This is a genomic window from Pseudoalteromonas sp. C12FD-1, assembly GCF_037414265.1.
Classification (GTDB): Bacteria; Pseudomonadota; Gammaproteobacteria; order Enterobacterales; family Alteromonadaceae; genus Pseudoalteromonas.
Genome location: NZ_JBBEVD010000034.1, coordinates 1 through 115343, shown reverse-complemented (window position 1 = coordinate 115343; position 115343 = coordinate 1). Strand labels below are relative to the sequence as shown.

Here is a 115343-nt window from a genome sequence, read left to right as displayed (position 1 = left end):
TAAATAACTCACCTTGGTTATTATAGAAACCTCGGTACTTAATGTGCTTGTAGGCGCATCTTGTAAAATTACATTTAATACTTTTTGGCATTGCAGTGCAGTCATTGCGCTGGCCCGCGTATCAGTATTAGTCGTTTTATCACCCGTTGGTGTGCCCCTATTCCCATCGACACCAACAATGACACCTCCGTAATTAATATGTGTTGTATTATTAACGCCCTTTGGACGCCCCGATAATTCCCACTGGCCTCTGACCATCGCTACCGCAGAAGCAAACCCACCAGCCACCACATCCACACTGGCATTGTGTGCCTGGTTTTTAACCCCTATGTATTGAGGTATAGCAAAAGTCATAATAACTGCCAGTAAAACAACTACTAAAACAAGCTCAAATAGTGAAAAACCTGTTACGCGAGCACGGCAGTTAGTCACAATCGCTACCCTTTAATGGCCGACATCATGTTCCACATTGGCATAAAAATACCCAGTGCTAAAATAAGCACCATAATGGCAACAAACACCGTCAAAATGGGTTCTATTTTGGCGGTTAAACTACGTAAATCGTAATCTACTTCTCGCTCATAAAAGTCGGCCGCTTCTTGCAACAACTCATCTACGCGACCTGTTTCTTCTCCCACTGCCACCATTTGCAGTACCAACTGTGAAAATAGCTCGCTACTTCGCGACGCTCGCAACAAACTGTCGCCTTTTTCGATATCTTGGCGCATGGTAATAATGGCTTTTTCCATGTAGCTGTTATCAACTGCGTGGGCCGTTAACGACAGCCCTGTCGTCATAGGGACGCCCGAGCGCAGCACCATGGCTAAGCTTTGGCTATAACGGCCAAGCAAGGTACGCTTTAAAATATCGCCTACAAACGGAATTTTTAACTTGTGCTGATCCCAGTTAAAACGCCCTGCCGAGGTATTTAAATAGCGACGCCAAGCAATCACTCCCCCCACTAATATTAGCGCTAGCAACCACCAATAATTGACAAAAAAGTTACTGGTGCCAATAAGAATTTGGGTCATTAAAGGCAGCTCTGCGTCAAACTTTTCAAACATGCTGGCAAAGGTTGGGATCACAAAAATATTTAATATGATCATCGCCACTAAAAGCGCCAAAATAACAAAAGTGGGGTAACGCATAGCCGCTTTGATACGCTTACGAGTCTCTTGCTCTTTTTCAAAATAAATAGCCAGTTGATAAAACGCATCTTCTAATCGTCCCGACCCTTCTCCGACTTTAACCATAGAGATAGTTAAGCGGCTAAACACCTTGTTGTGTATAGCTAGTGCACTGGATAGTTCACGGCCCTGTTCAAGCTGGCGTGTTACTTCAAGCAATACACTTTTAAACTCTTTATTTTGCGTGGTATCAGCAAGCCCTATCATTGCCCTAATAATGGGGATCCCGGCTTTGAGCAATGAATACATTTGCCGTGAAAACATGATCATGTCATCAAGGGTTATTTTTTCGCTAAATAGGTTATCGAATAACTTTATATTGTTTTTTGTTTCAACTAACGAAATTGAAATAGGTATATATTGGCGCTTTAATAAGCTATCGGCCACACCGGCCTCATTATTTGCCTCAACACGGCCTTTAACCAGCGCACCCTTTGCGTCTTTAGCTTTGTAACTATAAAGCTGCATCGTCATCACCTACTACTTCAGGTACATATTCAGCCACTTTAAATACTTCATCTAGCGAGGTAATGCCTTGCTTGGCATACGTTAACGCCATATAAGAAAGCGGCGCGAAATTAGCGCTATTTTTAGCCGCTTCGGCAAAACGCTGCGTGTCGTTAATACGCAGGGCATCCATCATAGCGTCGTTCATTTCTAGCAGTTCAAAAATCCCCACCCGGCCTTTATAGCCACTATGGCTACACGCTGTGCAGCCTTGGCCTCGCCAAAACTGTGTGCTGCTAACATCTTCGCCTAAATACGTAAGCCAACTTTGTTCTTGTTTATCTGGGTGATACGGTGTTTTACATTCATTGCAAATACGCCTAACTAAGCGTTGAGCAATAATAGCGCGTAGTGAGCTTGCAACTAGATAAGCGGGTGCTCCCATATCAATTAAGCGCATTGCGCTTGATATGGCATCGTTGGTATGTAACGTAGAAAGCACTAAATGCCCCGTTAATGCAGCCCTTAAGCCTATATCAACGGTTTCTTGGTCACGCATTTCGCCAACCATTATAATATCGGGGTCTTGGCGTAGTGTGGTTCTTAATACACTGGCAAAGCTTAAGCCTATTTTGTTATTTATTTGCACCTGGTTTACCCGCCCAATGCGGTATTCAACCGGATCTTCTACGGTAATAATTTTACTTTCTTGTTGGTTAAGCTCACTTAAAGCGCCATACAAAGTGGTTGTTTTACCTGAGCCTGTAGGCCCAGTCACTAGCACCATGCCATGAGGGCGTTTAATAATGCTGCGTAAGCGTTTTAAAATATGTACCGGCATGCCGGTTTCATCTAACGATAAAAGCCCTGCAGATTGGTCGAGCAACCGCATCACAACTGACTCGCCATATTGCACTGGCATTGTCGATAAACGTACATCAATGCTGTGCGCGTGCACTTTTATATTAAAACGGCCATCTTGCGGTAAACGCTTCTCCGATATATCTAACCCCGACATAAGCTTTAGCCTAAGTACTAAAGCAGAGGCTATTTTTACTTGGTTTAATGTGTGCTCTTGCAATACACCATCAACTCGTTGGCGAATGCGTAATAGCCTTTCATCGGGTTCTATGTGGATATCTGAGGCACGTACTTGTACTGCATCTTCAAATATAGATTGCAGTAGTTTTACTACGGTGGCGTCAGAGGTTTCATCCGCTAAGGAATTAAGGTCAAACTCTTCTACGTCTTCGTATTCTTCGTGTAGCTTTTCAGCAAAGTTAGTAATCTCTTCTGTTCGGCGGTACACATTATCAAACGCTGCCATAAGCTGGCTTTCTTGCACAACAGCAAGCTCAATTCGCTTAGGTGCTAGCATTGGCGCTAACTGATCCAACGCTCTCAAATCAGCAGGGTCACTCATTCCGACTAACACAGAATCCCCGTTATCTTCTATTACTAATGCTCGGTAGCGTCTGGCATAAACCTCTGAAAGTAATTTAGATACATCTGAAGATATTTTGCGCTGCGAAATATCTAAAAACGGTATTTGTAATTGTTGAGCTAAAAAGCGTAATAATTGCGGCTCACTTATAAACTCAAGCGCAATTAATGTCGCTCCTAACTTTCGCCCTGACGCGGCTTGCACATTAAGTGCTTCACTTAGCTGCGCTTCGGTGATCATTTGCTCATGAACGAGTAAATCCCCTAAGCGCATTTTTAAACTAGGTCTCATACAGCCTCCTTCAATACAACTAAACGCTGTAGTGCATGTTGCGTCATTACGGCATTTAAACCGCCTAAATCTAGGGCAACTTTATAAAGGTGCTTTGCATCAGCAAACTCCCCTAACGCATCTTTTGAAGTGGCTAATGCCAACCACCATTTAGCCTGCTGAGGCTGAAGCTGTGTAAGCTGTGTAAAACTCGCAAGCGCTATTTGATGTTGTTGCGCATTTTGTGCTGCTGTGCCTTTTAATACCCAAAACTCCACGTTTGCTTGCGGCTCAAGTTCGGCTATGAGCAGTTTAAGCACGCCATCGTACTCTTGCTGCATAATTAAAATTTTACTGAGCATTACACGCCACTGCACAACCTCAGGGTTTATTTTTATACCTGCGACTAATAACTGCTGAGCCATAAGTACATCCTGTTGCTGAAAATACGTTGCCGCAAGTAAATTACGCGCTTCTATATGCTCAGGTTGTGTTTTTAAAATAGCGGTTAAATCGTTAATCGCATCATCATATAAAGCAAATTCCAACGCTTGTTTAGCACGCTTTAATTGCTGTGCTATGCGTTGGGCTTTGGTTTGTTTAACACTTAGCGTTTTTACTAATTTATTTTCAACGGACGGCTGCTCAGCTGGCGTAATGCTTTTTGCGTGTGTACTGTTTTTTGTTTCAACCGAGCCGTTTACCTCTGCGCTATTGGCTACTTTATCTGCAAAGCTTACTGTTTTACTGATTAGCGTAGCTTTGTCTTTGCTTTGTTGCTGTATTGCTATCTCTTTTGGCTGATTTAGTAATGCGTTATTGCTTTGTGCCTGCGCCAGCTCTTTTTGCGCATCCGCATTAATATGAGCCGCTTTAGCATCTGTGTTATTTTCACTTAATTGTTTTAAGGGCTTAATTACAGGGGTAATTTTAGTTTGAGCAATTTCAATCGGCTGGCTGTTATTACCTGCATGGGCTGTTTCAGCCGTATCGCTACTCACTTGAGGTGCCTGTGCAAAAGGTAAATAAAGGTAGGCTGTAAAAATGAGTACAATTGCTAATAAAACACTCAGCACTTTAAATAATACATCGTGGTAGTCGCGTACGGGGGGAATATCGACCCCGCCACTTTGCTGATTACGCTGTGCAGTTTGACGCTGGTCGATATTTTTTAGCATGTTATTAATCACACTCATAACCATTGCCTCCATACCCACATAACTGCAATAACAAAAACACTAATAGCTAATAAGCTGTAACCCCAGTAATGGTTAGCATGGTGCTTTTTACAATCTTCGGTGTCTGCAATGGCAAGATGTATATGGCGCGGTGTTACTTTATTAAGGCCTTCACCGTATGCCTGCAGTAAAACTTTATGGCATAAAATGTTGACCAAACGGGGTATTCCTCGACTCGCACGCGCTATTTTTAATCCTAACCGGTTAGTAAATAGTGGTGGCTGATTAAAGCCTGCCACCTGTAAACGGTGATTAATATAATAAATAACTTCACTGGCGGTCATTGCACGCAATGAGTACGAAAAACTGATCCGCTGGCGTAACTGCCTCACCTTACTATTAGCAAGTTTTTCATCTAATTCAGGTTGGCCAAATAGCACCACCTGAATAAGCTTTTCGGTTTCAGTTTCTAGGTTTGTAAATAACCGAAGCGCTTCAAGTGTATCCCAACTCAGGCACTGCGCTTCATCTATCAGGAGCACAACCCGTTCGTTATCTTCTTGCAACTCTAGTAAGTAATGGTTTATTTGCTGGCTTAGCGATTGCTGATCTAGGCTTTTATCTACCTCCATGCCAAGCTCTACAGCAATAGCCCAGCGTAACTCTTCAGGGCTTAAATAAGAATTAGGTAAATAAGCCACAAAGTAGTCTTCTTCAATTTGATTTAAAAGTTTTCTGCATAGTAAGGTTTTGCCTGTCCCTACTTCCCCTGTTACTTTTATAAATCCCTCCCCCATTTCTAGCGCTGTGGTAAGCACTTGCATGGCTTCGTGGTGCGGCTCAAGTGCACAAAAAAACTCGGTATTTGGGGTTAAGGTGAAAGGCATTTCACTTAAATTAAAAAAGCTTAAATACATTGTTAGTTCTCATACCATGTATTTAGCAGCGCGCGGCTGTGAGCCTGTTGCTTTTTCCACGTGTCGGGCATTACCACCGTTGGCTTGATTAAAATAACGAGCTCTTTTTTCTCTTGGCGCTTACTAATACTTTTAAACAAGTTGCCCAGTATTGGCACATCGCCCAAAATAGGGGTTTTCGATTCTTCATCTTCCGTGGTGGTTTGCATTAGCCCACCTATTACGACTATTTCACCACTTTGAGCGCGGATGACCGTATCAGATTCACGAATATTGCTTTGCGCAAGCGGCAACTCAAAACGCTGATCATCTAATGTAATTACCTTGAGCTGCTCTTCTGTTTCGGTTACTGAAGGATGAACATGTAAAATAACTGAGCCATATTTATCAATTTGTGGTGTGACATCGAGCGCAATGCCTGAAAAAAACGGAGTTAGATCTATTTCTGGTGACGTAGTCGTTGAGGTACCCGTTACCGTTGTGCTCGAAACGTTAGTAACAAAGTACTCATCTTGGCCTACTTTAATCACGGCTTTTTGATTGTTTGTAGCCGTTACACGGGGATTAGAAAGCATTTGCAGGTCACCCTGGGTCTCAAGCAAACTAATTACACCGCTAAAGTCGCCTTTTTCAATCGTTAACGAGGAGACCCCTCCTAAAGTAGCTGAAATAGAATTACCTATGCTGCCTGCTGTTGTTGCAAACGACACCCCACCTTCTAACCCTCTAGAAATTCGCTCCCAGTTAACTCCTTGTTGGTATTCATCTTTTAAGGTAATTTCGACAATTTTAGCCTCAAGAATAACTTGTCGCTGAAGGTTTTCTTGGCTTTGACGTAAAAAATCTTTTAACTGATTTATTTCACTTGGCAAGGCATTAACCGTAACCAAGCTTGCCTGTGGGCTAGCAACCACATAACGACCATCGTTTGAACCAATAAGCGATTTAAGAGCAAGTTCAAGCTCTTTCCAAAAGTCGTTTTGATTAATTGTTTGAATACGAGAGCCATTTAACTCAGTATTTTGATTATCGCTGCCAAACTGATTATTTTGGCTCGAATTATTACTACTGTTTGAGCTTGAATTTGAACTTGAGTTGTTTTGCGAAAACTGGCTTACCCCACCAGCTACAACACTTACTGTTGATTGCCCATGGCGCTGCATCATCAAATAGTTAACCGGTATAGTTTCTGTGCGCATGATTGCAGGTAACACCTGCACAATACGACCTTCTTGGACAATATCTAACGGATACATGCGTTTAATAACCGCTATAACTTCTTCAAATGTTACGTTTTTTAAATTTAAAGAAATAACACCACTCACCTGTGGGTGTACTGCTACGCTGTATGGAGTATCAGCAGTTAATCCATTAAAAAATGAGCTTATCCCTACCTCTTTTGCGGCTACATCAAAACGCTTTACAGCTAACTCATTGGTTAAGCTTTGCTCACTATTAAGTGATGAAAGTAAGCTTTGTGTAAGCGCGCTACTCACCTCTACCGGTGCAACACTTTTAGCTTGGTTACTTACAGGTGCAAGCTCTTGTGCTATGTGTGGCTGAATCTCTTTCCCGGGCTTAAAACTATGGCACGCTGTTAAAAAAGGCGGTATTAAAATAAGCGCAAGCCATGGCTTTGTTATATTATTTTTTAATTTCATAGTCGTATAATTCTAATTTTATTTGCTTATCATCATTTGCTAACAGCACATAATTGGCGTTTATTGTTAGCACCCGAAATTCACCTACTACATCTCCTGGCTTATATACCTGCTTAGAAATAATCGCTTTGTATTGCTTTTCGGTTTTAATAATTGACTGTAACGACAGCGCTGTATTGCTAATTGCAGCGCCTTTTAGTGTTGGTGCATTGCTTGGTTGAGTAGGGTCGCGCAATATTTCAGCTGAACTAACAGAGAAAAAACACACGCAAAACACACACAAACTATAAAGCGATAAATTTTTCATTGGCACTCACCGTTGCGATTTGTAATGTTAACTCTGCATTAGGGTATGTTTGCACCTGATAGTTAAACTGCTGTATTAACAACTTTTGTTGGCTAGCTTTAAGGCCTTCTAAATACTGCTGCAAACTAAAATAACGCCCCTGCAAAGTAACTATCATTTGGTGTTCAAAAAATAATGTTTGCGTATCATGCTCACCGAGTTTTTCTACATCAATTGCTTTGGCAGGGTTTACACTAAAGCCAACGACCTGCACATCGGGGGTATTTACTAATAAATCCTTTAATACTGCAGGCACTTTGTTTGCTGAAATAAAGCCTTGGCTAAACTTACTTAGTTTATTATTTATATCTTCTAGCTCACGCTGAGTTTGCCCTACCTGGTTTCTGAGCACTTTTGTGTAGTCATGCTCTAATGCCTGTGTAAGCATAGAGAGTTGCGCTTCATTTTGATTTAGTTTTTGCCACAATGCGTTTTGTTCAACACGTAAACTATTCACTGCATCTTGCTGCGGAAACACCACAAACCACAAACCTAAATAAACAATCAGAAATAAGCCAACAAACAGAACAGAATACTTTTCCCGCTGCTGTAACGCCGCAAATTGTGCTTGGTATTTAACAAATACTGGCCAGCCTTTATTTTCATTTTGCTCATTCATTGTGTTACCTCACTTGAACTAAGCTCTGTAGCCACATTAAATTCGCTCACGCCATCACTGCTCGACAGCTCCAGCACTGAAAACTCCTTCCCCTTAAAAAAGCTTGATTGCTTGAGATTAGTAAGCCAAATAGGTAAATATTTAGCCTGTTGAGTACGCCCTTTGAGCACTACTTTTTTGCCTTCAAATTTTATCTGATCAAGCCAAATTTGCGGCTCGTGGTACGCTGCCAAATCGCGCATCACATCGGCATAATCCGTTTTCGTGTGCATTGATGTATTTTCTAAATAATCAAACACTTGCTGTTTGTGTAAAATTTCTTGTTGCAGTACTTTTAGCTCATCAATTAAGTGCGATTTGTTTTGTTTATCAGCTAATCGCTGCTTTACCACGTTCAATTGCTGCTGCGTTTGCTTTAGATAAGCTTGGCTTTGTGTAAGTAATTGCTGGCTATTGTGCTCTTCGTATAAATAAAACAACCAGGTTAATGCAACCACTAGCAATGTACCTAGCCACAGCAAAAGCATCCCTTTAAAGGGCACTGGGTCGCGTCTAACCCTAATGGCTTTTTGGTAAAAATTAATCCGTGTTTTCATAGCACTGAATCCGGATCAGTTAATTGGTACGCTGCGCCTAATGCGTAATAAAAGCTTGGCTCAAGATCCTGTGCTAAATCTATATTAGGTTTAAAATCAACAACCTTTACTTGCAAAAATTCTGCAAGGCCTGCTCTTAACGTTAACGACGATAAATCATCGCAATGCAGCTGAATGCTTCTAATAGGAGGCTGTTTTAGCTGGCTTTCAAAAAAATCCATTGATCGTTGGATCTCAAGCCCTAAGGCTTCAACTAAACCGTGTGTGCGTTCTTTATCTGAAATACCTAAAAACCCGTTTAAACGCCTTGCTAATAAAAGCTGCCCATCACGAATAATTAAAATACGCGGCTCATGCCCTGCATGTTGCACTATAAGCATGTGTGCACTTTTATCTTCACCAAACAAGGTCACTAAAATCATTTCTTCAGAGGTCATAGCTCTGAGCACAGGCTTTATTTTTGAAAAGCTATCAATGAAAGGCAATAACTGTAGTTTATTAGTAATAAACACATTCATTTTACTGCTTTGCATAGGCTGAACGATTGGGTAATCGATAAAGTCGGCAACAATGTTCTCTGGAGGAATATCAACTAAGTCTTTTGTTGTCCAAGGTAAAGATTGAATGATCTCTTCATCACTCAGCATGGGTTTATCCATTTGCACTATTTGGTAAAAATAATGAGGAACTACTAAATTTACTGGGCACACCTCAGCGCAAACTTCATTTGTGCAAGTTGCAATAGCGACTGTATAATCCGTTTGGTCCTCTACATTCACACTGTGTGAGTTATGTACGTACCACTGCCCTTGATTTTTTTTTAAACACACCGCGTTTACTGTATCTGCATAAGTAGCAATACCAATTGCTGTGCTTGAGTCTAAACTGCGATTTAACCAAGATAACAACGAAAACAGCTTTTTTTTCATATAGCTACTATTGTTAATAAGAGATTAACTAAGTGTCGTACAAGTTTTTTAGTTTGCAAGTTTAAACACGAGAAATAATGCTTAATTTATTTAATATTGAAAAAGAAAGTCCGATACAACAAATAGATAGCGCCTGTCTTAAAAAGAGAAACATACGGTTAAGTGTGAAAAGGGATGACTTACTTCACCCACTAATAAGTGGTAACAAATGGCGTAAGCTAAAATATAATTTACAGCAAATGCAAGCCCTTAATAAAACACAACTACTCACCTTTGGGGGGGCTTTTTCTAATCATGTTCACGCCTGTGCAGGGGCGGGTAAACTATTTAATATAAAAACCCACGCCATAATTAGAGGGCCACACTTAGATACTCACAACCCCACCCTGCAATTTGCTAAACAGTGCGCAATGGACTTACATGCGGTTACGCGTATTGAATATAAGCAGCGCCAAGACCCTGATTATTTAGCCCAGTTACAAGCACGCTTTGAACACGCCTATATAATCCCAGAAGGTGGAAGTAATACATATGCCCTGCCTGGGTGTGCTGAGCTTGCTAAAAGCTTACCAAAGCATGATTACTTAGTGTGCCCCACAGGAAGTGGCGGAACACTTGCAGGCTTAATTGAGGGTAGCCACCAAACCACGCAGCTATTAGGAATTGCGGTATTAAAACAAGCCGAGTACTTGAACAAAGAAATTACAGCACTCAGTAAAAAAGCAGCTCAGCAATCCAATTGGCAGCTACTTACACAGTTTCATGATGGCGGTTATGGCAAATTTAGTAATGACTTATGGCAGTTTTGTAAACGCATGCAGCAGCAACATAACTTACCTCTTGAGCCTATATATAGCGGTAAAATGATGTATGCACTATGGCAGCTTATCGAGCAAGATTACTTTGCTACTGGTAGTCATATAATGGCTATTCATACGGGCGGCTTACAGGGGCTCAATGGGCTAAAATATCGTGGCCTAATTTAGAAACTTCCTAATAAAACGTAGCATGTGTGTATTCCTGTAAGGGCTCCGAAAAGTAAAAGCCTTGTGCGGCAACTACACCTAATTTAGCCAATATAAGTAGCTCTTTTTGGGTTTCTACGCCCACCGCATACACAGGTATATTGAGCAACTTGCTTTGCGCTACAATGTTTTTAACTTGTTTTTGCTGTTGCGTTTTTTCATCCACATTATGAACGAGCGGATACCCTAGTTTTATACCGCTAACTAATTTTTGAGACGCAATTTGGTTAATGTGCTCCACATTCTGTACATTATCAATCACCAGTAAACTTTGTAGGGCCGTCAGTTTTTCAAAGGCATCTGCTAGTTGTGCTTGGTACTTAATAAAATCTGCTTCGCTAATTTCAAACTGTAACTTTCGCTTTGTCGTAAAGTCTTTCATATTGGTAACAAACCAGCTCCAAAACTGCTCGTTAAACCAATTACTTATATGCAAATTAACACTTACCGTTAGTGCGCTGGGCTCAGCTAAAATTAGTTTTTTTACTTGAAGTAGCACCGCTTTATCTAACTCCAATGCTTGGTGATTGTTAAAGTCTTGATTAATAAAGTAGCGCGCAGCTAATAAACCATGCGGTTGCTGCCTAATTCTTATTAGCACTTCATGTTGTAAAATATCGCCGCTGGTGATCATAAATAACGGTTGAAAGAACAAAATAAATTTATTCTTTTTAATATTTTCAATAACCTGCTTACTTGAAATTAAGTTCCCTTGTTCGTGCTGTAACGCGAGCCTATGCCAGTGCTGAATTAAACTTTTTTCTGAAAATACTAAGGCAGATTTAGCGAGCTTAAAAATAACGGGTTGCTCAGCCGCATATCGATAATCGCACAGGCCAACCTTTATGTTTTTACGCGTTACAGTGCTTCGATAACGCTTACAAATTTGATAAACGCATTCGTGCAGGTTTTCACTGTATGTATCTAGCTTTGCTACAGGGATATTATTTAAAGTAATAGCAAGGTTGTTAGCATCAAATACATTAACTGATATTGCAGGAAGCTCTTTAAAGTATTTTGCTATCCATACCTTAAAACTTGCTTGGATATCGGTATTTTTATCAAACACGCAATCACATTTCACTATAGCAAATAAACTATGCCGCGCTGCACTCACACCGTACATAGACTTTACTTCGCAGTTTAAAGTGGTGATTTGCGTAGAAAGTATTTTTGCTGCTTTAGTTTTACTGTAAGGCAATGACATGTTCGCTGCTGGTTTTTTTACTAATACTTTCCACCATCTAACCCACCAGCTAGCGGCACCTAATATAATGATATTTAATAGTAAAAATAAGTAGGCTTGCTCCACCCAGGCAGGCCAGTGGTATAAACTTATACTGAGAGTTTTATAGCTAAATACATCGTGCTGTATATCAACTAAGTATTTGAAGTGTTCGGCATTTGAGTGTGCAGCCAGCATAAAGCCCTTACTTTGTGCCAATGCTTGCACTATTTCTTTTTCGGTGTTGGCATTAATTTGCAGCTCAAAAATTTGCTGTGTTAACTGCTGGCCATTTTTATGAATTTTTTTATGGAGCGTATCATTTAAAAGCACATTAAAAATAATTACCACCAACGCAAAGCTGGTTAAGTAAATTATTTTTTTTTGCTCAGCAAATTTTATTAAGGCTTTATGCATAGTGCTCTCTGTGGCAACGCGACTATTTAAAGTGTTGTTCAAAATAGTCATTAGCACAAGCAGACTAAGCAAGTTTAAATGTTTATAATTTTTCTAAACAAAAAACCCCGTGCAAACGGGGTTTTGGCAAATAGTTTATTACTTTTCGGGTTGCTCGCCCCGCGCGTTTAATATCATTTCGCCGTCTTCCTTGTATAGCTCGCCTTTAGGCCATTGCGCTAACAGCGTTAAAACGTGCTCACTAGGGCGACACAGTTCAACCCCTTTTTCAGTGCACACTATAGGTCTATTAACCAGTATTGGATGCTCAAGCATGGCCTCTAAAATAGCTTCGTCTGTTACGTTTTCATTTAACAAACCTAGCTCTTCAGCAGGCGATTTACTCACTCTCAGAGCCGTTTTAGGTGTTAAGTTTGCTGCGGCAAATAGCGCTAACAACTGAGGTTTTGTCCAGCCCTCTTTAAGGTATTCAATAACCGTTGGGTTATAGCCAGCTGCTTTAATAACCTGCAATACATTGCGTGATGTACCACAGTCAGGGTTATGATGAATAACGACCATGACACTCTCCTAGTTAAACCAATGACGCGTTTTATTAGCAAAATAAACTAAGCTAAGCATAACAGGTACTTCAACAAGAACGCCCACAACGGTGGCAAGCGCAGCACCAGAGTGTAAACCAAATAATGAAATGGCTACGGCAACGGCTAACTCAAAAAAGTTAGAAGTTGCAATCATGCAAGCTGGCGCTGCAATATTATGAGCTAGGCCCATTTTTTTTGCGGCTATGTAGGCTATTGCAAAAATACCATACGTTTGAATAAGCAGCGGAATAGCAATCAATACAATGGCTTCTGGATTATCTATTAAAGTTTGAGACTGGAAACCAAACAAAAGTGCCACCGTTGCCAGTAAGCCAATGATAGAATATGGTTTAATTACCTTTAAAAAGTGATTTAACCGTGTGTGATCATCACCTTTATCTAACTTTTTGCGGGTAATAGCGCCTGCTATTAATGGAATAAGTACATACAAAACCACCGAGATTAATAACGTGTCCCACGGTACCGTTATGTCTGTTACCCCTAGTAATAAACCTGCGATGGGCGCAAAGGCAAAAATCATAATAATATCGTTTATAGATACCTGCACTAACGTGTAATTAGCATCGCCTTTTGTTAGTTGGCTCCACACAAACACCATTGCAGTACATGGTGCTACTCCTAATAAAATCATACCGGCTATGTATTCTGTTGCCGTTTGTGGGTCGACAAAGTCTGCAAAAATGCCTTTAAAAAATAACCACCCTAATAAAGCCATGGTAAAGGGTTTTATGAGCCAGTTGATAACGACTGTCAGCACTAAGCCTTTAGGCTTTTTGCCTACATCTTTAATAGAGGAGAAGTCAATTTGCACCATCATTGGGTAAATCATAAACCAAATGAGTACAGCGATAACAATATTTACATGTGCATACTCTAAGCTTGCAACAACACTAAATACCTCGGGTACGGTGTAACCGGCCACAATTCCTAGCGCGATTGCCAGCGCAACCCACACCGATAAAAAGCGTTCAAATAACCCCACTGTAACCCCCTAAATATCTTTTTGATTTACGCGTTTACTGAGCTGCTCTGCTGTTTCTACTCGCTCAGAGTATCTATCAACAAAGTATTCTTTTTGGTCGCGCATTAATAAGGTAAATTTTACGAGCTCTTCCATTACATCCACAATTCGATTGTAAAAAGCAGAAGGCTTCATTCGGCCATTTTCTTCAAATTCTAAAAACGCTTTAGGCACAGATGACTGATTAGGTATTGTTATCATGCGCATCCAGCGCCCTAATACGCGTAACTGATTAACCACATTAAATGACTGCGAACCACCACAAACCTGCAGCACAGCCAGCGTTTTACCTTGTGTAGGCCTTACCCCACCAAGGTTTAATGGGATCCAATCAATCTGGTTTTTAAATACACTCGTCATAGCACCGTGTCGTTCCGGCGAGCACCAAACTTGCCCTTCAGACCAAAGCATTAAATCACGTAACTCTTGCACTTTAGGGTGCGTTTCATCTTCACTATCTGTTATGGGTAAACCTTCAGGGTTAAATATTTTAACCTCAGCACCAAAGTGGGTTAACAAGCGCGCACTTTCTTCTATAACTAACTTGCTATATGAGCGGGTTCTTAGCGATCCGTATAACAATAAAATTTTAGGTTTATGAGATGAAAACGTTAACGTGAAATCCTTAACGGTAGGAGGAATGCTTTGTGAAAGTTCTAAATTTGGTAGCTCGTGTTCAATTGATTTACTCATAACCCTTAACCTTGTAGCTCTGTAGTGGAATAATATATGAAAAAACGAATATATGAAATTTCACATGTTAAAAGGTGTGAGTCAAATCCTATTTATATAAGTTTTATGTTTGGTGTTCTAACGTTGCAGGCATTAAAGCCTGCTATTAAAGGTAGTTAATTGATAAGTTTATTTATTTAAGCAATCAAGTATCGTATCGCGTAATGTTTTAGCTTTTATTGGTTTAGCAACATGCGAATTCATACCAGTAGATAGGTAGTGAGTAATATCATCTTTCATTACGTTTGCAGTTAACGCAATAATAGGCATAGAGGCAAGCGCAGTATTGCTGTCACTGCGTATTACTTTAGTCGCTTCTACACCATCCATAATGGGCATATGAATATCCATTAAAATAATATCAAACGTTTCTAATTTTACGATTTGAATACATTCTAAGCCATTTTCTACTGCATGCACCTGCGCCCCACTGGCGACTAATATATCGGATACAATCAGCCTGTTTATGTCGTTATCTTCAGCAACGAGTATTTTTACACCTTGCAATGGCTTTGCGGTGGCGGGGTTATGGGTATTCCTCGTAAAAGGGCTAACCACTTTGCTTTTCATTGCTTCAAATAACACGCTGGTAAGCACAGGCTTATGCAAAATAGTTTTAATGTTTATTTTTTGGGCTATGTCGTAAATTGCATCGTTTTTACTTGCTGTAAGTACAATAATATTGTTACAAAGCAATGGGTTTACTTTATAGATGCGGGTAAAAAACGTTTCACTGCTCATGGTAGGCATTTCACCGTCAACTATAATAATTTTAAAGGTGTTTTTATTCTCTTTAATTATTTCTATTGCATCACTTGCCTGGGTGCAAGGCATACAACGCAGCCCCATTGTACTAAGCTGCCTTTTAATTAAGCTTAAATCGTCTTCATTGTCATCTATTAGTAATACATCAAATGGTTCAGCAAATGACAACTGTGGGCTGTCTTCTATCAATGCTTGGGTGTTTACTTCAACGTTTATGGTAGCAATAAATTTACTGCCCTTACCTTGTATGCTGCTAACTGAAATATCACCCCCCATTGCTTGGCATAAACGTTTACTAATAGCTAAGCCTAACCCAGTTCCCCCGTATTTTCGGGTTGTAGAGCTATCGGCCTGAGTGAATGAATCAAACAAGTTAGGTAAGCTTTTTTCATCAATACCAATGCCGGTGTCTTTAACAGTAAAACGTAAAACAATACTTTCGAGGTCATTAGAGGCTTCTTCTGCGTCTACTAGCACCGAAATAGCCCCTTTAGAGGTAAACTTAATCGCGTTAGAGCACAAATTAATTAATACTTGGTTTATACGCACCACATCGCCAACTAAGTTATGTTTAACGTTATCGCTAATATTAATCTCAAACGCAATACCTTTACTACGCGCCCTATTTTCAAATGTGGTTATTATATAATCAACAACCGCGTTTAGCGAAAACGCAAAGGCCTCAACTTTAATATTTCCAGACTCAATTTTTGAAAAATCTAAAATGTCATTAATAACCACAAGCAATTGATCTGACGAATACTTTATTTTTTCTAAATACTGCTTATCTTCCTCAGGTAGGTTTTTGCCCAATAAAATATTGGTAAGCCCTATAATGCCACTCATTGGGGTTCTGATCTCATGACTCATATTGGCTAAAAATTCAGATTTTGACGAGGTAAGCTGCTCTGCAGCTTCTTTAGCTTGTAATAGCTCTTTAGTGCGTTGCTCTACACGCGACTCAAGTCGTAGCTTTTCTTCATCAAGCGCGTTTACAAGCTGAATACGGCGGCGATTTAGTCGTAATACAAACACTAAAAAAGCGCTCAATACAAAAATAGTAATGGCGGCGCTGTAAATTAACACTTTATTTTGTTCAAAGTAACTTGGCTTATAATAAGCAATAATCGATTTTTCTGGCAGGCTTTGCGGTGCAACATTATATTTTTTAAGCTGTCGCCAATCGAATTTATAAACACTTAAATTTTCATTGCTTATGCTAGGCAACACGTTATTTTCATTGTAAGAGATAATAGCTTCACCCACGCGCCTACCTATTTTCTCACCTGATAAAACATAACCACCCACTACACCTGAGCCCAATAAAACTTCCCAGTAGCTAAAAATGGGGGCGTTACTGTGCTGAGCGAGTAAGCTGACGAGCTGATATGGGCTAATTGACTTATTTTCGTAATTTCTAAATATAGGGGTAAATAAAATAATGGAGTCTGATGGCGCACTTTTTACTTTTGCCATCAGTTCAGCAACTGGAAGGTCAAACCATTGCTCAATCTCTAAATACGAAAAATCTTGGTTGGTAATATTAAACAGCCCTGCATAAAAGTTTATTCCTATTTCATTTTTAGTATCTAACACCACAATGAGCTTTTTAGGTTTCATTAAATTAACCGCGCTGGCGGTTGCTTGCTTGTAGTCTAACTTAGCCCGCATTAAGGCATTATTAGTGTTTGCCGGTAGCCTAAACTGTTCGCCAGGTTCTAAATAAATTTTTGGTGTGCTAGTAAAAAAGTCATTTAATTGCGCTATTAACGCCGCAGCCGATGGTGATTGCGTGACAATTATATCTATGTGCTTATTTTTATATTTTTGCTTAAGGTAGTCGCTCATTAATTGCTTTTGAGTGGTCTCATCAAAGCGCCCTATATCCATATTTTCGACAAAAATATCATAGTCTACAATACGTTGTGTTAACTCTGTTCGCAGTCCTGACTCAACACTTTTGTGCCATGGCATGGTTTGATTTGTCGAATTTATAAATAAAACATTAGTAGTTTTAGATAATGGCTGCGCGTTTAGTGCTGCACTAAACAACTGAAAAACAAGAAATAAAAATAGAATATTAGTTTTCATGTTTCTCGTAGGGTCATAAAAGTAAAGTGTTATAAGGGTAATTGTTAAGTATTTATAAATCAATTAAATTAAATGTAAACAACCCTTTTGTTAACATTAAAGCCGAGTTGTACAGTTTTATACCAATTCATTTATTTAAGCGCTCTTTTATGAGGATGTAATAATGCGTTGATAGCTAGACAAAAAACTGGCTATTTAGCTGCTCCTGCATTGCTTAATAAATTCAGGGCAAAGGAAATCACTGAGTTGTCCTACTCCTTCGGAGTTTGGGCATGCCCATTGGCAAGAGAAATTGCGGTAGTGAGTTGCAAAAAAAAAAGCTCTGAATAAACAGAGCTTTGTAATTTTAAATCAACAAAAATTATTTATGTATTCCTCAGAACGGAATATCGTCATCAAAATCTATTGTTGGTTCCATTGGATTTGATGCGCCGCCTTGTGGAGCATTTTGCGGCTTAGGTGCAAAACCACCTTGCTGCTGTGGTGCGCTATTTTGCTGTGGAGCAAAGCCACTGTTGTTTGATTGCTGGTATTGGTTATTTTGCTGTGGTGCAGGAGCTGCAGCCGGACGCTGTGCTGGTGCCGCCTGCTGCTGTTGCCCATAGCCGCCTTGCTGACCTTGGTTATTTTGACCATAACCACCGCCTTGCTGGTTATTTTGGTAACCGCCACCTTGTTGGCCACCTTGATTACCTTGATAGCCACCACCTTGCTGATCGCCACCACGAGCGCCTAGCATTTGCATTTGACCCGTAAAGCCATCAACTACAATTTCAGTTGTGTATTTTTCTTGGCCTTGTTGGTCGGTCCATTTACGTGTTTGAAGTTTACCTTCTACGTAAATTTGCGAGCCTTTACGGCAGTATTCACCAACAATTTCAGCTAGCTTGCCAAAAAACACTACACGGTGCCACTCAGTTTTATCAACCATTTGGCCAGTGTTTTTGTCTTTATAGCTGTCTGACGTTGCCAAGGTAATATTTGCTACACCATTGCCATTAGGCATGTAACGAACTTCAGGATCTTGTCCTAAATTACCAACCAAAATTACTTTGTTCACACCGCGTGCCATGGAACCATCTCCTATAAACGTTAGATTAAACCAGCTACTTTACGTGCTTGGTCTAGGTCAAATTCTTTATCATTAATCTTTAAATAGCTGCGGCTTTCGTCGCGCACTACTGTTGCTTCTATTACGCCAGGTAAAGCAACTAGCTGAGAAGCAAGTGCTTGAGCTTGCTCTTCAGAACTTAAATTGGTCATTAAACTAATAACTTTACTTTTCGGTGGGACTTGCATTTTCCACGCAATAATAAGCCATATTAACCCAACAAGTGCCGCTGCCGCAAACACAGCTTGCGTACTTGTAGTTTGGGCAACATAACCCCCTAAAATACCACCTAAAAAAGCTCCTAAAAACTGGCTAGACGAATACCCGCCCATCGCCGAACCTTTTTGACTAGCTGGGGCAATTCGCGATACAAGCGCAGGCATAGTGGCTTCTAAAAAATTAAATGCGACAAAATAAAGCAACATACAAATGGCAATGCCAACCACGCTATTTACCCAAATAGACATAGCAAACATACTAAGTGAAAGCAGTGCTACTGAGCCAATAAACGCTTGTTTTTCTTTTTCTTTTTTAATGGCAATAATCATAATGGGGACCATTAAAATAAACGCTAAAAGCAATACCGGAATATATAAATACCAGTGGTGGTTTGCCACTAAGCCATCTTTTATTAGCTGGCTCGGTAGTACCACAAAAATAGTGGTTAGCGTTAAATGTAGCAGTAATACGCCTGCATTTAAGCGCGATAATTGCGGATGCTTAATAAGTTTTTTGATGTCGCTAAAGCTTGCCAAGGTATCACCTTTGGGGGCTTTGTTTACTGCGTTTGGCACTAAAAATAAAATAATACCTATACCAAACACAGCAAGTATTGCTGTTAACCAGAATACGCCTGCCACACCCCACGACGCGGCAACAATAGGCCCAAGTAACATGGCAAAAGCAAAGCTCATGCCTATGCTCATACCAATCACAGCCATCACTTTAGGGCGCTGTTCGTCGCGGCTTAAGTCACTGGCAAAAGCAAGTAATGCACTGGCTATTGCCCCCATACCTTGTAATGCTCGGCCCACTGTAACCATTTGGATAGATTCGGCAAGCGCTGCAATAACAGAGCCCAACGCAAACACAACTAAACCACCAACAATTACTTTTTTACGGCCTATTTTATCTGACAAACGCCCCATAGGTATTTGCAGTACTGCTTGGGTTAAACCATACGCGCCAATGGCAAATCCTATCCACATAGGCGAAAAACCATCAAGCGATTGGCCATAAATAGCCAATACAGGCATCAGCATAAACAAGCCGAGCATTCTAAATGCAAACACACTCGCCAGCGATACAGCGGCGCGCTTTTCTCGTGAATTAAGTGAAGATGCGGTCATTATCTGCGTAATCTTACGATATGAAAAATTTAGGGTGGGATTCTACCACAAGCTTGGCAATAATTAATCGCCTATAAGTAAGGATTTTTTCGTTGATCATTGATTAATAATGTTTCGTATTATGCGATACTGGACAAATAATTTTGGTAATAAACGAGATAGCATGGAAAACATTGAAGTCCGAGGCGCCCGTACGCACAATTTAAAAGACATCAGCCTAACCATCCCACGTGATAAATTAATTGTTATCACAGGCCTATCTGGTTCGGGAAAATCATCACTGGCATTTGATACTTTATATGCAGAAGGGCAGCGTCGTTATGTTGAGTCACTTTCTGCCTACGCAAGGCAATTTTTATCGTTAATGGAAAAGCCTGACGTTGATCATATTGAAGGCCTCTCTCCCGCCATTTCTATTGAGCAAAAATCAACATCGCACAACCCTCGCTCAACAGTAGGTACCATTACCGAAATATACGATTACTTGCGTTTAATGTTTGCCCGCGTAGGCGAGCCGCGCTGCCCAACCCACGACTTACCGCTTGCAGCTCAAACAATTAGCCAAATGGTTGATACCGTTTTAGCACTGCCAGAGGGCACTAAGCTAATGCTTTTAGCGCCAGTGGTTAAAGAGCGTAAAGGTGAGCACGTTAAACTGCTTGAACAGCTTGCAAGCCAAGGCTATATTCGCGCCCGTATAGATGGTGAAGTATGCGACTTATCCGATCCGCCAACGCTTGAGCTTCACAAAAAACATACTATTGAAGTGGTTGTTGACCGCTTTAAAGTAAAAGACGGCCAGCAGCAGCGTTTAGCAGAGTCATTTGAAACCGCACTTGAGATGTCTGGCGGTGTGGCAAATGTAGCCTACATGGACGACAGCAGCATTGAAGAAATGCTGTTTTCAGCCAACTTTGCCTGCCCTACCTGTGGCTATGCAATGACCGAATTAGAGCCGCGTTTATTTTCGTTTAATAACCCTGCCGGCGCGTGTCAAAGCTGTGATGGTTTAGGCGTACGTCAATATTTTGATCCTAACCGCGTAGTACATAACCCTGAGCTAAGCTTGGCCGGTGGTGCAATAAAAGGGTGGGATAAACGCAGCTTTTATTACTTTCAAATGCTTCAAGCGGTAGCCGAGCATTATAAATTTGATTTAGATGTACCATTTGAAAAGCTTGCTAAAGAATCGCAAAAAATTATTTTAGAGGGCTCAGGGCAAACTAAAATTGCTTTTAATTACCGTAACGACAGAGGCGATTTAATAACACGCAACCACGAGTTTGAAGGCGTGTTAAACAACATGAACCGTCGCTATCGCGAAACTGAGTCAAACTCTGTACGCGAAGAGCTCGCTAAATATCAAACTAGCCAAGCGTGCCCTAGTTGTCATGGTTCGCGTTTACGCCAAGAAGCACGCCACGTATTTATAGGTCAAACAAACCTGCCTGCTATTACTACTATGAGCATTGGCGAAGCGATGGACTTTTTTGAAGGCTTATCACTTACGGGTCAAAAAGCCCAAATAGCTGAAAAAATCCTAAAAGAAATTCGCGATCGTTTATCGTTTTTAATTAATGTTGGCCTTAATTACTTATCGCTTGAGCGTAGTGCCGATACCCTCTCTGGTGGTGAAGCACAGCGTATTCGTTTAGCCAGTCAAATAGGTGCAGGCCTTGTAGGCGTAATGTACGTACTGGATGAGCCATCAATTGGTTTACACCAGCGCGATAACGACCGTTTATTACAAACATTGGTGCATTTACGCGACTTAGGTAACACCGTTATTGTTGTTGAGCACGACGAAGATGCCATTCGCGCAGCCGATCATATTATTGATATTGGCCCAGGCGCAGGTGTACACGGCGGGCATATTATTGCACAAGGTACACGTGACGATATTTTAGCCACTAAAGACTCGGTAACGGGCCAGTTTTTATCTGGCGTGCGTAAAATAGAAGTGCCAAAAGAGCGTAACCCAACCGGCGATAAATGGCTTGAGCTATTTGGCGCCACAGGTAACAACCTCAAAAATGTGGATTTAAAAATTCCATTTGGCTTATTAACCTGTATTACAGGAGTCTCGGGCTCAGGTAAATCAACACTCATTAACGATACGCTATTTAAGCTTGCGCATACTGAGCTTAACGGCGCGACCACAGCAGAAGCCGCGCCTTACAAGTCAATTAGTGGCCTTGATCATTTTGACAAAGTGATTGATATTGATCAAAGTCCAATTGGTCGTACACCGCGTTCAAACCCTGCAACCTACACAGGTATTTTTACCGGTATTCGTGAGTTGTTTGCAGGGACTCAAGAAGCCCGCTCTCGTGGCTATAAAGTAGGTCGCTTTAGCTTTAACGTTAAAGGTGGACGCTGTGAAGCCTGCCAAGGTGATGGCGTAATTAAGGTAGAAATGCACTTTTTACCTGATGTATATGTTCCGTGTGACGTATGTAAGGGCGCGCGCTATAACCGTGAAACCTTAGAAGTACAGTACAAAGGTAAAAATATTCACCAAGTGCTCGAAATGACCGTTGAAGACGCGCACGACTACTTTGATAAAATACCGGCAATAGCACGTAAACTTAAAACCTTAATGGATGTAGGTTTATCGTATATTCGCCTAGGGCAAGCTGCTACCACGCTCTCTGGTGGTGAAGCACAGCGTGTAAAACTGGCTCGTGAGCTTTCTAAACGCGATACAGGCAAAACACTATATATACTTGATGAGCCAACAACCGGCCTTCACTTTGCCGATATTGAACAACTACTTGTTGTATTACATCGCCTGCGCGATCATGGTAATACCATAGTGGTAATTGAGCATAACTTAGATGTGGTTAAAACCGCAGACTGGGTGGTTGATTTAGGCCCTGAAGGCGGTGCTGGCGGCGGTGAAATACTCATTGCAGGCACGCCTGAAGAAGTAGCCGAATGTGAACGCTCGCATACTGGGCATTACCTAAAGCCATTACTTTAAGATAGATAATAAAAAGTATTCATTAAAAGGAAAAAATGCCGCTAAATTTAGCGGCATTTTTATTTACTTATACTAGAAAAAATTATGTACGAGGAATAAATCCTAGTGCATCGTAAACTGATTTAAGGGTTTTTTCTGCTCGTACACTTGCCTTTTCTGCACCTGATTTCATGATGCTATCAAGTAGGTTTTGATCTTCTCTGATCTCTTTAAAACGTGCTTGAATTGGCTCAATCATACTCACTACAGCATCGGCTGTATCTTTTTTCAGGTGGCCATACATTTTATCTTCGTACTCTGGCACTAAGTCTTCAATTGAGCGCTTAGTCGCTACGCTTAACAAAGTAAGTAAGTTAGAAACGCCTGGCTTTTCCGTACGATCAAAGTAAATACGTGCTTGCTCATCTGAATCAGTTACTGCTTTTTTAAGCTTTTTCTCAATCTTTTTAGGCTCATCTAATAGCATGATGTAGCCATTAGGGTTTTCATCAGACTTAGACATTTTTTTAAGCGGATCTTGAAGGCTCATTACGCGTGCGCCAAATTCAGGAATATATGGCTCAGGTAATTTAAATACGTCGCCATACAAGTTATTAAAACGAGTCGCTATGTCACGCGTTAGCTCTAAGTGCTGCTTTTGATCATCCCCTACTGGCACTTGATCTGCTTGGTATAATAAAATATCCGCTGCTTGCAATACTGGGTACGAAAATAAACCTACGTTTACATTATTAGCATGCTTTGATGATTTATCTTTAAACTGGGTCATGCGGTTAAGCTCGCCCATTTGTGCGTAACAATTTAGCACCCATGCTAACTGCGCGTGCTCTGGGACTTGTGATTGCACAAAAAGCGCAGACTTTTCAGGGTCTATGCCGCACGCCGCGTATAACGCTATACCATCTAATACACGAGAGCGAAGAAGCTCTGGTTCTTGACGTACGGTAATGGCATGCAAATCAACAAGCATAAAGAAACTGTCGTGGTCTTCCTGTAGCTTTAGCCACTGGTTAATAGCGCCAACATAGTTGCCTATTGTCATACCACCGGTTGGCTGAATGCCACTTAAAACTACTGGTTTACTCATGATTTTCCTTTAGTGTTGTTTAGTTAATTAAAAATTTTAACGCTGTGTTAGTGTCGGTATTATATCTAAGAAGTTATCGCATAGGTACTGTGGATTAAAATCGCTTAGCTTTTCGCCTTGGTTGTAGCCATAATCTACAGCTATAACATCAATTTTAGCGGCATGTGCTGCCAATATATCGCTTTTTGAGTCGCCAATCATAATAGCCTTACTCGGCTCCACATTCAGCTGGTTGCACGCATAAAGTAATGGTGCTGGTGAAGGTTTTTTTGCCATATCATCTCCACACACTATCACTTCAAAGTGGCTTGTAAGAGAAAGCTTATCAAGTAGGATTTCGGTAAATATGCGCGCTTTATTAGTAACAAGTGCTTTTGGCATGCCGCGCAAAGCACTGAGCCCTGTTTCTACATGTTGGTATAACACACTATACTCACCTACTAGCTGCCCATAATGTTGGTAAAACAAAGCAATGGCTTTTGCGCTAAGCGTTTCGTCTAAATGCTCGCTAATTTGCATATCGCCGCTGAGCGCACGCTTCACTAAGGTTTCAATACCGTTGCCTATCCAGCTTTCAACTAAGCTTTGGCTAACAATGGGAAACGCTAGATCACTCAATGTTAAATTTATTGCTAAGTATAAATCGTAAACGCTATCAACGAGTGTGCCGTCTAGGTCGAACAAAGCTACATCATATTTCATTACTTTACGCTTCCTAACTGCTCACGCATTTGATCAATAACCACTTTGTAATCAGGCTCATTAAAAATAGCAGATCCTGCTACAAACATATCAGCACCCGCTTGTGCCGCTGCGGCTATGTTATCAACCTTTATACCACCATCAACTTCTAGGCGAATATCACGGACTGATTCAATGATACGTTGCTTAGCTTGCGCTAGTTTTTCAAGGGTATGAGGAATAAAGCTTTGGCCGCCAAAACCAGGGTTTACAGACATTAATAAAATAGTGTCTAGTTTATCAATAACGTGATCTAGATAGCTCAGGCTAGTAGCAGGGTTAAATACTAAGCCCGCTTTACAACCATGGTCTTTAATGAGCTGTATGGTGCGATCTATATGCTCGCTCGCCTCAGGGTGAAACGTAATTATTGACGCGCCAGCCTCTGCAAACTGAGGAATAATACTATCTACGGGCTTTACCATTAGGTGAACATCTATCGGTGCTGTTACACCGTAATTTCTGAGCGCTTTACACACCATGGGTCCTATAGTGAGATTAGGCACGTAGTGATTGTCCATGACATCAAAATGTACTACATCAGCGCCTGCAGCGAGTACTTTATCTACATCTTCGCCTAATTTTGCAAAATCGGCTGACAAAATAGAAGGCGCAATTAAGTATTTTTGTTCAGGGTTTAACATAGTAGTCCGTCAATCAGTAAAGTATGCCTTAATGTACCGTAAATGCTAAGGTTTCCCAAGTAATACACCCTAAACATAATAATATAGTTAGGGTGTGTTGAGCTTTGTGATTGAAATTTGTTCTATCTCGAGACAATTAAATCGTGGCGCGAGGTTTGTAACCTAGCGGGCTCGAAAACTGCTCCTGCGTGTTCGCCTATTTATGGGGAATAATATTAATCCACAATAATACTTAATCATTTTCAGGGGCTAAACGTATCGCTATTTACGTTAAAAAATTCTTATTTACGACTGCATGATTCAGAAGGTAAAGCAATGCAGGAGCAATTGCCGAGAACAACTAAATAGTGAATTTTTTGCCTTGCTATCAACACGTTTATCCATCCTCAAAATAGATCACTTAATTATGCGGATTGGTATAAATATTTATTAGCAATTAGCTTTAATGGTTCTAGGGAAATATTAGTTTGTTATTTATACAGCTTTTGCTATTATTAAAAGAGTAACTTAATTTTAGGCTAATATTATGCGTGCATTTAAAACAGGGATCTTAATTGCGTCGGCATTGTTATTTATTGGGGCTTTTAGTTTTGCGCCAAATTCTGAGCAAGATTTAAGCTTAGTTAGCAATTGTCAGCAGCAGGCAAGTAACAATAATATTTCAAACACCCTAACGTGTGCGAAAGTAGAAGAAGACTCATCGTGGTTTTCGTGGCTAACAGGCGATAGCCGCAGTGCGCAGTTTCATTATTTAGATTTATTAGAGCTATTAACTAGCTCAGAAGATGCTAAAAATACGCCTTCAATAAAACCTCTATTTTAAATAATGCTGCACTTAATTAGCGCGTTGCAAAGTGTGCTAGCAGCATTTTTTGGTGTGCAATCTGAGCACAAACGCCAAGTCGACTTTCAACAACACTCCCCTCTTTTTATTATTGCTTTAGCTGTGCTGTTTTTTGTTATTTTTGTAGTGACAATTTACGCAGTGGTTGCTTGGGTGCTAAATACATAGCCATTAACTCGTCGACCTTGTTGCGTGATCCACCTTTAGGGCTGATAGTTCGTTTTACTTGAATTTTACCTAGTGTAGCTTGGCTATAAATTTTTCGTGTCCACACGGTATCGTGGTTAGATATAAGCACCGGAGTATTGTTTTCAAACGCAGCTTGCTCGGCTAAGTTTGCCAAGTTTGCTTGATCGTCTAAATTAAACCCGCCTTTAGCATAAGAAGTAAACGACGCTGTTTTGCTTAACGGTACATAAGGCGGATCGCAATAAATAACCGCATTGTTTGGCACAAGCTTAAACACATCATCGTAGCTTAGGCAGGTAAATGTGGCTTTTTGTGCTTTTTCGGCAAAAAAGTACATTTCTTTTTCAGGAAAATAAGGCTTTTTATATTTACCAAATGGCACGTTAAAAATGCCTTTGAGATTATACCTACACAGCCCATTGTAACCATGGCGATTCATGTATAAAAAGAGCATTGCGCGCTCATACACATCATTGCTTTTATTAAACTGTACCCTGTACTCGTAGTAAGCATCTGGGTGGTTATTTAAATCAACAAATAGTTTTTTAGAATCACTGATAAACTCATCAGGCGAGCGCTTGAGCTCTTTATATAAGTTAATTAAATCAGCATTAATATCGTTAAGTAAATAGTGTTTAAAATTACTATTTAAAAATACCGAGCCTGCACCTACAAAAGGTTCTACCAAGGTTTCAGCGTGTTTGCTGGCTTGAGATAAGCGTGCATTAATATCTTCAACTAGGCTGTATTTACCGCCAGCCCATTTAAGGAAGGCTCTACTCTTTTGTTGCATTGGTTCTTAACTTCAATCTGCTGTAGCGCGATTTTACACTAAAGTGAATCAGTTTACTGATCAAGTCGTGCAATTTCTTGTTTTATTTTGCTGATTTTTTTATAAAAAGGCTTGTTCTTTCTAAGCGCACTCGGCAAGGCAGACAACGCACTTTTAGCCTCAGCGAGTGATGCATAACTGCCAATAGTAACCACCCACCACACTTTATTATTTCGCTTAGTTTGATATACCTTAGCGCGCTGGCTTAAATTATGTTGAATAATAAACTCACGGGTGATTTTTTCCTGTGTAACAGCTAGCAACTGCACAGTTGTATTATTATCTGACTGGGCTAAATACCAAGCGTTATCTGATACGTTATTTGAGGTTTTAGGCTGCGGGTTTTCTTTTTTGTCACTTTCGATTGGCTCAATAGTCTCAGAAGTGTTTAAGCTTTGTGGTAACGCCTCGCTTTGTTCACTTTGCTCACTTTGAGCGCTTTGTTGAGCCTGACGCGTTAGGCTTTGCATAATCGCCGGCACATCGTTTTTATGAGGTGCTACATTACTTTGTGATTTATCACTGACCGGCTCTGAAGGCAAATCTGCTTTTGAAATATCAGAATTGTCATTACTGACTTCTTTATCCGCGCTTGGGATAGCGGTAATTTTAGAAGCAGGAATAGCGGTATCTATGGCTTGGCTTTGTTGATTTTGATAGTACGTTTGCCACCACTGAGTCATGTCATTTTTATACAGCAAACCAATGATAAGTAGCATAATTATAATTAACAACGAGATTAAGTGTACTCGCCACGACACTTTATCTTTTTTTACAATATCAGCCACATGCTCCGTTGGCTGCCATGCTAATAATAAGCTGGGGTTGCCTTTCGCTTCATTTAAAAATGCGCTAAATACGGGGTCTTCATCGTACGGTAAATTAGGAAAATACCAGCTCATTAGCTGTTTAGATTCATGTGCAGACAAAGGCTCTAAGTAAATTTCAACGGCACTATTAATAGCCAGCTTTGATTGCGAGGCTAGCATAATATAAAGCGTTACAGGGCTGTTTTTAGCAAGTAACTCTAACTCTTGTAATAGCTCTTCAGATAAGTGCCTTGCATTATCGAGCACCCATAAACAGGCCTCACACGGCTGCTGCTGCAACAGTTGGTAAAAGTTTTCACTTAACGATAAATCATGGTCAATCAGCGGAGAGTTAAAGCTTTGCTCTAATATATCACTCATCAGTGATACATCATTTACACTGGCACTTACTTGTACAAATGCTTTGTTAAAACTGTTGTATTTGTCGGTGATGAAGGTTTCGAGCATATAACTTTTGCCTAGGCCAGAGGTGCCTAGTAATACAATTAAGTTTTGCCCGTATTCAAATTGCAGAGCGATTCTATCCACCAACGCCGCACGGCTTGGTAAAATTTGCGCCTGCATTATTGCTCGATTAACGCTCTAACTTGGTCGTCTGATACATCATCTACCAATGCGCATTGACCAAATTGAGTAGGTAAAATGAAGCGGATAGTGCCTTTTTTATTTTTTTTGTCTTTGCGCATGTGCATTAAAAACTGCTCAGCAGTCATTTCACTAGGGATCTCAGTCGGTAAATTATAAAGCTTGAGTAGCGTTACAATTCTATCTACCTCTATTTGCGATAAATCACCGCGTGTATGCGCTAATTTAGCAGCAAGTACCATTCCGGTAGCAACAGCCTCGCCATGTAGCCATACACCGTATCCCATTTGCGCTTCAATTGCATGCGCAAAGGTATGCCCTAAATTGAGTAATGCACGGAGGCCATTTTCTTTTTCATCTTGCGCTACGATAAGCGCTTTAATTTCACAACATCTATAAATAATATGCTGCAAACTTGCTTCATCTAGTTGCTGTAGCTTTTCTACATTTTGCTCAATAAAAGCAAATAGCTCGGTGTCGTAAATTAGACCATACTTAATAACTTCGGCCATACCCGCTGCAAATTCGCGCGCCGGTAAAGTGTGAAGTGAATTAGTATCAATAAAAACAGCTTGCGGCTGATAAAACGCCCCAATCATGTTTTTACCCAATGGGTGATTTACCGCTGTTTTTCCTCCTACAGAGGAGTCAACTTGTGATAGCACCGTAGTAGGAATTTGAATAAACGGCACACCGCGCTGATAACATGCAGCAACAAAGCCTGTTAAATCGCCAATAACACCGCCACCTAATGCAATTAAGCATGTGTCTCGGCCGCAGTTATTTTGCAATAAAAAAGCTGATATTTTCTCAAACCATTCAAGTGATTTGTATTGCTCACCATCAGGAATGACAAAAGAAAGAGGGTCTAGGTCAGCTAACGAATCTAGCAGTCCTTGTAAATATAAAGGCGCAACTGTGTCGTTAGTGATAATGATAGGCCGACAATCACCAATGTGGTGAACAAGGCGGCCATTATCTTGAAGTGCAGATTGACCAATAAAAATAGGATAACTTCGCTCGTCCAAATTAACAGTTAATTCAAGCATGCTTTGTTATTTCCTTTATTATTGGTTTTTAAAAATCTAATTTCTCGATGATTTGGTTAGCAACAACTTTAGCGCTTTGCTCATCGGTGCGTACAACAAAATCGGCAACTTCTTTGTATAGTGGCTCGCGTTCTTCTGCTAAGCGCTCTAGTACATTACGAGGTGCTTCTTCAGTTTGCAGTAATGGGCGACGCTTGTCGCGTTGCGTGCGTGCAACTTGCTTTTCTATAGGTGTCTCTAGGTATACAACGATACCACGAGCCGAAAGCTTGTTTCGAACTTCTTTACTCATTACTGAACCACCACCGGTTGCAAGTACAATACCTTGCATTTCGGTTAAGTCGCCAATAACAGATTCTTCACGAAGTCTAAAGCCTTCTTCACCCTCAAGATCAAACACCCAGGCAATATCTGCACCGGTACGGCGTTCGATTTCTTGATCAGAATCGACAAATTCAAGGTGTAATTGGTCAGCGATGTGACGACCAATCGTGCTTTTGCCAGCCCCCATGGGGCCAACTAGAAATATATTACGTTTCTCAGCCATATCTTTTAGTACAAACGAACTCTAAAATTTGAAATAAAACCCCGCCTAACGACCTGGCCCCAAAATTAAGGAGGGGATTATCTCAGTAATTGGCCGGGTATTTCAAGTCTATTACAATAAAAAGCCATATAACGAGCAATTATTATCAATAAACACTCGCTGGCGAACATAAAACCACTAAATTTTAGTCTATTTGTATTTTCGGTGTCACGAAAATAAGTAATTCACGTTTCTCATTAAACTCGCTGGTGCTCTTAAATAAGCGTCCAACATATGGAATATCACCAAGTACAGGTACTTTATTTGTGGTATTAATGATTTGCTGCTGAAAAATCCCCCCCAGCACAACGGTTTGGCCGTTATCAACCAGCACTTGTGTTTCAATTTGTTGAGTATCTATCGAAACCGCTTCACCTGTACCAGTTTGAACAGTCTCACCACGAGTATCTTGTGTGATTACTAAGTCTAAAATTACTTTGTTATCTGGCGTTATATGCGGTGTCACCTCAAGGCTCAATACCGCTTTTTTAAAGCTTACAGTCGTAGCACCACTTGAGGCTGATTCTGTATAGGGAATTTCAGTACCTTGCTCAATACGTGCTTTTTGCTGATTAGCTGCAGTAATGCGCGGACTCGCAATAATCTCACCTTTATTTTCTTCTTCTAAAGCGCTTAGCTCTAAATCAATTAAGGTACCATTAGCCAGCTTAGCTATGTGTAAACCAATACTTGCCGCAGGGTTAGTAATAGGTAGGTTTACATTAAGACGGTCTGATAAATCAGGAATAGTGCCATTTGAGATAGACTCAGCTCCTTCAAGCGAGCCTGAAATACCATCACTATCTTGTTGATCACTAAATCCCCAACGTACGCCTAAGTCTTCTGTGACGTTATCGCGTACCGTAACCATACGTGATTCAATAACAACTTGTTGCACTGGGATATCGAGTGTTTCAATCATACGACGAATACTCTCAATGCTCTTCGCTGTATCTTTAATGAGTAATGTATTGGTACGCTGGTCAACCGATACACTGCCTCGGGCAGAAATGATGCTGTTAGTGTCGGTTTTCAGTAAATCTGCAAAATCTTCAGCCTTAGCGTAGTTTAAACGAATATACTCGCTATATAGTGGCTCTAAATCCTCGACCTTTTGTTTTGCTAGTAAATCTTTAGCCTCTCGAGCAGCAAGCTCTTCTGCCGGTGCCACCATCAGTATTGAGCCATCCATGCGCTTATCAAGACCTTTAATGCGCAGTACAACATCTAAAGCCTGATCCCATGGTACGCCATCTAAACGAAGCGTGATATTACCGGTTACTGAGTCACTCGTTACTAAGTTAAACTCGTTATAACCCGCTATTATTTGCAGTACCGCTCTGACCGAAATATCTTGGAAGTTTAAGGTCATTGGTCGGCCTTGATATTCTTTACCGCCATCTAAGTAGGCATTTTGCGTTTCATCTTTTTCAATCGTTAACGTTAAAATGTTATCTATTTGCTGGTAGGTAAAGGTAAAAGCCGCATTAGGCTCAATAACAACACGGCTTAAGCTATCTTCTTTAAAGGTTTCAATGGTACTTACAACAGTACCAAAATCTAATACATCTAGTTCATACAGTAAGTCGTCTAAAATATCTGTGTGATGAAACTCTGCAATTATTTTTCCACCACTTTCATGTACTTCTATCGCAGCTTGCGTGTCTTGCAAAAATACTAAAACTTTTGCTTCACCTTTTTCACCACGGCGAAAATCAATAGACTGAATACGGTTAATATAAGCACTTGATGCATCATAACCATTGCTGCTTTCATCAGAAGCTTGTTCAGTAAGCGGGTTATCAGACACGCGCAACGACACTAAGTTATTATTTACTTGTGTTTCGTATATTTTTAAACGCGCTAAATTTACGGTAACTTTTAAGCCTTGCTCTGTCAGTACGCTGCTTACACTATTAATACCCGCGTGATCGACCGGTACATTTTCAAGACCCTGCTCTAATTCGGCGCCTTCAAATAGCATTTCTATACGCGCTGGTGTGTTGTGTACTTGAATTTTAGGTTGTTGTGTTAGCTCTTCGTCAAATACAAGTTGTAACTCGGTCTCGCCTTTTAGCAAGGGGTTATAACGTACATCATAAAGTAGTGGCGCTGCACTGGCTGTTTTTGCAACAAAAAGAGCCAATATGACAAATAGCACCGCTTGAAAACGATGATGCCAAAGTACATCCTTATGCATGTGTGTTTTACCTTTTTTATTATTAATTTGCGCCATTATTTGCCGCCTCTAACATTTCTAATTTAGTCAGCCGCTCTTTCCAACAACCCGACCCATCAGGGATTAATTCTATTAACTCTACATAATCACTACTTACAGACTTAACTTTACCGTCATAGGTCCCTAAGTAATTATTTACCGTTACCCTGTGCAGCGTTTCATCAGCTGCGGTGATCAATGCCCACATTTGCCCGTTAGAGCCTAATGTACCTTTCATTGATAGATTATCGAGCGGGTACTTTTCTAGCGGCTCTCTCACTCTATCAGGGTCAGGGTGTAAACAGTTTTTAATTTGCGTTAGTTTATTTTGAATAATTTCAGGCTGTGGAGCCACAAAAGGGCTTCGTAATTGCGATGCATTATATTCAAAATGCTCAAACTGCGTTAATTCTGGTATTTTCTCAACTCTAGGCGTGGTACTAGCCTTTACTTGGTCAATAAACTCTTTTTGCTCAGACGTATCGTCGTTACAGCCTGCCAATAATAAAACAGACAATGATAATAAAGGGACTAATCTCACTTTTTAACCCCTTCTTCATAACGATACGTTTTTGCTACCACACTGAATGTTAGTTGCTTTTCGCCAGATGATACAATCGAAAAGTCATGTAAACTTACAATTCGTGGTAATTGGGCTACTTTTCCTACAAATTCACCAAACTCATGGTAAGTACCTATTACTTCAATTTTTATAGGCAGCTCGGTATAAAACTCTTTTTCAACCTCTGGTAACCAGCCGATTTTTAAAAATGTTAAACCGCTAGTAGTACCTACATAAGATAAATCATCTAACAGGCCAGGGGTTTCATTTGAGGTAGGTAATCGCTTTAGTAGTTGAGAAAACTTATCTTCCATTTCAACCATTTGCTGGCGATATATATCAAGCTTACTGGCTACGGCATACTTTGTTCTGTAAGTACTGCGCAGCTCTACTTCTTTTGCTACCGCGTTGTGATAACTGTCTATTTCATCAGACACTAATAAGCTGTAACTAAAAAACAGGACTAAACCGGCTATAAATAAACAGCAAATTGCTTTTACTGCAACGGGCCACTCACCAATGTTGTCGAGCTCAATTTCATTCCAATCTATTTCATTTAAGGCTTTTAAATCAAGGTTCATCACTTACCTCACCAATTTCATCAAATGGTTTTACGTAAAACTCCATATTAAAATCACTGAGTAACCGTGATGTTTGATCGCCTGCCACAATACCCTGCATGGTCGGTCTTTCTAACAAATATGAACCTTGCACCTGACGCAGCATAGTAGACAAGCGGTTGTTTGATTCACTACGCCCTAGCACATGTATTTGACTGCCGCGGCGCTCTAGTTTAGTTAAATATACCCCTTGAGGAACAATTTTTGCCACCTCATCCATAATTTGAGTGCCTAAGTTACGGCTGCTTTGTAGCTCTTCAATTAACCGCATACGTTGTTGTAAGTTTTCTTTTCGCTTATCGAGATCTCTAATCTCACTAATTTTTTTATCAAGCATGCTAATTTCAGAGCTTAAATAATTATTTTTTAAATTTTGGCCATCCTTTAAACCAGAATAAAAAGAGCTAAGTAAGTACATACTTGCAAAACAGACAATAACAACCGCGATTAAAATTGTTATAAATTTCTTTTTTGATTCTTCTCGCTGTAGCTCTCGCCACGGCAATAGATTTATATGTGGCATGATGAAAAGCTCCTTAATGCCAAACCAGTAGCAATTGCAAACTGCGTTCTATTTCGCTGCATTATATTTCTATCTACTTTTGGCGAAACTTCCATATTTGCAAATGGCTCAGCTACCACGGCATGAATACCTAACTCTTCAATTAACAATCTATCTAAACCGTCAATCATCGATGTACCGCCGGTTAGCACAATATAATCTACTTGATCTTTACCTGTGGTTGTTAAAAACATTTGTACCGCACGGCGCACTTGTTGCAATAATGATGTTTGAAACGGTGCGAGCACTTCAAAGGTATAATTTGGGGGTAAATCACCCGTTGTTTTGCCAATTTCTGCCTCATCAAAGCCTTTGTTATAGTAAGACACGATACTGTTAGTGTACTGGTCCCCACCAAACACTTGGTCGCGGGTATAAATTGTTTCTCCCGCTTGAACAACACTCACCAACATCAAAACAGCACCAATATCTACTACGGCAACACACTTATTAAAGGCATCACTTGGTAATTGCTGATAATACACATCCATTGCTCTACTTAGCGCATAGCTTTCAACATCAACCACTTTAGCGGTTAAGTTTGCCGCCTCAAGTGCGCCCACACGAGCTTCAACACTTTCTGTACGCGCAGCAGATAACAGCACATTCATTTTACTCGGATCGGCTTCGTTGGTAGAAAGCTTTTCGAAATCTAAACTCACTTCATCAAGGGGGTAAGGTATTAAGCTGTCAGCTTCTATTTCAATTTGCGACTCTAATTCAGCGTCACTTAATGAAACATCCATAAAAATAACTTTAGTGATAACGGTTTGCCCTGATACAGCCACTGCTGCTGTTTTTAAAGATTTTGGTAGTTTTCTTTTTAATTTTGTAATTATGTTACCAATTGCTTCAATATCCTGAATAGAGCGCTCGCTCATTGCGCCTTTTGGCATAGGTTCAATTGCAAGTGCTTCTAGTCGAAATCCCGTTTCAATTTCACTTAAAAGCACTGCTTTGATAGAGTGCGATCCGATATCAATTCCGACCATCGCAGTGGATGGCTTTTGAAATAGTTGACTTAGCATGTTTGCAACTTGACCTTTGTTTTAATAATAAACAAGTTATAATTTTTTTAGTAAAAAATATTATTCATTTTTTAATCAATATATACTAGCAGTCTAAACTCGCAATTGGGAGTCCATTTAGGGAAATATAAGTGATTTTATTAAAACGAACATTACAATTTTTTATCATTTGCACGTTAATTGGTCTGATAACTTTAATCAGCCTTTATTACTACGTTAAACCCGATATCCCCAGTGTGCAAGTTTTAAAAGACGTGCAATTACAAACCCCTATGCAAGTCTTCACAAAAGATGGGCTGTTAATTAATCAATTTGGTGAAAAACGCCGTATTCCCGTCACCATAGATAACATACCTCAGCCCTTAATTGATGCCTTTTTAGCAACAGAAGATAACCGTTTTTACGACCATATTGGTATAGATCCTATTGGTATTGTCCGCTCTGCTATTGTGTTAATTTCAACAGGTGAGAAAAAACAAGGTGCAAGTACCATTACTATGCAGCTTGCTCGTAACTTCTTTTTAACACGAGAAAAGGCGTATATTCGTAAAGTTAAAGAGATTTTTATAGCTCTACACATTGAAAGTGTATTAACTAAAGATGAAATTCTTGAGCTATACCTTAATAAAATAGAACTAGGTAATCGTGCATTTGGTATTGGCGCAGCGGCACAAGTTTATTATGGTAAAGAGTTAAAAGACCTCACCCTTGCGCAAATGGCAATGATCGCAGGTTTACCTAAAGCCCCTTCGGCACTTAACCCAATTCGTAACCCTATTAGAGCAAAAGCACGCCGCAATGTAGTGCTTGGTCGCTTACTTACAGAAAACTATATAACGCAACAACAATACAACGAAGCGGCAAACCAGCCTATCACTGCTTATTTTCACGGTGCCGAGATAGACCTTTATGCCCCTTATATCTCTGAGATGGTTCGTGCTGAGATGGTTAAGCGCTACGGTGTAGAAAAAGCATATAACTCTGGCTTTAAAATATTTACCTCTGTGGAGTCTAAAGTTCAAAAGGCTGCGCAAACAGCTTTAGTTAATAATTTACATAACTACGATATGCGTCATGGCTTTCGTGGATCTGTAGACATGCTATGGGATCCAGAAACACAGCCCGCCTTAAGTGAGCAGCAAATTGTAGAAAAGCTAAAACCAGTTAAAGAAATAGCTGATTTGCACGCTGGCGTGGTGTTAAATGTGGCAGAGAAAACCGCTGACGTTATTTTAAAGAATGGCCAGCGCACCACACTTGATTGGGATAATTTAAAATGGGCGCGTAAATACATTACCCGCTACCGCCAAAGTTTTGCCCCTAAAGCCGCTACTGACATTCTTACCCCTGGTATGCAAATATGGCTGCGTAAAAATAACGACGACAGTTACCTGCTAAGCCAAATACCAGAAGCTGCCAGTGCACTTGTTTCACTCGACCCACAAGATGGTCGTATTAAAGCCATAGTAGGCGGTTACAGTTTTGAGCAAAGCCAATACAACCGAGCGGTACAAGCTAAACGCCAAGTTGGATCTAATATCAAACCCTTTATTTATTCTGCTGCACTCGAAAATGGCTATACATTAGCCTCTATATTAAATGATGCGCCAATAAACCAATGGGATAAAAGCTTAGGTGTAGCATGGCGACCAAAAAACAGCCCAGCTGTTTATAATGGCCCTATACGTATACGCCGTGCATTAGCACAATCTAAAAATGTTATTTCTGTACGTTTACTCCGTGGTGTAGGACTGCAGCGCACGGCTGATCACTTACTTAAGTTTGGTTTTAAGGATGCTGATATTAACCGCAGTGAATCGTTAGCATTAGGGAGTGCATCAATCACGCCATTAGAGCTTGCTCGCGGCATGAGCGCATTTGCTAATGGTGGTCATTTAATTGAACCTTACTTTATATCTGAAATTCAAGATGCCTATGGCAATGTACTATTTAAAGCAAACCCAGCGCTTGCTTGCGACGAAGACGAGCTACTACCCGTCTCTCAAGAAATGGATAGTTTTGCCAACAATAACTTAGATACCGCTACAGCAGATGAGCAAGCCATGCAACCTCGTTGTGCACCGCGTGTTATATCAAAACAAAATGCGTTTTTAATTGCTGAGGCTATGCACAGCGCAGTATGGGGTGGCGGTAGCTGGACACATAAAACAGGCTGGAGCGGGACAGGTTGGCGTGCGCAAGCATTAGATAGGCGCGATCTATCGGGTAAAACAGGCACAACCAATGACTCTGTTGATACCTGGTTTAGCGGCTTTAACCGCAATGTAGTGACTTCGGTATGGGTTGGTTTTGACAACCCAGGAAACTCACTAGGACGTTCAACCTATAATAACAACCTAGATAGCAGCCAAATTTCTGGTGCTGAATCAGGAGCTAAAACGGCACAGCCAGCTTGGGTTGATTTTATGAAAGTTGCCCTTGAAGGCACACCAGAAGCGCCAATAGAGCCTCCTGAGGGACTCGTTTCAATTCGTATCGATTTAAAAACAGGTTTGTTAAGTCATAAAAACGACTACACCAGTCGCTTTGAATATTTTGAAAAAGGCACAGCCCCTACAAAATATGTACTGTCTCAGCCAACTGATATTTTTGAAGAAGATACAAAAACCGAAGAAGAGCTATTTTAATCATAGTGAAGAAAACAAAAACGGCAGCTTACACAAGCTGCCGTTTTACTATTAATATTTAGCTGCGCTATTTTAGGTTTTTAACTAACCAATATAAATCAGAGTGAACTCCAGCGGCGGTCACTTCTTTGCCTGCCCCAGGGCCTTGTATTACTAGGGCGTTTTCGTTGTACCACTGGCTATTAATAACAAAGATATTATCGCCAGGTGTTAAGTTAGCTAAGGCATCCCCTTTAGGTGCGTAAGTTATACCTACCTTCGCCGTAACTTTACCCTGTTCTAATGCCAACAAACCTGTATACCTAAGTACAGCATCTTGTGCATTTGCCGCATCGGCATGGTGCTTAATAAAGGTATTTAGCTTATCTTTGTTCGCTAAAAAGTCATCCCACGAACCTTGGGCTAACTCATCAGGCATTAATGCTTGTAAGCTTATATCATCTAATTCTAATTCAATGCCAAGCTCGCGCGCCAATATCAATAATTTACGTTGCATATCGCGGCCCGATAAATCCTCGCGGGGATCAGGTTCTGTAAAGCCCATTTTTTGCGCTTCAAGAACAAGGTCAGAAAATGCCACACTGCCATCGTACTTACTGCATAACCACGAGAGTGTGCCCGAGAAAACACCTTCAATACGGGTAATTTTATCGCCACTATTTTGTAAATCGGCCAACGCAAAGTTAATTGGCAACCCTGCCCCTACACTGGTGTTGTAGCGCCAATGCAAGTTACGCTCGCTAATACTTTGGCGCAGCGCGTTATACCAGTTTGATGCAGCAGTGCCCGCGTACTTGTTAGCACTTATTAAATGACAGTCTCGCTCAACAAAGTCGGTATATAATTGGCTAAATTGCTCACTTGCCGTTATATCAACAACCACTTTATGCTCGTAATCAAGTTCGTTTAACGCACTTAATAAATCAGCCTGCTCATAAGCAACGGCATTATGCTGCCACTGTTTTTTCCATTGTCCAAGCGTAATACCCGAGGCATTAAATAGCATATATTGCGAGCGAATTAACCCAACTAGCTTAATACTATAATCGCCCGACAAACGCTTAAATTGAGTATCTAGCTGGCTTAAAAATTCATCGCCTACATTACCTAAACCAGCTACAACCAGTGCAACTTCTTGACCTTTATTAATTAGTTTTTCGTGTAATAAACTCAGTACATCGCTTTCTATTAACTGATCAGTTAATAGCAATGTATAGCCTGTATCTTGATGAATAAAACGAGGGTGAATACTTTGCTGATTTAAAACCTCAGCCGCTAATGTACTTAGTGTGTAAACATCTTGCGTAGGCGCAACCACCGCGCAGCCGTTTAAATTAGACTCACTTATGCTTGCTCGCCCAGCAAAATAACTCACTACTTGATGCGTAGCACCCGCAGGCACCACTAAGTATGTGTCGCCGTTGTGTATAAAATGATGAAGGCTATGTTGAATAAGTTGGCTAACATGTGCCACTTCACCTGCGTTAAGACCTTCAACGAGCAGTAAATCAACGTTTTGCAATGTAGTTATAAAACGTTTTTGCTTAGCTTTGCCTTGTTTTACAATATCGGTAGGGGCAGCTTGCACATCAAAACTACTGCGTACAGCCAACTTAATATTACTGTTTTTTAAAGGCGAAAGCGTTTTAGCATGTAAAACAGGATTACCTAATCTAGCTAATAAGTTAGCTTGTTCACGGCACACCTTGTTGTACTTAATCGCTTTTTCAACTTTTCGTGGGTCGGCACTAAACACCCCTGGCGTATCAGTCCAAATACATACATTATGTGCATCGCAATAATTGGCTAATAAGGTGGCGCTGTAATCACTGCCATTGCGCCCAAGCGTAACCGTATTGCCATCAGCACTTGCTGCGATAAACCCTGTTACTACATTAATCTTATTTGCATCAATAATTTGGCTACATTGCTGCTTGTTTTGCGCATGCAAAAGCTCTCCGCTTGTTACACTAAACAGCGCTCTAGCATCATGAGCACACGCTTGAATGTTTAATTGCGTTAAATAGGCTGCTAGTAACCGCGCAGACCACAGTTCACCATGCGCCAGTAACGCCGCCTCTTGCAACTGTTGCTTACTGGCTTGCTCTGCTACGTCACTTAGTTCTTGCGCTAACACAGCTAAAGCCGTGTGTTTAGCGTCGGCTTTTAATAGCTTTTCAATTAATACTGTTTGATGATTACTCAATTGCAGTAAAATATCAGCAACGGCTTGCTTATCTTGCTGTTGATAACTTTGCCACAGCGAAACCAAGGTATCGGTGGTTTTACCGGCAGCAGATACAACCACGCAATCTCCAGGCTGTGTGTGGCCAATAATAATTTTTGCCACACTTTTATAACGCTCGCTCGAGCTTAAGCTCGAGCCGCCAAATTTATGTACACTTTTTACCATACTCAATCACCACAATGCCGGGTGAGCAGCCTGTTGCTTTACATCACCATTGGCATTGCCTGCAGCTTTACCAACACGGCCTACATTTTTGTTTTGCCCTGGTTTAACTAAATTAAATACACGCTCAAAATCAGCCAATAAGTCTTCTATATCTTCAATACCGACCGAAATACGAATTAACGTATCGCCCACCCCCGCCTCAAGACGCGCTTTAGGCTCCATACCAGCATGAGTCATGGTCGCAGGATGGCAAATTAAACTCTCAACCCCACCTAACGATTCAGCTAAGCTAAATTCTTTAAGGCTTGTTAAAAACGCCGCAGCATCATCCACATCACCCTTAATATCAAAACTAACCATGCCACCAAAGCCAAGTTGCTGGGCTTTAGCAAGCGTATGTTGAGGGTGCGATTCAAGGCCTGGGTAGTAAACTTGGCTAACATACTCAGAGCTTTCAAGGTATTTAGCAATCGCTAGGGCATTTTCTTGGTGCTGTCTTAAACGCACATTTAAAGTACGTAAACCGCGTAACGTTAAATAGCTATCAAATGGAGCGCCGGTAATACCAATGTTATTGGCCCACCAAGCAAGCTCGTCACCAAGCTCTTGTGTTGCAGCAACAACTGCACCGCCTACAACATCAGAATGGCCGTTAATATATTTGGTGGTAGAGTGCACAACAATATCTACGCCAAACTTAATTGGGTTTTGCAATGCCGGTGATAAAAAGGTGTTGTCGGCAGCCACCAATGCCCCGCACTGTTTTGCTATATCCGTCACGGCTTTAATATCCGTTAAGCGCAGCACAGGGTTACTTGGTGTTTCTATCCAAATTAATTTAGGTTTAATAGTTAAAATTTGTGCTAAGTTTTCTGGTTTAGTTAAGTCAAGAACCTTTAACTTAAGTAGGCCGCGCTTCTCTAACGACGTAAATAAACGGTAACTGCCGCCATAACAGTCGTGTGGTATAACCAGCGTATCATCGTTATTTAATAACTGTGTGGCTAAATGCACCGCAGCCATACCCGTAGCGGTAATAATGCCGCGAGCACCACCTTCAAGTTCTGCTAGCGTTTCAGCTAATATATCGCGGTTAGGATTACCACTTCGTCCATAGTCGTATGCGCGTTTTGTATCAAAATCGGCAAACGAATACGTCGTCGATAAATAAATTGGTGGCACAACGGCACCATGATGTTTATCGGCATCTACGCCATTACGTACAGCAATGGTTGCTTTGTTTTTTTCGCTCATATTCGTCACCTAATTAATTTGGATGTTTAGACGTCTAAAAGAGTATGTTATCCATTATAATAAGTCAAAGCTTTTAAAGCTCTAGATGGCTAAAAACAACATCCATGTAAAGCTCTCATAAACCTTTATTTACTGTTACAGCCAGCTTATTAAGATAGATTGCTATCTATTATTTGACTATCTTTTTTAAAACGATAGAATTTCACGCATATTTACACGCTTTTTACGCCGTGTGAGAAATTAATAATCTGAGGCAACGATACATCTTATGGCTAAATGGAATGGTGAGTATATTCACCCATACGCAGAACACGGGAAAAAATCAGAGCAAGTTAAAAAGATCACCGTTTCGATCCCGCTAAATGTATTAAAAGTATTAACTGATGAGCGTACACGTCGTCAAATAAACAATCTGCGTCATGCAACAAATAGCGAGCTTTTATGCGAAGCCTTTTTACATGCTTTTACCGGTCAGCCGTTACCAAACGATGATGACCTTCGTAAAGATAACGCAGAAAAAGTTCCAGAAGAAGTGAAAAAAATAATGCAAGAAATGGGGCTCGAAGTACCTATTTTAGACGAAGAGTAGCCAAGTATTTACACTCGCTACTTTTTAGTCGCTTAAACAAAAAACCTCAGCCAAGCTGAGGTTTTTTATTTGCGGCTATTTAAGCCATGTAATTTTCAGGTAAGTCAATTTGCGCCACGCCCGATTCAACTGCCGCAATCGCAACCGCCTTGGCTATACGTGGTAATAAACGCGGGTCCATCGGCTTAGGAATAATGTAATCTGCGCCAAATTCAAGTTTATCCACACCTGCAGCTTTTAATACTTGCTCAGGCACTGGCTCTTTAGCAATGCTACGAATAGCTTCAACAGCGGCTATTTTCATTTCATCGTTAATTGCGCTTGCACGTACATCAAGTGCACCACGGAAAATAAACGGAAAACACAAAACATTATTAACTTGGTTTGGAAAATCAGAGCGACCCGTTGCCATAATTAAGTCTTTTCGTGCACTGTGCGCTAGCTCAGGTGCAATTTCAGGGTCTGGGTTTGAACATGCAAATACCACTGGCTTATCGGCCATCAACTTAAGATCTTCAGGTGCAAGTAAGTTAGGGCCCGATACACCTACAAATACGTCTGCATCAGCAATTACATCTTGTAGAGTACGCTTATCTGTATTGTTAGCAAAAAGCTGTTTGTATTCGTTTAAATCATCGCGGCGAGTATGGATAACTCCTTTACGGTCTAACATATAAATATGTTCGCGCAATGCACCACACTTAATTAATAGCTCCATACAGGCAACCGCTGCAGCGCCTGCACCTAAACATACAATAATGGCATCTTCTATTGATTTGCCCTGCACTTCTAATGCGTTAAGCATACCTGCTGCAGTTACAATAGCGGTACCATGTTGGTCATCATGAAAAACCGGAATACTGCAACGCTCAATAAGCGCTTTTTCAATTTCAAAACACTCCGGTGCTTTAATATCTTCTAAGTTAATGCCACCAAACGTGTCGGCAATATTAGCCACTGTATTTATAAAGTCTTCAGTGGTGCGATGCTTAACTTCAATATCAATAGAATCTAGGCCAGCAAAACGCTTGAATAAGAGCGCCTTACCTTCCATAACAGGTTTAGAGGCTAATGGCCCTAAATTACCCAAACCTAAAATTGCTGTACCATTACTGATCACCGCAACCATATTACCTTTACCGGTATATTTATATGCATTGGCTGAATCTGCTGCAATTTCTCGCACAGGCTCTGCAACACCAGGGCTATATGCTAATGCTAAATCTTGCACCGTTTCAGCTGGTTTTGTTAGCTCAATGCTGATTTTGCCTGGAACGGGGTGTGAGTGGTAGTGTAATGCTTGTTCACGAAAATCTGACATAACGCGATGGTATCCTGCAATTTAAGTTAAGTGAGAGGGAGTATGGGGCTAAGATACTCTTATTATTTTTAAATTCCAAGCAATATCAGGTCTATCCTGTTATATGCTATATCCGTTAATTTTAAGTGATTTATCAGCAACTTCGCTAAAAGTTATCAATTTTAAACAAATAAAAATTCAGTCAAAAAGTGCTTTTTGAGGTTCATTTTGCCCTGCCAATATTTTTCTAAAATAGCAGGATATTAAAATAGCAAAATGCACCAATATGGCGCGTTTATCACCGTTAAAAACAAATATCGCCACGATGAGCTCTTTTAGCGACTTGGTTAAAAACTAACGTATAAAAAATATAGAGAAGAATTGTGAGTTTGTCTGCAAAGGTTTATGCATATTCAGAATAAGAACAGGAAATAGTTATGCATAAGTAGTACGGCAATAATTGCTGATATTTCAGCAAAAATGCTAAATTTTAGGCACAAAAAAAGCACCCAAAGGTGCTTTTTTTACTAAACAGCAATAATTATTTTTTGCTGCTAAGTGCACCGAAGCGCTTGTTGAAGCGATCAACACGGCCGCCAGTGTCTAAAATCTTTTGCTTACCAGTGTAAAACGGGTGACACGCAGAACATACGTCTAGGTGAATGTCTTTACAAAGAGTAGAACGAGTTTCGAATTTGTTTCCGCATGAACATGTTGCAGAAATTACTTCGTACTTAGGGTGAATACCTTCTTTCATAGGAACCTCTAGTTAAGGCCGCATCGCTCTCCAAACCCGAAGTCTGGCACCATACGTCGTTAAAACAAATTTATAGGCCGCGGATTTTATCCAACTAGCTTGCCCCGCACAAGCTTTAATTACGCTTTTTGTCAAAAAAGTAACCAACCAACACTACACTGCCCATTTGCATGTAGGTTTTTAAGCTTATTTTTAGTACATTAAGCTATTACCCTTTATTACATGAGTTGTTATGCGCTTTGTTGAAGTTGCTATTAAAGTTCCGTTACCACGCACCTTTGATTATAAAATAGATGAACAACTTACCTCGCTCTCGGCGCCTATTATGCCTGGGATGCGTGTTTTAGTGCCTTTTGGGAATCAAAAGAAAGTAGCAGTTGTTCTTGCACTTAAAACGCATACCGACGTACCCGAAAACAAAATTAAAGCGGTTGCTGAGGTTATTGATCAAACCCCTATTTTATCTGCGCAGCATTTAGAACTGCTTAGCTTTACCGCCCGCTATTATTGCTACCCACTCGGCGAAACTATACACATTGCGTTGCCTAGTGCGCTTCGTCAAGGCGAAAACCCCGATAAAACCAGTATTAACATGGTTAGCCTTACCGAAAAAGGCGCGAAGGTTCCGTCGTTAAAAGCAAAAACCCAACTAAACTTATTAAAGCAACTCGCACAATCGGGGAAGTCGCCGGTAACCGAGCTAAAAGCGCTCGGCTTTAGTAAAAAAACAATAGATGCCTTAATAGATAAAGAACTCATAACCCAGAGCATTGAGCATGATAATCAATGGCAAAGCATTATGCCCACAGTTGGCACCAAGCCAGTACTTAATAAAGAGCAAGCCGTAGCATGCACAACTATAAATCAAAGTGTTGGCTTTAAGAGCTTTTTATTAGAAGGTGTGACAGGCAGCGGTAAAACCGAAGTGTATTTACAATGCCTAGAAGAGGTCCTTAAACGTGGCGAGCAAGCCTTAGTACTGGTGCCTGAAATAGGCTTAACGCCCCAAACCGTCAACCGATTTCGTCGTCGCTTTCCTGATACGCCAATTATGTTATGGCACTCAGCCCTAACCGATAACGAGCGCTTGCAAACATGGCGTTTTTGCGAAAAAGGCAGCTGCGCAATTGTAATAGGTACCCGTTCGAGCATTTTTCTCCCTTTTTTAAAGTTAGGAATGATAGTGGTTGATGAAGAGCATGACTCATCATTTAAACAGCAAGATACCTTACGTTACCATGCACGCGATTTAGCAGCTTATCGGGCATTTCAGCACAAAATACCGCTTATTTTAGGCAGTGCCACCCCAGCACTGGAAACACTGCACAAAGCTATAAACAACAAATACCAACTTTTAAGCCTTACAGAGCGCGCGCAAACGGCAACCGATAATCAGTTTATGTTGCTCGATATGAAAGGTCAGCCCGACCAAGCGGGTATTGCTCATGCAAGCCTTGCTACTATGCGCCAGCATTTAAACTGTGGTAAGCAAGTTATGGTGTTTTTAAATCGTCGTGGCTTTTCTCCTACGCTTATTTGTCACGAATGTGGCTGGCTCAGTGAGTGTAATCGCTGCAGCACCAGTGCAACTTTTCATAAAGCCATAGGCCAAATGATTTGCCACCACTGTGGGGAACAACACCGAGTTCCTCACCAGTGCCCTGATTGCGGTAGCACACAAATTTTTCCTAACGGAAAAGGCACAGAGCAAATTGAAGAGTTTTTGTCGAGTGAATTTCCCGAAACACCAGTCACACGTATCGACCGTGATTCAACCCGCCGTAAAGGGAGCTTAGAAAAAGCCCTTGAGGAGATAAACCAAGGTGGGGCGCGTATCCTAGTAGGTACACAAATGTTGGCCAAAGGTCATCATTTTGCCGATGTTAGCTTAGTGCTTATATTAGATGTAGATAGCGGTTTGTACTCGTGTGATTTTAGAGCTACTGAGCATTTAGCCCAGCTAGTGACCCAAGTTGCTGGGCGCGCGGGTCGCTCGGGGGAGCCTGGGCAAGTATTACTGCAAACCCACTTTCCTGAACACCCTTTATTGCAAGACTTGGTGAATAATGGCTACCAAGATTTTGCCCGTTTTGCTTTAAGTGAACGTGATGATGCCGACCTTCCACCCATTACCAATATGGCTATAGTTAGAGCACAAGGACATAGTATTAAGCTCGTTGTCGATTTTTTGACGGATTTGGTTCCTGTTAACGGTGTATCTGGTATACAATTGCTCGGTCCAATTCCTGCTCCACTAGAAAGAGTGGCAGGTATGTACCGGTTTCAATTGCATATTCAAGCGCAAGACCGCAAAGTATTGCATCAGTATCTTGCGCAAATGGTCGACTATTTAAGCACCAGCAAACTTGCCCAAAAAGTGCGCTGGAGCCTTGATGTTGACCCTATAGACATGATTTAGGTTAAAGCCAAATGGCACAGCACGATTATATTAATAAAAAACCAGCGGGTAGAAAAAATACCAAGCAAGCCCCTGCTAAAAAACCATTTCCTATACTTTTAGTTGTTATTACTGTTTTGCTTGTAGGTGGGTTTGCCTATGGCTTATGGTTTATTAAAAATAACGCCGACCCTAAGCTGGTTGAGCAGCAAGCGCACCCTAAAACAGCTGAAAAAGTAGAAATAGCTAAGCCTCGCGCGCCCAAGTTTATTGAAGAAATTAAAGAGCACGAAATCCAAGTAGAAGTAAGAGAAATTGAGCAAAAAGGCCCCTATGTTATGCAATGTGGGTCGTTTAGAACACATGAGCAAGCCGAAACCCTTAAAGCTAAAATTGCTTTTGCTGGCTTAATTTCTGAAATTAAAAAGACCACAGGTACTAATGGTGTTTGGTATAAAGTGCGTTTAGGCCCATATAAAACAAAGCGCCAAGCCGAAAGCGACAAAAACAAACTCAAGCGAGTGCATGTTGTTAGCTGCGGAATTTGGGGCTGGACTTGAAATTAGACCATTCACCCATATAACCTCATCATAATCGTTTTTTACAAGCTGCCCCCGCAGCTTGATGATGAGGAATAACATGACCACTATCGTAAGTGTACGCCGCGACAATAAAGTAGTAATTGGTGGCGACGGCCAAGTTTCGCTTGGTAATACCGTAATGAAGGGCAATGCCCGCAAAGTTCGACGCCTTTATAATGGTAAAGTAATTGCTGGTTTTGCTGGCGGTACTGCTGATGCTTTTACCCTTTTCGAACGCTTTGAAAGCAAACTAGAAATGCACCAAGGTAACCTAACTAAAGCCGCTGTAGAAATGGCCAAAGACTGGCGTAGCGACCGAGCCCTACGTAAACTTGAGGCGTTGCTGGCAGTTGCAGATGAAACCGCTTCACTAATTATCACCGGTAACGGTGACGTAGTGCAGCCAGAGAACGATTTAATTGCTATTGGTAGCGGTGGTAACTTTGCTCAATCAGCAGCCACTGCCCTATTAGAAAATACCGATTTAAGCGCTCGCGATATCGTAGAAAAAAGCCTTACCATTGCTGGCAACATCTGTGTATTTACCAACAACTTCCAAACAATCGAAGAACTATAATAGGACCCATTATGTCTGCTATGACCCCAAGAGAAATTGTACACGAGTTAGATCAGCATATTATTGGTCAAGCTAAAGCTAAAAAAGCCGTGGCTATTGCCCTGCGTAATCGCTGGCGTCGAATGCAATTAAACGATGACTTACGTAGCGAAGTAACACCTAAAAATATTTTAATGATTGGCCCAACAGGTGTAGGTAAAACTGAAATAGCTCGCCGTTTAGCTAAACTAGCAAATGCGCCTTTTATTAAAGTAGAAGCCACTAAATTTACCGAAGTGGGTTACGTGGGTAAAGAAGTAGAGACTATTATTCGCGATTTAGTTGATGTATCAATTAAAATGACCCGCGAGCAACAAACTAAAAAGTTTAAGCACCGCGCAGAAGAAGCGGCAGAAGAGCGTATTTTAGATGCACTTTTACCACCAGCTAAAGATCAATACGGTGAAACACAGCGTGATGACAACTCATCTACTCGCCAAACATTCCGTAAAAAACTGCGTGAAGGCCAGCTTGATGATAAAGAGATAGAGATAGATTTAGCGCAAGCGCAGCCAAATGTAGAGATTATGGCGCCTCCTGGTATGGAAGATATGACCAACCAGTTGCAGAGCATGTTTCAAAACATGGGTGGCGACAAACGTACTAAGCGTAAGTTAAAAATTAAAGAAGCCTTTAAGCTATTAACCGAAGAAGAAGCCGCCAAATTAGTTAACCCTGAAGAACTTAAAGAGCAGGCTATTTTTGCAGTAGAGCAAAACGGTATTGTGTTTATTGATGAAATAGACAAAATTTGTAAGCGTGGCGATTCATCAGGCCCAGATGTAAGCCGAGAAGGTGTACAACGCGACTTACTTCCACTAATTGAAGGCTCAACCGTTAATACTAAGCACGGTATGGTTAAAACCGACCACATGTTATTTATTGCATCGGGTGCGTTCCAAATGGCTAAGCCATCAGACATGATCCCTGAGCTTCAAGGTCGTTTACCTATTCGTGTTGAGCTTGAGGCACTGACTGCTGATGACTTTAAACGCATTCTGACCGAGCCACATGCTTCACTTACTGAGCAGCAACGTGAGCTACTTAAAACTGAGCAAGTCAATGTTGAGTTTAACGATGATGCAATAGAGCGCATAGCTAAAGCCGCTTGGCAAGTAAATGAGAAAACCGAAAACATTGGTGCTCGTCGATTACACACAGTAATGGAAAAATTAATGGAAGAAATCTCATACGATGCATCAGAGCAAGCAGGCTCTACCCTTACTATAGATGCCGCCTACGTAGAAAAACACTTAGGTGCACTTGTAGAAGATGAAGACTTAAGCCGCTTTATTTTATAAGCTAGGCAAAAATACTATACTAAAAGCCTCCGTATTGGGGGCTTTTTAATGGGACATATAAAATGAAACACGTAACAAAAGTGCATTATCATAGTGTGAGTAAAAACCTAGATGTTTACTTTGATGATGACAGTATGGCTGTATTTAGCAGCGAGTTTTTACGCGTTCACTCCCCTTCTGCTGAAGTGCAAGGGCATGGTGCAGAGCCAATGAAGTTGGTACTTAATAAACAACATGTAGGTATAAAAAAAATTGTACCGGTGGGGCATTACGCACTTAGGTTAGACTTTGATGATGGCCACAACAGCGGGCTATTTAGCTGGAACTACTTTGAAACACTACAAACACAGCACGAAACCTTGTGGGATAAATACCAAGCGCGAGTCGCCGAGCACGAACAAAACAAAGACAGCGTACCAATAAAGTTTGTTCCCTAAACATTATTGGCTTTTTAAACGCTACACTGTATTACACTTTAAACTTATCAATAGCCGCAAATAATACGCGCGCTTGCTCAGAGACTTCTTCACTGGTTTGCGCATTATTAACTGCATGCTCAGAGGCATCTTGGGCAATGTCTCTAATGCGTACTACATTTTTGTTAACCTCTGATGCCACCTGACTTTGCTCATCAATAGCAACAGCAATTTGAGTGCTCATTTCCATAATAGTTTGCACATCTTCGGTAATAGCACCAAGTAAGTCACCCGCTTTAATAGCTTGTGAAGCACTTTCATCACCTTGCGAGCGACATTGATGCATAATACTTACTACCTCTTGCGTGCGCTGCTGAAGAGTATTAATAATGCCTTCAATTTCACTGGTAGACTCTTGTGTACGTTGCGCAAGCGAGCGTACTTCATCTGCCACAACTGCAAACCCTCGCCCTTGCTCACCAGCACGAGCTGCTTCTATTGCGGCATTCAATGCGAGTAAATTAGTTTGCTCTGCAATGCCTCTAATAACATCAAGCACTGAGCCTATGGTTTCACCGTCTTTTTCAAGCTGCGATACCACACTTGATGCGTTACCTAACGACGAAGATAAATCGCGTATATGCTTAACCGTAGAGTCTACTTCGCTGCGCCCTTGCTGCGCACTTAAATTGGTTGACTCTGCTTTTTTAGCGGCAGCTTCGGTATTATGAGAAATATCCTGAATCGTTGCCTGCATTTGCGTAGCCGCAGTAGCAACCATATCCGCTTCGTGTAACTGCTCTTGCATGCCTGAACTTGTAGCTGAGGTGCTTTCTGATAAGTGCTCTGTTGCCACATTTAATGTATTAAGCGCGGTATTAACTTCGTTTATGAGGTTTTTAAAATCGCCTATTAAACTATTAAAGTCTGAGGTCATAATGGTAACTTCGTCATTACCTGTTTGCTCTATCATTACGCTTAAATCGTTATTACGGCGTATATCGTTGATAGTATGATACACCCTCTCAATAGGGATAATGATCGACTGACTAGTTAAGTACACCAACGCCAACACTATAACCCCTGAAATAACAAAAACTATAATGGCTATAAGTTCTGCTTGTTCAACACTTGTTTCAACTTGTAACTTAGTTGACTCAACGATTTCACTTACAACTTTGTCACTTTTTTCTACGTTAATACGCATAACGCCTAGTGCACCTGAGTCTAAATCTAGCCCTAGCTGCGTTTGTGCCTTTACAAGATTTTGAAAATCGCTTTGGTACGTATCTATTAAAGGGGTTATTTGCGACTTATAACTACTTAGTAAATCAGCTTGGGAAATTTTTTGTTTAAACGTACTAATAAGTTCGTTAAAGCGAGTTAAGTATTTTGCATCAAAGCGCAGCATAAAATCTTTCTCAGCGCGTCGCAGCTGTAGCATTACAGATAAAAGCTCAAAGTTATCTTGCTCTTTTAATAGCACCTCAACTTCGTGCACTGCATTTCTGAGCTTGCCATATAACCCATCTTTAGGGTTTAAACCTATCTGTTGCTGTAGCCTAACAACCTCCGAAAAGTTGTTATTGTAGTTAGTAATAAGCGCATGAAAATGCTCAATTTGTGCTGCAGTAATGCCTTGCTGCTGCATTACCTCCTGCAGCTTTTTAATTTTAGTGCTTAGCTGGTTAAAATCCTTATCAAATGATGTAAGTGCTTCCTGCTGCTTGTAAAAAAGAAAGTTTTTTTCATGCTTTCTAAGCTCTAGGGCGTGTACATTGAGCTCTTCTGCAAGCTGAATTGTTTTATTCAGATTAAGTGTTACGCGTGACTCATAAATTATCACACATAACAAAATGACCATTGCCAGACCGACTACCACTGCATTAAGTTGTAAACGCCTTTTAATGGTTAAGTTTTGTAAAAAATTCATTGAAAACACCTATATTTAATATGCACTAATAGTGTAGTACGTTATGGTGCTTAATTTTAAACTTTTTATTAACTTTTTTAGCATGTTGTTCATGCTTTTAGATTAACATTACCCCATAAATCTTTATGTAATGAGTGAGTGTCATGCCACTGCTTATTAAGTAGCCACTGCACCAAAGGAGCTGGATCACTGGGAAAATTAATTTGTTTGTTTTGCGGAGCACTATTCCAATCATCCAGCGCTTGCGGGTTCAAATAGTTCATTACATGGGCCATCTTCATCGCCAATAGTGTTTGTGCATTTGCATCTTGTTCAAACTGGCCATCGAGAGGTTTAAGTAATAATTTCTTCCCAAGCTTTAAGGCCTCACTTGCCAGTTCAAAGCCTGCATTACCAATTACGCCGCTGGTATTTGCTAAGTCGTTTAAAAACCCCGCTCGTGAAGGAGTGCGCAAATGGATATGACCAAGGGATTTGTCTTGCGCGTGTGGGTGGTAACAGTAAAACTCTTTTTCTGGAAAGTCCTTTAAATAATCAATAATGTTGTCGAGATTTTCGAAGGGTAAGTACACTAGCACTTTATTCATAACGGCGACCGGGTTGCCATGATCATGGTTTGCAATAAAGGGCGGTATAATATTGTCAGCAAAAGGTTGCCAATGTACGCCTAAATAAGTGCTTGCAGGGGCATAATGCTTAATAAGGGACTTTCTAAATAACCCCTGACCAAACATAGGTACACTGTTAGATAAAAAAGCCGCCTGGTGACTAATACCAACCACAGGTACGCCCGCTCTCTTTGCCGCCCAGGCTGAAATAGGCTCAAAGTCATTCAAAACAAAATCGTATTTTTTTACATCAAATGATTTTATATCGTTAACTAACTTGCACACTCGAGCATTTTTTAATGTTTGATAGCTTTTTACTTGGCCGTTTTTAGTGCTAAACGATAAACCCCGAAACGTTTTGTAATCAGCAAAGTCCTGCATATCAAAGTAGTCTTTATCAGGACGTCCGGAAAAAACGTAATCTACATCTATACCTAACTCTTTAAAACAACTTGCCATAACACGGGCGCGCGTAATGTGGCCATTACCTGTGCCTTGTATGCCGTATAATATTTTCATACAGGCACCACCAAAGCTAGCGCAAATAAACCACATGAACTGCCAATAACGGCGCCTATTATTATATCTGCCGGAAAATGTACGCCTAATACCACGCGAGAAACCGCCACCCCCGATGCCCAACTAAACCAAAGCCACGTATACTCTGCAAAAAAATGACTCAATATTACCGCAACTAAAAATGCTGCTGCGCTGTGTCCCGAGGGCAAACTAAATTTGTCACTAGGCACAATATACGCATTACTGACTAAGCAATCACAGGGGCGAATTCGGCCAAAGGTACGTTTTGCTAAAAAATAAATAGGCCTTTCAATTGCAAACCCTAGTAACACCGATATTGGCAACAACTGATGCTGCTCATTGGTACTTAGCCACCAAACAGTGCCACACATAAGTAAATATAAACCACCATTACCACTTTTAGATAAACCAAGCGCAGCCGTTTTTAGCCATTTGGGGGAATTGTAATTAAACAGAGTTAAAAAGAGTCGTTCATCCATTTGAGCCATTTTTTTAAGCACGTTATTGTCGTTCATTATTCACCCTTAGCTGCACAATATCTAACCATAGTTAAAGCTTAGAGGCAGAAAATAACAATTGAGTGACGCTTTTAAGACACTATTGTTGCCATTTCTAATTTCGGCATTTTTTGAATAAATTTACTGCTATTAAGTCGTTGTTATTGCATATAAGGAGGGTATACTGAGGGTAACTTATGTACCCTTTGAGGATAAAATAATGGATTACAGCACTTCTGACTTATGTGACTTTTTTGCCGATGTGGTTGACGTGCTTGAACCGATGTTCATCAACTTTGGTGGTCGACACACGTTTGGCGGCCGAATTAAAACGGTTAAATGTTTTGAAAATAATGAACTGATCCGTGAAATACTCTCACAAGACGGTACCGATCAAGTGCTACTTATCGATGGTGGTGGCTCAACACGACGCGCTCTTATCGACATTGAACTTGCAGAACTTGCGCTTGATAACAACTGGAACGGCATAATTGTATTTGGTGCGGTGCGTCATGTAGACGAGCTTGAAGAAATTGATTTAGGTATTCAAGCGATTGCCTCTATTCCTGTTGCCGCCGACAGCGAAGGCGCTGGTGAAGATGGCATTGGCGTTAACTTTGCTGGAGTGTCGTTTTTTGATGACGATTTTATCTATGCAGATAGTACTGGCATTGTATTATCAGCAGAAGAACTTGAACTAGAAGTTATCGAAGAATAAAGTAACAAGCAGTGCTCAAAAGAGCACTGCTTACGTCACCACGAATAATTTTTACTGCTCAATACGGATTCAATACAGTGCACCCTACCTTAAAAGTGTATGATGAATACGCCGTTAAACCCTATTGCTCCACACGCGCTAACGAAACAAAAACCTGGCAGTCTGTTGCCCTATTAGACACCCACGTAAATGTACAACAAGCACTTAACGATGCAGCGCAATTTGGTATTCGCTACGTATTAATTGGTATATGTGAAGATATAGGCCCTCGCGCTAATATAGGCAATGGCGGCTCACATCAAGCTTGGCCGGCTTTTTTGCAATACTTTTTGAACCAACCAGTTAACCAGTTTAACGCAACTCATCAGGTATTGTTGTTAGGCGAAATTGACGTTGATGATTTGATGGAGCAAGCGCAAGGCTTAAATAACCAGCATGCTGAAGAGCTGGCTCAATTACGCAAACTATGCGCAACAATAGATGAGCGAGTAGAGGCGGTATTAACGCTTATATTTAATGCGGGCCTTGAGCCTATTATTATAGGCGGTGGGCACAATAATAGTTTTGGCATACTCAGTGCTTTAAGTAAACATAATAGGGCTTGTGTTAACGCTATTAATTTTGACCCCCATGCAGATTTACGGCCTTGCGAGGGCCGCCACAGCGGCAATGGTTTTAGCTATGCTTTGAAAAAAAATGCATTGCAGCAATATCATATTATTGGCCTGCATGAGCAAAAAAATAACCAAGCCATTTTTGACTTAATCGCACAAAATCAATGTAGTTATCACAGCTATCAGGCTATTAATATACGCCGAGAAATATCACTAACCGATGCCGTACAGCACGCCTTAGCAGGGTTTAATAATGCGCCACTGGGTATTGAGCTCGACCTAGACAGCATTTCATTTTTACCGGCCAGCGCGTATACATGCTGCGGCTTTAGCGTTAGTGATGCTGAGCATTATGTGTATTTAACAGCAAAACATAGCACTGCCCGCTACCTACATTTGTGTGAAGCAGCACCGCTAAATCATCCAGCAGGGTTAACAGCCGGTATGCAAAGCTGTGGGCAAATTATTAGCGCATTAGTTAATGCCTACTTACATGCAAAAACCCATTAATTGTAATTAGCTTAATTACCCGCTGTATTTTTTAAGGCCGCCGAATTGCCTTACTGGATTAGCTTATTGAGTTTGGTGAGCCTGCCACTGCTTTAACCAACTCATTAAGCCAATGCTACTTAATGGGTGGCCAAAATAATAACCTTGTGCCGCATGCGCTTTTAAACTTTTTACAAACTTTAATTGGTCTAAGGTTTCAACGCCCTCAAAAATAACCTTAGTATTTTGTTGGTTATGCATTTCAACCATACCGCCAACTAGGCTTCGAATATTATTTTGATTGCTAAAATCTGCAGTAAGCGATGGCGCCACCTTAATGTATTCAACAGCTAAATTTGGCAGCTTAGAAAGAACAATGGGGTTATCGCCTAACCCATCAACACATATTTTTAAGCCGATATTATTTAATCGGGCAATCATCGCACGGCCCTTATCATCTAAATCCGTAAATATATGCAGCGGGCATTCAACAATTAAATCACCGTGTTGTAAGTTATGCTCGCTCACCACACTATCTACAAACTCAACAAATTCTTCGTTAAGCATTTCAGGGCCAAACAAGTTAATGCTCAGCGGTATAGCAATACCCTCTATGCGCAACGCCATAGCAAGCTCTGCAGCCCGCTCTATAACAAATTTAGCCAGCGGGTAAGCTAAGCCCGCAATATGAATATCATCAATAAATCGGTGAGCAGATAAAATACCTTGCTGGGGATGTTGCCAACGCAGTAGGAGCTCTAAAAATTCAATTTGGCCGTCATCGTTACGAATAATAGGCTGAAAATAAAGCTCAAGCTCGCTTACAAAATCAATATTAGCCAACTCTTTTAAACGCGCTTGCTGCTCGAGTTGTTCAACCATCATTTGTTGATGGTACACAACTATTGCTTTTTTAGGCTGACTATCAAGGGCTAAATAAGCACACGATACTAAGTTATCAAAGTTAGCATCTTGCTCATCGCAATTAACGTAACTCGCCCTTGCTTTTACCTCTACTGTACAATTAGCAACATTAAACGGCTTAAGTGTTGCACCAATAATTTGCTCAATAATGTGCTCATGGCTGTGTTTGTGCACTGCTAAACTGCAAATAAAGGCAAAGTTAAGACCGCCTAAATGTGCCAACTTTTCATAGCCACCTAAATCAATCACATCGTCGTTATTTAGTAAGTCTTTTATCCTATTGGCTGATTGTGCCAACAACAAATCACCAAAATCTCTACCAATGTGCTGATTAACTTGCTCAAACCCTTCTAAACGTACAATCACCAGTGCAGCTTCTAGCTGTTTTTCTTTACACCAGCTGTAATAACCTTGGCGTAACTGTTGTTTATCTGCAAATGCAGCAAGAGGAGAGTCATCTTGGTATGGCTCAGGCTCATTGATGTTATGCGAAACTTCAACTTTTGGCTCTTCTTCATCGCTCATTAGCCCTACAAGCGCTAGCAGAATAATAGCCACCACCACCCAAAATAGAGGGACGTCCATTAGTAAATGCGCTGAAAACAACACCACAAAAAGCAACCCTGACACGGCGCTTGTGATAATCATGCTCCAATTATTACGCTCAAACGCTTGCCATAAATGAAAGCAAAAACCAAAAGCGAGTAATATTGCTAACCAAGCAGCGCCGCTACTTAAAATGGCTAAACCAACTGCGCCTGTACATAAGTAACTAAATTTAATACTGGTATTTTTCACCGCAAATAACGTAGCGACCATCGCCATTAACAGCGCGCCGCTAAAAAATATAGGAAAGTTACTGTCAGTCAAAATACTCAAGCTTACGCCACTCCATTAGCTATAAAATTTAATAAAAGCATGTTAAATATGGACAAAAATAATACAAACTAATTAATTCTACCCAAAATCCATAGATTTAACAGTTTATTTACGCCAAATTGGTAACTTAATTGCGAAGGGTGACTTATTTGCCAGTGCGCAATATCTGCCCTTGCACCAATTTTTAGCACGCCTCTATCTTTTAACCCTAGCGCTTGTGCTGCACTGCGCGTTACTCCTGCGAGTGCCTGCTCAGGGGTAAGCCTAAATAAAGTACATGCCATATTCATCATTAATTGCACAGAGCATAAAGGCGAGGTCCCTGGGTTAAAGTCACTGGCAATGGCGATAGGCACTTTGTATTTTTGCAGCAAATCGATGGGAGGAAGCTGCGTTTCACGTAAAAAATAAAAAGCCCCAGGTAATAACACAGCCACAGTACCAGCCTCAGCCATAGCCTTAACGCCGCTTTCATCAAGATACTCAATATGATCAGCCGAAAGGCCTTTATACTCAGCCACCAGCTGCGCGCCCTGCTGATTAGAAAGCTGCTCAGCATGGCATTTTACCGGCAAGTTATGTTTTTTAGCTGCATCAAACACTTGTTTTGTTTGTGCATGACTAAAGCCTACATTTTCACAAAATACATCCACAGCATCTGCAAGGTTATTAGCCACTATTTGCTCAAGCATCTGTGTACATACTAAATCAATGTATTCATCTGCACGGCCTTTGTACTCGGGGGGTAACGCATGCGCACCTAAAAACGTGGTTTTAATATCAATAGGGTGATGCTCATTAAGCAAACGCGCCACTTCTAAAATTTTTATTTCGTTTTCAACATCAAGCCCGTATCCCGACTTTATCTCAGCAGTCGTCACGCCCTCGGCAAGTAAAGTGTTTAAGCGATCTTTTGCATCAACAAATAACTGCTCATGATCTGCCGCGCGAGTGGCCCTAACGGTACTGGCAATACCACCACCTTGTGCAGCTATTTGTTCATAGCTTGTACCTTGTAAGCGCTGCTCAAACTCCTCTGCTCGGGAGCCTGCAAATATTAAATGTGTATGGCAATCAATAAGCCCAGGTGTTAACCATTGCCCTTTAATACTTAATGTAGGGGTTGCAAAGGCATCAAAACTGGGTAAGTTTGATTGCTCACCTAACCATACAATTTCGCCATTTTTAATCGCCAGTGCCGCATTTTCTATCGCCCCATAAGGTGCGTCAATTGTGCTATCCATGGTTGCTATGTTGGCATCTGTCAATAATAAGTCGAGATCTTCTAAGACATAACCCGTTGTTTTATTTTGCATACTTAGCTCCCTAATGTGCTTAAAATACAGTCTAACAATACACCTTGTATATACAAGGTAATTATGCCATCTTTATTAAATAGTTTATTTTAAATACAGCTAATAATAAGTAATGACCACTCCTAAATTTGCACAAATAAAACAATTTATCGTCGATAAAATAAAAAATGGCGCATGGCAAGAAAACCAACGTGTCCCCTCAGAAAACGAGCTTAGCAGCCAATTTTCTGTAAGCCGTATGACCGCAAGACGTGCACTGAGCGAATTAACAGATGCCGGTATTTTAACGCGCAGCCAAGGATTAGGTACGTTTGTAGCAAGTTTTAAATCGCAGTCATCTCTACTCGAAATTAAAAACATCGCCGATGAAGTAAAAGAGCGTAACGGGCATTACAGCTGTAGCGTGCACGTGCTTGAATCTATCAATGCAGTTGCCCCCATCGCCATTGCGCTTGGCGTTGAAGTAGATAGCGTGGTGTATCGCAGTGTGCTGGTACATAACGAGAACGACAAACCACTGCAAGTTGAAGAGCGATTTGTAAACCCAGCTTTAGCCGCGGGTTATTTACAACAAGACTTTAGCGCCCTCACCCCGCATGAGTACTTATCGAGCGTAGCGCCACTCACACAAGCACGCCACACAGTGGAAGCGGTTATGCCTAACTCGCAAATGTGCCAATGGCTTAACCTGTATAACGAAGAGCCCTGCTTACAGGTTATTCGTCGTACTTGGTCTACAAAAGGCATAGTGAGCTTTGCTCGCTTAGTATCACCGGGCAGTAAATACCGTTTGGGCGGGCATTTAACATTTAAAAAGTAATAACAAGGTAACGCTCAAGGGCGTTTTTTTTAGCTGACCATCTTGTATATACAACAGGAGAAATTCATGAACAACCGGCTCGACACACACCGTGAAATCCGTGCGCCTCATGGCGATAAAATTAGCGCTAAAAGCTGGCAAACCGAAGCCGCTAAACGCATGTTAATGAACAATTTAGACCCTGAAGTGGCAGAGCACCCTCATGCGTTAGTAGTCTATGGCGGTATTGGCCGAGCAGCAAGAGACTGGCCAAGCTTTGATAAAATAATTGAAACCCTTGATAGGCTCGAAAACGACGAAACACTGCTTGTGCAATCGGGCAAGCCCGTGGGCGTATTTAAAACCCATGAAAATGCGCCGCGAGTTCTCATTGCTAATTCTAACCTGGTACCGCATTGGGCAAATTGGGAGCACTTTAATGAGCTCGATAAAAAAGGCTTAATGATGTATGGGCAAATGACCGCGGGCTCTTGGATTTACATTGGCTCACAAGGCATAGTGCAAGGCACTTACGAAACCTTTGTAGCAATGGCAAAACAACACTTTGGCGGTAATGCGCAGGGTAAATGGGTTTTAACCGCAGGTCTTGGCGGTATGGGAGGTGCCCAACCACTCGCCGCGACGATGGCCGGTTTTAGCGCATTAGTTGTGGAATGCGACGAAACCCGTATCGATTTTCGAATTAAAACTGGCTACGTTGATGTAAAAGCCACGACGCTTGAGCACGCACTTAAACTTATTACCGATGCGTGTATTAAAGGTAAGGCCCTATCGGTAGGCCTATTAGGTAATGCCGCCGATATTTTTACTACCCTAGCAAACAGCAACATTATCCCTGATATCGTGACCGACCAAACCTCAGCGCACGACCCACTCAACGGCTACCTACCTCAAGGTTGGAACATGCAAGATGCGGCAAAAATGCGCAAACAAAACCCACACTCGGTTGTTAAAGCCGCTAAGCAATCTATGGCAGTGCAAGTTAACGCTATGCTAGCACTGCAAAAAGCAGGTGCTGCCACTACTGATTACGGCAATAACATTCGCCAAATGGCATTTGAAGAAGGCGTTACTAACGCGTTTGATTTTCCGGGGTTTGTGCCAGCTTATATCCGCCCGTTATTTTGTGAAGGAATTGGCCCATTTAGGTGGGTTGCACTTTCGGGCGACCCCGAAGACATTTATAAAACCGATGTAAAAGTGAAAGAGCTTATCCCAGAAGATACCCACTTACATAACTGGCTTGATATGGCGCGTGAGCGCATTCAATTTCAGGGTTTACCAGCACGTATATGCTGGGTAGGTTTAAAAAATCGAGCTCGCCTTGCACTGGCTTTTAACGACATGGTTAAAAATGGCGAGCTTAAAGCACCGGTTGTTATTGGTCGCGATCACCTCGATTCAGGCTCAGTAGCAAGCCCGAATCGTGAAACAGAAAGTATGCTAGATGGCTCAGATGCCGTATCTGATTGGCCATTACTTAATGCTTTATTAAACACCGCAGGTGGTGCAACGTGGGTATCGCTGCATCATGGCGGTGGGGTTGGCATGGGTTTTAGCCAGCACGCAGGTGTGGTTATTGTTGCAGATGGCAGTGAACAAGCCGCACAGCGCATAGCCCGCGTACTTTGGAATGACCCTGCCAGCGGCGTTATGCGCCATGCCGATGCAGGCTACGACATTGCAAAAAATTGTGCGCAAGAGCACCACCTAGATCTCCCTATGCTAAACAAGGAATAGTCATGATTTCACACACTCTCACACCCGGGTACCTTGATTTAAACACCCTAAGAAAAATTAATGACTCAGCTGTTAATTTAAATTTAGAAAACAGCGCCGAGGCACAAATAGCGGCCAGTGCACAAACCGTTCAAAACGTAATACATAAACGCCAAACGGTGTACGGTATTAATACCGGCTTCGGCTTATTAGCCAATACAAAAATAGCAGATGACGAGCTTGAGCTACTTCAACGTAGTATTGTACTTTCGCACGCTGCCGGTATTGGTGAGCTCATGGACGACAGCACAGTAAGGTTAATGATGACCTTAAAAATAAATTCTCTATCTCGGGGCTACTCGGGAATACGCCTTGAGGTGATTGAGTTTTTTATTAAGCTACTGTGCAGCGAAGTGTACCCGTGCGTACCACAAAAAGGGTCTGTCGGTGCTTCAGGCGATTTAGCGCCTCTTGCTCATATGTGCCTACCGCTGCTAGGTGAAGGTAAAATGCGCCACAAGGGTCAAGTTATAAGTGCTGCGCAAGGGTTAAAAATTGCCAATCTTTCCCCCCTCACCTTAGGTGCAAAAGAAGGGTTAGCGCTGTTAAATGGTACACAAGCTTCTACCGCATTTGCCCTGCAGGGGCTTTTTAAAGCGGAAGATTTATATGCACAAAGCTGTGTTATAGGCTCTATTAGCATAGAAGCCGCAATGGGCAGCCGTGCGCCATTTGATGCACGCATTCATGACATACGGGGTCAACGCGGCCAAATTGATACGGCCAGTGTATTTAGAGAGCTACTTAGTACTCAATCGCAAATTAGCCAATCTCATGTAAACTGCGAAAAAGTGCAAGACCCTTACTGCCTGCGCTGCCAACCTCAAGTACTCGGCGCATGTTTAACACAAATTCGCCACGCCGCAGAAGTGCTGTTATGTGAATCAAACGGCGTGACCGATAACCCGCTGGTATTTGCCGATGTGGGCGATATTATCTCCGGTGGCAACTTTCATGCAGAGCCAGTCGCAATGGCAGCAGATAACTTAGCTATTGCGATTGCTGAAATAGGCGCACTGGCAGAGCGAAGAATCGCATTACTTATCGATTCAAATCTCTCAACACTGCCACCATTTTTAGTTGAAAACGGCGGAGTTAACTCAGGCTTTATGATTGCCCAAGTAACCGCGGCGGCACTTGCTTCCGAGAACAAATCGCTTGCGCACCCTGCCTCGGTAGACAGCCTGCCAACATCAGCAAATCAAGAAGACCATGTTTCTATGGCCACGTTTGCAGCAAGGCGCTTAAATGAAATGGGCAATAACACCTGCGCAGTGTTAGCGATTGAATGGCTTGCTGCTGCTCAGGGGCTTGAGTTTAGAGCCCCACTTAAACCCTCACCGCAAGTAGAAAAAGCAAAAGCACTGCTGCGTGAGCATGTAAGCTACTATGATAAAGACCGCTACTTTGCCCCCGATATAGACGCAACCAATACGCTTTTAGCACAAGGTAAATTGTGCGACTTTATTCATCACAACCCGCTACCATCGTATGTTAAATCCCATGCTGATAGCTAAAACCTAATGCCTCAATTGCTGAGCCTAGTACTTTGCGCTCAGCACTTTCATTTCTGGTAAAGGTTGGCATTTCGCCGCCATGCTCGGCACACTTTTGTGCATAATAATTCGCTTTAGTGGGGTGTGACGGGTTCACCACATTATAAATATTTTGCCCCGAATTAAAGTTTTCTATTACCGCAAAAATGGCGTTTATCACATCTTGTTGATGCACCATATTAACTACCTGCTGACTCGATGAATTTAGTTCTTTACCAGCAACAAAGCGGCCCGGCTCGCGATTCGGCCCTAACAACCCCGCTAAACGAAGTACCTTAGCGCCTTGTTCAAGCACCTTTTCTTCGCTATCGTACAGTTTTATTTGTCGCTCATTGGTACAACTTATTTCACTGCTTTCAGTGTAAACACCTGGCTCTTGATCGTACACACCGGTAGATGAGCATAAAATAAAGCCTTTGGCAGATAATTGTTTAGAAAGAGTAAGGGCTGCACTTAATGTTTCTGGGTAGTTACTTTCACTGTGTCTGCTTCGGGGGGGGATTGCACACACCCAGTAAGCATCGTGTAAATCTATTTGGTGTATTAGTTGTCCATCATTCAGTACAAATTGACGCTGAAAGTCTTCGGTGTGCTCATCACTTCTATGTGTACCTTGCACCTGCCAGCCCGCCTGCTTAGCTTGTAGGCACAAAGTATGACCCAACCAGCCTGCGCCTAATACTACTAATTTATTAGCTTTTGTTTCCATTTTTGCATAACCCTTCATTTTAAACGCATAATTAGTGCTTTTTATCTAACTTCATAGCGAATTAAAGTAAGATATGATTAGATATAACCTATTAAAAAACAATAATACGTGCACTTATGCTAAATAATTTATCATTACGGAAGAAAATATTATTATTGATTGGTGGTACCATCACCATTTTGCTAATTATTGCTTCAACATTTTTTGTAAATCACATCGCTAACCTTTCCAGAGTAAACATTGAGCGCGAAGCTCAAAGCTACCTTCAAAGCGAACAACTTTCAATGCAAAGCTACTTTGCAGAGTATGGCAAGCTGGTTTCTACGTTTGTTAATAACCCGCATTTGATTAACTTTTTTGAAAACTGGGATACTCGCGATCAGCCGATTAAAAACGCCCCCGGCTACAACGACGTTAATCAAGACTTTATCCGCATTAGCTCAAATGACGAAAATGTCCTATCGGCGTTTTTCGCATCAGCAACCACCGGTGAATACTTTAAAGAAAACGAGCGTACCAGCCATTACAATGGCCAGCCTTACTACGCTTATAAACGTGGTTGGTGGCAAGAAGCGCTGCAAATTAATAAACTTTACGTCGGCCCTATATCGGTCGATTTAACCACAGGCGTTGCCTCAGCAGTTGTACAACAGCCGGTATACAACGCACAGCGTAAACTTATTGGCATGGGCGGTGTTGATTTACAGCTTAATAAAATCAACGACATGGTTGAAGGTATCCGCTTTAATGGCCAAGGCTATGGTTTTTTACTCGATGGCAATCAAAAGGTTGTACACTTTTCAAATGCCACTGGCCATAAGCTGTCTAACACCGATGAAGGCCCCAAAGGCAAAGAAGGGCTAGATGGCCTCGAAAGCCAGTTTAGCAATACATCAGGTTTTACAGAGCTTAACACACAAATGCGTAATAACCTTGAAGGCAGCCAATTGGTGACCTTAAAAGGAGAAGAGTTCTATGTGGTGTATCATCGCTTACAACTAGAGCAGCCTTATCTAGATTGGTATGTAGGTATACTCATTCCAACCAGCATGATTGAAGCCCCCGTTAATGAAGCGGTTACCACCACAACCACCGCAGTGGTGATTATTTTAGTGATCATTTTAGCAATGATACTATGGGCAACCCACATGATTTCGCAGCCTATTACCACCTTAACTAATATAATGCGTGATATTGCCTCAGGCGAAGGCGATTTAACCCAAAAGATTAATATTACCAGCCAAGACGAAGTTGGCCAGCTTGCCAATCACATGAATACATTTATTGATAAGCTACGCGCCATGATGTTAGAGACAGCCGCACAAGCTGAGCAATTGACCAATGCCGCAGCGCAACTTAAAAATGTGTCTGCGCAAACCAATACCGAAATACAGCAAGAAAAACAACAAGTAGACAGCGTCAGTGCCGCCGTGACCGAAATGGCCAGCACCGTGCTTGAAATATCGCGCAACGCACAACATACCAACAGCGCCGCCGAAGAAGTGCAAGCCATTACAGCCGAAGGAGCAGACCGCTCTACGCAAGCACAACGTGTGATGACCGAGCTTGCACTGCACATAGGTGAAGCATCTAAAGTAGTAGCAGGGCTTGAACAAGAAAGTAATAATATTGGTGCATTAGTGGATGTAATTAACTCCATTGCCGATCAAACTAACTTACTTGCTCTTAATGCCGCTATTGAGGCTGCGCGTGCCGGTGAGCATGGCCGCGGTTTTGCCGTAGTTGCAGATGAAGTGCGCTCACTTGCGAGCCGTACGCAAGAATCAACCGACGATATTCGAAATATGATTACTCGCTTACAGCAAATTGCTCAGCAAGCGTCGGTAATGATGCTGCAAGGGCAAGAGCAAACTGAGGGCTCAGTATCGCAAACCAAAGAAGTACTTAGCTCATTACAAAACATTGCCCAGTCGGTAACTAAAGTGCAAGATCAAAGCCACCAAATTGCCACCTCAACTGAGCAACAAACCGTTGTGGCTGAGGACATTAATACCAGCCTTGCAGCGATTAATGGCTTAGTAAACAGCACCGCTGATCACGCCCACATTTTAGCAGATGAAGCGCGCGATTTAAGCGACCTTGCTATTGCCTTAAACAAAACGGTTAATCAGTTTAAGCTTTAAATACACCGCAGAACTAGGTGGGTAATTAAGTATAAAACTTACCCACCCATACTCTTGTTTTTAAATTTTTTAACACCATATCTTCACAACTTGCTGCTATTTTTAAGCGTAATTAAATTAGTTTTACGCATCAGATCAAATTTTTCTGTTTTAAATACACATCTTTTTGTTGAGATAGTTTGTTGTTTGGCAGAGTCTGGTATAGTAGCACACGTATTAAACAGTGCTTTTGAGGCTCTTTAGTACAAAATTGCTAATTAATATGTTCTACAGGTTATGTAAAAGTACATATTAATTACCAATTGTAAAAAATGGGTTAGCCGACACTCGGTTAGCAAAGAATACATTGTAACGGTTTTATCATGATATCTAATTTATTTACCAAGATTTTTGGTAGTCGCAATGACCGCACTATTAAAAACCTAAGAAAGACGGTCGCGCTAATTAACGCGCTAGAAACGCAATTAGAAGCGCTTTCTGATGAAGATTTAAGAGCTAAGACAGCTGAGTTTAGAGAACGTTACGATAACGGACAAAGCCTTGATGACATTCTACCAGAAGCATTTGCTGTGGTACGTGAAGCGTCAAAGCGTGTAAATGGCATGCGTCACTTTGACGTGCAGCTATTAGGCGGCATGGTTTTACATCAAGGCCGTATAGCAGAAATGCGTACCGGTGAAGGTAAAACACTAACAGCCACACTTCCAGCCTACTTAAATGGCTTAACTGGCAAAGGCGTGCACGTAATTACCGTGAACGATTACCTTGCTAAACGTGATGCTGAAACAAACCGCGAGTTATTTGAGTTCTTAGGCCTCACTGTAGGCTGTAACGTACCAGGCATGATGCCACAACAGAAAAAACAAGCTTATAGTGCTGACATTACTTACGGTACTAATAACGAGTTTGGTTTTGACTACCTACGTGACAACATGGCATTTAGCATTGATGAGCGCGTACAACGCCCACTGTTTTATGCGGTAGTGGATGAAGTGGATTCAATCTTAATTGATGAAGCGCGTACGCCACTTATTATCTCAGGCCCAGCTGAAGATAGCTCTGAGCTATACATCGAAATTAATAAAATTGTGCCGTTATTAGAGCTTCAAGAAAAAGAAGACGAAGAAGGCATTGAAGGCGATGGCGATTACACAATCGACGAAAAGTCTAAACAAGTTCATTTAACTGAGCGCGGTCAAATTAAAGTAGAAGATCTACTTACTGAACGTGGCTTAATTGAAGAAGGCGACTCGCTTTACTCAGCCGGTAGCATTACCTTACTTAGCCACGTGTATGCCGCACTTCGTGCCCACAAGCTTTATCAAAAAGATGTTGATTACGTTGTTAAAGAAAACGAAGTTATCATTATCGATGAGCACACAGGGCGCTCTATGGAAGGTCGTCGTTGGTCTGAGGGTTTACACCAAGCTGTTGAAGCTAAAGAAGGTGTAAAAATTCAAAACGAAAACCAAACACTGGCTTCAATTACTTTCCAAAACTACTTCCGTTTATACGAAACCTTAGCCGGTATGACAGGTACAGCCGATACTGAGGCATTTGAGTTTCAATCTATTTACGGCCTAGACACGGTTGTTATGCCAACTAATAAGCCGATGATCCGCGATGATCGCGCCGATTTAGTTTACCTAACACAAGAAGAAAAATACGAAGCTATTTTAGCCGATATTAAAGATTGCCAAGAGCGCGGACAACCTGTGCTTGTAGGTACTATTTCGATTGAAAGCTCTGAGTATTTATCGCAGTTTTTACGCAAAGAAAAAATTAAGCACAACGTACTTAATGCTAAATTCCACGCGCAAGAAGCTGACATTGTATCGGATGCTGGTTTACCAGGTACTGTAACAATTGCAACCAACATGGCCGGTCGTGGTACCGATATTGTGCTTGGTGGTAACTGGAACAGCGAAGTTGAAAAACTAGAAAGCCCAACAGATGAGCAAATTGCTGAAATTAAAGCGGCGTGGAAAATTCGTCACGATGCAGTAATTGATGCTGGCGGTTTACATATTATTGGTACTGAACGTCATGAATCGCGCCGTATAGATAACCAATTACGTGGCCGTGCTGGTCGTCAGGGTGATGCCGGCTCTAGCCGTTTTTACTTATCGATGGATGATGCGCTAATGCGTATATTTGCCGGTGAGCGCATGACTAACATGATGCGTAAACTAGGCATGCAACGCGGCGAAGCCATTGAACACCCATGGGTTAACCGTGCCATTGAAAACGCTCAGCGTAAAGTAGAAGCACGCAACTTTGATGTACGTAAGCAATTACTTGAGTACGATGATGTAGCAAACGATCAACGTCGTGTTGTTTACTCTCAACGTAACGAGTTGCTTGAAGAAGGCGATATTTCTGAAACAATTACAGCAATCCGCGCAGATGTACTCAATGGAATGATCGATCAATACATTGCACCACAAAGCCTTGCTGAAATGTGGGATATCCCAGGTCTTGAAGAGCGCTTAAAACAAGACTTCCTGATTGAGCTGCCTATCACACAGTGGTTAGCTGATGACAATAAACTATACGAAGAAAAACTTCGTGAGCGCATTGAGCAAGCAGTTGAGCAAGCTTACAAGCAAAAAGAAGAGCAAGTTGGCGACTCTGTACTACGTCAGTTTGAAAAAGCGATTATGCTACAAAGTCTTGATCAGCACTGGAAAGATCACCTTGCTGCCATGGATCATTTACGCCAAGGTATTCACTTACGTGGCTATGCACAAAAGAACCCTAAGCAAGAATATAAACGCGAGTCATTTGAGCTATTCACCGAAATGCTTGAAAACTTAAAAGTTGATGTAGTGGGCATTTTAAGTAAAGTACAAGTTCGTGCCGAAGAAGATGTTGAAAAAGTAGAAGAGCAACACCGTAAAAGTGAAAATGCCCCTCGCGAGTACCAACACGAAGAAGCTGAACATGTAGGCGGTGAAGCCCCTCAAAGCGCAACTGTTATGGCAAGAACAGCGCCTAAAGTTGGGCGTAACGACCCGTGTCCGTGTGGCTCAGGACAAAAGTTTAAGCAATGTTGTGGTAAATTAAAGTAACGACGCATTGAATATAGTTAAAAAGCGACGCTAGCGTCGCTTTTTTTATGGAGAAAAACATGACAATGAAAACTGTAAATGTAGCGGTAGGCGTAATAAAAAAAAATAACGCCATCTTTATCTGCAAGCGCGGTGATGAGCAACATCAAGGTGGCTTATGGGAATTTCCAGGCGGCAAAGTAGAAGCTGGCGAGAGCGTATTTGCTGCACTTAAGCGAGAGCTTAGCGAAGAAGTTGGCATTACCATTCACAGTTCTAGCCAACTGATGGTGATTGAACATGACTATGGCGATAAATGTGTAAAACTTGATATTCACGTTGTAAGTAACTTTAGCGGCGAAGCGCATGGCGCTGAAGGTCAACCAAGCGAATGGGTCGCTATTAATGAGCTTAGTAACTATGAGTTCCCTGCTGCTAACGCTGAGATTATTGAAAAAATACACGCGCGTTACGCGTAATCTGCCATGAATACAGCAATACAAAATAAATTAAGTGAGCTATTAGCACTAAACCCTGCGCTTACTCAGGTGAGCTCTTTAGGCAGCGGACATATAAACACTACGTGGCTGCTCACCAATGCTGCGCAGCAATTTGTTGTGCAAAAGCTCAATACCCATGTATTTAAAAACCCAGCACAACTGGTTAATAACGCCAAACTAATTGAGCAGCACCTAAGCGCTAAACAGCAAGCAAATACTTACCCGCTCGATATTGTTAAGCATATAAGTACCGACCAAGGTGAATACCTTATTACAATTAACAACGCGTACTATCGCGTGCTTAATTTTATTAGCCAAAGCTCGAGTATAGATGTGGTTAATCATCCCCCTCATGCAGAGCAAGCGGCATTTGCATTTGGCACATTTACACGTGCCCTGCTCGATTTTGACGCATCAAGCCTCTACCCTGTTATTACTGACTTTCATAACTTAGCCATGCGCTTTAAACAGCTAAATACAGCCATTACCACAGCTAATAAAGAGAGGCTACAGCAGTGCAAAAACGACATAGACTACTGTATTGCACAACAACATTTAGTAAAAGAGCTTGCTGAGGTAACGGCTGATCTGCCCACCCGCGTGTGCCACAACGACACTAAAATAAATAATATGCTGTATTGCAGCAACACATATAAAGCGAAGGCGGTTATCGATTTAGATACCTGTATGGCCGGCTTTTTATTATATGACTTTGGAGACATGGTACGCACATTTTGCTGCGCTGAGGCAGAAGATTCGATTAATCTTGATAAAGTAGTTATTCGCAAAGAGGTATTTACAGCGCTTGTTAAAGGCTACCTTACTCCTCTTAAATCGGCTATTAGCAACAAAGAGCAAGCAAGTTTACTACTTGGTGCTAAAGTTATGCCGCTAATGCTTAGTGTGCGGTTTTTAACTGATTACTTAAATAACGACCTGTACTTTAAAACCGCCCATGCAGAACATAATTTAGAGCGTGCGCAAAACCAACTGGCTTTGTATAAAAATATTTTAAGCAATCAAAGTTGGATGCATAAGACCCTCATGCAATAACAGTAGTGTTATTGATATAAAAAAACCAGCAAGCTAAACACTTGCTGGTTTTTACTAAGTTAACCAAAAAGAATATCAATTACCAAATTTTTACGCGATCTTCTGGTTTAATATACATTTTGTCGCCTTCTTTTACGTCAAACGCGTCGTAAAACTCTGGCATGTTCGACAAAATACCGATTACACGGTAATGGCTTGGTGAATGCGGGTCTGTCATTAAGCGGTTACGTAATTCTTCATCGCGGTACTTACGACGCCAAATTTGTGACCACCCCATAAAGAAACGCTGATCGCCGGTGTATCCGTCAATTATAGGCGCTTTGTTATCACCTAATGATAATTGATACGCCTTGTAGGCTACGGTTAAACCGCCTAAGTCACCAATGTTTTCGCCAAGCGTAAGCTCGCCGTTTACACCTGCATCTTCAAACGGTTTATATTCGTTGTATTGCGCGACTAACGCACCGGTACGCTCTTCAAATTGTTTAAGGTCAGACTCACTCCACCAGTTACGTAAGTTACCGTCACCATCGTATTTAGCACCTTGGTCGTCAAAACCGTGGCCTAGCTCATGGCCAATTACTGCGCCAATTGCACCGTAGTTTACGGCGTCATCGGCTTCTAAATTAAAGAACGGTGGCTGTAAGATAGCAGCTGGGAATACAATTTCGTTATTTACTGGGTTGTAGTAAGCATTAACGGTTTGTGGCGTCATGTGCCATTCAGAGCGATCTACTGGCTTACCTAATTTAGCAATCATGTCGCTATAAGCCCACTGGCTGTAACGTATATAGTTGCCTACTAATTCATCAGGGCTAATTGTTAGTTCAGAGTAGTCTTTCCATTTATCTGGGTAGCCAATTTTTGGAGTAAATTTGTTTAGCTTTTCTTGGGCTGCCAACTTTGTTTCTGGGCTCATCCACTCAAGGTTTTCAATAGCAACGCCGTAACCTTTAATAACGTTATCTACCAGTTCTTCCATGCGCGCTTTTGCTTCAGGCGGGAAGTTATCTTTTACGTATACTTTACCTAAAATTTCACCCAGTACGCTGTTAGACGCATCGACCGCTTTTTTCCAAAGTGGCGCTTGCTCTTTTACGCCGCGTAATGTGGTGCTGTAAAAATCAAATTTAAGATCAACCAGATCAGCGCTTAGTAACTGCGCGTAACCACTTACAAAATGAAATTTTAAGTAGTTTTTCCACGTTGCTAAATCGGTTTCTTTGTACACATCAGCAAACCCTTCTAGGTAGCTTGGCTGACGAACAATAATGTCTGAAGTATCTACCCCAGCGCTTTTGAAAAACGCAGCCAAATCAAAGTCGCCGGTTAGCTTATTTGCCTCAGCCACAGTCATTTTATTGTATGACTTAGTTGCATCACGGCTTTGTACTCGGCTCCATTGAGCCTTTGCTAAAGCGCTTTCAAATGCGATAACGCTTTTCGCGGCATCAGCAGCATTTTCAACGCCTGATTTAGCTAAAATATCTGTTATGTATTGCTCGTAAGATGCGCGAATTTTAGTAAATTTTTCATCATCTTTTAAGTAATAGTCACGATCAGGTAAACCAAGTCCAGATTGCGATAAGTACAGCGCGTATTCACTTGAATTTTTAGCATCGTTATTTACAAACCAGCCAAATGGTAAGCTAGCGCCTTGCTGCTGAATTTTAGCCATTAAAGGCGCAAGATCAGCTTTTGAATCTAGGCTATCAATGGTATTAAGTGAAGGTTGTAAAGGTGTAATACCTAACTCATCACGTGTGTCTTTATCCATGTAGCTTTTGTAAAAAGCGCCAATTTTGTACTCGTCACTGCCTTTTTTAACACTGCTATTTTTAGCGGCACTTTCAAGTGCTGTTTTCATCGCTTTTTGCGACTCATCGTATAACTGTGTAAACGAGCCATAATTCGACTTATCGCCAGGGATCTCTGTTTTAGCAAGCCACTGACCATTTACATGGTAATAAAAGTCATCTTGCGCACGAACAGACTCATCCATATTGGCAAGGTTTACACCTAGTTCTAGGGTCTTTTCTGCAGGAGCTGTAACGGCAGCGGTGTCGGCAACGTGCGTTTCTTGTTGTTTTTCACCGCAACCTACTAGGCCCAATGCAAGTGCGATACTTGCAGCGGTTATAGTTACTTTTTTCATAATTATTCCGTTTGTTAGTAAAGAATAAAATATCTATTTCATTAAACAATTGCACCGCAGAGAAAAATTAAATGGGCGCTGTGATACTTTCACTTAATGAAATTAATATTTAGGCGGTTAAAACAACACGCCGAATTTGTATGATAAACCCCATTAAAGAAACAATAAAATAGAATATGTAACAAAGTATTTTCTATGAGACGAGGTAACAAAATAGCCCTACCAACAACCATAATAGCGTTTTTGGGCGCTATTTTTTGCCATGAAGTGCAAGGCGCTCTAGCTTTTCTTTCAGCGAAGGAGGCGCTGATGCGGCAATTGCATTAAGGTAATCTGAAGTTTGCTGGCTCATTTTTCTTGAGTTGCCGGGTGCTTTACCTTTGGTGCCTGTTTTATCTGTTGTTGGGCTTAAGCGCGCTGTTGCTTGAGGGTTGGCAACAATTTTAATTTGTCCGAGCTCAGCCATGCCCGCCGCTCTAAAATGCGACTGCATATCCATTTTTAAATAATTAAGTTTAAGGGCAATTGCCGCCGATACAACTTCTATCATTAGCGTGCCATCGCGATAATTACTCACACGGCATTTTTCAGCAAGCTTAGGACCTAAAAATTCTTTGAGCAACACCTGTTGCTTATCAAGTGCTTGGCTTTTACCTGCGTAGGCCGATAACCGGTTATTTAGGCCTGCCATAATGTCAGTTAGGGGTTTTGGTGCGTATCTATCTTTAGCCATAGTGCAACTTACATTAAATACAACGTTATAATGCTAAAACTAAAAGCAAAGCGATTAGTTTTAGCAAGGTTTAAACACAATACTAGGCGCCCGCAATCTGCATTTGCTCTATAAGTACTGAACCCGTTTGAATACCGCCTCTGCGCTCAATATCACCACCAATTGCACTAATGCCTTTAAACATGTCTTTTAAGTTTCCGGCAATAGTAATTTCACTTACAGGGTACTGAATTTCACCGTTTTCTACCCAAAAGCCAGCCGCTCCACGCGAGTAGTCACCGGTAACGGTGTTGACGCCTTGCCCCATTAGCTCAGTGACCAACAAGCCTGTCCCCATGGTTTTTAATAGTGCGGCTAAATCGTTGTGCGTTTGCTCTACTAACCAGTTATGAATACCGCCCGCATGGCCTGTTGGCGCCATATTTAATTTACGAGCTGCATAACTTGCTAATAAATACGTTTGCAGCTCACCGCCTTGAATTATTTCACGGTCAATGGTTTTTACCCCTTCGCTATCAAAAGGTGACGATGCTAACCCTTTCAATATATGAGGACGCTCAGCAATATTTACGCTCTTACTAAATACTTGAGTGCCTAAGCTGTCGAGTAAAAAGCTTGATTTACGATAAAGCGCACCACCACCAATAGCCGACACCAAATGGCCAAACAATGAGTTGGCAATATCAGCTCTAAAAATAACAGGAACTTTCATAGTGCCCAGCTTTTGGCTGTTTAATTTAGCCAGCGTTTCTGTGGCGGCTTCTAGGCCAACTGCTGCGGCATCGTTTAAACCAGCTTGATCACGGGCAACAGTGTACGCCGAGTCGCGCTGCATGTGCTCGCCTTCTTTACCTATTACCATAGTACTAATGCTATGGCGCGTACGTGGAAAACCAGCAATTAAACCATGGCTATTACCGTACACACGTAAACCTTGGTGCGATGAAAAACTTGCACCATCTGAATTTACAATACGCTCATCAGCATTTAAGGCTGCTTGCTCGGCGGTATGGCATAGTTCAATACCTTGCTCTGGGCTTACATCCCACGGGTGGTACAAATCGAGATCTTTAGGTGCAAACTCAAGTAATTCTTTATCGGCAATGCCATTAAAAGGGTCATCTGAGGTAAATTTGGCAATATCAATGGCTTTTTCGACTACAGTGCGTAGTGTTTTTGGGTTGAGATCAGCAGTAGACGCCGAGCCTTTATTATTGCCGACATACACACTGATACCTAAGCCGCCATCTTGGTTAAATTCTATGGTTTCTACTTCACCCATGCGTGTACTTACCGATAAACCAGATGTGCTCGACATAGCGGCTTCTGCAGCAGTAGCACCCAATTTTTTAGCATGCTCGAGCACTTCTGCTACGGCATCTTTTACTTGAGATATTTGAGAATAAATTGGATCGTGTTGTTGGCTTTTCATAAATTAAGTCCTGAGCCTTAAGGCAATATTGCACGCATTTCTTATCTTTAAATGCTAACACACTCACTGCACCACATCAGCTAATATTAATCACTAAAAGAATCACGTATAATGGCAAAAGTTATTTTTACTTAAGAGCACCCCATGGCGAAGAAAAAAGGCAAGCCTGCTGAAATTGAAGAAGAAATTATTTACGTATCAAAAAGTGAACTAAAGCGTGACGCGCAAGAGTTTCACCAGTTAGGTTCTGAAATTGCTAAAATGGGGAAAAAGCAACGCGAACGCTTACCACTCAATGACGATTTAAAAGAAGCCATGGTGGTTGCCGATAAAATTAGCAACAAAAGCGATGCGTACCGCCGTCATTTAAATTACATTGCTAAAACGCTGCGCACAGTAGAAAACGTTGAAGAAATTAAAGCAATTATTGATGTAATGCTTAATAAAAATAACCAAGCTGAGGTTTTAATTAAAAAAATTGAGCAATTACGTAGTGACTTAATTGAACAAGGCGACGATTTAATCAACGAAACCATTGAGCAATACCCGACCCTTGAGCGCCAAAAAATGCGCCAATTGGTTCGCAATGCCGCCAAAGAGGTTAAAGCCGAAAAGCCAGGCAAGGGCTATAAAGAATTGTTTCAATACCTAAAAGATGCCCACAACATAACGTATTAACAAAAAATACTCTTTTAAAAGGTGCTTAGGCACCTTTTTTGTTGTAGATCAAAACCCCTTCCTTAAAAGCTTTTTATACTCACCACCTCATTAATATATAAGGTGCGCGTGATGATAAAGCTTCCAAAATGGGATCAAACTCTTATAAATAAGTATAACGTGTCAGGGCCGCGTTATACCTCCTATCCTACCGCGTTATCTTTAAGCGAGGGGTATCAGCAGCAAGACCTAATTAGCGCTATAAAATCATCATCGAGTCGCTCACTCTCTTTGTATATTCATATCCCATTTTGCAGCGAGCTTTGCTATTACTGCGGATGTAACAAGGTGATTACGCGCCATCAGTCTAAAGCCGATGTGTACTTAGATTATTTAGCAAAAGAAATGGCAGCGCACGCCACTTTATTTAAACACTACACGGTAGAGCAATTGCATTTAGGCGGCGGTACACCAACCTTTTTAACTGTAAAGCAAATGACGCGCCTAATTAATTTGCTAGAGCAACACTTTCATTTTACCCGCAACACTGAACGAGGCATTGAAATAGACCCACGTTCCCTTGCTGAAGATATGCTTATACACTTACGAGTTTTAGGCTTTAATCGTGTTTCGTTTGGTATTCAAGATTTTAACGATGAGGTACAGCAAGCTGTTAACCGTACACAACAAGTAGAGACCGTTAAAGCACTCATTACACAAGCCCGCGAGCTGGGCTTTAAGTCTATAAATGCAGACATGATTTATGGCCTACCAAAGCAAACTCCCCAAAGCTTTGAAAAAACAATAGCGCAATTAATTGCCTTAAGCCCAGACAGAGTCTCTGTATTTAATTACGCGCATTTACCAGAGCGCTTTGCAGCACAACGTAAAATAAAAGAGGCTGATTTACCCAGTGCCCACGACAAGCTAACCATGTTTAAAAACACCTTGGCGCAAATGACATCAGCAGGTTATCAGTTTATTGGTATGGATCATTTTGCAAAAGCCGACAACGAACTTGCCGTTGCGCAAAACAAAGGGCAGCTACATCGCAATTTTCAGGGCTATACCACCCACGGTAATTGCGATTTATTGGGTTTGGGGGTTTCGTCTATTTCACAAATTGGCACGGCCATTTTACAAAATCAAAAAGTGCTTAAGCATTACTATCATACAATTGAAACGCAAGCTGGGAGCGCTATACATAAAGGCATGCATTTAACGCATGATGAAATAATACGTGCAGATGCTATTAAATCGCTTATCTGCCAGTTTGAATTAGACACACAAACTTTTGCGAAAAAGCACTCTATACATTTTGATGAGTATTTTACAGACGCGCTGTTGGCACTAAAACCTTTAATAGACGATGACATGGTACATATAAACAATAAGGTAATACGCGTAACACCTCGTGGAAACCTGTTTATTCGTATTATATGTATGTGCTTTGATGCTCACTTACAAAAGCAAATAAGTAAAACCCGTTTCTCACGGGTGATTTAAAGCCGGCATAAAAAAAGAGCAGACCTGAGTCTGCTCTTTTTTTATTTGCTATAGCGTTTAATTAAACACAATGTTTTCGCTGCCTGGCGCAGCTTTAAACTCGACAATGATTTTGTCGCAATCGGCTTTAATCTCATCACTAAAGTTTTCTTCAGCTCGCCAACGTGCTGTATCTTGCTTAAAAATCTCTTTTTTAGAGTATTTTTTGCGTGCATCGTGAGTCGGCATTTCTTTAACAACGTTATACATTTTATAAATACCTGGGTACGCTAGCGTTAAATCTCGCTCATCTTCAAAAGCGTACTGAGACATTAAAACCCAAATCCGTAAACAGCCTTCAGAGTACTCGCATTGCTTTTCAGCCATTGCACGAGCAATTAAATGAATGCTATCTGCAAGTTTAGCGTTTCGCTTTAAGCGCGACTGCTTAAGCTTTTGCTGTTGCTCTGCTTGCTTTTGCGCAATTAACTTTTTTTGCGCGTTAAGCTTATAGAGTAACTGACCTGCATAAAATGCTAAGCCAGCAATAATAACAGCACCTACAAACAAGGCTACAATCACTGCGGTACTCATTAAGCGCCCTTACTATTTATCGTCATCATCAAGCCACTCATTGGCTAAATCATCTGAAAGGTATTTATCGAAATCTGAGTTACCGTCGCTTTCGACGTTGTCTTCAAAATCATCTTCAAACTCGTCTTCGTCTTCATCTTCGATACCTAGTAACTTACATAGCACTTGGTGGCGTGCAATACGGCTATTAAAGTACTTTGCATCTTTACCCGTCAGCATTTCACCTTGTTCATGGCGCTCAACGAGCTTAAGTAAACGCTCATCGTTTTCAAGCGCTTCAAGCTCTTGCTCTGGCGTAAGCTCTGGCTCTGTCACCTTTTTAAGCTCAACTGTTGGCTTTAAGTTACGCTTCATTTCTACTTGCGGCTGTGGTGCACTAGCCACTAAAGGCACCGCTTTTTTACTGCCCACACGTTTATCTTTCGGTGCTGAACTTACTTTTTTAGTGTCGCTATCTAATAGCTCAGGTGCATTTCGAGAGCCAGGCTTAGCGCCCTTTGGCTTTTTAACACGTTGCTCTTTTAACGCACGCATTTCTTTAAGCTTATCTTGGCTTAAACGAACAGGGCCGTTTGAAGGAATTTTGCGTGATTTTTTCTTTCTACTCATATCTTGATCATCTCACTTAAGAGGTTTTGAGCGAGGCACATAACATGAGCATCGCAGTGCTGGCCTAGCCAGAAGAATTCGATTTGCGCATTAAAGCTTGGGTTGCTTGTTGAATTAGCGCATTAGCTTATTGCTAAACGGTGGGTATTGTAACAGGACAAATAAAAAGGCGGTAGAGAAAACATCTCTACCGCCTACTAATCTGAGCGCCATTATCTGGACACTTCTCCCTTCGACTTTTTTAGTCTTTATTATTTTTATTATTATCAGTCCGTATTGTTATTATTTTAACCTTCCTTGTTACATTCCATTTTGTTTTTATTATTTAACTTCCTTGAGATTTTATTATTTACGGTCATCCTGACACTTTCTTGTTATTTCCTTTAGTAGCACCTTCAGTGTGCTATTCAGTCGTGTCGCGCCATTTTCCTTTAGCATTATCCATGTTGTTATTGTTGTTTTGCGACAGTGGTTAATTTACCCGTTAATATTTTTGTTACAACTGGTTTATATAATTTTTCTTACATAGAACACATACAAAAAACAAAAAGTCACATTTAAACAATGAGATAACTGTAAAAATAAATTTAAAATAAGTTATTTCGTACAAAACAGTATGGCAAATATCTCACAAACTAAAGGGTGATATCGTTAAAATATGGACACAAAAAAAGCAGCGTGAGCTGCTTTTTAATCATATTACATAGTATTACATTAGCTAACGCTAGATAAATACGACTTTAGTGTAAGCCACCTAAGTACTGAGAAAGCACTTCAATATCTTTATCAGTTAGCTTTTTCGCTATATCTTGCATCATACCGTTATGATCGTTTTTACGGGTACCATCACGGAATTTCTCTAGCTGAGCTTTAATGTACTCTGGGTGCTGGAAAGAAATTTTAGGAAACTTAGCAAGTGACGAACCGTTGCCTCGCGGACCATGACACGCCGCACAAGCTGGAATACCACGTTCAGCATCACCTGCTTTGTAAAGCATTTGGCCAACTTCAACCACGTCTTTAGGGGTGGTACCTTCAGTCATATTCAATGAAGAAAAATAAGCAGATAGGTCTTTCATGTCTTGCTCGCTAAGTGGCATTGCCATAGCGCTCATCACAGGATCCATGCGGCCTTCTTTACCGCCTGAAGTCATACCTAATTTTAAATCCTTAAGCTGTTTAAGGATGTAATCTGGGTGCTGGCCTGCAAGTTTAGGGTAAATATTAACCGGTGCATTACCGTCTGGGCCGTGACAAGCCGCACACGTTGCTGATTTTTCTTTACCTGCGTTTACATCGCCATCAAATGCTGTTGCGTTGCTTGCTGACAACGCACCAAGCAATATTGTTAAAGATAGTGCTATTTTTTTCATGGTGAATTCTCTGTTTCCGACCCTGTATCATCTACAATATGGATGTTGTAATTTATGTATTCTACACGATAAAAAATTCTCTGGCACGTTTTCTACTCATATTAAGCTTATAATTTATAGGGTTTTGACCTAGATTAAGCTTTAAGCTGCTTTAATGGTGCCATTTATAGCGTTTTTAGGTGTTTAAATACGCTTTTTAATACATCCTTTATAGTATAAAATACGCGCCCTGAGTGAATTTAGCTCAATAAGATTAACTTTTACGTTTTTAGGAGAGCCTGTGCTCAAATCTCGTATCAAATATAATACTGCGTCTTTTGTAACAAGCGCGCCAGACATCACTAAATTACCTGCTGATACGGGAATTGAAGTCGCGTTTGCAGGTCGTTCTAATGCCGGTAAGTCGAGTGCTCTTAATGCACTGACAGATCAAAAACTTGCACGTACCAGTAAAACGCCAGGTCGTACGCAGTTAATCAACACTTTTGAATTAGGTGAAGTGGATGATATGCGTTTAATTGACTTACCTGGTTATGGCTTTGCTAAAGTACCTATTGAAATGAAAAAGAAGTGGCAAAAGTCACTGGGTGAATACCTACAAAAACGTCAAAGTTTAAAAGGCATTGTGGTATTAATGGATATTCGCCACCCGCTAAAAGATTTAGATAAAGATTTAATTAATTGGGCTATTGGCAGTGAAATCCCTGTATTGGCGCTTTTAACTAAAGCGGATAAGCTCAAACAAGGGGCGCGTAAAGCACAAGTACTACAAGTACGTCGCGAATTAAGTGAACTAGACGGTGATATCACTGTTCATGCATTTTCATCACTTAAAGGGACAGGTTTACCAGAAGTCGCTAAAAAGCTAGATGAGTGGTACTTAGGGCCAATCGTGGCTGTTGCACCACAGCCAAGTGATGAAGATAACTCAGACGCTTAAAAATAAGCATCTACGAGAGATAAAACTTTTCACCTGCAGATTTTATAAAATAGCCACGCTCATCAGCGTCGGCTATTTCAGCCCACTGATAAAACACACTTCGTGATACCCGCGCGCAACACCCATAAGGCAATTGCAAATAAGGCACGGCTGCAGTTTTATAGTTTTGTATATAAATAGGCTGCTCAGCACTGACTAACCATTGCCGTGCTAAATTATCTACACAACACATAACCTGCCCTTGCGCTGTGTTCTCTATATGCCAGCTTACGATAACGAAAGGCGCATCTTGTACTTCTATCGCTATTTTTTCGATGGGTGTTTTTAAGTAAAACTGCTTACCTTCTTTGCATAAAACGCTGGCAAACAGTTTTACCATAGCCGGGCGAGTAATTTCGCTGCCATCATAAAACCACAGCCCTTGTTCGTTTATAATAATTGGCAGTTCACCACATTGGGTAGGCTGCCAACTATCAAACGGTTTGCTAGGCTCGCTTAATTGCTTACTAAGCGCCGTTAATGAGATCACTGTTTTTTTAATGTCAGCGCAAAGGTAACCGGTACAGCTGTAGCAACTGCTGGCAAACCTGCTAATTGCTGTAGCTTTTTAACGCCTTCGGTCACACCAAAGTCTTTGCTATTTACAATTACGGGTGTAAACGACGATACGCTTAGATCACCATTTTCTGCACTGCTAACAAGTACATTTATTTTTAATGGTTTTTTATTACCATGAAAATCAAGCTCTGCATCAACCGCTTTTAATACATGCTGGCCCGGCTTTTTAATATTACTTAATTGCTTTTTTAAATCCGCGGTTAAAACTGCATGAGGGAATTTTGCCGCTTCAAATACAAATTGAGTTAAACGTTCATTGCGAATAGGGATCAGTGTTTCTGCAGAGGTTAAGTCTATATTTACACTAAAAGCACCGCTGTCTGAAAGTGTTCCTTCTAGGTTAGTAAAATGATGCGCCTCAGCAATGGAGTCTTTTTTTATAGAAACAAAACTTAATTGGCTTTTATCATTAACGAGCTGCCAATCAGCATGAGCGGCATTAGACAAAACAAGACTAGATAACGATAAACCTACAACGGCTAACGCTTTAAACATAACGCACTCCTTAAATTTAAATGAGAATAATAGCGCTTTCGATACTATCACTTGAGGTATATGCATACCAACTCAAAATAAACAATAAAGGAAATTGAAAGGAAAAAACGACCTGCTTAAAACAAGCAGGTCGGTATAGCAAACTGGGGAGAAGCTATCAATTTGTTGCACCTTTTCAGATGCATCATCAACAGGATGTCCTACAGGATGAGGACGGGCGCACTTTAGCAAAAGCGCGCATAAAAATACAATGATATTCCGCCAAAATAGTTCGAATTGACGAACATATAACTATTTAATACAAATAGTTGCTTAATTTAACCTACTTTTAACTAAACTTTGTTTACACTTAGAAATACTTATATCGATTCGCTTAATAAAGTGGTCAATGTTGAGGTTGGAAAAACGTGTTGATAGCTAGGTAAAAAATTCGCTATTTAGAGGCAATAAAAAAGCGCCTTGCGGCGCTTTTGAACTATAAGTATGTTTTTAGGTTAATGGGCTTGTTCCCAGTTTTCACCTTCGTCAGCTTCTACAATCAAAGGGACATCTAAGCTAGCCGCTTGCGACATTAACTCACAAATTTGCTTTGTATATGCTTGAGCACAATCAGTTTTAATCTCAAAAACCAACTCATCGTGTACTTGCATAAGTAATTTAATGGTATTAGGGGCTTGCTCATTAACCCAGCTATGCACGCTCAGCATTGCTTTTTTAATAATATCAGCAGCTGTGCCTTGCATTGGTGCATTGATTGCTGCACGTTCGGCGCCTTTACGACGAGCTCCATTACGTGCATTAATTTCTGGTAAGTGTAAACGACGGCCAAAAATAGTTTCTACGTACCCGTTTTCAGCCGCTTTCTCACGCGTTGTTTCCATGTACTCAAGTACCCCAGGGAAACGCTCAAAGTATTTATCTATGTAGTGCTGCGCTTCGTGGCGTGGCACATCAAGTTGACGCGCTAAACCAAAGGCCGACATCCCATAAATTAAACCAAAGTTTACTGCTTTCGCTTTACGGCGCATATCTGTGGTTACCTCATCAAGCTCAACACCAAATACTTCAGCAGCGGTGGCACTGTGAACATCTAAACCGTTTGCAAAGGCATTTAGTAGTCCTTTGTCTTGCGATAAGTGCGCCATAATACGCAACTCAATTTGGCTATAATCGGCCGCCACAATTTTATAACCTGGTGCCGCTACAAATGCCTCACGTATACGGCGCCCTTCTTCTGAGCGAATAGGAATATTTTGTAAATTAGGATCGGTAGAACTCAAACGACCTGTAGCCGTAACAGCCTGATGATAAGAAGTATGCACGCGCTGTGTTTTCTCATTAACCATCAATGGTAATTTATCGGTATAGGTTGATTTAAGCTTAGACAAACCTCGGTGCTCAATAATCACCTTAGGCAATGGATAGTCATGGGCAAGTTCTTGTAGTACTTCTTCAGCCGTTGAAGGCGCACCTTTAGGTGTTTTTTTAATGACTGGCAGCTCAAGTTTTTCAAATAAAAGTACTTGCAGCTGTTTTGGCGAACTTAGGTTAAATGGTTCGCCCGCTATCTCAAACGCTTCTTTTTCAAGTTCAAGTAAGCGCTCGCCTAAACGCTGGCTGTGCGCCGCCAGCATGTTGCTATCAATTGCTACGCCGGTACGTTCAATATCAGAAATAACATTCACTAATGGCATTTCTATGGTTTCAAATACTGACTTTAATTTTTCATCAGCTTCTAATTTTGGCCAAAGTACTTGGTGTAAACGCAGTGTAATATCGGCATCTTCTGCGGCATAAGGCGCAGCTTGCTCAAGCTCAATTTGATTAAAGGTAAGCTGCTTTTTCCCTTTGCCGGCAATATCTTCAAAGCTAATGTTTTTATGGCCTAAGTACTTAAGTGCTAATGAATCCATGTCATGGCGAGTGCCCACGCTATTAAATACGTACGACTCAAGCATAGTATCAAACTTAATGCCATTGAGCTCATAGCCTGCATTAGCCAGTACGCTCTTATCGTACTTTAGGTTTTGCCCTACTTTAGCTTTGTTAGCATCGGCGAGGATTGGCCCAAGCTTTTGCATTACATATTCAAGGCTTAATTGCTCTGGTGCACCCGGGTAGTCGTGTGCAATAGGTAAGTAAGCTGCTTCGCCTGCTTTTACAGCAAAGCTCATACCTACTAACTGCGCTTGCATGTAATCAAGGCTGGTTGTTTCGGTATCAAAGGCAAATAACTCAGCGTTATTTAACTGCTCTATAAGCGCATCAAACTGTGACTCGCTTAAAATAGTTTCATAATGTGCGTCTTCTACTTGTGGCAGCTCATTTGCTTGTGTAGGCACTGCTTTTTCTGCATCTTTTGGATTATCAAGTAGCTCAGCTAACCAGCGGCGAAACTCACACTCACCATACAGTGTAATCAGCTCATCTTTATTTGGCTCTTGTAATTTAAAGGTATCTAGGTCTGACTCTACCTCAACATCACATTTAATGGTGGCAAGCTCATAACTAAGTGGTAGGTGATCAAGAGCATTTGCTAGCTTTTCACCAATCTTGCCTTTAATGTCGCCGGCATTATCAATGACACCTTGGAGCGATCCATATTTTTGCAGCCATTTAACAGCTGTTTTAGGTCCACACCCTTCAACACCAGGGATGTTATCAACCTTATCACCCATTAACGCTAAATAGTCGATAATTAGCTCAGGACCCACACCAAATTTTTCAACAACAGTTTGAGGATCTGAAATGCTGTCGGTCATGGTGTTTATTAGCGTCACATGCTCGTTAACTAGCTGAGCCATGTCTTTATCGCCTGTAGAAACCAATACATGGCGCTTTTGCTCAGTCGCTATACGCGAAAACGTACCAATAACATCATCGGCTTCAACACCTTCAATACTAATTAGCGGAAAGCCCATTGCTTTAATAATGCTGTGTAGTGGCGCTATTTGCGTTCGTAAATCGTCAGGCATTGGCGGACGATTAGCTTTATACTCGCTATACATATCGTTTCTGAACGTTTTGCCTTTGGCATCAAACACCACCACCATGTGGCTCGGATCATATTGCTTGATCAAACTTTTAAGCATGTTTACCACGCCATAAATAGCACCTGTTGCTTCACCTTTAGAATTGGTTAGGTGCGGTGGAGAATGGTAAGCACGAAATAAATATGATGAGCCATCAACTAAAATTAGCGGGTTTTCGGGGATCTGAGCCATGGTGAATTTGGATCCTAAATACAAAAAAGTAATATTATTACAAGCATGCCATAAGGTTATGAATAAAACGACAGTGAATTACGCTTAGTAACCATAATTATTGCAGAGCAACCTGTGGATAACTTTGTAGATAACAGCCACGAGCTATTCCTCCAATACATAATAATATGCTTAGAAAAATAAATAACTGCTTGTTTTGTTTAAAAAAGATAATACGAGGTTCTTTTTTTATTATTTTAAAACCAATGTGGAAAAAGGTTTTCTAACTGATACATCCGCTGTTAGTCACTTGAGTTATTTGTATCCATTTAAATAACCGGAGGAGTATTCTAGCATAATGGATCAAAGATCATAGCGATCCTTTATAATTTTTTTTATAAGCACACTGGCAAAAATGGCATAAACCGCAATACAACTTGCACTGCGAATACTTTTTAAGCTAAAAAATTATTTTAGTGTGTGTTTTGCCCCGTGTTAAACTTCACCCAAACTACTTATTTAAAATACTTAAGGAGCACAAAAGCATGAAAAAGATAGCTGTAATATTAGCCGGCTGTGGTGTGTACGATGGCAGTGAAATAAACGAAGCAGTATTAACATTGCTGCACATTGTTAAAAACGGTGCCGCATATCAATGTTTTGCTCCTGATATAGAACAACTTCACACTATTAATCACCTCACTGGTGAAGAAATGCCAAGCAACCGTAATGTACTCACTGAGGCAGCACGTATTGCCCGTGGTGATATAAAATCATTAAGCGAATTAAAGGCATCTGAATTTGATGCGTTAATCGTACCTGGCGGCTTTGGCGCCGCTAAAAACTTATGTGACTTTGCTGTTAAAGGTGCTGATGCGCAAATAAACGACCTAGTATTAGAGGCCTGTAAACAATTTGCCAATGCCCAAAAAGCGGCTGGCTACATGTGTATTGCACCGGCGTTAATTCCGTTTATATATCCCCATGCTACTTTAACCATAGGTAATGATGAACAAACCGCGAGCGCTTTAACCCAGCTAGGCTCTACTCATGCAGCCTGTGCTGTTGATGACATTGTGGTTGATGAGGACAATAAACTCGTTACTACCCCTGCCTATATGCTGGCGCAGTCTATTTTAGATGCCGATGTGGGGATCGAAAAACTGGTTAAAAACGTACTAGCATTAGCTTAAATAGTGATTTACTAAGCCACCGATTATAAATATTTGATTAACCGCAAACATCTATTTTATTGCGCTAACGCAAAAATTAGCCAATTTTATTGATAAAAACACCAGTGGGCGTTTTATAAATTGTTACACAAAGGTATAATCGGTTTAATTTCCGTCATCTATAATCGTGATTGATCACGTTCAAATCGAAGTGAGCAAGGCAAAATGAAAAAACTATCAGCTGCAGCATTACTAGTGCTAGCAACCACCGCATACGCACAGCCATATGATAACTCTATGACTGAAGATGCGATTAAAAAACGTTTAGCACCAGTTGGCGCTGTTTATCTTGAAGGCGAGAAAGCTGCTGCAGCCGCAGCGCCTACTGGCCCTCGCTCTGGTGAGCAAGTGTACCAAGGCGCATGTTTTGCCTGTCACGGTACTGGCGCACTAGGTGCACCTAAATCAGCTGATGACTGGGCACCGCGTATCGCTAAAGGTAAAGATGTGCTGCTAGAGCACGCCATCAACGGTTTTAATGCGATGCCGCCAAAAGGAACATGTATGGATTGTTCTGATGATGAAATTAGCGCAGCCATTGATTTCATGACAGCTAAATAATTTAATTAACCCTCTGATAAATCAGGTGATTAATTTTAAAAAGGTCTATTTTTTAATAGGCCTTTTTTTATTTCTGCACTAATTTTTAGTTGCTGTTTTAGGGCATTAGTTACTTGACGATCGCAACTAAAAGTGAAATTATACGTTTAATAAACATACAATAATAAAATAATATGATTCATGTCATTGGAAGATAAGCCCGCTGACCTAAGTAAACTAGCGCACCAAAATAAACGTCTTAAAGCGCTATTAGAAAAGTATAAGCAATCTCACCACCTACAAAATGCCCTGATCCAGCTATCAGAGCAGGCAAGTTCTGTTGCCGAATTAACCTTACTTTACCCCGCTATCCATGACATTTTACAAGCATACCTGCCTAGCAAAAGCTTTTATGTGGTGCTTGCCAATCAATATACTCAAGCCCTTGAACTTTCTTATTTTTGCGATGAAAAAGATGGTATATCAGTCGCCCTCAATCAAGATAATAGTTTTGAAGAAGGCGCTACAGGCTACGTTTATAAGCTTGGCAAAACCACCTGTTTTACCAAACAAGAGATGCAAAGCGCTGCACAAAACGGTTTATTTAAAGCACTTGGCTCCCCTGCTGAGTATTGGGTTGGTGTCCCTATCTATCAAGAACAAAATATTATTGGCGTACTTGCTGCACAAAGTTACGATAAACACCAAGATTACAGCAGCCAGCAAGTGCATTTGCTTGAAGTTATGTCTTTATATTTAGCGACAGCCATAGAGCGGGTTAAAAAAAGGGAGTTACTAGAATCGGAAGTAAAAATTCGTACCCGTGCACTTACACAAAGTAATGATGCGTTAAACCTAGAAATTGAACAACGAAAACGCGCACTACAACGCCAACAAATTTTGTTTAAAATATCGGAGTTGGCAACGCAAGCGCAAAACTTAGATGATGCCTATGTAAAAATTCATCAAATAATAAAAACCATTACATACGCAGAAAACTTATACATTGCACTTTATAACAAAAAGACTGGTTGGATTAGCTTCCCGTACTGTGTGGATGAATTTAAAGACAACACCGAGCCTAGGCAGTTTGCAAAAGGTTATAGCGAACTGGTTATTAGTAGCGAACAAACTCAACTTATTCATCCCAGTAGAGCCAAAGAACTATTAGAAAGCGGTCAAGTGCAGCGTAATCAACCTATTCCAGAAGAACAAATGGCTACCAGCTGGTTAGGGGCACCGCTTAAAACATCGCAGGGGGTTATCGGCTTAATTGCATGCCAAGCGTATAATGATAATCATATTTTTAGCAAAGATGACTGTGAGCTTATTACATTTGTATCGCATCAAATTGCCACGGTTTTACAAACAAAGCTAGCCACCCAAGCACTTAAGTCTAGCCATCAGGAGTTAGAGTATAGAGTTAACGAAAAAACAAAAGCGCTGCAACAAGCTAACCTACATTTACAGATGCAAATTGATGAACGCGAAAAAGTAGAACAGCAACTTTATCATGATGCACATCATGACTCATTAACGGGCCTCCCTAATCGCAGCCTGTTTTTAACCCAGCTAGAAAAAACACTGCAGCATTACCATCGTTTTCCTGAACATCACTTTGCTGTTTTATTTATTGATTTAGATAAGTTTAAAGATATAAACGATCAATTAGGCCATCAAGCTGGTGATCAATTTTTAATAAGTGTGGCTGATTTATTTTCCCATTGTATTCGCGAACACGATTTACTCGCTCGACTTGGTGGTGATGAATTTGTAATTTTGCTTACTCACTTAACAGAGCTACAACAAGCAGAAGATGTGGCTAATCGTATTATTAATATAATGAAAAAACCCTTTTGCAGTAAAGGTACCTGTATTCAAAGTGGTGCAAGTATTGGTATAACGTACTCAAATTCGAGCTATCAACACACCGATGAAATTATTCGTGATGCCGACGCTGCTATGTATTATGCTAAAAATGCAGGGCGTGACCGGTATGAGCTTTTCCACCCACTATTAACGCAAACACTAACAAGTACAGAATCTCCAGCACAGCACCACCTTGATTCACTCCCGATGAGCTTTAGAAGCGCAGGTATTATAAACCTTGATGAGCAACAGCAACCCGAATCACTATTTGAAGCATTTGGTGAACACCCTATATTAGGCTGTACCAGTTTTGATATACTAAAAAAGTTTGCAATCGACAAAGAGCAGCACCTACAGGTTGAATTAGAGCTATTACAACACGCCTACGCCCATGGCTTAGCAGCAAATGTGGCAATGATATTATTGCCATGCTCAGGGTTACTATTAGAAGCGCTTAAATTTAATTTATTTACTGAGGTATTAAGTAAACTGCAGGGGCAAAGCCAACTGTGTTTATTATTTGATGACCAAGAAATACGTTATGCCTGTGCCAGTCAGCTAGAGAACCTTAAAAAGCTCTCACAGTTTGGCTACAGCATTGGCTTAAATAACTTTGCAAAAGATCGTTGTGAGCTAAATGCACTGACCGACATCAACTTCGATTATGTACTACTTAGCTCAACATTTAGTAAACGCGTACTGCAACAAGAAAGCTTTAACTTACAATTACAAGGCGTATTAGCAATCACTCAGCTTAAAGGCATAAAAGTAATAGCCAAAGGACCTTCTATACTCAACTTTAGAGCCTTGCTTGATAAATACGGACTAAACTTATTTGTTGCTAAGCAGCAAGGCTTATCGGAGCCAGTAGCGGCTAATAACAACGCCGCGCAGTTTATTAACTAGGCTTTTTAAGCATCGCCCTTAAGTTAGCAACCCGTGCTTGGCCTTTTTCCATGCGCTCAGCTTGCGAACTGGGGGCTTTTTTGTTTTCAAACGCTAAGTCATCTTGTGGTAACTCTTGCACAAAGCGGCTTAGCTCTGTTTGCGAGGTTTCACCAAACTGACGACGTATTTTTGCATACGTCAAGGTCAGCTCTTGCTGGGCTCGTGTGATCCCTACGTATGCTAAACGGCGCTCTTCATCTACGTTTTCTTCGTCAATACTTACTTGGTGAGGCAATAACCCCTCTTCCATACCGACCATAAACACGTACGGATATTCTAAACCTTTAGATGCATGCAAAGTGAGTAACTGTACCGCATCAGACTCATCCTCTTCCTCGTTACGCTCTAGCATATCGCGAAGCGTTAATTTGCTGACCACTTCAGGCAAGGTCATCGGTTCGTTATCGGCATCGCCTGTGAGCATATCAGTGATCCAACGATACAGCTCAGAGACGTTTTTCATGCGCATTTCTGCCGCTTTAGCACTTGGCGATGACTCATATAAGTACGCTTCGTAGTTAATGTTACGAACTAAGTCTTTTACTGCTTCAAGTGTATCGCTACGCACTGCGTTATCTGAAAGTTCAACAACCCAACGTGCAAATCCCGAAAGCGCATTTAAGCCACGGCCTTTAAGTCGGTAGCCTAAATCGTTATCAAAACAAGTGGCAAATAAACTTTGGTGCTTTTCGTTTGCAAGCGTTCCAAGCTTTTCAAGCGTGACTGTGCCTATTTCGCGACGCGGCGTATTAACAATGCGTAAAAAAGCATTATCGTCGTCTTGGTTAACCAGTAAGCGTAAATACGCCATAATATCTTTAATTTCTGAACGCGAAAAAAACGACATACCCCCACTAATTTTATAGGGTATACGGTTACTCATTAATGATTTTTCAAAACCGCGTGCCTGGTGATTACCGCGATACAAAATAGCGTAATCTTTATAGCTGGTGCGCTTCATAAATTTATGCGAAATTATTTCAGCAACCACTCGCTCGCACTCATGCTCTTCATCCCTGCAGCCAATCACTTTAATTGGCTCGCCGTAGCCAAGCTCACTAAATAGCTTTTTTTCGATATCGTGCGGGTTATTGGCAATTAAAATATTTGCTGCTTTAAGGATACGCTGGGCACTGCGGTAGTTTTGCTCAAGCTTTATGAGTCTTAGACCTGGGTAATCTTTACCTAACAGTACCAAGTTTTGGGGGCGAGCTCCGCGCCACGAATAAATAGATTGGTCATCATCCCCTACCACAGTAAAACGCGCTCGCTCGCCTACTAATAACTTAACAAGCTGGTATTGGCTGGTATTGGTATCTTGATATTCATCCACCAGCAAATACCTAAATCGCTGTTGCCAGCGCTCTCGTGAGGTGGCATTGCTACTAAGTAATAAGGTTGGGATCATAATTAAATCGTCAAAATCCAGTGCATTATACGCTCGCAACTGATTTTGATAACGCGCGTAAAGCTGCGCAAATAACGCCTTTTGTGCATCGCGCGCTTCGCGTATAGCTTGCTCTGGCAAAATTAATTCGTTTTTCCAGCTGCCTATTTGCATTTTTAATAGATTAAGTAGGTCTTTGTCTTTTTTAAGCTCGTCTTCGGTTAGCTCACCTAGTAACTGGTTAGTATCTTGGTCATCAAACAGTGAAAAACCCTCTTTAAAACCAAGCGTTTTGAGTTCTTTTTTTATTATTTCAAGCCCAAGGGTATGAAAGGTTGATACCCATAACCCTTTTGCCTCTTGCTTATTAAGCGTTTGCAATACACGCTCACGCATCTCTTTGGCCGCTTTATTGGTAAACGTTACCGCCGCAATATTACGTGCTTTGTACTCGCACTTTTGCACCAAATAAGCAATTTTGTTAGTGATTACACGCGTTTTACCTGAGCCTGCACCCGCGAGTACTAAACACGGACCACTAATATATTTTACTGCTTCATCTTGTTTTGGATTGAGTTTCATAACGACCATGGAGTTTTAAAAGGCAGCTAATTTTACCGTAACCACAGATACAGGCATAGCCATTAGATTAATTAATTCCATTGGGGTGATCATGTATTAAATACCTTAGGTATAAGGTAATATTAGTCATTATCATTTTAGGGCAACAGCAAGGGACGATTATGATCAATCCAGCAAAACTTGAAGAAATTGCTAAGCAAATCACAAATAACATGCCGCAAGGTGTAAAAAACCTAGCAGATACACTGGAAGGTAAAACCAAACAAGTTTTACAAAATAAGCTGGCTGAAATGGACTTTGTTAGCCGCGAAGAATTTGATGTGCAAAGCCAAGTACTTATTCGTACTCGTGAGAAACTCACTGAGCTTGAAGCAAAAGTTGCGTTACTAGAGCAACAACTAAATGCTAAAAATAACGCCGAGTAGCACGTATTTACATATGCATACTCAGCCACAAAAAAAGCAGCCAAGGCTGCTTTTTTGCTTTTAACTTTAATATCTACTCACTATGTATTAAACAATGCATCTAATACATAGTATTGCAGTGGTTGTTGCTGCGCCAAACTCACAGCACACATTTTTTGCGCCACTTGCTTGCCCGTAATAGGTTTATAACGCTTTAAAAAAGGAAGTTGGGTAATAACAGGTAACACAAATGCGCCTATTTGCTCAGCTAAACGTGTATCGCTTCGCTCACCCATTAATAAAGACGGCTGGAATATACTGACTTTTGCAAAGCCCAGCGTTTTTATGTGCTGCTCAAGCTCGCCTTTCATTTTTAAGTAAGGGCTTATGCTATGCGCACTCGCGCCGCTGGATGACACCAAGCAATAATGGCTCACTGCATTGTTTGCTGCCATTTGCGCCGCAATAAACTGATAATCAAAATCAACTTTACGTTGCGCCGCGGTTGAGCCAGCCTGCTTTTTAGTCGTGCCTAAACACGAAAAAAGTACATCCCCTTTAAATAACGCGCAGTAGTTAGTTAAACAATCAAAATCAATCACCGGATTAATAAGCTTAGAATGTTCAACCTCCAGCCTACGGCGAGTAATAGCAACCACTTTACAAAACTCAGGATTTTGCAGCAAAAGCGCTAATAGCTCACTCCCCACAACCCCTGTTGCCCCTATGATTATCGCCGTTTTAGTCATTACTTAAATTACTCACAACCGGCTTTAGCGAGTACATGAGCAACAGCTTTTTTATACACATCGCCTTCTTCGTCAGCACAGGTTACTACCGATGATAAGTCATGTAAGTGGCCGTTTTCTAATCCATACACCCAACCGTGTATTGTGAGCTCTTGCCCTTTATCCCATGCATCTTGCACTATGTTTGTTCTACACACATTGCGTACTTGCTCAATAACATTTAGTTCAATTAAGCGACTTAAACGCTGTTGCTCATCCATTGCATTAAGCTGCGCTAAGTGTTTTTCTTTTACATCCCCGACATGGCGTAACCAGTTATCAATAAAACCAAATTTAGCGTTATTTAATACCGCTTGAACACCGCCACAGCCGTAGTGTCCCACCACCATAATATGTTTTACTTTAAGTACCTCTACCGCGTACTGCATTACCGATAAACAGTTATGGTCAGTATGTACTACTACATTAGCCACATTGCGGTGTACAAATAGTTCACCTGGTAATAAATCAACAATTTGATTTGCAGGCACCCGAGAGTCTGAACACCCAATCCATAAATATTCAGGATTTTGCTGCATTGACAAAATTTTAAAAAAATCAGGATTTGCTTCAGTTGTACGTGCAGCCCAACGCTTATTATTTTCGAATAAATTCTTTAACTTTCTCATTGCATCTCTTTTTAAATCAAGGACGGAAATTACACCCAATAAAAATAGCTAAAGGCGTTATCTTATTGCGTACTAGCAAGAATCAAAATGTTGCGAGGGGTTAATTGCTTCTCACAAAAGGTTGTCACAGAAACCGTGTAACCTTGCTGTTGCAAATATAAAGCACGATCGAGCACAAGCCAAACTTCTATTGCTCTTCTAAACACATGTCGAACCAGTTCGATTCGCTCTGTTACTTTTTTACGCGCCTTACCAATTAATAAAAACTTATCGTAATCTGTGTTTTTAGGGATGTTTATCGATTTTTTATCACTCGCCCATGCACAAAATTGTGCAAATGAGTCTGAAAATACAGCTTTGTTAACCGATGGCACACTTACGTAAAACTGCTCGTTAGTAATAGACTTTCGAAGTGCGTCAAACCCTAAGCGCCATTCCACCTCGGTTTTTCGTATTTTAGCTACACGTGAAGGGGCTGTAACCGTTTCTTGCAGCGCCAGTTTTAAATCACGATGCGTTAAATTGAGCTTACTAGTAAGGGCAGGCTCGCTCATTGCCTGGTAATTATTGTCAGTAAATAAGTGATAACAACACGGCGAAAAGCTAATGCGTTTAACTCCTGCCTTACTTGCTTGTTGCATAAATGTTTGATGCAGTGCGCCACACGCATGCAGTGCAACCGCATGTGTATCTGTATTAAAAAAGTGGCTTATATCATCTTCAAGTACATTTGCTTGGCTAAATTGCATAGCTAAACCTTGCTGCTGAGCACTGTGCTGACCTTGCTCACATAGGTGTGCTTGTAGCTCAACACTGCGCACACTTTGCGCGCCATTAAAAGCAAGCATGCGTCCTAAATGCCCTTTACCGGCGCACCACTCTAAAACAGGTTGTGTTGTATATGGTAATGCTGAAACAAAGTCTTGCAGTTGCTCAAACTTACGTCCTTTAATACCGTTACTTATCCAAAACGGGTATTCGCTACGATGATGCTGATTTTTTGGTAAATCACACAGCCCAGCTAGTTGCTCTACCCCTTTGATAAACGGGCTAAAAAATTGATAAAGCTGTTGCTGATCGTTATCAAGCCTTGCTACATCCTCATCTGATAAGTTATGTAACACCGCTTGAAGCTCAGGCCACGGTAATTCATCAAAATCAAATGCTGTACATTGCCAATATTCGCGGGTATTCATTAGCACTGCATCGAGTGCTGCAAACTGCTCAGCTAGGTTCATAACAACTTAAAATAGTAAAAAGGCGGTTAATTATACCAGCTGCGCAGACCAGCATTAAGTGGTTATTTTTTTGCGAGTATTAAACGCAAATAAAGCGGGATTGAAATAATACTTACAATAAAAGCGGCTATTAGCATCCACGACAGTTGTAATTGCTCCGGCTCTTGGTATTTATAAACAAATCTCGCTTTGTGCTCGTTAAATTGGGTTTGCTTAATACCGTAATAATCTGCAATTAAGCGCCATTTGGCCATCGACATATTCCCTAATTGGGTCGTCGGTGGCAATATGTAGTCTTTCAATACTTCGGCCTCGTAGGCTAGCTGATGAAAACTTTTGTTTGGCGCATACAATTGCTGAGTAATTGCTATGGCTTCATCCATATTCATTAAGGCATAACGCCACCCTTTTAAACTCGCTTGATAAAACTTTTCGACCGTTTGTGGGTGCTTTTTAAGCATTGATTCGCTGGTAAATAGCACATCACCGTATACATCCATACCATAACGCTGCGGACATATAAGGCGGTGTGACACCCCTTGCTGCGTCATAAAATAAGGCTGAGTTGTAATATACACTTGCATTGCATCAAGTTTGTTTTCTTGCCACGCTTGCAGTGCAGGCTCATCGCCTTCAAAAACTTCTAAAGTCGTTGTGTCAATGCCGCTGCGTTTTAGCATGACTAACAGCTCGGTACTGTCTTTTTTACTTACCTCGGTAATACGTTTAGCGGTAAAATCGCGAGGGTGAAAAATATCAGAGCTGTCTTTTACCATCCAACAGTATGGGGAAAATTGCAAAATAGCCGCCATTGCAACAAGCGGTTGGCCGTTTACTCTTTGTTGTAAAATACCCGAATGCGCCACCCCAAACTGAGCTTCTCCAGTTGCTACAGGAGTAAAAGTATCAGGCATTTTAGGATTGGCTTCGCGTATGGTGACATTAAGTCCGGCGTCTTTGTAATAGCCTTTTTGCTGAGCCATGTAATAGCCGGCAAACTGAAATTGGTGGGTCCATTTAAGTTGTAAAGTGACTGATTCTTGAGCCATTAGTTGGCTGCAAAAAAGCAAGCTTGCAAGTATTAATCCTTTAATAAGCAACTGAGTGTTCCAAATAGTAGTAATTAGTTGTAACTATATTTAAAACACACAATAAAGCAAGCATGCAAAGGTGCATACTTGCTTATGAAGCCTTAAGCTGAGGCTACGTTGTCAACGTTTGAGCTGTGTGGCTGAGAGGTTAAAAACTGCGTAAAACACGGGTTATGTGTTTCGTCTTGCACACTGTAACCTAAGCGGTTTAAATGCTCGTTAAACATCTCAAATTGGCTAGGCTCAATAGCAAAGCCCGCCAGTACATTTCCGATTGAGCCACCATGATTACGGTAATGGAACAAAGTAATATTCCAATTACTACCTAAGGTATCTAAAAAGCGTGCTAGCGCTCCTGGGTATTCTGGAAATTCAAACCGTAATAACCTTTCGTGCAACTGCTCCGGCGCTTTGCCCCCTACCATATAACGTACATGTAATTTTGCGAGTTCGTTATCTGATAAATCGCAAAATTGGTAGTCGTTGTTAGTTAGGTCTTGTTTTAGCTCGTTGAGTTCTTGCTCACCTTGGCGCAGGGCAATACCCACAAATATTTGTGCTTCACCTGGGCCTGCATAACGGTAGTTAAACTCGGTAATAGCACGGCCACCTAAAGATGCACAAAACTGCTTAAAGCTGCCTTTTTCTTCTTTAATCGTTACCGCAAGTAACGCTTCGTTTTTTTCACCAAGCGCGGTGCGCTCTGCTACATAACGTAAGCGGTCAAAGTTTAAGTTAGCTCCCGAAAGCACCGCTGCTAAATGCAGCCCTTTTAAGCCAGATTGTTGGCTCCACTTTTTAAGCCCTGCGGTTGCAAGGGCCCCTGAGGGCTCCGAAATTGCACGAGTAGAGACAAAAATATCTTGCATGGCGGCGCAAATTTCATCGCCACTGACAGTTACAACTTCATCGCAAAATTTTTGCGCTAGGCGAAATGTTTCACTGCCAATAATTTTAACAGCAACACCGTCTGCAAAACTGCCAACGCGATCAAGCTCTACTGGCTCACCCGCTTTAAGCGCAGCTTGTAAACACGCGCTTTCGTCGGCTTCTACGCCAATAACTTTTATATCGGGACGTAATGATTTGATATAAACCGCCATACCAGCAAGTAAACCACCACCGCCAACAGGTATAAATACCGCATCAAGCTCATTGAGTTGCTGCATAAGCTCGCGGGCTACAGTGCCTTGCCCCACAATTACGTCTGGGTCATCAAAAGGCGGTACAAATACGCCATTACGTTGCTCTGTTAGTTCAAGAGCGTGCGCTTTTGCTGCATCAAAATGATGGCCATGTAAAACCACTTCACCGCCCAGCGCACGTACCGCACTAACTTTTATTTCAGGCGTGGTAACAGGCATAACAATAGTGGCTTTATGGCCAAGATGTGAAGCACTAAGCGCCACACCTTGTGCATGGTTACCCGCAGATGCCGTAATAACTACCGACCCTTTTGGTAACTTGTTTAATTTATTATAAGCACCGCGTAGTTTAAACGAATACACGGGCTGTTGATCTTCACGCTTTAACCAAACATGGTTGCCTAATTTATCACTGAGGTCGCGCATTTCGCTCACCTCAGTTACTTTAGCCAGCGGTTCCATATTGGCTTGAATAATAGCGCGAAAATAATCGAGCTCTTGAGAAACCATAATTAGCTAAGCTCCTCCAATTTGGCTAAATCACGTACTGCGCCTTTATCGGCACTGGTTGCCAGTAATGCATACGCTTTTAATGCCGACGATACATAGCGGTCACGATCAAGCGGCTTGTACGCTTGCTTACCACGGGCTAGTTGCTTTTGTTTGCGCGCTTCTAGCTCTTCATCAGTTAATGCCAGGGTGATTTCACGTGTTGCGATATCAATAATAATTTTGTCGCCATTTTCAACATACGCAATAGCGCCGCCACTTGCCGCCTCTGGCGACACATGGCCAATTGATAAACCAGAGGTGCCGCCCGAGAAACGGCCATCGGTGATCAAGGCACATTTTTCAGCAAGACCTTTTGATTTTAAGTAGCTCGTTGGGTATAGCATTTCTTGCATACCAGGGCCGCCTTTAGGGCCTTCGTAACGAATAACCACAACATCGCCGGCTTTTACTTCGTCGTTTAAAATGCCTTCAACCGACTCATCTTGTGACTCGTATACTACAGCGGTGCCTTCAAAATGCAGCATTTCGTCAACAACGCCTGCACTTTTTACAATACAGCCATCAACCGCTAAGTTACCAGACAGCACAGCCAAGCCGCCATCTTGCCTAAATGCGTGCTCAACACTGCGGATACAGCCGTTTTCACGGTCGTTATCGCCCTCATCCCAACGGCACTCTTGGCTCATTGCTTTGGTAGTACGAATGCCCGCAGGGCCTGCACGATAAAACTTTTGTGCAGCTTCGTTATTTGGATCTGTGGCATCCCATTTTTTAACAAGCTCACCCATCGTCATACCCGCAACATGATTTACCGATAAATCAACTAAACCGGCTTTACCTAGCTCACGTACAATTGCCATCATGCCACCAGCGCGGTGCACATCTTCAATATGGTATTGCGCTGTAGCAGGCGCCACTTTACATAAAAAAGGTGTTTTACGAGATAGCTCGTCAATGTGCGACATATCAAAATCTACACCGGCTTCTTGTGCGGCTGCTAATAAATGCAATACGGTGTTAGATGAACCACCCATAGCAATATCAACCACCATAGAGTTCATAAAGGCTGTTTTGTTAGCAATAGCGCGAGGTAACACATCGTGGTTATCTTTTTGGTAGTACTCACGGCATAAATCAACAATGCGAGCACCCGCCTCTACATATAACTGCTTGCGATCTTTATGGGTTGCAAGCGTTGTACCGTTACCCGGTAGTGCAAGGCCAATAGCCTCTAATAAACAGTTCATTGAGTTTGCAGTAAACATACCTGAACACGAGCCACAGGTAGGACACGCAGAGCGCTCTACTTGCTCAGAATCGGCATCACTGACTGTTTCATCAGCGCCTTTTACCATGGCATCAACTAAATCGAGCTTAATATCGATGTTCGCAAGTTTTGTTTTACCCGCTTCCATTGGGCCACCCGATACAAAAATAACCGGTATATTTAAGCGCAGCGCGGCAAGCATCATGCCTGGGGTGATTTTGTCACAGTTAGAAATACAGATCATCGCATCGGCGCAGTGGCCGTTAACCATATACTCAACAGAGTCAGCAATTAAGTCACGCGAAGGCAGTGAGTAAAGCATGCCGCCGTGGCCCATTGCGATACCATCATCTATTGCAATGGTATTAAATTCTTTTGGTACACCACCTGCTTGAGTGATTGTTTCAGCCATTAGCTCACTTAACTGATTAAGGTGCACATGCCCTGGTACAAATTGCGTAAACGAGTTAACTACAGCAATAATAGGTTTACCAAAGTCGGTGTCGGTCATGCCTGTTGCGCGCCATAATGCACGTGCGCCTGCGCGTTTACGTCCTTCAGTTGTTGTTGCACTTCTTAATTTAGCCATAGTTACCTCTGTTTTGCCGCTGTGTAAGCGGGCATTCCTCATTCTAAAAATTGTTGAGTTACTGAATGTTGTATTCAGTAACGCGTAAATGTGTTTCGTTGGCAGTTACACTGCTTGTTGCTGTAAATTTTCTAAACTGATTTCTTTCACGTCGACCAACTTGTTTAGCTGGCTGGTTAATAAGTGAATAGGCTTATCGCTATCGACCGTCATTGCTATCGTATATTGAGCTTCATCTGTATTAAGCTGAAAATGCGTAAGGTCAAAACCACGGTGACGCACAACACGTAAAAAGCGCTCCACCGCAATACTTTGATTTTTCAATGCAATTGTTAAGCTGTGTTTCATTGTGCTTTCTCCGTAATCATTTCGTCATTTGCAGCCCCAGGTGGTACAAGCGGCCATACATTTTCTTTATCATCTATACAGGCATGTAAAATATACGGGCCTTTGCTATTAACTAATGCTGTTATTGCATCGTCAACTTCGTTGGCTTTGGTGATCGTTTGCCCAGGAATACCAAATACTGCGGCTAATTGAACAAAGTCAGGGTTATCTGACAAGTTAGTTTCAGAGTAACGACCTTCAAAAAACAGCTCCTGCCATTGACGAACCATACCTAAGCGCTGGTTATCTAATATTAGTATTTTTACTGGTAAATTATTACGGCGAATAGTGGCAAGCTCTTGGATGTTCATCATGATTGAGCCATCACCCGACACAGTTATTACAAAATCGTCTGGGCGCGCCACTTGTGCGCCAATAGCCGCTGGTAAACCAAAGCCCATAGTGCCTGCGCCACCACTACTTAAATGGTTGCTCGGATGGCTAAATTTCATGTGTTGCGCTACCCACATTTGGTGCTGACCCACATCGCAGCAAACTACGCCTGTTTTTGGCATACGCTGGCTTAATTGGTTCAATAAATACGGGGCAAATACTTTTTCGCCTGGGTAATCGTAACGCCAAGCATGCTTACTATTCATTTCTTTATTTTTATCACACCAAGCTTTAGGTGTCGCAAAGCACTCAAGAGCCGGTAATGATGTTTTTAAATCAGCAATTAATGACGCTTTAGCAGGTTTACGTTTACCAACCTCAGCCGCATCAATATCTAAATGAATTACTTTTGCTTTGGCTGCAAATTTGGCTAAGTTGCCGGTAACGCGGTCATCAAAGCGAGCGCCTATACACACTAATACATCACACTCTTGGACTGCAATATTAGCGGCTTGTGTACCATGCATGCCTAGCATTCCTAAGTAGTGCTCGTAATCAGGTAATACACTGCCTAACGCTTTTAATGTTGATACCGCTGGCATTTGTGTTTTGTTTAAAAACTGCATTAACTCATTTTGTGCATCAGCGGCTTGTACACCGCCACCAACATACGCAACAGGCTGCTTTGCCTCACTTAATAACTGATTTGCAATGGCCACTTGGTCTAGATCAAGCTGCGGTAAATATTCATCAGCGGCTAACCAAGGTTTAAAAGGCACTTGCGCCATTTGAATATCTTTTGGGATATCTACAAGCACTGGGCCTGGGCGACCACTTTGAGCTAAGTGCATAGCTTCTTGTAATATTTCGGCTAAATCTTCTGCTCGCTCTACCATGTAACTGTGTTTTGTACACGAAAGCGACATACCTAATACATCTACTTCTTGAAATGCATCTGAGCCAATAGCGGCAGTAGGTACTTGGCCAGTAATTGCTAACAATGGCACTGAATCCATCATCGCATCGGCAAGTGCTGTTATTAAGTTAGTAGCGCCTGGCCCTGAGGTAGCAAAACACACACCTAATTTTCCTGTGCTGCGAGCATAACCTACAGCGGCAAAGCCAGCGCCTTGCTCGTGGCGAGTAAGGTAATGCTTTACAGGCGCGCCATACAGCGCATCGTAAATGGGCATAATAGCTCCGCCAGGGTAGCCAAATACTTCATTTACGCCGTGCTTGGCTAATAAATCGATTGTTAGTTCTGCGCCTGTCATTAATAAATCCTCATTCCTCAGTGACAACCCAATTACATACTTACTTAAAACTTATAGCTAAAATCTTTAAAACTTTGTGCTTAAAACTAAAAAGCCCTCCGAACGGTTAGGTGCGGAGGGCTTTTTAATGCTTAAGTTTATAGCACTACGAAGCCCTCGCGGGAATAATCACCACGATAATAATCAGGACTAGGTTAAGTGCATTTGTAAGCATGTAATTAATACCAAATTTAAATCATTTGTTACGAAAGGTAATCTTTCGCTCTGTTATGTATTAGTACCGCGCTGAGCCGCTTAAGTCAACACCAACTCAATTCAAAAAAAACGCTAAAATTCAAATTAAGTGGTTTTTAAATTCATCACAAATCTATTTAAAGAATTTTTTATGCTTAAATTTCAAGCTTAGAAATTCACTATTCTTAAATCTCTCATTTATGGTTTGATTAATTTTTGAGGTTTTTTTACAAATAAAATTTATTTATTCTCTTCAGGTAATGCGTAGGTTCTCTTAAGCAATTCTTAAGTGTTGTTGCATAGCATGGCGTTGTTATTTTAAACGAGCCTAAATATGAACGCACTTAACCATACACCCGTACAAAAAAAGCCAAATCGTAGTAAACGGTTTTATATTCACTGTAGTGCAAACACCTTTGTAGTAATGATTGCTTGTTATTACTGTTTAGTTATAAACATTCCTTTTATTCAAGGTTCGTTTAGCGCCATTACCTCACTTGCGTCTTTTTCATGGCTGTTTTTATTTTCAGTCCCGCTGCTATTGTTATGTCTTTTAATTATTTTCTTTTCGATTGTATCGGTTAGGTGGTTACTAAAACCCATAAATTACCTATTACTGATAATTTCAAGCGCTGTACTTTATGGCTCATTAAATTACGGCGTCGTGTTTGACTATTCAATGATTCAAAACACGTTCGAAACAGATTCAAGCGAAGCGTTGAGCTATTTAAACCCGCAGCTCATAGGCTTTTTACTGCTATTTTGTGCGTTACCTGTTTTTATATTAAGCAAAGTGAAAATACATTTCACTCGCCCCCACCAAGAAGCGATTAGCCGTATAAAGCTTATTCTAGCGTGCTGCTTATTAATTACTTTAGTTGTTGTGAACTTTTACGCCGACTACGCAGCCACTGGCCGTAATAATCGCATTTTGAAAAAAGAAATCATTCCATTTCAGTACCTCTCTAGCGGTTATAAATATATGCGCGATCAACTGTTGTACTCCAATATAAAATTTAAAAGTATAGATGCAGCACCTACCCTAATTGAGCCGACGATTCCCAGCGTAACAGTTATAGTTGTTGGCGAAACCGCACGAGCAGACAACTTTGCTTACCAGGGATATAAACGCAACACCAATCCCTATACACAAAAGCATAATGTAACGTATTTTAATAATGTCGCATCATGCGGTACGGCAACAGCGGTGTCTGTGCCGTGTATGTTTTCGCTGCAAACACATGATAACTTCGATCGATTAACGGCCGATAACCAACAAAACCTGATTGACCTTGCACAACAAGCTGGCAGCGATGTGCTGTGGGTTGATAACAACAGCGGCTGTAAAAACGTATGCACCCGTGTTGTTAACATTGATATCTCAACCACTGCATCAGCGCTTTGCGATGGGAAATATTGTTTTGATGAAGCACTTATTGCTCCACTTAAACGTAAACTCGCTAATTTAAGCCAAGCTAACACCGTGATCGTCCTGCATATGATGGGCTCACACGGACCCACCTACTTTAAGCGCTACCCAGATAAATTTAAGCAATTTAAGCCCACGTGCGACAGAAGCGACATTCAAAACTGCTCACTCGATGAATTAGTTAATACCTACGACAACACAATTGCGTACAGCGACTTTGTTAACGCCCAGGTAATTGAGCAGTTAAAAGCGCTGCCAAAAAACATAGATAAGCAGTTTTTATATGTCTCTGATCATGGTGAATCACTTGGCGAAGCTGGGGCTTATTTACATGGTTTTCCGTATAGCTTTGCACCTAGCACACAAACGCACGTTCCTCTTTATATGTGGGCTGATGAGCATAATCAGCGCATTACGAATGCCTGTTTAGCTAATTTAGACACCCGAGCTGCACGCTCACACAACAATATTTTCCACACCCTTTTAAATTTAATTGGCATTAAAAGCAAAACATATCAGGCATCCCTTGATTTACTTGCTCACTGCCAAACAACAAGCGAAATAAAACTATGAGCAATAAAACCGTTATAAAACGCCAAGGCTTAATGCGCCTTATTTTTACCTTAAACCATTCTTTTAACGGCTTAAAATGGATGAGTCGATTTGAAGCGGCGTTTCAACAAGAGCTAGCACTGTTTTCGTTACTTGGAGTGTTTGTGTGGTTACAAGACATTGCATTAAGCGACAAGTTATTACTCATAGCCAGCCTGCTTTTTGTATTGTTTGCTGAGCTGGTAAATACAGCCGTTGAGGTTGTGGTTGATAGAATTGGCAGCGAATATAATGAGCTTTCGGGGCTCGCTAAAGATATTGCCTCAGCCAGTGTGTTTATAGCCATGCTAATTACAGCTCTTATTTGGTGGGCTGTATTATGGGCTTAACGCTTAAAAGTAATAATTCTAAAGTCAAGCAAGTATTTGGCCCTGTGTGGATTCTTGTTGTATTTACTATTTTAGCTCTGAGTTTTTTAACTCTTGCCCGTTTTGGGTTGAGCGTATGGCAAGGTGAGCGTGTATTTGGATCGCATGCATGGCTTTCTATATTTATAGGTGGCCTAAGAGTAGATATAGCGACTTTAAGCTACATTATTATGCCTGCATTACTACTGACTTTAGTTATGCAAAGCATAAATTGGCAAAACAAAGTATGCGGCCTCATTAAAATTTACTTAGTAGCGATGTCTGCTTTACTCGTTTTTTTTGAAGTGATTACTCCTACGTTTATAAACGAATACGATTTGCGCCCAAACCGCTTATTTATAGAGTATTTAATTTACCCTAAAGAAATCTCAAAAATGATTTTTTCAGGCTATAAGCTAGACGTAGTGATTGTTGTTATAACACTTGTTTTAAGCTGTAAGTTTGCAAGTAAAGTATTTAGTCATCAATGGCAAAGTAAATCATCACTAACGAGGCTAAATCAATCAATTTTAGCATTAGTTTTAGTATGTTTGACTATTTTAGGCGCGCGTAATTCATTAGGGCATAGGCCGCTAAACCCAGCTATGGTCTCGTTTTCTACCGATCACTTACTTAACGATTTAACTCTGAACTCACTTTATAGCGTCGTATTTGCGCTCAAACAACTCTCTAACGAGCAATCAAGCCAAGACTATTACGGGAAAATGCCTACAAATGAGCTACTTAGTATTGTGCGTAATAATATGCAAAATACACAAGCCGCATTTAGTGACTTAACCGCACCAACAAAAACATTTCATGCAGCAAGCAATACAGGCAAACCAAAAAATCTAGTCATTATTTTACAAGAAAGTTTAGGTGCCCGTTACGTAGGTACACTTGGCGGTTTACCGCTTACACCTAATATTGATGCCCTTTATAAACAAGGCTGGGGGTTTGACAATTTATACGCCACAGGTACGCGCTCGGTGCGAGGAATTGAGGCGGTAATTACAGGATTTACACCCACACCTTCGCGTGCGGTCGTTAAGCTTGATAAATCACAACATAATTTTTTTACCATTGCTGATTTTTTAGCTAAGAAAAATTACAACACCCAGTTTATTTATGGTGGCGAAAGCCATTTTGATAACATGCGAAGCTTCTTTTTAGGTAATGGTTTTAAAGATATTGTAGATACGAATAACTTTAATAAAATAGACTTTAATGGTTCATGGGGCGCATCAGACGAAGACTTATATGATCAAGCCGATCTCGAGCTCACTAAACTTGAAAAACAGAATAAACCCTTTTTTAGCCTTATATTTTCAAGCTCTAATCACAGTCCCTATGATTTTCCAGATAACAAAATAACGCTGTACGACAAACAAAAGCAAACCCGAAATAATGCTGCAAAATATGCCGATTATGCACTAGGTACATTTATCGAAAAAGCTAAAAAATCAAGTTACTGGGACAACACCGTATTTATTGTTATTGCCGATCACGACTCGCGAGTATCGGGCTCTAATTTGGTCCCGGTTGATCACTTTAGAATTCCAGCTGTTATTTTTGGCAAAGGTATAGCTCACAAACGCGATGACCAACTAGCCAGCCAACTCGATATTCCCGTAACTTTACTCTCTTTAATTGGTGCAAGTGGCGAACACCCAATGATAGGGCATGATTTATCAAAGCCAATTAGCGATAACAAACAACGTGCTATGATGCAATACGACAAAAACTTTGCTTATATGCACGGTAATAAAGTGGTGGTGTTACAACCACAAAAACCAGCAACCACCTATACATACAGTAATAACAAGCTTGTGCCATGTGAAAACGATGAGCAACTGATTAAAAAAGCCCTCGCCCATGCCAACTTAGGCAACCTAGCTTATACAAACGGCTGGTATCATTAACAAAGTGACTTGATTATAAAGCCTTGTTAAAGTAACAAGGCTATTTTTATAAACCGAGCAAACATGAAAATCCTCATAATTGAAGACTCCGAAGCACTAAGGCGCAGTTTGCAAGTAGGCCTTAGTAACCTAGGTTTTACCGTAGATGAAACCGGTGATGGCTCAGAAGGCTTGAGTATGGCACTGAGTGGAAATTACGACCTCCTCGTGCTTGATTTAATGCTACCGAGTGTTGATGGCATGAGTATTTTACAAGCACTACGCAGCAGTAATAGCCAAAGCCGCGTGCTTATTTTATCTGCTAAAAGCGAAGCACAAGATCGCATAAACGGCCTTATGAAAGGTGCGGACGATTACCTTACAAAGCCGTTTTCGTTTGAAGAGCTTCATGCACGGGTTTTGGCTCTACTTCGTAGAGGTGCTCTACAAAATCAACAAAACATGCTCACTGTTGGCGATTGTATTTTAGATCTATCGTTAAAAACTCTCATGTATAAGCACCACCCTATTGAGCTTACCCGCAATGAGTACAAAATAATCGAATGCTTGTTTAATTCACCTGAACGAGTTTTAGGCTTAGAGCTTATAAGCGAAGCTGTTGTGGGGCAATTCGATATGCTTTCAAAAAATGCGCTTGAAGCACACATATCAACCATACGTAAAAAAGTAAGGCAGTTTGATGGCGAGCTTCCAATAAAAAATAAACGTGGATTTGGCTATGTCGCAACAACAAAATAAAAGTCACTCAATAAAACGTAAACTCGTTAATAATATTAGCGCCGTGATCTCGGTTATTTTATTCACAATATTTTTAACCGTTGATATAAGTGTGGATACTTGGGTGGAAGATCAGTTTAATCAGTCGCTCACAAATAAAGCAAATTACTTAAAAACATTGGTAGAAGATGATAATGGCAATGTAGAGTTTGATTTTGCTGGCGAGTTCATGTCTGAATATGAACAAACACAAGCCAGTGAGTTTTATCAGCTCTGGCATGGAGAAGCGATATTTGAACGTTCTGATTCACTCGACTTATTTCCAGGCGCAAACTTACCTTTTTTAGACATGCCGATAAATGAATCCAAAATAATCGATATTGATCTTCCTAACGGACATGATGGCCGTGCACTTATAAGTCATTTTATTGCACAAAAAGGTGATAGAAGCACTACGGGCTTAGACGTATTCAACCGCATGACACTTGCAATAGCAGCCCCTACTGATGAACTAAATAAAGTGCTCATAATTATAGATGTTGTATTTATTTTAACGTGTATATTTGGTGTATTTGGCGTGCGCTACTTGGTTACTCGCATTGTAAATAAAGGTCTATTCCCACTTAATAATTTAAACGAACAAATAAAAATACTTGATATTACAGGCGTTGCACAAACAATAGAAAGCGACATAAAGGTAGAAGAGTTAGAGCCTATACGTAACGAACTCAATAAGTTTATAACTGTAAATCAAAAGCTCTATAGCAGTGAAAAGCGCCTAACTAACGATATCGCACACGAACTAAAAACCCCTATTGCCGAGCTCATTAGTCTCTCTGAAGTAGCGCTTCGCTATCCTAACGATAAACGCATTAGCGATACATATACCAGCGACGTACTTAATATATCTCAGCGAATGAAGATTATTGTAAATAATTTACTGTTATTACAGCGCTCTAGCAGCAGCGCTATTGAGCTTAATAAACAAAACATCATTTTAAAGCACTTAACTAAGCAAGTTATCGAAGAACTCGCTTTTAAGCATCTAAATATTTCTGAGCGTATTACTAATATGCTCAATGATAAACTAACTATTATTGCAGATGAATTTAGCTTAAATACTATTTTATGTAACCTTATAGACAATGCATTATTTTACGGTATAACTGATCAAGCCATTACTATAGATGCCACCGAAAGTGAGCATAGTGTAACAATTTCAATAAGTAATAAAATAGACAGGCCACTTAGCGATGAAGAGCTAAGTGCTATTTTCGATCCACTGTATCAACTCGATTCTTCACGAACTAATAATCAGCGGCACGGTTTAGGGCTTTCTATAGTGCTAAGCTTATGCAATTTAAATGGCTTTAAAGTTAATGCTCAAAATAACAAAAGTAATACCCTTACATTTAATTTAACACTACCCATAAAGTAAATTTAGGTTAGTATTTAGGCAACTCAATTAGATTAAGGACAAACCATGCAAGCCCTCACTCGAATTACTCAGTTTTTTATACTGACACTTTTTATTACAACTAGTTTTAATAGTGTCGCAGCGCCAGCATTGTTTAAAGTAGAAAAAAACGGCACTAGCTCGTATTTGTTTGGAACAGTTCATGTGGGCGATGCCAGCATGAAAGGCTTACCAGAAAAAATAACTAAGGCTATAGATCAAAGCGATCAAGTTATTGTTGAAGTAGATATTAGTAAACTCACACCACTGCAAATGCAGCAGCGTTCAATGCCCTTTATGATGCTTAAAGAGGGCAAAACATTACAAACAGAACTATCAAAACAAAACTACAATAAGCTTAAAGATTACTTTGCTAAAAAATCGATTGATATAGCTATGTTTAATGGCCTTAAACCTTGGGCTGTAATGGTCACCATGATGCAGATTGAGTTTCAAAATGCAGGTTTCTCTGATCAAACAGGCATAGATAAGCAAGTACTTGCTTATGCTAAAGAACGTAATATTAAAATAGGCGAGCTAGAAACCCTAGAGCAGCAGTTACAAATGTTTGATGGTATGGCGCTATTAAGTAACGAAATGATTGAAGAAACGTTCGAGCAGCTTGCCGATATTAATACCTACTTTATCAAACTCGTAAACGCTTGGAAAAATGGCGATATGGATACGCTTACCGCGTACTACAACATGAGTTTTGACGATAGTAACTACGGTGAAATAAGCGAGCAAGTTATGCTAGTTAATCGTAATAATAAGTGGGTGGAGCAGTTAGTGCCGCGCCTGATTAACGAAAAACTCTTTATTGCTGTAGGTGCACTACACTTGCCAGAGCAGCATGGTTTAATAAAGCAGTTAAAAGATAAAGGTTTTAGTGTTACTCGCCTTTAAAGTGGCGCTAAAGGTTGGGCATAATAAGCCCAGCCTTTAATTAAAATCTTCCATTTTTAAGTAATGCTCAATCCCTTTAATTTTGTCTGCCGCATGGTGATTTACATAAATTACAGTGCTGGTATTTGCGGCACATACTTTCTCGATTAATACTAACACCCGCTGCCTATTTGCTTCATCAAGCCCCAAACAAGGCTCATCTAAAATAAGTAACGTGGGATGTTTTACTATTGCGCGTACAATTAATAACATACGCTGATCGCCATACGAAAGCTGGGTAAATGAGGTGTTTTGCTTATCACTTAAGCCTATTAACGAAAGCCACTGCTTGGCGATATTTACTTGTGAATCATTTGGTTTTTGATATAAGCCAATGCTGTCGTAAAATCCAGAAATAACCGTATTCAATGCCGATATACTTACTCGATAATCCATATGCAGCGCATTTGATATAAATCCAATATGCTGTTTTATATCCCAAATACTTTCACCACTTCCGCGTTTAAAACCAAATACTTGAATATCATTGCTATAGCATTGAGGGTTATCGCCAGTTATTAAATTTAATAAACAGGTTTTACCTGAGCCATTTTTACCACTCAATTGCCAGTGCTGGTGTTTATTAATTTGCCAAGTGAGGTTCTTAAATATATCAACCCCTGCGTAGCTAACCTTGGCATTACTAAGTTTAACCAATGTATCGGCGGTATACTCTGCTCGAGCTTGGGAGACATCTGCTTGAGGTATTTCTAAAGCTGTATGGGTTATATGCAGTAGCTTTATCAAATCAGCGCGCTGCTCTGCGGTTGGCTTATTAAGTACATGCTGCAACAGCCCCTGATTTACATAAGCGTAATGAGTAATAAACGCAGGGATTTCATCAAGCCTATTTAGCACAAACACAAAATTGATTGTTGAGCTAAGTGCTTCTAATAAAGTGTTTAGCACCTCACACGAGTGTTTATCTAAGCCGTCATATGGCTCATCTAGCACCACTAAATCAGCACCACTACTCAACGCATTTATGAGAAGGAGTTTGCGAGTTTCGCCAGTAGAAAGATCTCTAAAATGCCTGTCTAAAAGGGCGCTGTAATTAAAGGCATCTATTAGTTTTATACGTAGCTCACGGTTGTAGCTAGCATTTTGGGGAAAAATAAAATCCTTTACTAAGCTGTGATGTTCATGCTCTATTTCGTTTTTTATTAACTGCTTTTGTACATCAGATGACACAAGCTGCGTGTTATTGAAGGTACTTTTAAAAATACCACTTTGCTGTTTAGCCTCACCCGTTAATGCGGCGCTCAATGCCGATTTACCTGCGCCATTAGCACCTAATAATAGCCAATGCTCGCCAGCATTTACCTGCCAGCTTAAGTTATTAATTGTGTAACGGCTTTTACCTTGCCCTTGTAAATAACCACTAAATTGTTCAAATACAATACGCTGCACAATGCTACCTTCACCATAAGCTAAATAAATAACTTAACGTATAGCAAATTGCTTTAGCAAGCGTATTTAATAGCGTATTAGTTTATTTCATTAGCTATGCATACATTTACCAATGCATCAGCCACGGCCTGCTTACTTATGGGTTTATGAATATGCTCACTTGCGCCATATTCATAAATTAAATTCATATCTTCAGCTGAGGTATTTGCTGTAACAACGATTATAGGCATGGTTTTATTTAGCTCTTTGCGTATTTTTTTAGTTGCTTCAAACCCATCCATCACCGGCATATTTAAATCCATAAACACCACATCATAGTCCGTCTTACATACCTTTTCAGAGGCTTCTAGCCCATTTGCAACGCATTCATAATCCACACCTAACGTTTTTAAAATACGTGTGAGTAACAAGGTGTTTAATTCGTTGTCTTCAACCACAAGACAAAAAAGTTTTTTTTCGATTTCTCTCTCTGTTTGCTTATTGGTAATTTCAATCGGTAAATTGAGCGTAACATGAGCGCCACTCGCTGCATTGTTTTTAAACGAAAGCGTACCATGTAGCGCTTTAACAACATACTGTGCCCGTGTTAATCCCGTTCTTAAGCCTTGAAAGTGGTTAGTTTGTTTAAATGAGTCAAGCTCCAGTTCTGTTATTTCACTAAAGAAGCCACAGCCACTATCGTTAACAGTTATCTGTAACTGTGAGTTTTCCATGTTTGCAGCAACTTCAACTTCGCCCTTATCGGTAAATTTTATTGCATTACTAATTAGCTCGGTTAGGACATGTTGTAAGCGCTGATGATCTAACTTACAAAAACAATTTAGGGAGTCATTAAAATGAGTGATTAATTTTAGCCCTTTTTGCTGCGCTGCATACTCATATGCTAACACCACTTTGTTTATGGATTCTAAAAGGTTTTCGTTTTTAAGAATTGGCGCCCACTTACCCGTGCTGAGTGCTTGTAAATCTTGTAGCTCATCAAGCATAGATAAAAGTCTGAGCGCGCAATAGCTTGCTTGCGTTTTAATATTCTGCTGCTCAGCATTGATGGTGAGCTCATCAATCGATGTAATCAAACCCTGCAATGGCGTTCTAAATTCGTGACTCGCTCTGGCAATAAAATGCTCTTTGTTTTGGCTCATTTGCGCTACAAAGTCTTTTTGCTTTTGAAGTGCCGCTAACGTGCGCTCCACCTCTTTTTCCATCGGCATAAACACAAATCTTAGTTCAACAAGCAATAATACCATGGCCATTAGCCAACATAGCAATTCTAAATTAGACACGCGGTTAACTTTTTTTACAGCCTGCTGCTCAAATAAAGTAACAGCGCGGTCAAGCTTAGCTAGTAGGTTTTCTACATGCGTTACACCAAGCACTTGCGTATCTACTTCGCCTTTTTGATACAGCAGCCAGCTAGCCTGCTTAATAAACTCATTCACTTCTTGGTCTAAATTGGCGGGTGCTGAAAAATATAAGGCCTCTAACTCTTTTGTTAAATAACGATAGCTCTTGCCTTGCTTTGTAAGCAGCATTTGGTGGGCGCTTTTAAATTGCGAGAGAGAGTGTTCTAGTGATTGAGTGTGAGTTGCAACATCGATTCGTGATGAAAGAAGTGCATTACTATGCCAGGCAATTTTTTGCGAAAGCATGCGTTGCTTACCCGCCATATTAATAATTTTGGCATCGTACTTTTGCACAGAAAAACCATACTGCAACAATACTGCTGAGCCACTTATTAACAGAGCAATAGCAATCAGCGCCCATCGGTAGCGCTGTCTTACATTGGCAATAATTTTAAACATAGTAAGGCCGCTTTTTTTATTTTAATACCAATCCGCATAATTAAGTGATCTATTTTGAGGATGGATAAACGTGTTGATAGCAAGGCAAAAAATTCGCTATTTAGTTATTCTAAATGAGAGTTTTTTAACGCAGATAGCGACACGTTTAGCCCCTGAAAATGATTAAATATTATTGCAGATTGGTATAAGTGTAGCCTATATATAGAAAACTCAACATCAGCTTTAGTAATTATATAAATAAAAGCCCAGTAACGTGACTGGGCTAAATGTATTAAATATATAGTAAAAAATGGAGTAATTACGACACTTTTGCAATTACCAACTAGCGGTTTTCTAATCGGTTGTAGTCAAACATACCAAACTCTACACCGCGATATTCTTTTGCTACTTGATGCATTATGTCGCTATACTTCCAAAAATCAGGGTGTGAGCGACGAATACCAAATTTTACTTTTAAAGCTGCGTAATCTGCTTCAATTTGCATAAGAGGTAATAGCTGTGCAAATTCACCCACTTCATTTTGATCATTTAAATACCAAATAGCCGCTGGATAATCGCCAATAAAACCAGGCACTAGGGTAGCAGTATCCTCATCATATGCGCGCTGACCATCTTCATTTAATAAGCTGGAAATATTGTAATGCGCGTTGTGGTGAATAAGCGTGTAAGCTTTATGTGATTCATCATCTTGCTTAACCAAAATATACGACAACTGCGGTAGTAAATTTATCGCCTTCGCTGGCATATCGTTAAGTGTATTTAATGGCGCAGGGACTTTTTTATAGTCGTAGTGCTCACTCAGTATTGGCGCTAAAGTTTGCTTAACTAACCCATACAACTCGTGTTGTGGGTCATCAGTTTTATATTCAATACCGCTAGGTTGGCTAAACTCTCGGTTATTTTTAAAAAACTTAGACAAACTCGGCGGAGACTTTCTGTACCAGCTTTTTTTAATTTGATGGCGCTTCGCTTCAGGTAATAAGGCCAAAAAGTTTTGCTCTCCCTCCAAACGTAAAAAGTCCATATAAAGGCGGGTCACTAATTGATGGCCGATATTTCCATATACATCAAAGCCTGCAACAAGTAAGTAATGAATTCGCTCAAATAGCGCATAATCTAAAACCCACATAGTTTTAGGCTCTTGACCAATAAACCCTTTCACTACCGTGGCACTATCAAAATGACGAAATATAGTAAGCGCAGCATTTTTGTTATGGCCTTCACCTTTCCACAATAAGTCGGTGGTTAAATGCTCTCCATTTTTAAACATCTCGTTAGCCAGTTCAACTTTAGCCTGTAAGTATTTTTTCTCACGTACTGAATATTTAACCCAGTTAGAAATAGGCAATGCGTTGCTCTCTTCTGCTGCTGGTAACTCGAGCGCTTCTTCGTGTTGCAGTAACATATCCTCTACGGCTGGTGTCGCGACTTTTTCAGGGTCAGCAAAGGCCACCCAAAAGTGATCGTTAATTACATTAAGCGCAATTTGGCCTCGACATACGGGGCCCTTAATAAAGCCCATTATAATTAGCTCTGCTTCATCAAGCATAAACTGATACTTAGCATTAATAGGGATCACTTCAAACGTTTTAAAAGGGTTAGACGCTGATTTAGGCTCATAACTAGGCATTTTAGTGACGGTATAATCAGGGGCAATAAATTGCTCATAAATACGTGTAAGCTTAGCGTCATCAAGCCTTAGCGGTAGATGTGTTTTTGACAAAACGGTTGATCGATCTTGTAATAAGCGATAGTAAACTCGACTCACTTTTGGATCATCATAAGGTCGGCGCGTATTAATTAACTTAATTTCTTCGCCTGGGGGCGTACTTGAGCGTACTAATTTAAAAAAGCTTTGCGGGTTATCAGAATCAAAGTAAATATGGGCTAAAAACCAATGTTCATAAATATAACGCGCGGCTAGCTGGTATTTTAAGCTGTCTTGATTTAAAAACGCTTCCCAATTTTTAACGTTTGTTAGCTCGGCTTTGGTAGGCGGTTTAATGTGTGCCATCTTTCCACCGTCTTTAAGCCATTTTTGTAAATGGTAAAACTCTTGGCTAGATACTCCAGGTAAACCGTAAGGCATACCGCCGTGGGGTTGTTCTGCTGCTAATCGGTCAAACTCACCCATAGTTGCGCAGGTTTGTGAGCGGCTAAGTGAAAAATCAAATTCATCATCAAGAATTTCATTCTCTGGCAACGGTGCACTTTGCTTAAGTACGAGTGAATTAAATAACACCCCACCGGCAAGGTTTGCTTCCGAGCTTTGGTTACGTTCATTAAGCACTGGGGTAAAGCCTTTCTTGCGCCATTGCTCAGTACTGGTTGCATCAAATAATAATCGACTAGGCGTGCTTGCTAATAGCCGTGTTCCGTCATAAACAAGCTCTTTACTTAGCCCTCTATCTATCCCTTCAGGCGAAGAAAGCTTTAGCTGACAAGGCGCATCATAACAACCATGGCATACCACACAACGTGTATCTAGCACAGGCTTAACACTTTGCAAAAACTCGGCACCAGCGCCGGTATCGTGCGGCACAATTCGCTGCTGTGTTTGTTCATCACCAAATAAGTCGTTGTAATGAGCATTACCTAAATAAGCACACCCACTGAGGATAATAAGGACTAATGTACTGATCAGAATTTTTTTCATTCTTCGTCCTCATCACCTAGGTCGAAGGTCGGCATCATATCCATTTGCGGAGAGACAAAAGTCTGGCTGTCGTGCATATTTAACACCACACTTAGCAGTGGGCCGTGGGTTAGCGTTATTTGTGCATCGTGCTCGTGATTCAATACGTCATTAAATTCACTGCTGTATAGCTCAAGTACATACTCTTTTAAACTAATAGCAATACTGCTATCGGGCGCTGGGTTTTGGCATATCTGCGTCAGTAGATCATCAGTAAGAGCAAAGGAAATGTCTAAGTCAGGCTTTTCTACATCTCGCTCACTAAGCGACTCATTTAAAATAAATAACGGTAAGGTTAATTTACTATCTTGTTCAAATTCCATTGTGCTCTCTTGCTGGCTGACGGTGTAATTACCTGCCATTATAGCAAAAAAGCACACAATTACTGCGCCTAAATAACCACACTAAAGTCTAAAATTTAAACTTGAGCGTTGGTAATTACTGAGCTTTAATATCATCCATTGCTGATTCAATGATAGAAAAAACAGCCCCTTGAGGATCGCAAATAACACTAAATCGCCCTACATCAGGGATATCTGTGGCGGGTACACACACTTGTCCTCCAAGGCTCGCCGCTTCTTTAACATAGCTGTCGCAGTTATCCACTGCAAAATAAATCAACCAGTGAGGAGGCACATCTTGTGGCCATTCATCGGTCATTTGTAGCATGCCAGCTACCGGCTTGCCAGCAACTAAAAATAAGGTGTAATCCATACCTTCCATAGGCTTTGTTTCACTTTTCCACCCCAGTAGTTCACAGTAAAAATGACGACTCGTTTCACTATCACGCGTTGCCATTTCATGCCAATAAGGTGTGTTGAGCTCACAAGGGCGTTTGCATCCTATATGTTCTTTACCCTGCCATAGCGCCACCGTGGCACCCGCAGGATCTCTAAGCATTAACATACGCCCCGCATCCATCACATTGTGCGGGCCCGCTATAATTTGCGCGCCGAGCTCTTGCGCCTTAATTGCACATGCATCAACATCATCTACTGCAATATAGGTCAACCAGTAACTAGGTAAGGAGTCCGCCACTTGCTCTTTAGGCATTTGGTACATGGCGGCAATATCGTCACCTTGCTTTTGTAACATAGTATAATACTCATCATCGCCAATGGGCTGATCGTCATTTCCCCATTCAAACAACGAGGTATAAAAAGCTTTCCCTTCTAGCCAATTATGAGTACACAGTTCAGCCCAGCAAAAAACGCCTTGCGGATAGTTATTTTTATTATTCATCACCCATTTCCTGTTGTAAATTTAAGCCATTTTTAGCTTAGGCTAATACCCACTATGTGTCGATAGTTATTCACTGAATAAGCCCCTTTACACTCCAGTGACCACTTCAGCTTGGGATTTGTAAAGCCAACCCAAACAACATTATTTACATTAGCCCCAAGCAGCTAAAAGCTGATAGCTGAAAACTAGACACTTTTCTTCAGGTATAAAAAAACCCGAGACTAAGCTCGGGTTTTTTTTAGTATTAATTAACTTAAAAGTTAACTATTACTCTACGATAGTTGCTACAACACCAGCACCTACAGTACGGCCACCTTCACGGATA

Annotated in this window: 95 protein-coding genes (1 of these 95 running past the window's edge); 33 read left to right on the top strand and 62 right to left on the bottom strand. The window is 41.0% G+C overall.

All coding sequences use genetic code 11. The annotated features are described in order from the left end of the window. The 10 genes in view from WDB87_RS01760 to WDB87_RS01715 are tightly spaced (at most 5 nt apart) and all read right to left on the bottom strand, a layout consistent with a single transcriptional unit that may run on beyond the window. On the bottom strand, positions 1 to 432 hold the 5' portion of the coding sequence (locus WDB87_RS01760; protein WP_337848833.1) for an agglutinin biogenesis protein MshB. The gene continues 153 nt to the left of window position 1, outside the view; only the first 432 of its 585 coding nucleotides appear in the window; it begins with the start codon at positions 430 to 432; the stop codon falls past the left edge of the window. A gap of 5 nt (positions 433 to 437) precedes the next feature. After that, positions 438 to 1655: a type II secretion system F family protein gene (locus WDB87_RS01755; RefSeq protein ID WP_337848832.1), complete on the bottom strand. Its 1218-nt coding sequence runs from the start codon at positions 1653 to 1655 to the stop codon at positions 438 to 440. Then, entirely contained in the window at positions 1642 to 3369 is a 1728-nt protein-coding gene (locus WDB87_RS01750) for a GspE/PulE family protein (RefSeq protein ID WP_286245974.1), read from the bottom strand. Before WDB87_RS01750 ends, WDB87_RS01755 begins: the two co-directional genes overlap by 14 nt. Then, complete coding sequence (locus tag WDB87_RS01745; protein ID WP_337848831.1) at positions 3366 to 4544, bottom strand: tetratricopeptide repeat protein; 1179 nt, start codon at positions 4542 to 4544, stop codon at positions 3366 to 3368. The genes WDB87_RS01750 and WDB87_RS01745 overlap by 4 nt, the downstream gene beginning before the upstream one ends. Next, positions 4541 to 5443, bottom strand: a complete 903-nt coding sequence (locus WDB87_RS01740) for an ExeA family protein (RefSeq protein ID WP_286245972.1) — start codon at positions 5441 to 5443, stop codon at positions 4541 to 4543. Before WDB87_RS01740 ends, WDB87_RS01745 begins: the two co-directional genes overlap by 4 nt. Before the next feature lie 2 nt (positions 5444 to 5445). Then, complete coding sequence (mshL, locus tag WDB87_RS01735; protein WP_337848830.1) at positions 5446 to 7104, bottom strand: pilus (MSHA type) biogenesis protein MshL; 1659 nt, start codon at positions 7102 to 7104, stop codon at positions 5446 to 5448. Continuing rightward, positions 7088 to 7411 carry an agglutinin biogenesis protein MshK gene (locus tag WDB87_RS01730; RefSeq protein WP_337848829.1) on the bottom strand — a complete coding sequence of 108 codons (324 nt, stop codon included), beginning with the start codon at positions 7409 to 7411 and terminating at the stop codon, positions 7088 to 7090. Before WDB87_RS01730 ends, mshL begins: the two co-directional genes overlap by 17 nt. Then, positions 7389 to 8069 carry an agglutinin biogenesis protein MshJ gene (locus WDB87_RS01725; protein ID WP_286245969.1) on the bottom strand — a complete coding sequence of 227 codons (681 nt, stop codon included), beginning with the start codon at positions 8067 to 8069 and terminating at the stop codon, positions 7389 to 7391. The genes WDB87_RS01730 and WDB87_RS01725 overlap by 23 nt, the downstream gene beginning before the upstream one ends. Further along, entirely contained in the window at positions 8066 to 8665 is a 600-nt protein-coding gene (locus WDB87_RS01720) for a PilN domain-containing protein (RefSeq protein WP_337848828.1), read from the bottom strand. Before WDB87_RS01720 ends, WDB87_RS01725 begins: the two co-directional genes overlap by 4 nt. Continuing rightward, positions 8662 to 9594 (bottom strand): hypothetical protein, encoded by a 933-nt coding sequence (locus WDB87_RS01715; RefSeq protein ID WP_024032507.1) that lies wholly within the window; start codon positions 9592 to 9594, stop codon positions 8662 to 8664. Before WDB87_RS01715 ends, WDB87_RS01720 begins: the two co-directional genes overlap by 4 nt. Before the next feature lie 77 nt (positions 9595 to 9671). Between WDB87_RS01715 and WDB87_RS01710 the strand changes: the two genes are divergently transcribed. After that, positions 9672 to 10580, top strand: a complete 909-nt coding sequence (locus WDB87_RS01710; protein ID WP_286245967.1) for a 1-aminocyclopropane-1-carboxylate deaminase/D-cysteine desulfhydrase — start codon at positions 9672 to 9674, stop codon at positions 10578 to 10580. 7 nt (positions 10581 to 10587) lie between these two features. Here the strand turns inward: WDB87_RS01710 and WDB87_RS01705 are convergent, their stop codons facing one another. The 7 genes from WDB87_RS01705 to WDB87_RS01675 form a co-directional block, all read right to left on the bottom strand. Further along, entirely contained in the window at positions 10588 to 12261 is a 1674-nt protein-coding gene (locus tag WDB87_RS01705; protein ID WP_337848827.1) for an EAL domain-containing protein, read from the bottom strand. A 138-nt stretch (positions 12262 to 12399) separates the two neighbouring features. Further along, entirely contained in the window at positions 12400 to 12822 is a 423-nt protein-coding gene (gene arsC / locus WDB87_RS01700) for an arsenate reductase (glutaredoxin) (protein WP_337848826.1), read from the bottom strand. A 9-nt stretch (positions 12823 to 12831) separates the two neighbouring features. Beyond that, positions 12832 to 13848, bottom strand: a complete 1017-nt coding sequence (gene arsB, locus WDB87_RS01695; protein WP_337848825.1) for an ACR3 family arsenite efflux transporter — start codon at positions 13846 to 13848, stop codon at positions 12832 to 12834. A 9-nt stretch (positions 13849 to 13857) separates the two neighbouring features. Beyond that, entirely contained in the window at positions 13858 to 14580 is a 723-nt protein-coding gene (arsH, locus tag WDB87_RS01690; RefSeq protein ID WP_337848824.1) for an arsenical resistance protein ArsH, read from the bottom strand. Positions 14581 to 14748: 168 nt separating this feature from the next. After that, positions 14749 to 17475 (bottom strand): response regulator, encoded by a 2727-nt coding sequence (locus tag WDB87_RS01685; protein WP_337848823.1) that lies wholly within the window; start codon positions 17473 to 17475, stop codon positions 14749 to 14751. A gap of 376 nt (positions 17476 to 17851) precedes the next feature. Beyond that, positions 17852 to 18547, bottom strand: a complete 696-nt coding sequence (gene ssb / locus WDB87_RS01680) for a single-stranded DNA-binding protein (RefSeq protein ID WP_337848822.1) — start codon at positions 18545 to 18547, stop codon at positions 17852 to 17854. A 20-nt stretch (positions 18548 to 18567) separates the two neighbouring features. Beyond that, entirely contained in the window at positions 18568 to 19935 is a 1368-nt protein-coding gene (locus tag WDB87_RS01675) for an MFS transporter (protein WP_286245960.1), read from the bottom strand. Between the two features lie 163 nt (positions 19936 to 20098). Between WDB87_RS01675 and uvrA the strand changes: the two genes are divergently transcribed. Further along, positions 20099 to 22918, top strand: a complete 2820-nt coding sequence (gene uvrA, locus WDB87_RS01670) for an excinuclease ABC subunit UvrA (RefSeq protein ID WP_286245959.1) — start codon at positions 20099 to 20101, stop codon at positions 22916 to 22918. An 82-nt stretch (positions 22919 to 23000) separates the two neighbouring features. Here the strand turns inward: uvrA and trpS are convergent, their stop codons facing one another. Genes trpS through rpe form a run of 3 tightly spaced genes read right to left on the bottom strand, consistent with a single transcriptional unit; the run spans position 23001 to position 25390 of the window. Continuing rightward, entirely contained in the window at positions 23001 to 24005 is a 1005-nt protein-coding gene (gene trpS, locus WDB87_RS01665; protein ID WP_286245958.1) for a tryptophan--tRNA ligase, read from the bottom strand. Between the two features lie 36 nt (positions 24006 to 24041). Next, positions 24042 to 24707, bottom strand: coding sequence for a phosphoglycolate phosphatase (locus WDB87_RS01660; RefSeq protein WP_286245957.1), 666 nt, complete (start codon positions 24705 to 24707; stop codon positions 24042 to 24044). After that, positions 24707 to 25390 (bottom strand): ribulose-phosphate 3-epimerase, encoded by a 684-nt coding sequence (rpe, locus tag WDB87_RS01655; protein ID WP_337848821.1) that lies wholly within the window; start codon positions 25388 to 25390, stop codon positions 24707 to 24709. The genes WDB87_RS01660 and rpe overlap by 1 nt, the downstream gene beginning before the upstream one ends. A gap of 526 nt (positions 25391 to 25916) precedes the next feature. On the opposite strand from rpe, the gene WDB87_RS01650 reads away from it, so the two are divergent. Next, the gene (locus WDB87_RS01650) at positions 25917 to 26213 is read left to right on the top strand and encodes a hypothetical protein (RefSeq protein WP_337848820.1); all 297 of its coding nucleotides are present in this window, start codon (positions 25917 to 25919) and stop codon (positions 26211 to 26213) included. A 3-nt stretch (positions 26214 to 26216) separates the two neighbouring features. Continuing rightward, positions 26217 to 26402, top strand: coding sequence for a DUF2970 domain-containing protein (locus tag WDB87_RS01645; RefSeq protein WP_286245954.1), 186 nt, complete (start codon positions 26217 to 26219; stop codon positions 26400 to 26402). Here the strand turns inward: WDB87_RS01645 and WDB87_RS01640 are convergent. The 9 genes from WDB87_RS01640 to WDB87_RS01600 form a co-directional block, all read right to left on the bottom strand. Next, positions 26350 to 27216, bottom strand: coding sequence for a Dam family site-specific DNA-(adenine-N6)-methyltransferase (locus WDB87_RS01640; RefSeq protein WP_004589353.1), 867 nt, complete (start codon positions 27214 to 27216; stop codon positions 26350 to 26352). The two genes, WDB87_RS01645 and WDB87_RS01640, sit on opposite strands and share 53 nt — an antisense overlap. A gap of 53 nt (positions 27217 to 27269) precedes the next feature. After that, the gene (locus WDB87_RS01635) at positions 27270 to 28649 is read right to left on the bottom strand and encodes an AAA family ATPase (RefSeq protein ID WP_286245953.1); all 1380 of its coding nucleotides are present in this window, start codon (positions 28647 to 28649) and stop codon (positions 27270 to 27272) included. Beyond that, positions 28649 to 29719 carry a 3-dehydroquinate synthase gene (gene aroB / locus WDB87_RS01630; protein WP_337848819.1) on the bottom strand — a complete coding sequence of 357 codons (1071 nt, stop codon included), beginning with the start codon at positions 29717 to 29719 and terminating at the stop codon, positions 28649 to 28651. The genes WDB87_RS01635 and aroB overlap by 1 nt, the downstream gene beginning before the upstream one ends. 28 nt (positions 29720 to 29747) lie before the next feature. Beyond that, complete coding sequence (aroK, locus tag WDB87_RS01625; RefSeq protein WP_004589350.1) at positions 29748 to 30266, bottom strand: shikimate kinase AroK; 519 nt, start codon at positions 30264 to 30266, stop codon at positions 29748 to 29750. A 184-nt stretch (positions 30267 to 30450) separates the two neighbouring features. Then, positions 30451 to 32541 (bottom strand): type IV pilus secretin PilQ, encoded by a 2091-nt coding sequence (locus tag WDB87_RS01620; protein ID WP_337848818.1) that lies wholly within the window; start codon positions 32539 to 32541, stop codon positions 30451 to 30453. Next, positions 32528 to 33064 (bottom strand): pilus assembly protein PilP, encoded by a 537-nt coding sequence (locus WDB87_RS01615; RefSeq protein WP_286245950.1) that lies wholly within the window; start codon positions 33062 to 33064, stop codon positions 32528 to 32530. Before WDB87_RS01615 ends, WDB87_RS01620 begins: the two co-directional genes overlap by 14 nt. Further along, positions 33061 to 33666: a type 4a pilus biogenesis protein PilO gene (locus WDB87_RS01610; protein WP_286247648.1), complete on the bottom strand. Its 606-nt coding sequence runs from the start codon at positions 33664 to 33666 to the stop codon at positions 33061 to 33063. The genes WDB87_RS01615 and WDB87_RS01610 overlap by 4 nt, the downstream gene beginning before the upstream one ends. Then, a complete protein-coding gene (locus tag WDB87_RS01605) occupies positions 33656 to 34228 on the bottom strand; it encodes a PilN domain-containing protein (RefSeq protein ID WP_286245949.1) in 573 nt (190 codons plus the stop codon). Before WDB87_RS01605 ends, WDB87_RS01610 begins: the two co-directional genes overlap by 11 nt. Further along, positions 34216 to 35295 (bottom strand): pilus assembly protein PilM, encoded by a 1080-nt coding sequence (locus WDB87_RS01600; protein WP_286245948.1) that lies wholly within the window; start codon positions 35293 to 35295, stop codon positions 34216 to 34218. Before WDB87_RS01600 ends, WDB87_RS01605 begins: the two co-directional genes overlap by 13 nt. 131 nt (positions 35296 to 35426) lie before the next feature. Between WDB87_RS01600 and WDB87_RS01595 the strand changes: the two genes are divergently transcribed. Beyond that, entirely contained in the window at positions 35427 to 37943 is a 2517-nt protein-coding gene (locus WDB87_RS01595) for a penicillin-binding protein 1A (protein WP_337848817.1), read from the top strand. 67 nt (positions 37944 to 38010) lie between these two features. Here WDB87_RS01595 and metL read toward each other — a convergent pair whose 3' ends face one another. Together metL and metB are read right to left on the bottom strand one after the other, a co-directional pair. Next, on the bottom strand, positions 38011 to 40356 hold the full coding sequence (metL, locus tag WDB87_RS01590) for a bifunctional aspartate kinase/homoserine dehydrogenase II (protein ID WP_337848816.1): 2346 nt from the start codon (positions 40354 to 40356) through the stop codon (positions 38011 to 38013). Positions 40357 to 40362: 6 nt separating this feature from the next. Continuing rightward, positions 40363 to 41610 carry a cystathionine gamma-synthase gene (gene metB / locus WDB87_RS01585; protein WP_337848815.1) on the bottom strand — a complete coding sequence of 416 codons (1248 nt, stop codon included), beginning with the start codon at positions 41608 to 41610 and terminating at the stop codon, positions 40363 to 40365. Between the two features lie 268 nt (positions 41611 to 41878). Between metB and metJ the strand changes: the two genes are divergently transcribed. Continuing rightward, positions 41879 to 42199, top strand: coding sequence for a met regulon transcriptional regulator MetJ (gene metJ, locus WDB87_RS01580; protein ID WP_004589341.1), 321 nt, complete (start codon positions 41879 to 41881; stop codon positions 42197 to 42199). A 79-nt stretch (positions 42200 to 42278) separates the two neighbouring features. On the opposite strand, the gene WDB87_RS01575 is transcribed toward metJ, so the two are convergent. After that, positions 42279 to 43520, bottom strand: coding sequence for a malic enzyme-like NAD(P)-binding protein (locus tag WDB87_RS01575; protein ID WP_286245944.1), 1242 nt, complete (start codon positions 43518 to 43520; stop codon positions 42279 to 42281). 520 nt (positions 43521 to 44040) lie between these two features. After that, positions 44041 to 44256 (bottom strand): 50S ribosomal protein L31, encoded by a 216-nt coding sequence (rpmE, locus tag WDB87_RS01570; protein WP_008115018.1) that lies wholly within the window; start codon positions 44254 to 44256, stop codon positions 44041 to 44043. Between the two features lie 232 nt (positions 44257 to 44488). On the opposite strand from rpmE, the gene priA reads away from it, so the two are divergent. The 5 genes from priA to WDB87_RS01545 all read left to right on the top strand — a co-directional run bounded on the left by priA (position 44489) and on the right by WDB87_RS01545 (position 49589). Next, a complete protein-coding gene (priA, locus tag WDB87_RS01565; RefSeq protein WP_337848814.1) occupies positions 44489 to 46675 on the top strand; it encodes a primosomal protein N' in 2187 nt (728 codons plus the stop codon). A gap of 11 nt (positions 46676 to 46686) precedes the next feature. After that, the gene (locus WDB87_RS01560; RefSeq protein ID WP_337848813.1) at positions 46687 to 47214 is read left to right on the top strand and encodes an SPOR domain-containing protein; all 528 of its coding nucleotides are present in this window, start codon (positions 46687 to 46689) and stop codon (positions 47212 to 47214) included. Between the two features lie 79 nt (positions 47215 to 47293). Then, the gene (gene hslV / locus WDB87_RS01555; RefSeq protein ID WP_004589336.1) at positions 47294 to 47812 is read left to right on the top strand and encodes an ATP-dependent protease subunit HslV; all 519 of its coding nucleotides are present in this window, start codon (positions 47294 to 47296) and stop codon (positions 47810 to 47812) included. An 11-nt stretch (positions 47813 to 47823) separates the two neighbouring features. After that, positions 47824 to 49152 (top strand): HslU--HslV peptidase ATPase subunit, encoded by a 1329-nt coding sequence (gene hslU, locus WDB87_RS01550; RefSeq protein WP_337848812.1) that lies wholly within the window; start codon positions 47824 to 47826, stop codon positions 49150 to 49152. A 62-nt stretch (positions 49153 to 49214) separates the two neighbouring features. After that, positions 49215 to 49589 (top strand): gamma-butyrobetaine hydroxylase-like domain-containing protein, encoded by a 375-nt coding sequence (locus WDB87_RS01545; RefSeq protein ID WP_286245939.1) that lies wholly within the window; start codon positions 49215 to 49217, stop codon positions 49587 to 49589. A 31-nt stretch (positions 49590 to 49620) separates the two neighbouring features. On the opposite strand, the gene WDB87_RS01540 is transcribed toward WDB87_RS01545, so the two are convergent. The 3 genes from WDB87_RS01540 to WDB87_RS01530 form a co-directional block, all read right to left on the bottom strand. After that, a complete protein-coding gene (locus tag WDB87_RS01540) occupies positions 49621 to 51501 on the bottom strand; it encodes a methyl-accepting chemotaxis protein (protein ID WP_286245938.1) in 1881 nt (626 codons plus the stop codon). Between the two features lie 89 nt (positions 51502 to 51590). Next, positions 51591 to 52628 carry an MJ1255/VC2487 family glycosyltransferase gene (locus WDB87_RS01535; protein ID WP_337848811.1) on the bottom strand — a complete coding sequence of 346 codons (1038 nt, stop codon included), beginning with the start codon at positions 52626 to 52628 and terminating at the stop codon, positions 51591 to 51593. Beyond that, complete coding sequence (locus WDB87_RS01530; RefSeq protein ID WP_286245936.1) at positions 52625 to 53164, bottom strand: phosphatase PAP2 family protein; 540 nt, start codon at positions 53162 to 53164, stop codon at positions 52625 to 52627. The genes WDB87_RS01535 and WDB87_RS01530 overlap by 4 nt, the downstream gene beginning before the upstream one ends. 202 nt (positions 53165 to 53366) lie before the next feature. Here WDB87_RS01530 and rraA point away from each other — a divergent pair, with 202 nt between their 5' ends. Next, positions 53367 to 53864, top strand: coding sequence for a ribonuclease E activity regulator RraA (gene rraA / locus WDB87_RS01525; RefSeq protein ID WP_004589330.1), 498 nt, complete (start codon positions 53367 to 53369; stop codon positions 53862 to 53864). Between the two features lie 77 nt (positions 53865 to 53941). Continuing rightward, complete coding sequence (locus WDB87_RS01520) at positions 53942 to 54988, top strand: formimidoylglutamase (protein ID WP_337848810.1); 1047 nt, start codon at positions 53942 to 53944, stop codon at positions 54986 to 54988. A 63-nt stretch (positions 54989 to 55051) separates the two neighbouring features. On the opposite strand, the gene WDB87_RS01515 is transcribed toward WDB87_RS01520, so the two are convergent. Next, positions 55052 to 56716, bottom strand: coding sequence for a GGDEF domain-containing phosphodiesterase (locus WDB87_RS01515; RefSeq protein WP_337848865.1), 1665 nt, complete (start codon positions 56714 to 56716; stop codon positions 55052 to 55054). A 122-nt stretch (positions 56717 to 56838) separates the two neighbouring features. Further along, a complete protein-coding gene (gene hutI / locus WDB87_RS01510; protein WP_337848809.1) occupies positions 56839 to 58086 on the bottom strand; it encodes an imidazolonepropionase in 1248 nt (415 codons plus the stop codon). A 112-nt stretch (positions 58087 to 58198) separates the two neighbouring features. Between hutI and hutC the strand changes: the two genes are divergently transcribed. The 3 genes from hutC (at position 58199) to hutH (ending at position 62202) form a co-directional block, all read left to right on the top strand. After that, positions 58199 to 58906, top strand: coding sequence for a histidine utilization repressor (gene hutC / locus WDB87_RS01505; protein ID WP_286245933.1), 708 nt, complete (start codon positions 58199 to 58201; stop codon positions 58904 to 58906). A gap of 66 nt (positions 58907 to 58972) precedes the next feature. Next, positions 58973 to 60646 carry a urocanate hydratase gene (gene hutU / locus WDB87_RS01500; protein WP_337848808.1) on the top strand — a complete coding sequence of 558 codons (1674 nt, stop codon included), beginning with the start codon at positions 58973 to 58975 and terminating at the stop codon, positions 60644 to 60646. Between the two features lie 2 nt (positions 60647 to 60648). Further along, a complete protein-coding gene (gene hutH / locus WDB87_RS01495; protein WP_337848807.1) occupies positions 60649 to 62202 on the top strand; it encodes a histidine ammonia-lyase in 1554 nt (517 codons plus the stop codon). Here hutH and WDB87_RS01490 read toward each other — a convergent pair. After that, a complete protein-coding gene (locus tag WDB87_RS01490; RefSeq protein ID WP_286245930.1) occupies positions 62180 to 62950 on the bottom strand; it encodes an NADP-binding protein in 771 nt (256 codons plus the stop codon). The genes hutH and WDB87_RS01490 overlap by 23 nt on opposite strands. Positions 62951 to 63066: 116 nt before the next feature. On the opposite strand from WDB87_RS01490, the gene WDB87_RS01485 reads away from it, so the two are divergent. The 4 genes from WDB87_RS01485 (at position 63067) to WDB87_RS01470 (ending at position 69697) form a co-directional block, all read left to right on the top strand. Continuing rightward, positions 63067 to 65094: a methyl-accepting chemotaxis protein gene (locus WDB87_RS01485; protein ID WP_337848806.1), complete on the top strand. Its 2028-nt coding sequence runs from the start codon at positions 63067 to 63069 to the stop codon at positions 65092 to 65094. A 362-nt stretch (positions 65095 to 65456) separates the two neighbouring features. Then, the gene (gene secA, locus WDB87_RS01480) at positions 65457 to 68165 is read left to right on the top strand and encodes a preprotein translocase subunit SecA (RefSeq protein WP_286245928.1); all 2709 of its coding nucleotides are present in this window, start codon (positions 65457 to 65459) and stop codon (positions 68163 to 68165) included. Positions 68166 to 68224: 59 nt separating this feature from the next. Next, complete coding sequence (gene mutT, locus WDB87_RS01475; RefSeq protein WP_337848805.1) at positions 68225 to 68623, top strand: 8-oxo-dGTP diphosphatase MutT; 399 nt, start codon at positions 68225 to 68227, stop codon at positions 68621 to 68623. Between the two features lie 6 nt (positions 68624 to 68629). Continuing rightward, on the top strand, positions 68630 to 69697 hold the full coding sequence (locus tag WDB87_RS01470; RefSeq protein WP_337848804.1) for a phosphotransferase enzyme family protein: 1068 nt from the start codon (positions 68630 to 68632) through the stop codon (positions 69695 to 69697). A 79-nt stretch (positions 69698 to 69776) separates the two neighbouring features. Here the strand turns inward: WDB87_RS01470 and WDB87_RS01465 are convergent, their stop codons facing one another. The 3 genes from WDB87_RS01465 to pmbA form a co-directional block, all read right to left on the bottom strand. Beyond that, positions 69777 to 71852, bottom strand: a complete 2076-nt coding sequence (locus tag WDB87_RS01465; RefSeq protein WP_337848803.1) for a M13 family metallopeptidase — start codon at positions 71850 to 71852, stop codon at positions 69777 to 69779. 250 nt (positions 71853 to 72102) lie between these two features. Continuing rightward, complete coding sequence (locus WDB87_RS01460) at positions 72103 to 72585, bottom strand: DUF721 domain-containing protein (RefSeq protein ID WP_337848802.1); 483 nt, start codon at positions 72583 to 72585, stop codon at positions 72103 to 72105. Positions 72586 to 72667: 82 nt separating this feature from the next. Continuing rightward, entirely contained in the window at positions 72668 to 74017 is a 1350-nt protein-coding gene (gene pmbA / locus WDB87_RS01455; RefSeq protein WP_337848801.1) for a metalloprotease PmbA, read from the bottom strand. Positions 74018 to 74161: 144 nt separating this feature from the next. Between pmbA and yjgA the strand changes: the two genes are divergently transcribed. Both yjgA and hemN read left to right on the top strand, forming a co-directional pair. Further along, entirely contained in the window at positions 74162 to 74695 is a 534-nt protein-coding gene (yjgA, locus tag WDB87_RS01450) for a ribosome biogenesis factor YjgA (RefSeq protein WP_055014568.1), read from the top strand. A gap of 111 nt (positions 74696 to 74806) precedes the next feature. Continuing rightward, entirely contained in the window at positions 74807 to 76180 is a 1374-nt protein-coding gene (hemN, locus tag WDB87_RS01445) for an oxygen-independent coproporphyrinogen III oxidase (protein ID WP_337848800.1), read from the top strand. A 57-nt stretch (positions 76181 to 76237) separates the two neighbouring features. Here the strand turns inward: hemN and WDB87_RS01440 are convergent, their stop codons facing one another. The 3 genes from WDB87_RS01440 to WDB87_RS01430 form a co-directional block, all read right to left on the bottom strand. Next, the gene (locus tag WDB87_RS01440) at positions 76238 to 76753 is read right to left on the bottom strand and encodes a DUF2489 domain-containing protein (protein ID WP_286245921.1); all 516 of its coding nucleotides are present in this window, start codon (positions 76751 to 76753) and stop codon (positions 76238 to 76240) included. 12 nt (positions 76754 to 76765) lie between these two features. Then, positions 76766 to 77362 carry a Der GTPase-activating protein YihI gene (yihI, locus tag WDB87_RS01435; RefSeq protein ID WP_337848799.1) on the bottom strand — a complete coding sequence of 199 codons (597 nt, stop codon included), beginning with the start codon at positions 77360 to 77362 and terminating at the stop codon, positions 76766 to 76768. 740 nt (positions 77363 to 78102) lie between these two features. Further along, positions 78103 to 78735 carry a c-type cytochrome gene (locus tag WDB87_RS01430; protein WP_286245919.1) on the bottom strand — a complete coding sequence of 211 codons (633 nt, stop codon included), beginning with the start codon at positions 78733 to 78735 and terminating at the stop codon, positions 78103 to 78105. A gap of 280 nt (positions 78736 to 79015) precedes the next feature. On the opposite strand from WDB87_RS01430, the gene yihA reads away from it, so the two are divergent. Further along, complete coding sequence (gene yihA / locus WDB87_RS01425) at positions 79016 to 79675, top strand: ribosome biogenesis GTP-binding protein YihA/YsxC (RefSeq protein ID WP_055017789.1); 660 nt, start codon at positions 79016 to 79018, stop codon at positions 79673 to 79675. Between the two features lie 10 nt (positions 79676 to 79685). Here the strand turns inward: yihA and WDB87_RS01420 are convergent, their stop codons facing one another. The 3 genes from WDB87_RS01420 to polA form a co-directional block, all read right to left on the bottom strand. Next, on the bottom strand, positions 79686 to 80204 hold the full coding sequence (locus WDB87_RS01420; RefSeq protein WP_337848798.1) for a DUF1285 domain-containing protein: 519 nt from the start codon (positions 80202 to 80204) through the stop codon (positions 79686 to 79688). Further along, complete coding sequence (locus tag WDB87_RS01415; RefSeq protein ID WP_337848797.1) at positions 80201 to 80788, bottom strand: YceI family protein; 588 nt, start codon at positions 80786 to 80788, stop codon at positions 80201 to 80203. Before WDB87_RS01415 ends, WDB87_RS01420 begins: the two co-directional genes overlap by 4 nt. A 494-nt stretch (positions 80789 to 81282) precedes the next feature. After that, positions 81283 to 84012, bottom strand: coding sequence for a DNA polymerase I (gene polA / locus WDB87_RS01410; RefSeq protein WP_286245916.1), 2730 nt, complete (start codon positions 84010 to 84012; stop codon positions 81283 to 81285). 524 nt (positions 84013 to 84536) lie between these two features. On the opposite strand from polA, the gene elbB reads away from it, so the two are divergent. The 3 genes from elbB to WDB87_RS01395 all read left to right on the top strand — a co-directional run bounded on the left by elbB (position 84537) and on the right by WDB87_RS01395 (position 88538). Further along, positions 84537 to 85184 carry an isoprenoid biosynthesis glyoxalase ElbB gene (gene elbB, locus WDB87_RS01405; RefSeq protein WP_337848796.1) on the top strand — a complete coding sequence of 216 codons (648 nt, stop codon included), beginning with the start codon at positions 84537 to 84539 and terminating at the stop codon, positions 85182 to 85184. Positions 85185 to 85388: 204 nt separating this feature from the next. Further along, positions 85389 to 85784 carry a c-type cytochrome gene (locus tag WDB87_RS01400; RefSeq protein WP_286245914.1) on the top strand — a complete coding sequence of 132 codons (396 nt, stop codon included), beginning with the start codon at positions 85389 to 85391 and terminating at the stop codon, positions 85782 to 85784. A gap of 180 nt (positions 85785 to 85964) precedes the next feature. Then, a complete protein-coding gene (locus tag WDB87_RS01395; RefSeq protein WP_443197899.1) occupies positions 85965 to 88538 on the top strand; it encodes a diguanylate cyclase domain-containing protein in 2574 nt (857 codons plus the stop codon). On the opposite strand, the gene rep is transcribed toward WDB87_RS01395, so the two are convergent. Beyond that, positions 88531 to 90549 carry a DNA helicase Rep gene (gene rep / locus WDB87_RS01390; RefSeq protein WP_286245913.1) on the bottom strand — a complete coding sequence of 673 codons (2019 nt, stop codon included), beginning with the start codon at positions 90547 to 90549 and terminating at the stop codon, positions 88531 to 88533. The genes WDB87_RS01395 and rep overlap by 8 nt on opposite strands. A 161-nt stretch (positions 90550 to 90710) precedes the next feature. On the opposite strand from rep, the gene ubiK reads away from it, so the two are divergent. Beyond that, positions 90711 to 90974: a ubiquinone biosynthesis accessory factor UbiK gene (ubiK, locus tag WDB87_RS01385; RefSeq protein WP_286245912.1), complete on the top strand. Its 264-nt coding sequence runs from the start codon at positions 90711 to 90713 to the stop codon at positions 90972 to 90974. A gap of 80 nt (positions 90975 to 91054) precedes the next feature. Here the strand turns inward: ubiK and WDB87_RS01380 are convergent, their stop codons facing one another. From WDB87_RS01380 to ilvG, 8 genes are all read right to left on the bottom strand, one after another. Beyond that, a complete protein-coding gene (locus tag WDB87_RS01380; RefSeq protein WP_337848795.1) occupies positions 91055 to 91702 on the bottom strand; it encodes an NAD-dependent epimerase/dehydratase family protein in 648 nt (215 codons plus the stop codon). Positions 91703 to 91710: 8 nt separating this feature from the next. Then, complete coding sequence (gene can / locus WDB87_RS01375) at positions 91711 to 92370, bottom strand: carbonate dehydratase (protein ID WP_286245910.1); 660 nt, start codon at positions 92368 to 92370, stop codon at positions 91711 to 91713. 62 nt (positions 92371 to 92432) lie between these two features. Further along, positions 92433 to 93608, bottom strand: a complete 1176-nt coding sequence (locus WDB87_RS01370) for a methyltransferase (protein WP_286245909.1) — start codon at positions 93606 to 93608, stop codon at positions 92433 to 92435. 62 nt (positions 93609 to 93670) lie between these two features. Then, entirely contained in the window at positions 93671 to 94657 is a 987-nt protein-coding gene (locus WDB87_RS01365; protein ID WP_337848794.1) for an ABC transporter substrate-binding protein, read from the bottom strand. A gap of 143 nt (positions 94658 to 94800) precedes the next feature. After that, positions 94801 to 96354 carry a threonine ammonia-lyase, biosynthetic gene (gene ilvA, locus WDB87_RS01360; RefSeq protein WP_286245907.1) on the bottom strand — a complete coding sequence of 518 codons (1554 nt, stop codon included), beginning with the start codon at positions 96352 to 96354 and terminating at the stop codon, positions 94801 to 94803. 2 nt (positions 96355 to 96356) lie between these two features. Further along, the gene (gene ilvD / locus WDB87_RS01355) at positions 96357 to 98213 is read right to left on the bottom strand and encodes a dihydroxy-acid dehydratase (protein WP_337848793.1); all 1857 of its coding nucleotides are present in this window, start codon (positions 98211 to 98213) and stop codon (positions 96357 to 96359) included. 105 nt (positions 98214 to 98318) lie between these two features. After that, positions 98319 to 98561 carry an acetolactate synthase 2 small subunit gene (gene ilvM, locus WDB87_RS01350; protein ID WP_004589295.1) on the bottom strand — a complete coding sequence of 81 codons (243 nt, stop codon included), beginning with the start codon at positions 98559 to 98561 and terminating at the stop codon, positions 98319 to 98321. Next, a complete protein-coding gene (gene ilvG, locus WDB87_RS01345; protein WP_337848792.1) occupies positions 98558 to 100207 on the bottom strand; it encodes an acetolactate synthase 2 catalytic subunit in 1650 nt (549 codons plus the stop codon). Before ilvG ends, ilvM begins: the two co-directional genes overlap by 4 nt. A 568-nt stretch (positions 100208 to 100775) precedes the next feature. On the opposite strand from ilvG, the gene WDB87_RS01340 reads away from it, so the two are divergent. The 6 genes from WDB87_RS01340 to WDB87_RS01315 all read left to right on the top strand — a co-directional run bounded on the left by WDB87_RS01340 (position 100776) and on the right by WDB87_RS01315 (position 107830). After that, positions 100776 to 102443: a phosphoethanolamine transferase gene (locus WDB87_RS01340; protein ID WP_055014547.1), complete on the top strand. Its 1668-nt coding sequence runs from the start codon at positions 100776 to 100778 to the stop codon at positions 102441 to 102443. Then, positions 102440 to 102811 (top strand): diacylglycerol kinase, encoded by a 372-nt coding sequence (locus WDB87_RS01335; RefSeq protein ID WP_055014546.1) that lies wholly within the window; start codon positions 102440 to 102442, stop codon positions 102809 to 102811. Before WDB87_RS01340 ends, WDB87_RS01335 begins: the two co-directional genes overlap by 4 nt. Next, positions 102802 to 104751, top strand: coding sequence for an LTA synthase family protein (locus WDB87_RS01330; protein WP_337848791.1), 1950 nt, complete (start codon positions 102802 to 102804; stop codon positions 104749 to 104751). Before WDB87_RS01335 ends, WDB87_RS01330 begins: the two co-directional genes overlap by 10 nt. Positions 104752 to 104814: 63 nt before the next feature. After that, positions 104815 to 105489 (top strand): response regulator transcription factor, encoded by a 675-nt coding sequence (locus WDB87_RS01325; RefSeq protein WP_055014544.1) that lies wholly within the window; start codon positions 104815 to 104817, stop codon positions 105487 to 105489. Further along, on the top strand, positions 105470 to 106906 hold the full coding sequence (locus WDB87_RS01320; protein WP_337848790.1) for a sensor histidine kinase: 1437 nt from the start codon (positions 105470 to 105472) through the stop codon (positions 106904 to 106906). Before WDB87_RS01325 ends, WDB87_RS01320 begins: the two co-directional genes overlap by 20 nt. 45 nt (positions 106907 to 106951) lie before the next feature. Continuing rightward, positions 106952 to 107830: a TraB/GumN family protein gene (locus WDB87_RS01315; protein ID WP_286245901.1), complete on the top strand. Its 879-nt coding sequence runs from the start codon at positions 106952 to 106954 to the stop codon at positions 107828 to 107830. Between the two features lie 36 nt (positions 107831 to 107866). Here the strand turns inward: WDB87_RS01315 and WDB87_RS01310 are convergent, their stop codons facing one another. From WDB87_RS01310 to WDB87_RS01290, 5 genes are all read right to left on the bottom strand, one after another. Then, entirely contained in the window at positions 107867 to 109279 is a 1413-nt protein-coding gene (locus tag WDB87_RS01310) for an ATP-binding cassette domain-containing protein (protein ID WP_337848789.1), read from the bottom strand. Between the two features lie 77 nt (positions 109280 to 109356). Further along, positions 109357 to 111081, bottom strand: coding sequence for a response regulator (locus WDB87_RS01305; RefSeq protein ID WP_337848788.1), 1725 nt, complete (start codon positions 111079 to 111081; stop codon positions 109357 to 109359). 322 nt (positions 111082 to 111403) lie between these two features. Further along, positions 111404 to 113737, bottom strand: a complete 2334-nt coding sequence (locus WDB87_RS01300; protein WP_337848787.1) for a fatty acid cis/trans isomerase — start codon at positions 113735 to 113737, stop codon at positions 111404 to 111406. Then, a complete protein-coding gene (locus WDB87_RS01295) occupies positions 113734 to 114099 on the bottom strand; it encodes a hypothetical protein (protein WP_337848786.1) in 366 nt (121 codons plus the stop codon). Before WDB87_RS01295 ends, WDB87_RS01300 begins: the two co-directional genes overlap by 4 nt. Before the next feature lie 115 nt (positions 114100 to 114214). Further along, entirely contained in the window at positions 114215 to 115018 is an 804-nt protein-coding gene (locus WDB87_RS01290) for a VOC family protein (protein ID WP_337848785.1), read from the bottom strand. Positions 115019 to 115343 lie beyond the last annotated feature (325 nt).

Coding starts and splice junctions, on each gene's coding strand:
- WDB87_RS01650 (WP_337848820.1), top strand. CDS start 25,917: ATGCGTGCATTTAAAACAGGGATCTTAATTGCGTCGGCATTGTTATTT.
- ubiK (WP_286245912.1), top strand. CDS start 90,711: ATGATCAATCCAGCAAAACTTGAAGAAATTGCTAAGCAAATCACAAAT.
- WDB87_RS01685 (WP_337848823.1), bottom strand. CDS start 17,475: ATGAAAACTAATATTCTATTTTTATTTCTTGTTTTTCAGTTGTTTAGT.
- WDB87_RS01740 (WP_286245972.1), bottom strand. CDS start 5,443: ATGTATTTAAGCTTTTTTAATTTAAGTGAAATGCCTTTCACCTTAACC.
- WDB87_RS01330 (WP_337848791.1), top strand. CDS start 102,802: ATGGGCTTAACGCTTAAAAGTAATAATTCTAAAGTCAAGCAAGTATTT.
- WDB87_RS01470 (WP_337848804.1), top strand. CDS start 68,630: ATGAATACAGCAATACAAAATAAATTAAGTGAGCTATTAGCACTAAAC.
- WDB87_RS01545 (WP_286245939.1), top strand. CDS start 49,215: ATGAAACACGTAACAAAAGTGCATTATCATAGTGTGAGTAAAAACCTA.
- WDB87_RS01315 (WP_286245901.1), top strand. CDS start 106,952: ATGCAAGCCCTCACTCGAATTACTCAGTTTTTTATACTGACACTTTTT.
- WDB87_RS01575 (WP_286245944.1), bottom strand. CDS start 43,520: ATGTCAGATTTTCGTGAACAAGCATTACACTACCACTCACACCCCGTT.
- WDB87_RS01515 (WP_337848865.1), bottom strand. CDS start 56,716: ATGGCGATGGTCGCTACGTTATTTGCGGTGAAAAATACCAGTATTAAA.
- hslV (WP_004589336.1), top strand. CDS start 47,294: ATGACCACTATCGTAAGTGTACGCCGCGACAATAAAGTAGTAATTGGT.
- WDB87_RS01320 (WP_337848790.1), top strand. CDS start 105,470: ATGTCGCAACAACAAAATAAAAGTCACTCAATAAAACGTAAACTCGTT.
- hslU (WP_337848812.1), top strand. CDS start 47,824: ATGTCTGCTATGACCCCAAGAGAAATTGTACACGAGTTAGATCAGCAT.
- WDB87_RS01560 (WP_337848813.1), top strand. CDS start 46,687: ATGGCACAGCACGATTATATTAATAAAAAACCAGCGGGTAGAAAAAAT.
- WDB87_RS01730 (WP_337848829.1), bottom strand. CDS start 7,411: ATGAAAAATTTATCGCTTTATAGTTTGTGTGTGTTTTGCGTGTGTTTT.
- WDB87_RS01610 (WP_286247648.1), bottom strand. CDS start 33,666: ATGAACCTTGATTTAAAAGCCTTAAATGAAATAGATTGGAATGAAATT.
- WDB87_RS01370 (WP_286245909.1), bottom strand. CDS start 93,608: ATGAACCTAGCTGAGCAGTTTGCAGCACTCGATGCAGTGCTAATGAAT.
- WDB87_RS01395 (WP_443197899.1), top strand. CDS start 85,965: ATGTCATTGGAAGATAAGCCCGCTGACCTAAGTAAACTAGCGCACCAA.
- metB (WP_337848815.1), bottom strand. CDS start 41,610: ATGAGCGAAAAAAACAAAGCAACCATTGCTGTACGTAATGGCGTAGAT.
- priA (WP_337848814.1), top strand. CDS start 44,489: ATGCGCTTTGTTGAAGTTGCTATTAAAGTTCCGTTACCACGCACCTTT.
- WDB87_RS01675 (WP_286245960.1), bottom strand. CDS start 19,935: ATGACCGCATCTTCACTTAATTCACGAGAAAAGCGCGCCGCTGTATCG.
- WDB87_RS01620 (WP_337848818.1), bottom strand. CDS start 32,541: ATGGCGCAAATTAATAATAAAAAAGGTAAAACACACATGCATAAGGAT.
- WDB87_RS01365 (WP_337848794.1), bottom strand. CDS start 94,657: ATGGCTCAAGAATCAGTCACTTTACAACTTAAATGGACCCACCAATTT.
- WDB87_RS01750 (WP_286245974.1), bottom strand. CDS start 3,369: ATGAGACCTAGTTTAAAAATGCGCTTAGGGGATTTACTCGTTCATGAG.
- ilvM (WP_004589295.1), bottom strand. CDS start 98,561: ATGAAACACAGCTTAACAATTGCATTGAAAAATCAAAGTATTGCGGTG.
- WDB87_RS01645 (WP_286245954.1), top strand. CDS start 26,217: ATGCTGCACTTAATTAGCGCGTTGCAAAGTGTGCTAGCAGCATTTTTT.
- rpe (WP_337848821.1), bottom strand. CDS start 25,390: ATGTTAAACCCTGAACAAAAATACTTAATTGCGCCTTCTATTTTGTCA.
- WDB87_RS01295 (WP_337848786.1), bottom strand. CDS start 114,099: ATGGAATTTGAACAAGATAGTAAATTAACCTTACCGTTATTTATTTTA.
- WDB87_RS01465 (WP_337848803.1), bottom strand. CDS start 71,852: ATGAAAAAAGTAACTATAACCGCTGCAAGTATCGCACTTGCATTGGGC.
- ilvA (WP_286245907.1), bottom strand. CDS start 96,354: ATGGTTTCTCAAGAGCTCGATTATTTTCGCGCTATTATTCAAGCCAAT.
- hutH (WP_337848807.1), top strand. CDS start 60,649: ATGATTTCACACACTCTCACACCCGGGTACCTTGATTTAAACACCCTA.
- rpmE (WP_008115018.1), bottom strand. CDS start 44,256: ATGAAAGAAGGTATTCACCCTAAGTACGAAGTAATTTCTGCAACATGT.
- WDB87_RS01605 (WP_286245949.1), bottom strand. CDS start 34,228: ATGCCACATATAAATCTATTGCCGTGGCGAGAGCTACAGCGAGAAGAA.
- rraA (WP_004589330.1), top strand. CDS start 53,367: ATGGATTACAGCACTTCTGACTTATGTGACTTTTTTGCCGATGTGGTT.
- trpS (WP_286245958.1), bottom strand. CDS start 24,005: ATGAGTAAACCAGTAGTTTTAAGTGGCATTCAGCCAACCGGTGGTATG.
- WDB87_RS01430 (WP_286245919.1), bottom strand. CDS start 78,735: ATGAAAAAAATAGCACTATCTTTAACAATATTGCTTGGTGCGTTGTCA.
- rep (WP_286245913.1), bottom strand. CDS start 90,549: ATGAAACTCAATCCAAAACAAGATGAAGCAGTAAAATATATTAGTGGT.
- WDB87_RS01710 (WP_286245967.1), top strand. CDS start 9,672: ATGCTTAATTTATTTAATATTGAAAAAGAAAGTCCGATACAACAAATA.
- aroB (WP_337848819.1), bottom strand. CDS start 29,719: ATGCTTGAATTAACTGTTAATTTGGACGAGCGAAGTTATCCTATTTTT.
- arsH (WP_337848824.1), bottom strand. CDS start 14,580: ATGAGTAAATCAATTGAACACGAGCTACCAAATTTAGAACTTTCACAA.
- WDB87_RS01335 (WP_055014546.1), top strand. CDS start 102,440: ATGAGCAATAAAACCGTTATAAAACGCCAAGGCTTAATGCGCCTTATT.
- WDB87_RS01755 (WP_337848832.1), bottom strand. CDS start 1,655: ATGCAGCTTTATAGTTACAAAGCTAAAGACGCAAAGGGTGCGCTGGTT.
- metJ (WP_004589341.1), top strand. CDS start 41,879: ATGGCTAAATGGAATGGTGAGTATATTCACCCATACGCAGAACACGGG.
- WDB87_RS01530 (WP_286245936.1), bottom strand. CDS start 53,164: ATGAACGACAATAACGTGCTTAAAAAAATGGCTCAAATGGATGAACGA.
- WDB87_RS01540 (WP_286245938.1), bottom strand. CDS start 51,501: ATGAATTTTTTACAAAACTTAACCATTAAAAGGCGTTTACAACTTAAT.
- WDB87_RS01380 (WP_337848795.1), bottom strand. CDS start 91,702: ATGACTAAAACGGCGATAATCATAGGGGCAACAGGGGTTGTGGGGAGT.
- WDB87_RS01400 (WP_286245914.1), top strand. CDS start 85,389: ATGAAAAAACTATCAGCTGCAGCATTACTAGTGCTAGCAACCACCGCA.
- WDB87_RS01485 (WP_337848806.1), top strand. CDS start 63,067: ATGCTAAATAATTTATCATTACGGAAGAAAATATTATTATTGATTGGT.
- WDB87_RS01660 (WP_286245957.1), bottom strand. CDS start 24,707: ATGAAATATGATGTAGCTTTGTTCGACCTAGACGGCACACTCGTTGAT.
- hutU (WP_337848808.1), top strand. CDS start 58,973: ATGAACAACCGGCTCGACACACACCGTGAAATCCGTGCGCCTCATGGC.
- WDB87_RS01460 (WP_337848802.1), bottom strand. CDS start 72,585: ATGGCTAAAGATAGATACGCACCAAAACCCCTAACTGACATTATGGCA.
- can (WP_286245910.1), bottom strand. CDS start 92,370: ATGAGAAAGTTAAAGAATTTATTCGAAAATAATAAGCGTTGGGCTGCA.
- WDB87_RS01490 (WP_286245930.1), bottom strand. CDS start 62,950: ATGGAAACAAAAGCTAATAAATTAGTAGTATTAGGCGCAGGCTGGTTG.
- mutT (WP_337848805.1), top strand. CDS start 68,225: ATGACAATGAAAACTGTAAATGTAGCGGTAGGCGTAATAAAAAAAAAT.
- ilvG (WP_337848792.1), bottom strand. CDS start 100,207: ATGACAGGCGCAGAACTAACAATCGATTTATTAGCCAAGCACGGCGTA.
- secA (WP_286245928.1), top strand. CDS start 65,457: ATGATATCTAATTTATTTACCAAGATTTTTGGTAGTCGCAATGACCGC.
- WDB87_RS01635 (WP_286245953.1), bottom strand. CDS start 28,649: ATGCAGGCGCAAATTTTACCAAGCCGTGCGGCGTTGGTGGATAGAATC.
- aroK (WP_004589350.1), bottom strand. CDS start 30,266: ATGGCTGAGAAACGTAATATATTTCTAGTTGGCCCCATGGGGGCTGGC.
- WDB87_RS01600 (WP_286245948.1), bottom strand. CDS start 35,295: ATGCTAAGTCAACTATTTCAAAAGCCATCCACTGCGATGGTCGGAATT.
- WDB87_RS01715 (WP_024032507.1), bottom strand. CDS start 9,594: ATGAAAAAAAAGCTGTTTTCGTTGTTATCTTGGTTAAATCGCAGTTTA.
- mshL (WP_337848830.1), bottom strand. CDS start 7,104: ATGAAATTAAAAAATAATATAACAAAGCCATGGCTTGCGCTTATTTTA.
- ilvD (WP_337848793.1), bottom strand. CDS start 98,213: ATGGCTAAATTAAGAAGTGCAACAACAACTGAAGGACGTAAACGCGCA.
- yihI (WP_337848799.1), bottom strand. CDS start 77,362: ATGAGTAGAAAGAAAAAATCACGCAAAATTCCTTCAAACGGCCCTGTT.
- ssb (WP_337848822.1), bottom strand. CDS start 18,547: ATGGCACGCGGTGTGAACAAAGTAATTTTGGTTGGTAATTTAGGACAA.
- WDB87_RS01415 (WP_337848797.1), bottom strand. CDS start 80,788: ATGTTTAAAGCGTTAGCCGTTGTAGGTTTATCGTTATCTAGTCTTGTT.
- hutC (WP_286245933.1), top strand. CDS start 58,199: ATGACCACTCCTAAATTTGCACAAATAAAACAATTTATCGTCGATAAA.
- hemN (WP_337848800.1), top strand. CDS start 74,807: ATGATAAAGCTTCCAAAATGGGATCAAACTCTTATAAATAAGTATAAC.
- WDB87_RS01745 (WP_337848831.1), bottom strand. CDS start 4,544: ATGAGTGTGATTAATAACATGCTAAAAAATATCGACCAGCGTCAAACT.
- WDB87_RS01535 (WP_337848811.1), bottom strand. CDS start 52,628: ATGAAAATATTATACGGCATACAAGGCACAGGTAATGGCCACATTACG.
- WDB87_RS01725 (WP_286245969.1), bottom strand. CDS start 8,069: ATGAATGAGCAAAATGAAAATAAAGGCTGGCCAGTATTTGTTAAATAC.
- hutI (WP_337848809.1), bottom strand. CDS start 58,086: ATGCAAAATAAAACAACGGGTTATGTCTTAGAAGATCTCGACTTATTA.
- yjgA (WP_055014568.1), top strand. CDS start 74,162: ATGGCGAAGAAAAAAGGCAAGCCTGCTGAAATTGAAGAAGAAATTATT.
- WDB87_RS01325 (WP_055014544.1), top strand. CDS start 104,815: ATGAAAATCCTCATAATTGAAGACTCCGAAGCACTAAGGCGCAGTTTG.
- WDB87_RS01290 (WP_337848785.1), bottom strand. CDS start 115,018: ATGAATAATAAAAATAACTATCCGCAAGGCGTTTTTTGCTGGGCTGAA.
- WDB87_RS01300 (WP_337848787.1), bottom strand. CDS start 113,737: ATGAAAAAAATTCTGATCAGTACATTAGTCCTTATTATCCTCAGTGGG.
- WDB87_RS01440 (WP_286245921.1), bottom strand. CDS start 76,753: ATGAGTACCGCAGTGATTGTAGCCTTGTTTGTAGGTGCTGTTATTATT.
- WDB87_RS01340 (WP_055014547.1), top strand. CDS start 100,776: ATGAACGCACTTAACCATACACCCGTACAAAAAAAGCCAAATCGTAGT.
- metL (WP_337848816.1), bottom strand. CDS start 40,356: ATGGTAAAAAGTGTACATAAATTTGGCGGCTCGAGCTTAAGCTCGAGC.
- WDB87_RS01705 (WP_337848827.1), bottom strand. CDS start 12,261: ATGCATAAAGCCTTAATAAAATTTGCTGAGCAAAAAAAAATAATTTAC.
- uvrA (WP_286245959.1), top strand. CDS start 20,099: ATGGAAAACATTGAAGTCCGAGGCGCCCGTACGCACAATTTAAAAGAC.
- elbB (WP_337848796.1), top strand. CDS start 84,537: ATGAAAAAGATAGCTGTAATATTAGCCGGCTGTGGTGTGTACGATGGC.
- WDB87_RS01305 (WP_337848788.1), bottom strand. CDS start 111,081: ATGTTTAAAATTATTGCCAATGTAAGACAGCGCTACCGATGGGCGCTG.
- WDB87_RS01640 (WP_004589353.1), bottom strand. CDS start 27,216: ATGCAACAAAAGAGTAGAGCCTTCCTTAAATGGGCTGGCGGTAAATAC.
- polA (WP_286245916.1), bottom strand. CDS start 84,012: ATGGCTCAGATCCCCGAAAACCCGCTAATTTTAGTTGATGGCTCATCA.
- arsC (WP_337848826.1), bottom strand. CDS start 12,822: ATGGTCGTTATTCATCATAACCCTGACTGTGGTACATCACGCAATGTA.
- pmbA (WP_337848801.1), bottom strand. CDS start 74,017: ATGAAAAGCCAACAACACGATCCAATTTATTCTCAAATATCTCAAGTA.
- WDB87_RS01720 (WP_337848828.1), bottom strand. CDS start 8,665: ATGAAAACACGGATTAATTTTTACCAAAAAGCCATTAGGGTTAGACGC.